Genomic DNA, 111,662 nt, shown 5'->3' with positions numbered 1-111,662 from the left:
TCTTCGCCGTGCCGCATACCCGGACGGCCGCTCCGAGCTCAAGCTCACGCAGAAGGTGGCGATCGCTCGACCAGGCGCTGTTCAGGGTCTGATCACGAACATGTACCTGTCTCCGGCCGAGTACGACCTGCTCGCCTCGCTCCCGGCCGCGGTGCTGACCAAGACGCGCTTCAGTGTGCCTCCCTTGGGCGTTGACGTCTTCGAGGGCCCGTTGCGCGGCTTGGTCCTGGCCGAGGCCGAGTTCACCACCGACGAAGAGGCACGGTCCTTTGTGCCTCCGCGCGAGTGTGTGGCAGAAGTGACCGCAGACGTTCGCTTCACTGGAGGACGCCTTGTCACGGCCTCCCGACAGGACTTGCTCGGGTGGCTGGCCGACTACGGGCTCCGCCCCTGGGCCGGCGGGGCCGCCGGAGGCTGACGTCGCCGGAAGCCCCCTGGGCGACCCACCGCAGGCGCGCGCAGGAACCAGAACGGTGCGCGTTCTTCGCCTGTCAGGCGTCGAAACGGTGGCGCGAGGCTTCGATGTGACCGAAGTACCGGTGGGTCCAGTCGCACATTCCGTCGACGGTGGCCCGGAGTGCCTGGCCCGGCTCGGTGAGGGTGTACTCGACACTTGTCGGCGACATCCGAGAAGATCTCCCGTGCCAAAGAGCCCGCGCGCGTCAGGTCCGCTTCGTCGGCCGAGCCTTCGACCTCGCCGCTCAGGTCGAGCAGTGCTGCCTCGACGTCGGCGCCGCCTTGGCCGAGGTCGGCGGCTCCTTCGACGACGTGGCGAAACTGACCGTCTACCTCGTCGACTGGACCCCGGACAAGATGCCCCTGTTCATGGACGGATTCGCCCGGGCGGCCGCGAAGCCGGGGGTCGCCCCCACCCCGCCGCTCACCGGTGCGGCGCTGAGGTGAGGAAGTCCAGGACGAGCGGGCTGGCGACGGCGCGGAACTCCTCGAAATAGGCGTGCCGCGCTCCGGGGATCAGGTGAAGCCGGGCGCCGGGGATGCGGTTCGCGAGCAGGGGAGCGTTGGCGGCGGGGTTGAGCAGGTCGTCGCCACCGTGCACGACCAGCGTGGGGGCGCTGATGCCGGGCAGGAGATGCCATGCGTCGTGCCGGTTGCTGGCCGCCAGGTGCCGACGTCGGGCGTAGGCGGGCATGTCCGGGTCGCCGAGTGTCCGGTAGGGACCGGGGTGGGTCGCCAGCCAGGCCGGGGTGTACATCAGTTCCAGCAGGGCCTGTCGCGCCGCACCCGGTTGCTGCTGTACCAGCGACCTGCGGACGTCGTTGTCGCGTTCGACGCCGTGCGGGCCGCCGGGCGACGTGCAGCCGAGTACGAGGGCGCGCACCCGGTGCGGATGGCGGGCCGCGAGGTGCTGGGCCACGCGTCCGCCCATGGACGTGCCGTAGACGTCGGCCCGGTCGACCCCGAGCTCGTCGAGCACCGCGATCACGTCCTGCGCGAAGACCTCGGTGCTGTAGGGCCTGTCGGGCTTGTCGCTCTCCCCCGTACCTCGGTAGTCGAGCGTGAGGGTGCTGCGGTCGGCGTGGAAGTCGTCGCGCACCCCGTCCCACCAGTGATGGTTGTTCGCCTGGCCCGCCAGCAGAACGAGCGGCGTCCCCTCGCCTTGGACCTGGTAGGCGATACGGACCCCGTCAGGCGTTGTCGTGTGCTGCGTCGGCATCAGCATCGTCTCTTCTTCACTCGTGGTGGCAGGATTCAGGGTGCGTGCAGTGCGTGTGGCGATGCTGGGCGTGCCCGCAATGCGCCGAGCGCCAGTGCGGCAGAACACGTCCGCGGCACCGGCCCTGGTCTCGGCCCCGGCGGACCAGAGCAGCGGAGCATGGCCAAGAGCAAGGTGGTGAGCAGGAAGAAGGGCAGGTGCGTCGGCATTGCGGTGGCTCTCCGGGCGACCGGGTCGGGCAAGGTCGTTCCAGGCTCCCGCACTCCTCGCCTTCAGAAAACTTACGTCTCTTGAGGTCAGCGTTAAAATCCGTGAATGAGTTTGGGTCCGGACCAGCTGCGTCTGCTGGCGCTCATCCATCGCCACGGGTCGCTCACCGGCGCCGCGCACGCGCTGGGTCTGACACCGGCGGCCGTCACCCAGCAGCTCGCCCGAGCCGAGCGCGCGTGCGAAACACTCCTGGTCACCCGCGGGCCGCGCGGCGCGCAGCTGACCGCGGCCGGACGCTCCCTGGCCGGTCCCGGACGGGTCATCGACGAGCAGGTCGAGGCGGCGGCCACCGCCCTGCGCGGCCTACGGCATCACCTCTCGCTGCGGCTGCGCATCGGAGCCTTCCAGGCGGCCGCGATCCACCTGATCCCTCCGGCGCTGACCGCGCTGCGTCATCGCCATCCCGACGCGGACATCTCCGTGGTGGACGTGCCGTCCGAGAACAGCCTGGACGAGGTCGCCGCCGGTCGCATCGACCTCGCCGTGACCGCGTTCTTTCCCGCGCCCGCACCAGCACCGTCCGGCGTCGCCCTGCATCCGCTGCTGCACGACCCCATGGCCGTCGTGATGCCCGACGACCACCCCCTCGCCGCCCGCCCCGCCGATCTCCCGCTGCGCCTCGCGGACCTCGCCGACGACGCCTGGGTCACGATCCTGGCCGGCCACGCCGCGCGCGAACAGTTCGACCACGCCTGCACGCAGGCGGGCTTCACCCCCAAGATCCGCTTCCAGACCGCCTCCTACGACGTCGCACAGGCCCTGGTCGCCACCGGATACGGCGTCGCCCTGGTCTCCCGCCTTGCGCTCACCGGCGTACGCGGCACCGTGCGTCGCGACCTCGCCGATCCGCCGCTGCACCGTTCGATCCACGCGATCACCCTCGCCGACACCACGATCACCCCGCTCGTCGGTCTGTTCCTCGACCTGGTCCGCGACGTCGCGCGGGACATCGACACCGCCTGGGCGGGCGGTGCGGGTCAGGGCGGCGGCCGGGGAGACGGGCCGAGCGCCTTCTGAATCCCTGCTCCGTTCTTGGCGACGCACGACTCCCGCGAAGCTGGGCCTGGGCCTAGGCCTGCGGATCCTTCGAGCTCAAACGAGCGGCGGGCGCTCCACGGTCGGGACGGGGGTACGGTGGCGTTACCGAGCGCACCTCGCACGTCGTCATCCGTTTCGGCGTCGCCCTCGGGGAACGGCAATGCCGGAGCACATCGTGTCCGGTCGGAAATGAGCCGCCCCACATGAGTCTGATGAGTCTCGGAGTACTCGCCTCTTCTCACAAGGAGAACGAGTTCCGCCTGCCGCTGCACCCGCGCCACCTCGACCGCATCGCCCCGGACGTACGCGAGAGAATCTTCCTCGAACAGGGCTACGGCCTACGGTTCGGCGTCGCCGACGACGCGCTGCGACCACTCGTGGCGGGCCTGCGCTCCCGCGAGCGACTCCTCGCCGAGTGCGACGTCCTGCTGCTGCCCAAACCCATGCACGACGACATCGCCGAGCTGCACGAGGGCCAGGTGCTGTGGGGATGGCCGCACTGTGTGCAGGACGAGAAGATGACGCAGATCGGCATCGACCGACGGCTGACCCTGATCGCCTGGGAAGCCATGAACCACTGGACCTCCACGGGCGCCTTCAGCGTCCATGTGTTCCACAAGAACAACGAGCTCGCCGGCTACTGCTCGGTGCTGCACGCGCTGCAGCTCGGCGGGCTGACCGGCGCTTACGGGCGCCGTCTGCGCGCGGTGGTCATCAGCTTCGGCGCCACGGCGCGCGGAGCGGTCACAGGCCTGGGGGCCATGGGGGTCTCCGACGTCACGGTGCTCACCCAGCGCGCCGCCGCGGCGGTGGCCTCGCCGATGCCCTCGGTGGTGATGGGCCACTTCGAGGAGCAGGAGGACGATCCGTCGCGCCTGCAGGCAGTCACCGCGGCCGGTTCCGTGCCGCTGGCGGAGTACCTGGCCGGGTTCGACATCGTCGTCAACTGCGTCCTGCAGGACACCGACGCGCCGCTCATGTTCGTCACCGACGAGGAACTCGCCCTGTTCCGGCCGGGGACCTTCTTCATCGACGTCGCCTGCGACGAGGGCATGGGCTTCGCATGGGCCCGCCCGACCACCTTCGGCGAGCCCATGCACGCGGTGGGGTCGGGCTGCCACTACTACGCGGTGGATCACAGCCCGTCCCACCTCTGGAACTCCGCCACCTGGGAAATCAGCGAGGCGCTCCTCCCCTACCTGCGCAAGGTCATGAGCGGCCCCGCGGCATGGGACGCCGACGTCACGGTCAGCAAGGCCATCGAGATCCGCGACGGCGTCGTCCAGAACCCGAAGATCCTCTCCTTCCAGCACCGGTCAGCCGCCTACCCGCACGCTCCCGAGGTACCGGCGACTCCGCTGAGCTGAGCAAGTACGGTTCTCCACGGACGACTTGACCGAGGCGAGGGTTCGGCGATCAGGAGGTGGCTCGGCGTCTGAGGGTGCCGCGGATGTCGTCGCATCGCCGACACCGGCCCTCGCCTCGCTGTGCGGCCGCCCACTGATGTGTCGCTGGAGCTGGGCGACACGCCCTACCCGATGAGGGTCGCCTTCGGGCGGACGACGCAGAACTCGTTCCCTTCCGGATCGGCCAGCACGGTCCACGACTCGTCGCCGCTCTGCCCGACGTCCGCCCTGCGAGCGCCGAGTGCGAGGATGCGCTCGATCTCGGCCTCCCGGTCCTCCGCCGCGGACGTCAGATCGAGATGCAGGCGGTTCTTGACGACCTTACGATCCGTCACCGGCATGAAGCAGATGCCCACCGGTGCGGTCTCGTCCGGCCCGATCACGACCTCCCGCTCCCGCTCGGACAGGATCCGCCAGCCGAGCACTTCGGCCCAGAACCGGGCCAGGCCGGGCAGATCGTGGGCGTCGATGACGATGTGATGCAGCGATAAGGGCATGTCCGCCAGTGTGCCCGGTGATCGCCCGACCAACCCATCAAGATCCGAGCCGTTCCCGGCCCAGCCCTCCAGCCCCTCCAGCCGTCGCCCGGCAGACCTAGGCCATGGTCAGGAGGTGATCCGTGGGGCCGTAGTCGATCTTCCAGTCGGCATAGACCCCGGAGAATCCGTCCTGGATGCACCGCAGGCCCACAGTCACCCAGCGGACCGAACCGTCGCCGGTGAGTGAGAACGCGACCGCAGCCTCGAACTCCTCACCCCCGCAGGGGCAGCCGGCGGCTCCAGGCTCGTCGTCCTCCCAGGACTCCTCGTTCCAGTACTCCTCGCTGTCCGCGACGAACGCACGGCTGCCGCAGCCAGAACATTCACGCTCCGCTCCGGACGCGTTGACCAGCACAAAGAAAGCCCGACCGCCGCACCCCCCGCAGACGCAAGGAACGATCTTCACCGGGCGGCCGTCGACAGCGCCCCGGAGGAACACCGCGAGCTCGGCAGGGACGCCCTCGCCGACCCGATCATCAGCATGCACGAACACATCGTTCCATATGCCCTGAGCGACCGCCCGCCGCCCGGACACGACCGCACAAGGGCCCGTATCGGCCGACGACGGCCGCAGGAGTACATGGGAGGCTGCGGGCCTCATCGCGGAGACGACGGGCCGGCTTCGGGCAGGGCGGCGTCGACCAACGACTCCGCGATGGATCGCGCGTACGCGCCGGTGTGGCTGCTGTTGAGTGCGGTGCCGCGCGCGGCCGCGCCGTCGAAGAGCAGCGCCAGTTGCTCCCCGAGGGTCTCCGGGTCGGCGGCCTCGGCCTGTCGTGCGATGTCCGTGAGGCGGCGGGCGAACTCCTTCTTGTACGCCGCGGCCAGCTGGTGGGCGGAATGTCCGGGGTCGGGCACCTCGACGCTGACGTTCAGGAAGGGGCATCCCCGGAACGGAGCGGTGGTCTCCGGCGGCTTCCAGTCGAAGACGGCGAGGAGCTGCTCGCGCGGGCTCGGTGCCGGCCGGTCGGTCGACGGGAGGACGGGCAGGAGAGCGTCCACCAGGGACTGCAGGTATGCCCCGACGAGCTCGTCCTTGCTGGGGAAGTGCGTGTAGAGGGTGCGTTTGGACACTTCGGCGACGGTCGACAGCTGATCCATCCCGGTCGCGTTGATCCCCTGCGCGGTGAACAGCTCGGTCGCCGCTCTGAGGATCCGCTCCCGGGCGCCGCGCCCACGACGCCGACGTACGGGCTGAGTTTCGGTCACAGCCTTAAGGATACCGATCGTTTTACATAGGGCGGCGAGGCGGCTACGGTGGGAGCCTAAGTAGACCGATCATCTTACTTAGTCACCCCCTCACATCACGTCGCACGCGGATGGGCGGTTCGTCGGCGCCCGCCCCGACGGGCGATGCGAATCAGCACCAAGGAGACCCGATGCGTTACACGCCCTTCGGACGACGGACAGGACTGCGCGTTTCCGAGTACGCCCTCGGCACGGGCAACTTCGGCACCGGCTGGGGCGCCGGTGCGGAGCCGGACGAGGCGCGCCGGATGTTCGACAGGTTCGCCGAGGCCGGCGGAACGTTTCTCGACACCGCGGACGGCTACCAGTTCGGCGAGTCGGAAGAGCTGGTGGGGAAGTTCGTCGCCGCCGACCGGGACCACTTCGTCCTGGCCACCAAGTTCACCAACGGGGCCAACCCGCAGCCCGGCATCTCCCGGACGGGCAACAGCCGCAAGAACATGGTCGCTTCACTGGAGGCGAGCCTGAAGCGCCTCGGCACCGACTACATCGACCTGTACTGGGTCCACTTCCCCGACGATCTCACGCCCATGGAGGAGATCCTGCGCGGGCTGGACGACCTGGTCAGCTCCGGCAAGATCCTGCACGCCGCCCTGTCCAACTTCCCCGCATGGCGCGTCTCCCGCGCCGCCACCCTCGCGGACCTGAAGAACTGGGCGCCGGTCGCGGGCGTCCAGATCGAGTACAGCCTCGTCGAGCGGACCGCCGACCGCGAGCTGCTGCCGATGGCCGAGAGCCTGGGACTCGGCGCCGCCCTGTGGTCCCCGCTCGGCGGCGGACTGCTCACCGGCAAGTACCGCCGCAGCGCCGAGGGGCGGCTGACCGACCTCAAGGCGGTCATCCACACCGAGAGCACCGAACAGAAGACCGCCGTCGTCGACGCCGTCCTGGCCGTCGCCGAGGAGACCGGCGCGACGCCCGCCCAGGTGGCGGTGGCCTGGGTCCGTGAGCGCGCCGCCCAGGCGTCCACCTCGTTCGTCCCGATCATCGGCCCGCGCAACCTCGCCCAGCTCGACGACTACCTCGGCGCCCTGGACGTCCAGCTCACCCCGAAGCAGTACGCCCGCCTGTCCGACGTCAGCGCGGTCCCCCTCGGCGTGCCCCACGAGGGGTCCGCCGGCGTCCGGGACGCCGTCCAGGGAGGCGACTCCACCCGCGTACTGCCCCCGGCCACACCGGTGGCCTGACCCCCCGACATGTCGTGACGGTCCGCCGATTGCCCCGCGGGCCGTTTCGGCTGTCCGGCGCGGGCAGCCTCTTACACCTCCCTAATAACGAAGTTATGTTACGGGCCATGAAACAAGACTTGGCAGGTCGAAGGCTGGTCGTCACCGGAGCGGCGCGCGGCATCGGGGCGGAGGTGGCACGTCTCGCCGCCGCCCGAGGCGCTCGTCTGGCCCTGGTCGGACTGGAACCGGATCGACTGCGCGGGCTCGCCGACGAGCTGGGCCCCGGCGCGTCCTGGCGAGGAGCCGACGTGCGTGACGGCGCCGCCCTGAAATCGGCGATCGACGACTGTGCGCAGACTCTGGGCGGCATCGACCTCGTCGTCGCCAACGCCGGGGTCGCGGCCTACGGGACGGTACGGCAGACGGACGACGCCTCGTTCGAGCGAGTCCTGGACATCAATCTGAACGGTGTCTTCCGCACCCTGAAGTACGCGACACCCCATCTCGAGCGCAGTCGGGGCCACGAGATGGTCGTGTCGTCCGCACTGGCCTTCATGCCGCTGGCCGGAATGGCGTCGTACGGCGCGAGCAAGGCCGGGGTGGAGCTGCTGGCCCTGGCCTACCGCCAGGAGGTGGCGCATCTCGGTGTCACGGTCGGCCTGGTGCACCCCTCGTGGATCGACACGGACATCGTCCGAGGCGCCGACGGCGACCTCCCCTCCTTCCAGGGCCTGCGCAGACGGCTGCCCTACCCGGGAAACGTCACGACCAGCGTCGACCGGGCCGCCGCCGCGATCGGCGACGGACTCGCGCACCGGCGCAGCCGGGTGTACGTCCCGCGCGCGATCGCGGTGGCCAACTGGGCGAAGGGGGCCCTGAACTCACCGTTGGCCTGGCCGTGGGCGAGGCGTTTCGCGGCCAGGGCCGTACCCACTCTCGAGCGCGAGGTCGAGGCGTTGGGGCGGTACGACCAACTCGTGCCGGGCGCCGTCGGCCCCGCCCAAGAGAACAGGACCATGTCGTCCTAGCCACACGCCTCCGACGCCCGCAGATCTCGTCAGCCGCCCGTGGATCCCGTCAGTCGCCCGCAGATCTTTCGTCAGTCCCGCACGAGGGACTCGTAGAGGCGCACGGCCGCCTCGTGCGAGGTCTGGGCGCGTTGCCGCTCGTCACCCAGCCCGACGGTGAAGTTCACCCCCATCGGCAGCAGCACCTGTGCCACCGCGTCCTCGAACTCGGCGAAGTGCTCGGCCAGTTCGAGGGTGATGTAGCCGTGTACGAAGCTCCACAGCTGGGCGGCCACGACGTCGGGGTCCTGTGGGGCGACCCGGCCGGAGCGCACGAGCCGTGCGCACGCTTCGGCGACCGTGGCGTAGGCGCCTCGGAAGGCCGGCGAGCGCCCGCTGAATCGGAGGTCGGCGTCCGACAGCGGTCGGTACGTCGCGCGAGTCGACAGCCCGAACATCAGGTCGTACAAGTGGGGGTTATCGCTGGCGACCCGTCGGCAGGTCAAGGCCATGACGAAGAGGTCGGCGACCGGATCCTCGGTCACCGGCACCCGGGCGAACGCTCTGCCGAGCTCCTCGAATCCATGGTCCACGACGGCCCGGACGAGCTCGGGGATGCCACCGAAGTGGCTGTAGACCACCATCGTCGACAGCCCGCTGGCGGACGCGACCGTACGCGCCTTGATGGCCGAAGGCCCCTGCTCGGCCAACAGACCGATCGTGGCGCGGATCAGGCGCTCCGGCACTCCCACGGACGCCGGCGCTCCCGACGCGTCTCTCATGTGTCCACCTGACTCCCCGACTCCGAGGGTACGTCCGCAGTGACGGTTGCCACTCACGGAATAACTTGGTTATATGACTTCTGGACGCCAGGATACACACCCCGAGTGACGCGGCGTCGCCGGCACTGCCGTAGGCCATCGGGCGCCTCTTCTCTTCACGGCATGTCCTCTGCGGCGGCCCCTTCCCCCCCTCCTTCCTCATCCCTTCCCCACCCCATGAACTCCCCTCGAACTCAGCTCGGGAGCAGCATCCATGACACAACCAGAAAAGGGCCGTCTCGAGATCGAGGACAACGGAGCCGTCCTGACCGTCCGGGTCGACGGTGGCCCGTACGGCGTGTTCGGCCTCGACATCGCCGACCGGCTGGAGGAGTTGGTGGACCGGGTCGACCGCGACCCCGGCGTCCATGCCGTCGTCTTCACGGGGGCGCATCCCGAGCGGTTCGTCAGCCATGCCGAAGTCCGGTGGCTTCAGGAGGAGGGCGCCGCGAGCCCTCCGGTCGGCCGACGCGGCGCCTCCGCCGTCGTACGCACGGCGAAGCACGTGGACCGGGCCCGGGTCCTGGAACCCTTGATGCGCAAGACCCCGATGCGCGGGGCCCTCCAGCTGGAGCGCCTGCACACGACCTTCCTCCGGATGAACGCGAGCGGAGTCGTCTTCGTCGCCGCCCTCAACGGTTCGGCGCTCGGCCTCGGCGCGGAGTTCGCCTGGGCGTGCGATCTGCGGGTCATGGCCGACGGGGACTTCTTCATCGGCCAGCCGGAGATCCTTCTCGGCATCATTCCGGGCGGCGGCGGCACCCAGCGGCTGACCCGCCTGATCGGCACCCACCGGTCCTTGGTCGCGATCCTCGAAGGCAGACCGTTCACGCCCGCGGAGGCTCTCGCCAACGGGGCGGTCGAAGGGGTCGGTCGCGGCCGCCAAGAGGGCGGTGTACTTCGGCGGCTCGATGCCCCTGGCGGACGGCCTGCACGTCGAACGCGCCGAGTTCTTCACCAGAGTCCTGTCGAAGGAAGGTCAGGAGCTGATGCTCGACTACATGGAGACGACGGAAGCCACCGGCGAGCTCCCTCTCTACCGGCCGGACACCTACGCGCAGGCGCTCGCGTCGGGCAGCGTGCCCGGGCTCCGCTCGACGCAGACGTACTCGCAGAAGACGGCCTCGACGAAAACGGCCACGCCGAAGACGAACGGGCGGTGAGCCGACGATGACCGCTCAGCAGCCCTTCACCCGTCACGACGTCACGTTCCCCTCCGGCGACAGCGACTGCGCCGGCTGGCTCTACCTCCCCACGGGCGTCGCCTCGCCGCCGGTCGTCGTCCTCGGGCACGGCCTCGGCGCGACGCGCGAGATGCGCCTGGACGCCTTCGCCGAGCGTTTCGCCCAGGCCGGCATCGCCGCCCTGGCCTTCACCTACCGACACTTCGGCGACAGCGGCGGCCACCCTCGCCAGCTGCTGTCGATCAGGCGTCAGCTCGCCGACTGGGACGCCGCCCTCGCCTACGTCAAGGCCCGCCGCGACGTCGACGGCGCGCGCGTCGCGGTGTGGGGCAGCTCCTTCGGCGGCGGCCACGCCATCACCGTCGCCGCACGCCATCCCGAACTGCGTGCGGCCGTGGCCCAGTGTCCGTTCACCGACGGTCTCGCCTCCGCTCTCGCGCTCGGCCCGGTGGCCTCGCTCAGGATGGCTCCCGTGCTCGCCCGGGATCTGGCGGCCAGGGCGCGCGGCAGGGCGCCCGCGATGGTTCCCATCGCCGCCTCCCCCGGTTCGCCGGCCCTCATGAACGCCCCGGACGCGCTGCCCGGATACGAGGCGTTGCAGCCGGCCGGGACGGCGTTCCGCAACGAGGTGGCGGCCCGGGTCATTCCGACCATCGCCGCCTACCGGCCCGGACGGGCGGCGCGGAAGGTCGCCGTCCCCATCCTGTTCTGCGTCAGCGACACCGACACGGTCACCCCTCCCGGCCAGACCCTCCGCTACGCGCGGACCGCGCCCCGGGGGGAGATCAAGAGGTACGACGCCGGCCACTTCGACTTCTACACCGGCGACACCTTCGAGACCCTGGCGCGCGACCAGACCGAGTTCCTGACCAGGCAGCTCACGCCGTCACCCGCCCCTTCGGCCTCGACTCCTTGACCGGCTCGCACCACACCGAGACAGGTACGCACACCATGAAATTCGCTTCTCTGCCGGACCGCCGCGCCGCTGTCGATCCGGACGGTCCCGCGGTCTCGGACGGGCGTCGGTCGCTCACCAACGCCGGGCTGCTGAGCCGCGTCCGGGCTGCATCGCGCCATCTCCAGGACCTCGGCATCGGTCCCGGTGACGTCGTCGCCCTCAAGCTGACGAACCGCGTCGAGTTCGTCCTGCTGCTGTTCGCGGCCTGGCGGCTGGGCGCCGCCGTCACACCGGTCAACCCGAGCATGACCGACGTCGAGGTCACTCGACAGCTCGCCGACTCCGGCGCACGTCTGCTGGTGGTCGAGGACCACGCGGCAGCCGCGGCCGACCTCGCCACACTCGCCGTCGGTGACCTGCGCGAAGAGGCGCCGGGCCGGGACCATGCCCCGCAACAGGACCCGTCCGCACTGGCCCTTCTCATCTACACCAGCGGCACGACCGGAGTGCCCAAGGGCGTGATGCTCGACCACGCCAACATCGACGCCATGGTGGAGATGGGACGCCTGGCCCTGGAGCTGGGGCCGAGCGACCGCTGCCTGCTGATCCTGCCGCTCTTCCATGTCAACGGCATCGTGGTCAGCGTCCTGACGCCGCTGCTGGCCGGCGCCAGCGTCGTCATCGCGGGCCGCCGGTTCGATCCCGCCGCCTTCTTCGACCTGGTCGAGCAGGAGCGCCCCACCTTCTTCAGCGCCGTGCCCACGATCTACGGCATGCTCGCAGCGCTCCCGGCCGACGTCCGGCCCGACACGTCGTCGCTGCGGTTCGGGGTCTGCGGCGCCGCGCCCGCCTCCGCCGAGTTGCTGACCCGGTTCGAGGCGCGGTACGGGTTTCCCCTCGTCGAGGGGTACGGGCTCTCCGAGGGAACCTGCGGCTCCACGATCAACCCCGTCGCGGGACCCCGACGTGCCGGAACCGTGGGGCTTCCCTTCCCGGGACAGGAGATCCGGATCGTCGACGCGGCCGGTGCGGAGGTGGCGCCCGGCCTGGACGGCGAGGTCATCGTGCGCGGCCCCAACGTCATGCGGGGCTACCTCGGCCGTCCCGAGGAGACGGCCCGGGTCGTCGTCGACGGCTGGCTGCACACGGGGGACATCGGCCGCCTCGACGCCGAGGGCTATCTGACCCTGGTCGGACGGTCGAAGGACATGATCATCCGGGGCGGGGAGAACATCTACCCCAAGGAGATCGAGGACGTGCTGACGGGCGACCCGTCCGTCCTCGAGGCCGCTGTGATCGGCGTACCGGACGAGAAGTGGGGCGAGGTGGTCGTCGCCTACGTCCAGCCGCGCCCCGGCGCCGCGGTCGATCCGGCAGCCCTCGAGGCACTCTGCGCGCGCCGCCTGACCGGCTACAAGCGCCCCACCTCGTACGTCGTGGTGGAAGCCCTCGCCAAGAACGCGGTCGGCAAGATCGACAAGGGCGCGTTGCGCACAGCCCACGCCTCTGCCTCTGCCTCTGCCTCTGCCTCTGCCGACGCATGACGACCGGGACAGGCAGGTCTCTCCCTACCCCGGCGGCCGTCAGAACATCGTGTTGTCGTTGTCGGAGGTCTCCGGCACGTCCTGCGAGGCGTCCCAGTGCTCGGCGATCCTTCCGTCCTGGAAACGGAAGATGTCGAAGACCGCGAGCCCGGGAGCGCCGGGGGCCAGGACTCCGCTGAAGTGCAGGAGCACCAGATCGCCGTCGGAGACGACCCGCTTCTCCTCGTACGCGGCCTCCGGGAAGCCTCGGCAAGCGGGAAAGTGGCCTCGCCGTGGGCGCGCAGGGCGCCGGTCTCGACGAGGAGGGACTCGAAGCGGGACCTGGGACCTGTTCCGCTGCCCGGGCATCCGCTCCGGCGCCGACATGCAGAGCTTCGGCTTCGCGTTCAAACCGTGGACCAAGGACAACGCCATCGCCGACGCCCACGAGATCCTCGACTCTCTGCACGAGGCGATCGCCGAGAACGACCTCGAACGGCACCTGCACCTCGGCCACAAGGTGCACAGCGCGGACTTCTCATCCGACGAGGTGCGCTGGACCGTCACCCTCGAACGCACCAGCGACGGGAACCTGTCCGTGACACGTTCGGACATCCTGTCGTTCATGGTCAGCGAAGAGCTGGACCTCCAGCCCGACTTCGTCCGCGAGGTCGGCGGCTGGCTCGCCACGGGCAAGCTCCACTACCGCGAGACCGTGCGGGAAGGCCTCGACAACACCCTGGACGCGTTCCTGTCCATGATGCGGGGCGAGAACGTCGGAAAGATGATCGTCAAGCTCTGAGTCCGACTTCATCCGCGCCCGCCTCCACCCGAGTCCACCTTCAGCGGACTGCGCAAGAGGCCTGCGCAAGGGGTCTGCACGAGGGGTCTGCACGAGGGGTCTGCCGTGCACACGGCAGACCCCTCCGCGTCTCCCCCGCCCCCTCGCGCCTCTCCCCACCCCCTCTTCCTTCACACAGAGCGCTTGCAATCACCGCCCCAACGCTTTTAATATTATGATCGTACGCCAATCGCCACTGCACCAGGGACTCCCCATGGACCTCTCCACCAGCACCGTCCTCGTCACCGGAGCCAACCGGGGCTTCGGCCGGGCTCTCGCCGCCGAACTGCTCGGCCGCGGCGCCACCGTCTACGCGGGCGCCCGCAACCCCGACCAGGTCGACCTGCCCGGCGCCAAGCCGATCGCGCTCGACATCACCGACCCCGCCTCCGTCGCGGCCGCCGCCGAGGCCACGGGCGATGTGACCGTGCTGATCAACAACGCGGGGTCGGCCACCGGCGCCGACCTGCTCGCGGCCGACCTGAACGACATCCGGCTCGAGATGGACACCCACTACTTCGGCACCCTGTCGGTGGTCCGGAGCTTCGCGCCTCAGATCGCGGCGGGCGGCGGCGGGACGATTCTGAACGTCCTGTCCGGCCTGTCCTGGGTCAGCTTCCCGGAGCTCGGCGCCTACTGCGCCGCCAAGTCCGCGGAGTGGTCGCTCACCAACGCACTGCGCGTGCAACTCGCCGACCAGGGCATCCGCGTGGCCGGGCTGCACGTCGGCTACATGGACACCGACATGGTCCGGGCAGTCGACGCGCCCAAGTCCGACCCGGCCGACATCGCCCGCATCGCCGTGGACGGCATCGCCGCCGGCGCCTACGAGATCCTCGCGGACAACGCCGCCCGCCAGGCGCAGGCCGCGCTCTCCGGGGGCGTCTCCGCGCTCTACCCGCAGCTGCCCTGAGGGTCAGCCGCCCAGGGAACCGCGCCGCGCCCGTGGATACCGAGCCAGTGCCCCGCGGCTCCTGCAGCGCTGTCGCACCCGGCATCCACGTCCATTGATGGGTCAACGTCCCCCTCGGCCTGGCCGTCATCCGCGACATCGTCGACTCCAACCACAAGGCGTCGACCGAGCCGGAAGGCGTCACCTACGCCGAAGTCGACGCCGACGGCGTCCCCGCCCTGTGGGCGATCCCCGAGGGCGCCGACCCCGACCGGGCTCTGCTCCACTTCCACTTCGGCGGATCGGTCACCGCCTCGATGCACTCGGACCGCAAGGCTGCGGGCCATATCGCGAAGGCGGCGGGAGCCCGCTCGCTCGTCGTGGACTTCCGCCTGGCGCCCGAGCACCCCTACCCCGCGCAGCTCGACGACGCCGAGACGGCGTACCGGTGGCTGCTCTCGCAGGGCTACGAGCCGCGGAACATCGGCAGCACGGGCCACTCGATCGGCGGAACCCTCGCGGTGATGCTCCCGCTGCGCCTGCTCGCGCAGGGGGAGGCGACCCCGGGCGCAATCGTCAGCGTCTCGCCGTGGACCGACCTCACCATCCAGAACGCGTCGGTCGACGAGAACGAAGACAACGACAAGATGCTCAGCCGGGGCACCCTCGAGCTGTTCCGGGGAGCCTGGCTGCAGGACCCCGCCGTGGACTTCGCCGACCCGCGGATCAGCCTCGTGAACGCCGACCTGACCGGCCTGCCCCCCACGGCCGTCCACTACGGCGAGCACGAGACCCTCGCCGACGACGGCGCCCAGCTCGGTCGCCGCCTCGCGGACTTCAAGGTCACCACCGAGGTCCACCCGCTGCCCGAAGGGCAGCACTCGTTCGTCCTGGGCGCGGGGCGCGTGCCCGAGGTGGACCAGGCCATCCAGCAGATGGGTGCGTGGCTCCGTCGCCATCTCGGCGCCTGAGCAGGCGTGGCGGGCATGATGGATCCCCGAAGCCACAAAGGAGTGTGCGATGGGAACGTACGAGGATGTCTTCCGCGCCAGCACCGAAGACCCTGAGAGCTTCTGGCTGAAGGCTGCGGAGGACATCGACTGGGATGTCGCTCCGCAGCGCGCCCTGGACTCTTCGGGCGCGCCCTTCTACCGCTGGTTTCCCGACGGGCGGCTCAACGTCTGTTTCAACGCGCTCGACCGGCACGTCGAAGCAGGCCGGGGCGAACAGCCCGCGCTCGTCTACGACTCACCCGTGACCGACACCCGGCGCACCTACAGCTACGCGCAGCTGAGGGACGAGGTGGCGGCCTTCGCCGGAGCGCTGGCGGGGCTCGGCGTGGGTCACGGCGACCGGGTGGTGATCTATATGCCGATGGTCCCGGAGGCCGCGATCGCGATGCTGGCCTGCGCACGGATCGGCGCGGTGCACTCGGTCGTCTTCGGCGGGTTCGCCCCGCGCGAACTCGCCCTGCGCATCGACGACGCGGCCCCCAAGGTGGTCGTCTCCGCCTCGTGCGGCATCGAGGGCAAGCGGGTCATCGCGTACAAGCCCCTGCTCGACCGGGCGATCCAACTCGCCGTCCACAAGCCCGAGAAGAGCGTGATCCTGCAACGCCCGCAGGAACAGGCCGAGTTGGGGCCCGACGATCTCGACTGGGCCGACCTGGTCGCCGCCGCGCCGCCCGCCGACTGCGTTCCCGTCCCCGCAACCGACCCCCTCTACATCCTCTACACCTCCGGAACCACCGGAAAACCCAAGGGAGTCGTGCGTGACTGCGGCGGCTACGCGGTCGCCCTCCACTGGTCCATGAGAGCCGTCTACGACGTCGGCCCGGGCGAGACGATGTTCACCGGCTCCGATGTCGGCTGGGTCGTCGGACACTCCTACATCGTCTACGCGCCCCTGCTGGCCGGCGCCACGACGGTCCTCTACGAAGGCAAGCCGGTCGGCACCCCGGACGCGGGCCAGTTCTGGCGCGTCGCCGCCGAACACCGGGTCAAGACGATGTTCACCGCGCCCACCGCCTTCCGCGCCATCCGCAAGGAGGACCCGAAGGGAACGCTCACCGCCGGCTACGACCTGACCGGCCTGCGCCACCTCTTCCTCGCCGGCGAGCGCCTCGACCCCGAGACCTACCACTGGGCGACCGCTCTGCTGGGCATCCCGGTGATCGACCACTGGTGGCAGACCGAGACCGGCTGGCCCATCGTCGCCAACCCCGTCGGCATCGAGACCGCGCCCCTCAAACCGGGTTCCCCGACGCGACCGCTGCCGGGCTGGGACGTCCGCGTCCTCGACGCCTCGGGCGAGCCGGCACCGCCGGGCGTCGACGGGGCGATCGTCGTGAAGCTCCCGCTGCCGCCCGGCGCACTCCCCACGCTCTGGCAGGACGACGAACGCTACATCGCCTCCTACCTCTCCGCCTACGACGGCTACTACCTCACCGGCGACAGCGGTCACATCGACGACGACGGCTACGTCTTCGTCATGGGCCGCACCGACGACGTCATCAACGTCGCCGGACACCGGCTGTCCACCGGCAGCATGGAAGAGGCCCTGGCCGCCCACCCCGACGTCGCCGAATGCGCCGTCATCGGCGTCGCCGACGCCCTGAAGGGACAGGTACCGCGCGGCTTCGTCGTCCTGAAGGCCGGCGTAGACCGCGAACCGGGCGAGGTCGAGGCCGAACTCGTCCAGCTCGTACGCGAGCGCATCGGCGCCGTCGCCTCCCTCAAGGACGTCGCGGTCGTGGCCGCCCTCCCCAAGACCCGCTCGGGAAAGATCCTGCGCAAGACGATGCGCGGCATCGCCGACGGTCACGACGAGCCCATCCCCTCCACGGTGGACGACCCCGGCGTCATCGAGGCCCTTCGCCCCGTTCTCCGCCCCGCCGGTCACACCCCGTGAACGGCCGGACCCGCGGCCCTGCCGACGGCGGGCGAGCGCGTCCGCAGGTCTGCGCAGGCCACGGTCTGCGCAGGCCACGGCCCGTCGACCGGGCCGGGAGTACATTCGGACTATGGGAACCGACGCCCATGTCTTCCTCAGCGAACTCGCTCGGGGCCTCGCACCCCGAGCGGATCAACTGGTCGACGTGGCGCTGCGAAGCCTGCGCGACGCGCTTCCGCAGCTGTGGAAGTACGAGGACATCGCCGCCCTGGCGCCGATGGCATTGTCCGAACACGTCGACGCCGTACTGGATTTCCTCGATCGCGGCCTCGACATGACCGAGGTCAGGACACCGCCCGCCGCCATCGAGTTCGCCTGCCGGCTCGCCGAACACGGGGTGCCGATCAGTCAGCTCCTGCGCGTCCATCGGCTCGTCCACGCCGCTCTGCTTGATCAGTTCTATACAGAAACGGCCCGTGTGGCCGGGACCCAGGAGCTGGTCAACGCGACCACGGTCACACTGAGCGCGATGGCCTTCGAGTACGCCGATCGCACGGCGGAACAGGCTGTCGCGGCCTACCAGAGGCAACGCGACCGCTGGCTGCAGCGGCGGCTGATCATGGTCAACGAGGCCGGGACACGGATCGGGACCACCCTGGACACCACCCGCACCGCCCAGGAACTGGCAGACGTCGGCGCCGACCACCTCGCCGACCTCGTCACCGTCGACCTCCTGTCCTCCGCTCTCCAGGAGGAGGGGACGTACGCGGCGGCCCGTCCTGCGACGCTCCGCCGCATCGCCCAGGCGCTCTCGGACGGCTGCCCGGACCCCGCAGTCGGCACAGGGCAGACGCACACCTACCCGAAGGGCTCGGATCCGGCTCGCGTACTGGCCACCGGACAGCCCCTCCGGCTTCGTATCAGAGCCGACGACGTCCCCGCATGGCTGGCGACGTCGGCGGACCACGAGCCGGCCCTGCGCGCCTTGGACCTCCGCTCCATGCTCCTGGTCCCGCTGTGGGCCCGCGGAAGCCCCTTGGGACTCGCACAGTTCGCCCGCTGTCGAACCGCTGACCCCTTCGACGACGAGCTGCTGCTGGCGCAGGAGATCGCGTCCCGAGCGGCGGTGAACATCGACAACGCCCGTCGCTATACCCAGGAGCGTTCCACCGCGCTCACCCTCCAACGCAGCCTGCTGCCGCAGCACGAGCCGGAGGAGTCCGCCGTCGAGACGGCATCGCGCTACCTGCCCAGCGGATCGCGGGCGGGCGTGGGAGGCGACTGGTTCGACGTGATACCGCTCTCCGGAGCCCGCGTCGCACTCGTCGTGGGCGACGTGATCGGCCATGGCCTGCATGCCGCGGCCACCATGGGCCGGCTGCGGACGGCCGTCCGCACACTGGCGGACATCGACCTGACCCCCGACGAACTGCTGACCCACCTCGACGACGTGGTCATCCGCCTGCAGCGCGAGGAGGAACGGGACACGGACGAGATCAGCGCCACCTGCCTGTACGCGGTCTACGACCCGGTCTCCCGCACGTGCTCCCTGGCCAGCGCCGGACACCTTCCGCCGGCCGTGGCGACTCCGTCCACCGCCGCCGCCGAGTCCCGTACAGTCGCCTTCCCCGAGCTGCCGGTCGGACCGCCCCTGGGCCTGGGCGGACTCCCCTTCGAGACCGCCCAGTTCGAACTGCCGCAGGGCAGTCGGCTGGTGCTGTACACCGACGGCCTCGTCCAGAGCCGCTCACGTGACGTCGACACCGCCCTCGCACTGCTGCGCGACGTTCTCGCCCGAGCACCCGCGTCGCTCGAAGAGACCTGCGACGAACTGCTGTCCGCACTGCTGCCCAGCCGCCCCGCGGACGACGTCGCCCTCCTGGTGGCACAGACCGGAGCGCTCGACGCCGATCACGTCGCCACCTGGGACCTCCCCAGCGACCCGGCGGTCGTCTCCCAGGCCCGCGTCCACGCATCCGATCAGCTGACGGCCTGGGGTCTGAAGGAGATGGCCTTCACCACCGAGCTCGTGGTCAGCGAACTGGTGACGAACGCCATCCGCTACGGCAAGAGTCCCATCCAACTGCGGATGATCCTCCAATCCGCCCTGACCTGCGAAGTCTCCGACGCCAGCAGCACCGCCCCGCACCTGCGCCGCGCCCGGGTCTTCGACGAGGGCGGCCGCGGCCTGCTCCTCGTCGCCCAGCTCACCGAACACTGGGGCACACGGCACCACCGCGAAGGCAAGGTCATCTGGGCGGAGCAGCTGATTACGGCTTCCCTTTCCGAAGCCTCGTCCGCTCTGGCGTGAGGTTCTGCGCGAGACGGTTGCGAGGCGGTTCTGCGGGAGAGGGTTCTGCACGAGGCGGTTCTGTGCGAGACACAGGTCACGGCTTGCGACTCCCGACCCGCAACATAGCATTATGATCATACTTACATGGGCTTACGCCCTCGCCCTTTACCCATCACCTGAGGAATCCCCCGTGCTCAACGCCCTGTGGAACCCGACCGCCGTCGGAGAGATCTCCCTGCCCCACCGGCTGGCCATGGCCCCCCTGACGCGCAACCGCGCCACCCCGGACGGCGTGCCGACCGAGCTGAACGCCGAGTACTACGCCCAGCGCGCCTCGCACGCCCTCATCGTCACCGAGGGCACCCAGCCCTCCGCCGACGGCCAGGGCTACCCGGCGACCCCGGGCATCTACACCGACGAACACATCGCCGGCTGGCGCAAGGTCACCGACGCCGTACACAAGGCCGACGGACGCATCGTCATCCAGCTCATGCACGCCGGGCGCATCTCCCACCCGGACAACACCCCCCACCACCGGCAGGCGGTAGCCCCTTCCGCCGTCCGGCCGGCGGGTGACATGTTCACCATGTCCGGGCTCAAGGAGATGCCGGTCCCGCGCGAGCTGTCCACCGAGGAGGTCGCCGCGACGGTCGACGACTTCCGGCGCGCCGCCGCGGCCGCGATCGCCGCCGGCGCCGACGGCGTCGAGATCCACGGAGCCAACGGCTACCTCGTGCACCAGTTCCTCTCCACGAACGCCAACCAGCGCACCGACAGCTACGGCGGCTCCGTCGAGAACCGCATCCGTTTCGCGGTGGAGATCGCCACCGCGGTGGCCGACGAGATCGGCGCCGGCCGCACCGGCATCCGCATCTCCCCCGGCAACCCCTTCAACGACATAGCGGAAAGCGACACGCACGAGCTGTACCCGGCACTCGTACGCGCCCTCGCCCCTCTCGACCTCGCCTACCTGCACATCGGCCACGGCGGCGACGACGAACTCCTGCACACTCTCCGCAAGCTGTGGCCGAGCACCCTGGTCCTCAACCGGGCCGGCACCGACATCGCCACCCGCGCCAAGGACGTCGAAGACGGCGTCGCCGACGTCGTCACCGTCGGCACCATGGCCCTCGCCAACCCCGACCTCGTCGCGCGCATACGCGCCGGCGCACCCCTGAACACCCCCGACCCCGCCACGTTCTACGGCGGCGGCGCGGCCGGCTACACCGACTACCCCACCCACACCGCCTGACGAAGCGCCCGGCGCCCGAGGGAACCACCGACTTCGGGCGCCTCCGCACGGCCCCGAGGGTCACCCCTGCGAGGGCGGCACCGGGAAGAGCATGCAGCTGCTGGTGGCGTGGGCGAGCAGACGGCCCGTCGCATCGACCAACTGCGCCTGAGCGAGGGCGGTTTGACGGCTCTTGTTGACCACTGTGCCGATGGCGCGCACCGTTCCCGTCTCCACGGTGATGCGCCGCAGGAACTTCACCGTCAGGTCGAGCGAGGTGTACGCCATGCCCTGCGGGAGGGTGGACTGGACGGCGCAACCGGCCGCCGAGTCGAGCAGGGTGGCGAAGATGCCGCCGTGCACACTGCCGATCGGGTTGTAGTGCTCCTCCCCCGGCGTCAGCGAGAAGACCGCCCTGCCGGGCTCCACCTCGTCCAGGGCGAAGTCGACGGAGTAGTTGATGGGCGGCGCCGGCAGCCGCCCCGCCTGCAGTGCGCGCAGGAAGTCGAGGCCTGCCATGCGTCCCGCGGCTTCCGCCAGGATCGCGGGATCTTCCCATTGATACGTACGCGTTCGTCCCACGACCGGGCACCTTCCCATCTGACTTTTTCAAGTGAAGCTAGCTGCGGGCTCACCTGACTGTCAATGAAGAAGCCAGACCCTTACGATGGCGGAATGGAGTGGCTTGAGGCGAGCACGGAGAACTGCCCCGTCCAGCGCACGCTCGACGTGGTCGGAGAGAAGTGGACGTTGCTGATCCTGCGTGACGCCGTCAACGGAGTCCGCCGCTTCGACGACTTCCACCGCCATATCGGTCTGTCCGAGGCCGTCCTCAGCGACCGCCTCCGGAAGCTGATCTCGGCCGGCGTCCTGAAGACCGTGCCCTACCAGGAGCCGGGCAGCCGCGCCCGCAACGAGTACCGCCTGACCCGCAAGGGCTGGGACCTGTGGCCCGCCCTGATGGCGCTGAGCCAGTGGGGCGAGACGTACGCCCTCGGCCCTGAGGGCCCCGTGCTGGACGTCCGTCACACCGACTGCGACGCCCCGGTCCGCGTCGTCGTCGAGTGCTCCGCGGAGCACACAGCCCTCACTCCCGGGGAAGTCACCGCCCGGCTGGGACCTGGCGCCCGCCTCCGCTCGTGAGCCATCGGCCCGGGCGGACCGGGCGAACAGGGTCGCCTCCCGATCATAATATTACGTGTGTCAGGCCATGGATTACGCCGGGGTGCGAGGCGTGGCCGGCCATCGGTTCAAGCAGGACGGCATAGTCGGCTCGGGCATCTCCACGCCGATGTCGGACGCCGGGCTCACCAACGGAGCCTTCTACGCCCACTTCGCGACCAAGCAGGCCTACACCGACGGCGCGCTCGCGTTCATGAGGTGACGGGCCGAGGGGGGCCGACGTGGCCGAGGGGGACGAGGGGACGGCCCACGCCCGCCCCCGCAGCCGCCGGGCGGCTCCTCCGACGACCGCACTTCGCGCCTCCTACCGTTCGAGGAACTCGAGAGCCGTCTCCACGAACTGGCGGTGGAACTGGAAGACACCACCGTGGCCGGCGTCGGGGTAGATCACCAACTCGGCGTTCGGCAGTCGTCGAGCAAGGTCCGCCGAGTTCTTGGACGGAACCGTCCTGGCGTGGGCCAAGCGCCGCTGGCGCTGCGACGAGCCGGCGTGCCGGCGTCGCTCGCCGTGGACACCTCGATGCCCGCTAATTTCGTTGAGCCCGCACCCTGCGATCGTGTTGGCTAGCGGCACCGAACTGTCAGTACCGCAGGTGTCCGCTTGGCTGTAGCAGGGAGTTAGACGTGCAGGACATTGTTGTCGACCCCGTTGCCCACAATCGGGCAGCCTGGGACAAGTGTGTCCAAGAGGGCAACGAGTGGTCGAGGCCGGTGAGTGCTGAGGATGTCGAGCGCGCCCGCATGGGCGACTGGTCGATTGTTCTCATCGGGCGTGCGCCAGTCGACCGCTCCTGGCTGCCGACAGACCTGACCGGCACGGACGTGTTGTGCCTGGCCTCCGGCGGTGGCCAGCAGGGTCCGATCCTCGCCGCCGCAGGGGCGCGGGTCACCGTATTCGACAACTCACCCCGCCAGCTCGGCCAGGACCAGATGGTGGCGGCGCGCGACGGACTCGAGCTGCGCACCGTCCTAGGCGACATGCGCGACCTCAGCGCCTTCGGCGACGCAGCATTCGACGTCGTGTTCCATCCGGTCTCCAACCTTTTCGTACCGGACTTGGCACCGGTGTGGCGTGAGTGCTTCCGCGTCCTGCGACCGGGCGGAACTCTGCTCGTGGGCTTCCTCAACCCTGACGCGTACTTGTTCGACCACGAGGCGCTCGACGAGCGCGGCGAGCTGATCGTCGTGCACAAGCTGCCCTACAGCGATGTCACGCAGTACTCCGCCGAGGAACGCGCCACGAAGTTCGGCGCGGATGCCCCTCTTGAATACAGCCACACCCTCGCCGACCAGATCGGCGGGCAACTCGCCGCGGGGTTCGTCCTCACCGGCTTCGCGGAAGCGCCGCACCAATCCAACGCATCCGCTCAGTACATGTCGAACTATTTTGCGACGCTGGCGGTCAAGCCGGGCTGACCCAGCCGTGGGGCCGGCCGAGACGGCCGTGTCTCCGAATGGCCAAGTGGAGCGATGTGCCAGCCTGACCCCACTAACTTCGCTGAGCCACGATCGTTGGGCCAAACAATTCTCCGGGATCGTCGACCAGGCCCCAGCCCTCATCGGTGCCGCGCACGTCTTCTTCGAGCGGCGGATGACCCCCATCAGGGTTCCCTGGGCAGAACCGCTCGATGAGGTCCGTCCCGGCAGCTGCTGTGCTGCCTCCGGTAGTTCAGAGAAGAACTCGTCCCCCTCTACCCGGATGCCGGACACGGGGGAATCTTCCAGTACCACGATGAATTCGTGACGACGGCGCTTGAGTTCCTCGAGTCCTGAACCTGAGCGGTTGCCGTTCGAGCGGGTCCCCGCGGGCCAAGTCCTCACAGCCACCGGTCCCCACCGATGGACGTCCCCGTTCTGGAAACCCGAGCGCTCCGCGCTCTCGGGTCAGGTCCGGACGGCCGAAACCTTGCGGGCCGGCAGTTCAAGTCCGAGGTTCTCGCGCAGCGTGGTGCCCGTGTAGTCGGCGGCGACGATCTTCCGCTTGCGCAGTTCGTGCAGCAGGCCGTTGACGACGAAGTCGTGCTGTCGTGGGTCGGCGAGACCACTCAGGGAGATCACGTCCAGAACGCCTGCCCGGAACCGTTCCTCGACCGCGTCGGCAAGTTGCTCGGGGGTTCCCGCGGCGGCCCAGTGCCCCGTGTCCTGGGCGGCGACGATGAGCTCCCGCAGCGTGTAGCCCTGCCGCACGTAACCGGTGAAGACGTCGACCCGGCCGCGGCGGCGGTTCACCGAAGTGACCTCGGGCAGCAGGCTCTCCGGCAGCGTTGCGTCGAGGGGGACGTCCGACAGGTCGACTCCGCCGCCGAGCATGTCGGCCACCTGGGCGCGGCCGCGTTCGAAGTCGATCGACTCGCGCCTCTCGCGTACGAGCCGCCGTGCCTCCTCCTCGGTGGCGCCGTAGGTGGCGTGGAACGAGCTGAAGATCAGCGGCAGTCCATCGGCCCTTCCCAGTTGCTCGGCCTGGCCGCGGATCTTCCGCGTGAAGTCCCACGCGTAGTCGAGGGTCGGGAGCGAGGTGAAGACGATCTCGGCGTAGCGGGCGCCCAGCGCCGTGCCCGCTTCGGACTGCCCGGCCTGGATCTGCACCGGGCGTCGCTGCGGCAGGGGCGGGATGTTCAGCGGACCGGCCACGTCGAAGAACCGGCCGGAGTGGCGGATCGGGTGCACCCGGTCGCGGTGCAGCACCGCCTTCCCGCCCGCACCGACGGTCAAGGCACCGGGTTCCCAGCTGTCCCACAGCGCGTTGACCACCTCCAGCGTCTCCGCTGCGCGCGCGTATCGCTCCTCCGGGCTGGGCAGCTCGCCGGGACCGAAGTTCTCCTCACCGATCGAGGAGGTCACCAGGTTCCAGGCCGCCCGCCCGTTGCTGACGTGGTCCAGGGTCCCGAACAGCCGGGCCAGGTTGAACGGGTGGTGGAACGTCGTCGACACCGTGGCGATCAGACCGATCCGCGACGTCACCTGACTCAGCGCCGAGACGAAGACCAGCGGCTCCTGCGACCCGATGGTGCCCTGGGCGTCGAAGCTGAGCAGGTCGGCGGTGAAGAGTGCGTCGATCCTCGCGACCTCGGCGAGCTTCGCCACCCGCACGGCGGTGTCCAGCGTGGACCGCGTCGGGTCGATCGCCAGGTCGTACGTCTCCGACGTACCGCCGGCTCCAGTGACGGTCTTCAGTGTCCTGGGCTGCTTCGCGCTCACGACTCGTCCATTCTCACCGACGATCGGTGTCGTCTCGGGGTGACGGAGTTCTCCGGGTCAGCGCCAGAACGACCGCGCCCGCGCTGCTGGATCTGGTCGAGGGCGGGGCCGCCTTCGAAGACGTCCGGGCCGGCGTCGGCGAGCAGTTCGTCACCGGCGCCCGCTGCGAGCAGGGTTCTGCGGCTGATGCCCATGGCTGCCTCCCGACGCGGTTCATCGACGTGGTCCCCTCGATCAATGATGGGCCGCGATTGCGAAGACTGTGTTGCGCCGACATGTAGCGGCAACCGGGGTGTTCGGCCTGGGACTTGGTGAGCCGGTGAGCCGGTGAGCCGGTGAGAGTCTCTGGGCTCCGTGGAGAGGCCCTTGACGGGGGTCTCGGGTCGGCCCGCGCCGGGGACGGGGCGGAAGATCGCCCGTTGGTGCAGGGCCGTGGTGCCCTTGCTCCCTCGCCCCCCGAGACGACGACGCCCTGCGCGCTCTGCGCGCACTCCTCACCGAAATCGACGCCCACGGGCAGCTCGGTGCAATGTGGCGGCAGTCGGTTACGCAGACTGTCGGACGATCACACGTGCCGGTTCGGGGGTGGTGTCGGCCGCCGGGAGGCCCAGGGCGGTGCGTGCGGCGATGCGGCCGATGGCTTCCGCGTCGATGTGCACGGTGGTCAGAGCAGGTGAGAACAGTGCTCCGTGCGGGGTGTCGTCGAACCCGATGACTGCGAGGTCTTGCGGCGCCCGCCATCCGATGGGTCGCATCGCGGCGAGGGTCAGGAGGGCGAGGTCGTCGTTGTAGGCGAGGACGGCCGTCACTTCCGGGTGTTCGGCGCGGAAGGCTCGTAGCCGTTCCTCGGCGGCGCCGAGGCTGCCGGGAAGGACGAGCGTCGGGCAGTCGGGGAGGCCCGCGGTGCGGGCGGCCTGCCGGATGAGCCGCTCGCGCAGACCGGCGAGAGCCTGGAGTTCCGGGGTGTCCGGCATGGCGGTGGCGAGGTGTCGGTGGCCTCGCTCGACGAGGTACCGGACCGGGACGTCGGCCTGTGCGGAGAAGGCGTCGAGGGACGTCTCGGCGTCGGTGACGATCGCGTCCGCACGGCCGACGCCGCTCAGGTCGATCACGGCCCGGGCCGAGACGGCCTGGGCCACGTCGGAGAGCGCCTGCGAGGAGAGGTGGCCGTGGAGTACCAGGAGCACGTGTCCGTGTGCCGCGAGCTCGGCGTCGAGGCCTCGGATGTAGCTGCCGAGGCTGCTGCCGGCAGGGATTCCCTCGATGTTGAGCAGGACGATGCGGGACGCCCCTTTGCGCAACGCCTGCGCCGAGCCGTTGGGGACGTAGCCGAGCGTGCGAGCGGCCTGCTGCACCCGTTCCCGCGTCTCCTGCGAGACGTGCCCGGCCGCTCCGTTGAGGACGAAGCTCACCGTGGTCTGTGAGACGCCACTGGCCCGGGCGACGTCTTTGGCGGTCGCGCGCGCAGGTCTGCTCACTCACTCGCTCCTCGGGACGGGGGCCGGCGGCGGGCCCCCTGCGTGCGGTCTGGTCTGGGGCTTGTGCGGCGTGGGATGCGCTGGATACCGTACCGCAGGTGGCTGGTAATACGATTTACCAACTGCGGGATGCGTGCCCTGGACCGGATTCGAGGAGTGGCGCCCATGAAGCTCGACCTGGTCGACCCGGAACTGCGCCGCAGCGTCGCGCGCATCCCGCGCCTGCCGATCCGTCGGGCATGGGGTCGCCGCGTCGTGCGTGCCCTGATCCGTCGGCGCGCGCTCGGCGAGCCGGCGGAGGGCGTCGAGGTCAGAGACGTCGCCCAGGGCCAGGGCCTACGCGTGGTTGCATCGGTCGGCCGGGGAACTCGGAGTCGACCAGGAGCGCGTCGTCGTCTCCAGCGCCGGCGCGGGTCTGGCGGCCTGCCTGGCGCAGCGGCTGCACGACGCCGGAGGGATCCAGCCGGTCGGGCAGTGGTTGTTCTCTCCGATGCTCGACGACCGCACCGCCGCGCGTCGCGAGCTCGACCAGGTGCGACACCGGGTGTGGAACAACGCCGCGAACCGGACCGGTTGGGGCGCCCACCTCGGCGCCGAGCCCGACGGCCCGCACACCCCCGACCATGCGGTCGCGGCCCGGCGCGCCGACCTGCGCGGTCTGCCGCCGGCCTGGATCAGCGTGGGCGCCATCGACCTGTTCGCCGACGAGTGCCGCACCTACGCCGCACGCCTGCGCGACGCGGGCGTGGACTGCGCTTTCGACCTCGTCCCCGGCGCTCCGCACGGCTTCGAGGCATGGGTTCCCGACACGCGCGTCGCCCGGGAGCTGCTGGAGCGCAGCCGTGCCTGGCTGGGCGCACGGCTGACCGGATCGGCCTCCACGGTCCCCGGCGAGGCGTAAGCGTTCGCGCAGCACCTTGCTCCCGCACCGGCCCGGAGCCGGTGCCCGCCCCACAATCCACGGAGACCGCATGATGCGCACGTCCTTCAACGACGGCTGGCAGACCCGCCCCAAGGTCAACCTCTTCGCCGAACTGTCCGGCGCTAAGGTCCCCTTCCGGTCGGTGACGCTGCCGCACGACGCGATGATCGAGCGGGAACGCGCGGCCCCGGGCGGCGAGGCCACGATGGAGGGGGGCGCCGGCGCGTACTTCCCTGGCGGGACGTACGAGTACCGCAAGACCTTCTCCGTTCCCGAGGAGCACCGGGGCAAGCGGATCCTCTTCGAGTTCGAGGGCGTTTACCGCGATGCCGTCGTGTACGTCAACGGGGACTACGCCGGGCAGCGGCCCTTCGGTTACTCGCACTTCTTCATCGACGCGGACCGTTTCCTGCGCTTCGGCCAGGACAACGAGATCCGGGTCGAGGCCCGCGCCCATCGCGACTCGCGCTGGTACACCGGCGCGGGCATCTACCGCGACACGTGGATGCTCGTCGGCGAGGTGGTCCGGATCTCACCCGACGGGGTCCGTGTCGCCACCCCGGACATCGACGGGGAGCGGGCGGTGGTCGAGGTCGCGACGAGGGTCGAGAACGACTCGCTGGCGATCCGTACGGTCGACGTCGTCACGGAGCTGCGCGACCCCGACGGGAGTGTCGTCGCCGGCGACGTGTCGAAGGCCACGGTGCTGCCGGGCGAGCCCGCGACCGTGCGTCAACGCCTGTACGTCCGTGGCCCGTTGTTGTGGAGCCCGGACGCACCGGCCCTCTACACCGCCACCGTGGCCCTCAAGGAGGAGGCGGAGGCGGAGGCGTACTTGGCCGCCGACGCCGTCGCCGACGTGGACGTGGACGTGGACGTGGACGTGGAGACCGTCGCCTTCGGCATCCGTTCGCTGAGTCTGGATCCCGAGCACGGGCTGCGGATCAACGGTGAGACGGTCAAGCTGCGCGGCGCCTGTGTCCACCACGACAACGGGGTTCTGGGCGCGGCGACCTTCGCCCGCGCCGAGGAACGCCGGGTCCGATTCCTCAAGGACGCCGGGTTCAACGCGATCCGCATGTCCCACAACCCGATGAGCAAAGCGATGCTGGACGCCTGCGACCGCCTGGGCATGCTCGTGGTGGACGAGGCCTTCGACGTGTGGACGTCCGGCAAGAGCGAGTTCGACTACAGCCTGAACTTCCCCGAGTGGTGGGAACGCGACATCGAGGCGATGGTCGCCAAGGACTACAACCACCCCAGCGTCATCATGTACTCGATCGGCAACGAGATCCCCGAGACCGGCTCGCCCCTCGGAGCCGCCTGGGGACGCAGACTCGCCGAGAAGGTCCGCTCGTCGGACCACACGCGTTACGTCACCAACGCCGTCAACGGCATGCTCGCCGTCATGTCCGAACTGGGCAAGCTACGGCAACAGTCACCGGCGAAGACGGAGAACACGGAGAACACGGAGAGCGCAGCCGTCGAGGACAAGGGCATCAACACCCTCATGGCGGACGCCGGGGACATGATGAACGCGATCAGCGCCTCCGGCCTCGTCACCCAGAAGACGGCCGAGTCCTTCGCGGTACTGGACGTGGCAGGCATGAACTACGCCGAGGCGCGCTATGCCCTGGACAAGGACCTGTTCCCCCACCGGATCATCCTCGGCACCGAGACCTTCCCCACCCGCATCGACGGCAACTGGCGCCTGGTCGAGCAACACGGCCACGTCATCGGCGACTTCACCTGGACCGGCTGGGACTACCTCGGCGAGGTCGGCATCGGCCGCCCCCAGTACCTCACCCCCGACGCGCCCCGCCCCGCCCACACCGCGCCCTACCCCTACCTGGTCGCGGGCTGCGGCGACCTCGACATCACCGGCCACCGTCGCCCCGCCTCCTACTACCGCGAGATCGTCTTCGGCCTGCGCACACAGCCCTACATCGCGGTCCGGCGCCCGCAGCACCACGGCAAGACGGACGCGGGGACGCCGTGGGCGTGGAGCGACACCGTCGCCACCTGGACCTGGCCCGGCTGGGAAGGCGAACCGGTCACGATCGAGGTCTACGGCGACGCCGACGAGGTCGAACTTCTCCTCGACGGCCGCTCTCTCGGACGGCGACCGGTGGGTGAGGGCCACCGTTTCCGCACCGAGTTCGACACGACGTACGAGCCTGGCGAACTCCTCGCGATCGCCTACCGCGACGGCGCCGAAACCGGCCGTACAGCCCTCCGTTCCGTCACCGGCCCGGTGGGTCTGCGCGCCGAGGCCGACCGCCCGGTCATCACGGCGAAGGGCGGCGACCTCGCCTACGTCTCCCTCACTCTGACGGACCCGGACGGCACCCTCCACACCGCGGCCGACCGCCCGGTGCGCGTGGACGTCTCCGGAGCGGGCGTCCTGCTCGGCTTCGGCAGCGCGGACCCGTCCACCGAGGAACGCTTCGACGCCACCGAGCGCCGGACCTACGAAGGCCGTGCCCTGGCCGTCCTCCGCCCGACCGGCCCCGGCAGGATCCGCCTCCTCGCCACCGCACCCGGGTGCGATCCGGCGGACGTCGTGGTCACCGTCGAGTAGTCGAGTGGTCGGGGACGGGTATCGGAAGTGGATCAAGTCCTAGTGGCGAGTTCGACGAGGTGCTGGGCGGTGCCGGCAGGATCGACGATCTGATGGAGGTGTGCGCCGGGCAGGTGTGCCACGGCCCAGCCGCGTTCGCGTGCCTCGGCGGAATGGTCGTCATACGGAGGGCCGAACAGCACATAGGAGCAGGGATGGTCGTCCCAGCCGTCGGGGACCGGGATGTGCTGCTCGTAATAGGACAGCGGCAGGGTGGGCTGCTCCTCAACGACTGTCTGCCGCACCAGCGGATCGGAGAACATGGGTGCGATGTCTGCCTCGTCCCACCAATCGGTCCAGCGTGGCAGCCTGCCGTTCACAGCCATCGGGCGAAGGAACTCCAGCAGTTCGGGTGTGGCGACAGGAGTCGGTCCGGTCCGGGCCGGCAGCGCGGCATCGACGAAGATCGAGCTGGTCACCGGATGGTCGAGGCCCGCGCGGATCGTCGGGATGAACAAGCCTGCGTTGCTGTGTGCCACCAACGTGACGGGGCTTCCGGCCGGGACCTGCCGGAGGTCGTCGCGGACGGCGTCGACGATGCGGGGCCAGAAGGGCGGAGCGCCGGCGCCTATGTGCAGTAAGGACGGCACCCGCGCCTGGTATCCCGCCGTCGTCAGGTGTTCGGCCACCGGGTGCCAGGCCGAGGGTCCCACGGATGGACTGTGCACGAGAACGAAGATCGGCTGCATGTGACGATCCTGTCGCCCATGCCTTCGGAGGCACGACTGTCTTGGCCGACAGCAGAGCGCTTCGCGTCGAAGTAACCCAAATAGTGGTGATCGCCCGTGCCGTGGAGGCGCATGCGGTCGATCAGCTGCCGCCTGGCCCGGGTCGGCGGCCGTCCGGGCCCCGTCCGCCCCCCCTCTCCGCCCCCTCACCGCCCCCTGTGCCTCTGGTCACATCGCCCTCACCTTCTGTCATTTACTAGGACGTCCTACTATCTCTTCAGTAAGAGTTCCCGTGATCTGTCTGGGAAGGCACCATGAGCGATCTGCACCGTCCCGTGCACCCCGTCCGTCTGGTCACCGCCTCGGCGCTGTTCGACGGGCACGACGCGTCGATCAACATCATGCGGCGGATCTTCCAGTCGCAGGGGGCCGAGGTGATCCACCTCGGGCACAACCGGTCGGTGCGGGAGGTCGTGGACGCGGCGCTGGAGGAGGACGCCCACGGTGTGGCCGTGTCGTCGTACCAGGGCGGCCACGTGGAGTACTTCGAGTACCTGGTCGAGTCGCTGCGCGCGCAGGGCGCGGAGCAGGTGCGGGTGGTGGGCGGCGGGGGCGGGGTGATCGTGCCCGAGGAGATCGCCCGGTTGCGCGGCAGCGGGGTGACCATCTTCTCCCCGGAGGACGGGCAGCGGATGGGCCTGACCGGGATGGTCAACTCGGTGGTGCGGGACTGCGACTTCGACCTCTGGGACGGCAAGCCGGCCGACGTGACCGCGGTCCTCGCGGGCGACCGGTTCGCGATCGCCCGCGCCATCACCGGGGCCGAACTGGGCAAGCTGCCCCCTCAGTTCCTGGAGCAGACGCGTGCCGCCGCGGCGGCGCGGGCGGTGCCGGTGCTCGGCATCACCGGCACGGGCGGCTCAGGAAAGTCGTCGCTGACCGACGAGCTGGTGCGCCGGTTCCGGGTCGACCAGCAGGACAAGCTGCGGATCGCGGTGATCGCGGTCGACCCGACCCGCCGCCGGGGCGGCGGCGCACTGCTCGGCGACCGGATCCGGATGAACTCCCTGGACGGCAACCGGGTGTTCTTCCGGAGCCTGGCCACCCGTGGCAGCCGCGAGCTGCCCGAGCATCTGTCCGACGTGATCGACGTGGTGAAGGCGGCCGGGTTCGACCTGGTGATCGTGGAGACGCCGGGCATCGGCCAGGGCGACGCGGCGATCGTGCCGTTCGTCGACACCTCGCTGTACGTGATGACGCCGGAGTTCGGCGCCGCCTCACAGCTGGAGAAGATCGACATGCTCGACTTCGCGGACGTCGTGGCGATCAACAAGTTCGAACGGCGGGGCGCGAAGGACGCGTTGCGTGATGTGGGCCGCCAACTGGTCCGCAACCGCGAGGCGTTCGGGATGCGTCCTGAGGACATGCCGGTGTACGGCACCTCGGCGGCCACCTTCAACGACGACGGAGTCACCGCGCTCTACCAGCAGTTGAAGCCCATGCTGGCCGAGCGGGGGCTGCCGTTGTCCGAGGCCACGCTGGCGCCGGTCGACGTGCGTCACTCCTCCGGCATCCGGCAGGTCGTGCCCGCCGAGCGGGTGCGCTATCTGGCCGAGATCACCGACACGGTGCGCGCCTATCACGCCGCCACCGGGCAACTGGCGGAGGCGGCCCGACGGGTGCAGCGCCTGGCGGCGGTCGAGGGCGAGCTGGTCGAGGCGGGCTCGGACGCCGGGAACGTACGGTCGCTGCTGGACGACGCCCGCGGACGGCTCCCGCACGACATCACGCACCAGCTCGCGAACTGGCCGGCCGTGGTGGCGTCGTACTCCGGGGACGAGCAGGTGGTGACGGTGCGGGACCGGGAGATCCGCACCAAGCTGACCCGTGAGTCCCTGTCGGGGAACAGGATCCCCCGGGTCTCGCTGCCCCGGTTCACCGATCACGGGGAGCTGGTGCGGTTCTGGCGCCGGGAGAACCTGCCGGGCCGTTTCCCCTTCACCGCAGGGGTGTTCCCCTTCAAGCGCGACGGCGAGGACCCGGCCCGTATGTTCGCCGGCGAAGGCGACCCGTTCCGCACCAACCGCCGCTTCAAGCTGCTCTCCGAGGGCCAGCCCGCCACCCGCCTGTCCACCGCCTTCGACTCGGTCACGCTCTACGGCCGCGACCCCGACGAACGCCCCGACATCTACGGCAAGGTCGGCACCTCCGGCGTGTCGGTGGCCACCCTGGACGACATGAAGGCGCTCTACGACGGCTTCGACCTGGTCTCCCCCACCACCTCGGTCTCCATGACGATCAACGGACCCGCCCCGACCATCCTCGCCTTCTTCCTCAACACCGCCGTCGACCAGCAGCTCGAGCGGTTCCGGGCGAGCGAGGGCCGCGAACCCTCCCCCGAGGAGACAGCCGAACTGCGCGCCCACGCACTGGCGAACGTCCGCGGCACGGTCCAGGCCGACATCCTCAAGGAGGACCAGGGCCAGAACACCTGTCTGTTCTCCACCGAGTTCAGCCTGCGGATGATGGCCGACGTCCAGGAGTGGTTCATCGCCCACCAGGTCCGCAACTTCTACTCGGTGTCCATCTCCGGTTACCACATCGCCGAGGCCGGCGCGAACCCCGTCAGTCAGCTCGCCTTCACCCTCGCCAACGGCTTCACCTACGTCGAGGCCTACCTCGCACGCGGCATGCACATCGACGACTTCGCCCCCAACCTGTCCTTCTTCTTCTCCAACGGCATGGACCCCGAGTACTCCGTCCTGGGCCGGGTCGCCCGCCGTGTCTGGGCCGTCGCGATGAAGGAGAAGTACGGCGCGAACGAGCGCAGCCAGAAACTGAAGTACCACGTCCAGACCTCCGGACGCTCCCTGCACGCCCAGGAGATGGACTTCAACGACATCCGCACCACCCTCCAGGCCCTCATCGCCATCTACGACAACTGCAACAGCCTGCACACCAACGCCTACGACGAGGCCGTCACCACCCCCACCGAGGAGTCCGTCCGCCGCGCCCTGGCCATCCAGCTGATCATCAACCGGGAGTGGGGCCTGGCGATGAACGAGAACCCCCTCCAGGGCTCGTTCGTCATCGACGAGCTCACCGACCTGGTCGAGGAGGCCGTGCTCCAGGAGTTCGAGCGGATCAGCGAGCGCGGCGGTGTGCTCGGCGCCATGGAGACCGGCTACCAGCGCGGCCGCATCCAGGACGAGTCGATGCTCTACGAGCAGCGCAAGCACGACGGCACCCTGCCCCTCATCGGCGTCAACACCTTCCGCAACCCCCACGCCGACACCGCCGAACCCGGCGTCATCGAACTCGCCCGCGCCACCGAGGAGGAGAAGCACTCCCAGCTGGAGCGCGTGCACACCTACCAGGCCACCCACCACGAGCCGGCGCACGCGGCCCTGACCGCCCTCAAGGACGCCGCGCTGGAAGGCCGCAACGTGTTCGCCGAACTCATGGAGGCCGCCCGGGTCTGCTCCCTCCAGCAGATCACCGACGCCTTCTTCGAGGTCGGCGGCCAGTACCGCCGCAACGTCTGACTCACTCCTCGACCCGGTCCACCAGCCCCCACGCCAGGGCGCGTTCGGCGTCGACCGCACGGCCGTCCAGGACCAGGAACAGGGTGCGCGGGCGGCCGATCCTGCGCGGCAGGCTGACCGTGCCTCCGGCGCCGGGGATCAGGCCCATGGCCAGCTCGGGCAGACGGACGCGGGTGTCCGGGGCGGCCACGACACGGGAGGCGAAGGCCGGAAGTTCGATGCCGGCGCCGACGCAATGACCATGGAGTCTCGCGGTGAGCCGTCCACCGACGGCGTGCAGGCGGGATGCCGCCCCCGCTCGCGTACGGATCAGATGCGCGGCCGCGAGGTCCGTCGCGGCGCCGAACTCGTCCAGGTCGCCGCCGGAGCTGAAACAGGGTCCGTCGCCGTCCAGGACCACCTCGCGCACGCTCGGGTCCCAGAGGGCGACCTCGACGGCGGCGGCCAGTGCGTCGCGCAGCTGCGCGCCGTGGGCGTTGCGCCGCTCGGGGCGGTTGAGCGTGATCCGCAGGACGGCTTCCTCCCGGCGCACCAGGACGAGGTCGCCGTTCGCGCGCGGCGGCGCGGGGCGCGGACCGCGGGCGGCGAGCCACCCGGCGAAGCCGGACCCGCCGAGCAGCGTCGAGTACGCCAGCGACTCCGCGTCCAGCGCCTGCTCCACCGGCAACCGCGCCGAAAGACGCAGGAGTTGGCGCAGCACCAGAGCCGCCTGCGGCTGCTCCTCCGCCCGGCCGCGCAGGAATGCGGCCTCGGCCGCCGGATCCACGACCGCGACCGTGGCCGGGGACCCGGCGGCGTCCACGGCGCAGAGGCGGTCACGGGGAGCACGTACGAGCGTCAGGTCCAGGGCGTCCAGGAGGGCGCCGGAACACTCGGGAACCGTGCGGGCGCTGCACCCGACCAGCAGCCGGTCGCCCTCCCGGGCCCGGCGGACGGCACGCTCCAGCTCGGCGGCCGTGGGTACGGGCGTCAGATCCAGATCGACGACCAGCAGCGGTCGGCACGGAGTGCCGTCGCCGTCCAGGAGGTCGGCGTCGGCCGCCCCGGCGGCGAGTTCGGCGACGGAGATCGGTGTGGTCGGCAGCACCTCTCTGGTCTATCACCATCCCCACGCCTCGCTGGTCGTCGCTGCCGCCGTCCCCTGTCTCCTGACGGGCTCACGGCCTCACGGCTCACGACCTCACGCCTCACGGCCTCACGGCCCGCACCCGGGCCGCACACAGGATTCTCATGGCCGACCGAGAGATGATCGACTCATGTCTGGCGCCTCCGGTACCCGTGAAGGCACGGTTCGCGTGCTGATAGTCGACGACGAGCCCGAGCTCACCGAGTTGCTCTCCGCGGCCGTGACCGAAGCGGGGTGGCGGTCCCTCGCGGCGCAGGACGGGCGCAGCGCGCTGCGCATCGCGCGGGACTGCGCCCCGGACGTCGTCGTCCTGGACGGGATGCTGCCCGACGTGGACGGGGTGCAGGTGCTGCGCCGGCTGCGGAGCGAGAACACCCGGCTGCCCGTGCTGATGCTCACCGCCCGGGACGCTCTGGAGCACCGGCTGGACGGACTGTCGGCCGGCGCGGACGACTACGTCACCAAGCCGTTCTCGCTGGAGGAGGTCATGCTGCGGCTGCGGGGCCTGGTGCGCCGTGCGGGCCCCGCCGATCCGTCCGACCGAGGCTGTGTCCGCGTCCTCGGTGACCTCGTGCTGGCCGAGAGCACCCGGGAGGTGCAGCGCGGCGGCACGGCGATCGCGCTCACCACCAAGGAGTTCGACCTCCTGGAGTTCCTGATGAGCCATCCGCACCAGGTGCTCAGCAAGGCGCAGATCCTCGACCACGTGTGGAACGCCTCCTTCGACGGCGAGGGAAACCTCGTCGAGGTCTACATCCACGGCCTGCGCGCGAAGATCGACAAAGGGCGGTCGCCGATGATCCGCACCGTGCGGGGCGTGGGGTACGCGATCAGGGCCGCGGACACATGGGCGTGACGGCCGCGGCGACCGGCGGTCTCGGGTGGCGCTCGCTGCGGGTCCGCCTGGTGCTCTTCGTCTCCGTGACCCTGGTCGTGGTGTGTACGGCGATGGCGCTGACCACGGTGTTCGTGCAGCGGGTGTATCTGCTGGGGGATCTGGACCAGCGGGTCGCCGACGCCGCGGAGCGCAGCCAGGGCGGGCTGCAGCGCCGCACGGGCGGCGCCACGGACCTGGGCTTCCTCAACGAGCGGGGCCAGCCGACCGGGACGCTGGCGGCCCGTTTCGCCGACGGGGAGGTCATCGCCGCCGAGGTGGTGACGGCGGACGGTCACCAGAAGACCCTGACCGCGTCGCAGCTCGCCGCGCTGAAGGGGATCTCCGCGAACGGCTCCCTGCACACGCGCACGATCCCCGGTCTGGGCGCCTACCGGCTGACCGCGATCGACGGCGACGGCATCCCCGTACTCGCCGGACTCCCCATGGCCGGCGTCCAGCGGGTGATGGACCGTCTGGTCGTCGTCGAGACAGTGCTCGCCGCGGCCGGCCTGACCGCCGCGGCCTGCACCTCCGCCGTGGTCATACGACGTCGGCTGCGCCCTCTGGTCCGGGTCGCCGCCACCGCGGCCGAGGTGGCCCGGATGCCGCTGGACCGCGGTGAGGTCGCCGCGCTCACCCGCGTCGACGCACGGGACACGGACCCGGGGACCGAGGCGGGCCAGGTCGGTGTCGCGCTGAACCTGCTGATCGACCACGTCGAGTCGTCGCTCGCCGAACGCCGTCGCACCGAGCAGCGCATGCGTCGTTTCCTCGCCGACGCCGGCCACGAACTGCGTACTCCCCTCGCCTCGATCGCCGGATACGCCGAATACATGAACGGCGGCAACGGGACCATCGAACCGGAGCTGGCCTGGCACCGCGTCTCCGCCCAGTCGGCCCGCATGACCGACCTCGTCGAGGATCTGCTGCTGCTCGCCCGCATCGACGAGGGACGGCCGCTGCAGCGGATCGAGGTGAACCTCGCGACGCTGGTCGCCGAGGCGGTGTGGGACGCGCAGGCCGCCGGCGGCGAACACGACTGGCAGCTCGCACTGCGCCTCGACGGCCCGGTGAAGGTCGTGGCCGACCCGTCCCGGCTCCACCAGGTGGTGGCCAACCTGCTGACCAACGCCCGGGTGCACACGCCCGCGGGCACGAAGATCACCGTCGTCGTGGAGACGGTGAAGACGGTCGGCGCCGCGGACGCGGAGGCCGGCCCGGAGTGTGTGATCCGGGTGCGCGACGACGGTCCGGGGATCCCGTCCGAGCTCCTCCCCACGGTCTTCGAACGCTTCACCCGAGCCGACGCCTCCCGCTCGCGCACGCCTGGCAAGGACGGCGGGTCGGGCCTCGGGCTGGCCATCGCCGCGGCCATCACGGAGGCACACGGAGGACGCATCGACGTGGCGAGCGAGCCGGGACGCACCGAGTTCTCGGTGCGGCTCCCGACCGGCGGTTGACCCGCCGTCACCGGTCGCCGGGTGCGGCCCAGGCGACGAGCTGGAGGATGACGCCGTTCGGATCGGTGACCTGGAAGAGGCGCTCGCCCCACGGCTCTTCGCGCAGCGGCAGGGTGACGGCGACGCCTTCGCTCTGCAGTCGCTCGTACTCGGCCTCCAGGTCGGTCACGGTGAACGCGGTGACCACACCTGCGGCGTGCTGGTCCCTGACGCCCTCGGGCAGAACCTCGATGCCACGCTGCAGAAAGATCACGTTGACGGAGTCCTCACGGACCAGGGAGGCGAAGCCTTCGGCTGCCATGGCCTCCTTGAAGCCGAAGTGCCTGGTCAGGAATGCGGCGGAGGCGGGGACGTCGTCGACGGTCAGGGAGACGGCAGTGGAAGTGATCTTCATGGCTTCTCCTGGAGCTCGCTCGAGATCAAACTCTGTACACAGTACTATATACGTCGTACAGAGTATGAAGAGGCGCGGGGCCGAAACGCTCAGGCGGGAGCAGGAGGGAGGATGGAGCGCATGGCCAAGGAACGAAGCGGCGCGGATGACCCGGCCCGCACCCTGGAACTGCTGTGGCGCGAGCCCGGACAAGGCGGCCCCCGGCGCGGGCCCAAGCAGGGCTTGACGGTCGACGCCGTCGTCCGGGCCGCCGTCGAGCTCGCCGACTCCGGTGGACTGGACGCCCTGACCATGCGCAGCGTCGCCCAGCGGCTGGGCGTCACGCCGATGACGCTCTACACGTACGTCCCGGGCAAGGCGGAGCTGCTCGGCCTCATGCTGGACGCCGCCTATCTACAGATGCCGCGCACCGATCACACCGCCGCCCCCTGGCCTACGAGGGTGGAGGCCGTCGCGCGCGAGAACCGCGACCTGTACCGGCGCCACCCCTGGGTGGCGACCCTGCCCACCACCCGCCCGCCGCTCGGCCCCGGGCTCATGGCCAAGTACGAGCACGAACTGGCCGCGTTCGACGGCCTCGGGCTCGACGACGTCGAAATGGACGCGGCCCTCACCTTCCTGCTCGGCTTCGTCCAGTCCGTCGCCCGCGCCGAACTCGACGCCCAGGCCGCCGCCCGCGACAGCGCCCTGTCCGACGAGCAGTGGTGGGCCGCCAACGCGCCCCTTCTGGCCAGGGTCTTCGATCCTGGCCGGTTCCCCCTCGCAGCGCGGGTCGGAAGTGCCGCCGGCGCAGCTCACCAGGGCGTGCACCACCCCGAGCACGCCTTCGACTTCGGACTGCAACGCGTCCTGGACGGCCTCACCCACCTCGTCGCGAGCCGTTCCCGATAGCGACCTCACCGCTGCCGATCCCAAGTCCCAAGGTCCTAAGCACTCTCACAGAAAGGCAGCTCAGGCCGCCTCCGCCCGTCGCTCGCGCCCGCATTCCGACGGGCGTACCGCCTCTCCTTAAGGCCTGGCTAAGTTCGCTGCTCCAGAGTGATCACCGGGCGGCCGTCCAGTGTGGATGTGCCCATGACGAAGGGAATCAGCGACGATGACCGAGCTCGACACCGGTGAGCCGACGGCCCGGGAGCCGCAGTCCGAGGCCGGCAGCCGTGCCCAGGCGAGCCGCCGCAACTTCATGCGCAAGGTCTTCTTCGCCAGCGGCGCCACGGCCGTCGCGACCATGGGCGGCGCCGGGGCGTGGGTCGCCACGGCCGACGACGCCACCCCCACCGCCGACGCCTCCGCCTCCGCCTCCGCCGCGCCGAGCGGTGCTCCCAGCGGCGGGCCGGGCGGGGGCGCGGGCGGCCCCGGCAACCAGTCGATCACCGAGGACTTCTTCGGCCTCACCACCGACGGCCGACGGATCGACGACCTGTTCACGATCCACTCCACAGGCGTGGCCACCGCCCCCGTGATCTCCGCCGCGAACGCCTTCCTGGACGGCCTCACCGACACCCAGAAGACCTCGACCCAGTTCACGGTCCACTCCACCGAGTGGCGGCTGTGGAGCAACATCGACTCCTACGACCGCCAGGGCGTCTCCCTCGCCGACCTGAGCGACGATCAGAAAGCCCTGGGCACCGCCCTGTTGAAGGCGGCCCTGAGCGCCGACGGCCTGGAGACCACCGAGAAGATCCGCCGCATCAACCAGGCGGCCGGCGAGGCCATCGGCAACACCACCTCCTTCAACGAGGACGCCTACTACTGGACCGTGATGGGCACCCCGTCGAAGACCGAGCCCTGGGGCTTCCAGTTCGACGGCCACCACCTGGTGATCAACTACTTCGTGCTCGGCGACCAGGTCGTCATGAGCCCCTGCTTCTGGGGTTCGGAACCGACCTCGATGGAGATCGACGGCGAGACGGTGACGGTCTGCCACGAGGAGGTGGTGGCCGGCCTGGCGTTCATCAACTCCCTGACCGAGGCGCAGCAGGCGGTCGCGATCGAGTCCTCGACCAAGTCGAACGAGTCGATGAAGGCGGGCGCGTTCTCCGACAACGCCGTCCAGGCGTACACCGGCATCCGCGGCGACGTACTGACGGCCGCGCAGAAGAGCAAGCTCCTCGGCATAGTCAAGGCCTTCGTCGGCCGCGCCAAGGCCGATGTGGCGAAGGTCCGGCTGGCCGAGGTCCGCAAGCACCTCGACGACACCTACGTCACCTGGGCCGGCGGCACCGGCGACGACGACGCCTTCTACGTCCGTGTCCACAGCCCCGTCGTATGGATCGAGGTCGACTGCCAGGCCCCCGGACCGCTCGCCGGGGCCTACGGCGCGACCCAGGGCAGCGGCGCCACCCAGAAGCACGTCCACTCCATCGTCCGCACCCCCAACGGCAACGACTACGGAAAGGAGCTCCTCAGGCAGCACTACCTGACATCACCGCACCACCGGTGACCCGCAGGACGTAGCACGGTCGCATTCCCGTCATCGTCAGGGCCGTACCCATCGGGGTGCGGCCCTGTTCGGGCGCCGCGTAGGTGCAGGTGGCCGTCATGGGGGAAGGAGGGCGGCGCCGCGGGCAGCACGCTGTCGAAGTCGTATCGGCTCTTCTGCGCGACCCTGCACGACGCCAGGTTGTCCACCTGGTGCAGGAGTTCGAGTCGCTCCAGCCCGTCGGCTGCGAAGGTGTCGAAGGCCCAGCCGGTGAGCGCCTCCAGAGCCCGGGGGGCCACTCCCCTCCCGCGTGCGTGCGCCGCGGTCCAGTAGCCCACCTCGGCCGCCGGTCTGCCTGGGGCGACTTCCTTGAGCACCACGTTGCCCACCAACTGCTCGCGAGCCGGGCCGGGTTGTGCCTCGAGGACGGCAAAGCCGAACCGGTCCCCCGCTGCCCAGTGTCGCTGCTGGGCCTGGACCCACCGTGCCGCGTCGGCGTCGTCGTCCACGACATGGCTCGTCCAGCGGCGCAGTCCTGGATCCCGGAACACCTCGACCAATGCGGCCGCGTCCTGCATGCACCAGGGGCGGAGCACGAGAGCAGGAAAGGACGGCGTCGCGACAACCTCGAGGACGACATGGGTATCCACCGATCGATCATATGCGGCGGCCCTCCCACCCGACGCCGACGGTCTCCGTCACATCGGAAGGGAGAGCAGGCGCACCGGCCCCGAAGGCCAGGACGCGTTGTCGTGCAGAGGAGTCACCATGGTCCGCAGCGGCATGATCACCAGGCGGTTCCCGGGTTGTTCGACGAGTACGTCCTCGTCGAGCGGACGCCAGCCGAGGCGCTGGTACAGCGGCGCCAGGGGAGGTCGGCAGAACAGGAGCGCGTGCTGAGGACCCATCGTGCGAGCGTGGTCGAGTGCCGCCGTGACCACGAGGCGAGCCAGCCCCTGGCCTTGCAGGTCGGGTGCGACGGCCACTCCTCCGACGCCCACCACCTCCGTCTCGGCGTCGCCGATCGCTACCGGCAGCCGCAGCAGGCCGGTGTGCGCCACCAGTCGGCCGCCGTGCCTGATCCCGAAGTGCTCTTCTTTGGGCAGCCAGGTCAACCCGGCCGCGGCGACGCCGAAGGGATCGTCTCCGTCGCCGAGGATCTCGGCCTGCTCCGTCTTCGTGTACCGAGGGAGCCGAATCACGGTCGGTGCCGCAGGGGAGTGGTTCTCAGACATCCCCCCATGATGGTCTCTTCTGCGAGGACTGTCCTCACCTCCCCCACGCTCGCTGCCGGACAGCCTCGGCATGCCACCGTCGGCGTCAAGCGCGGCGGGCGGCGACTCGGGCCGGAGTCGGCCAGTGCACGTCGTACACCCAGCCGAGGCGTTCGAGGAGGCGGATGACGGCGGCCGACGGGTCGATCTGGCCGCGGTCGACGCCGTGCCGGGCGCTGGTGGGGTCGGCGTGGTGGAGGTTGTGCCAGCTCTCGCCGAAGGAGAGCAGGGCCAGCGGCCACAGGTTGGTGGCGCGGTCGTGGCGCCGGGTGCGGAACGGGCGCTCGCCGATCAGGTGGCACAGCGAGTTGACGCTCCAGGTGACATGGTGAAGCAGTGCGATGCGCACAAGTCCCGCCCACAACAGGGCCGTTACGCCGTACAGCCAGGTGCCGCCGATCGCCCAGCCCAGCCCGAACGGCAGCGCGAGCGTGAGCACGCACAGGACCGGGAACGCGCGGTTGACGGCCCGGATGTCGCGGTCGGCGAGCAGGTCGGGGGCGTAACGCTCAGCCGGCGTCCGGTCGTTGCGGAACAGCCAGCCGACGTGCGCGTGCAGCAGACCGCGCAACTGGCCGCGCAGATGCGTGCCGTAGCGGTACGGGGAGTGCGGGTCGCCTGGCCGGTCGGTGAAGGCGTGGTGGCGGCGGTGCGTGGCGACCCAGCCGATGACGTCGCCCTGGAAACTCATCGACCCGGCCACCGCGAGCGCGATGTGCACGGGGCGGACGGCCCGGAAGCTCCCGTGGGTGAGACCGCGGTGGAAGCCGACGGTGACGCCGAGGCCCGTGATCGTGTAGAGGACGACCGCGAGCAGGACGTCCACGGGGTGGATGAGACGGCCCCACAGCAGCCAGCCGGCCAGGCCGAGCGCGAGGAACGGCAGGACGACGATCACCGCCGTCACCGTCACGTACAGCCGTTCCCCGCCGCCGCGCTCGGGCGCGGTTCCGTCCAGCGGGAAGGGCGAGGTCCCGTCGTAGCCCTGGGTCGGCGGGGCGGCGTCCGGCGGGGGCGCCGTCGTGGGGGTGCTGGACGTGTGTGACATACGGGGCTCCTCGGCCTCGGTGCGGATGGCGCGGCCGGGGTCAGGGGCTGCCCCTGTGAGCGGAATCGCGAGATCGCGAGGACGAGGCCGGTCCGGACACCGACGTACGAAGTGCCCTCGCTTCCTCCACCGTACTCCCGCAGGCTCCGTGACGAGGCGACCCCGATCGCGTGACCACCGCGTTGACAGGGATCCTCGCCGGACATTGACTGGCAGCGTCGAGAAGACCAAGGACGCCTTCAGACGCAACGGAAGCGGCACCTGATGATGTACGACCAGACACGCGCCCAGCAGCCCGCGGACCGATCCCGGGGTTTTGCCGAACGCGGCACGGCCCGCCCGGAGCCACTCCTCCCGTCGGACGAACGGGACAAGATCGTCCGGCGCCTCGGCCGCGCCCTCAACACCTTCGCCGACACCCCGCGCGAGGCGCTCGAAGAGGCCGACGCCGCCCTCGAGGAAGCCTCCGCCCAGTTGGTGAACGCCCTCGCGGAACGGCGGCGAGCCCTGCGCGCGGGCTGGCAGGACCAGGACCCTGCCACACAGTCGGCCGAACTCCGGATCGCGCTGAGGGAGTACCGGGAGATCACCCAACGACTGCTCCACCTGTAGGGCACCACGATGGCCGGGAACCTCTGCCTCCCGGCCGACTTCTCGGAGGACCGGTCGTACCCGGCGATCGTCGCCGTTCACCCCGGCGGCGGCGTCAAGGAGCAGACGGCCGGTCTCTACGCCGAAAGGCTCGCCCGCGAGGGCTCGTCACCCTCGCCTTCGACGCGTTCCACCAGGTCGAGAGCGGCGGCGCGCCCCGCCACCTCGCAGACCCCGCCTCCCGCGTCGAGGACGTACGCTCGGCCGTGGACCACCTGTCCACGCTCGGCTACGTCGACGCCGACCGCATCGGGGCGCTGGGCATCTGCGCCCGCGCCGGTTACGCCGTCAACGCCACGATGACCGACCGCCGCATCAAGGCCGTCGGCGCCGTCAGCCCGATCGGCATCGGCGCCGCCTACCGCCTGGGCTGGGACGGCACCGAACCCGTGGCCACACAGCTCGCGACCCTCGACGCGGTCGCGGCCCAGCGGGCCGCCGAGCCCAGGGCGCCGATGCCGTCGTCGTCCAGCGCCACCGGTACGGAACAGGCTCGACAGGTACGGAGGTGGGGGTGGCGTCTGGAGTGAGGCCGTCCACGCGGACATCGGACACAGCCGGCCTTCTGGAACCTCGGCCTCGGCCTCGGCCCGCCCCCTCAGCCTCATGCCCGTGGAGAACCATCTGCTCCACTTGTCCGTACTATCTCTTCCACTGTGCTCTGCACATGGACCTATCTGCGTGCCCGACAGGCGTCAGCCCGTCGGGGCGGCGCGCGTGGCAGGCCCGTCATCTGCTGCCTCACACCGAGGAAAGGTCGTGCGCTTCATGTCCGAGAACGCTTCCGCCACCGAGATCACCTCCCAGTACACCGCTCAGGTGACCGCCGATCTGGAACGCAACGCCAAGGAACAGGGACGGGTCGGTGCCGAAATCGCCGACCTGCAGGGGCAGTTGGCGGCCCTTGAGCGGGACCACGCCGTGCTGGTGAGCATCCAGCAGGCCATCGACACGACGGCCCGACCGTCGTCCGACAGCGTCCCGCTGCCCGCCCCGCGCAAGAAGACCCCCGCCAAGTCCCGTACCCGTAAGCCGGCACAGCCCCAGAAGACCGCCGCCCAGCCCACCCGCCCGGACACGAAGCCGGCCGACGACAAGCGCGCGGCCAAGGCCGAAGCCGCGAGCACGGCCCAGCCGACGCTGGTCGACCTGGTCCGTCGTCACCTCGCCGATCAGAACGAACCCCGTTCGGCGGCGGAGATCGCCACCACCCTCGGCCAGGCCCACCCCGAACGCACCGTCAAGACCACCGTGGTGCGCACCACCCTCGAAGGCCTCGTCGCCAAGGCCCAGGCCCAGCGCAGCAAGCAAGGCACCTCGGTCTTCTACACCCTTGCCGACGCACCGAAGTCGACCGCCCCGGCGCAGACCGAGGAGGAGCCCGCTCCGGCCGACGCATGACACCCGCCCACGGCAGGCCGATTCGGACGGTCCGCTGACCGTCCGTCGGCCCTGCCGGCGCTCTTCCGGTGATCCGCACCCGAGCCGCCGCCGGAGCACGCCACCGGTCGGCTCCCGCGATCGGTCTTGATCAGTAATCGGCATCGGCGCGGGCAGGGTGACCCTCGACGTCACCTCGACCTCCACCGCACCGCGAACCTGGCCTGCGCCTACACGGACCCGGCGACCTGCCCGCCCTTCGCAAGGGCCCTCCAGGAGGGGACCCGGGTCGGCGGCGGAAGGTCAGCCGGCCTCCCGCCGGTCGGTCGTGGAGCGGTGGGTGAGGGGTTCGCGCAGGCCCAGGTGCTCGCGCAGCGTCGTACCGGTGTACTCGGTGCGGTAGACCCCGCGTTCCTGCAGTGCGGGGACGAGCAGGTCGACGATGTCGTCGAGGCCGTCGGGGATCAGGTACGGCGTGACGTTGAAGCCGTCGACGGCGCCGTGCCGGACGAAGTGGGCGAACTTGTCCGCCAGTCCCGCCGGAGTGCCGACATGGCCACGCTGGGGACCGAGCGCGATGACGGTCTCGCGCAGCGACCACCCGTGCGCCTCGGCCTTCTCCCGCCACTCGGCGACCACCTTGCGCGAGTCGGCGATACGCCGGGCGCCGAAGGAGCCGTCGTTCTCGGCGACGACCGGGTCCTCCTTGGGCAGTGGACCGTCGGCGTCGCGATCGGAGAGGTCCAGGCCCCACAGGAGTCCTGCGATGCCCAACGCGGTTGCCGGAGTGACCTGTTGGAGGCGGATCCAGCGCTTCTTCTCCTGCGCCTCCTCCTCCGTGGCGCCGATGATGATCTCCGTGCCGGGGAGGATGCGCAGGTCGTCGTCGGGCCGGCCGACGGCCCGCAGGCGGCGCCGGAGATCGTCGGCGAAGGCGAGCGCGTCGTCGTAGTCGTTGCCGTGCGCGGAGAAGACGACGTCGGCGTTGCGGGCGGCGAAGTCCCGGCCCTCGCCGGAGTCCCCGGCCTGGAAGATCACCGGGTGACCCTGGGCGCTGCGCGGCAGCGTGGGCGCGAGGTCGACGTCGAACTGGTGCCCCTGGTGGCGGACTTGGCGTACGGCGCCCGGTGCCGCCCAGGCCGGGGCGCCCGGGGATCCGGAGACGGCCCCGGTCTCCCAGCCGTCCCAGATCGCGCGGGCGACGGTGAGGAACTCCTCGGCGCGCCGGTAGCGGTCGGCGTGGTCGAGGTAACCGCCGCGGCGGAAGTTGGCGCCCGTCCAGGCGTTGTCGGTGGTCACCACGTTCCATCCGGCGCGGCCCTCGGAGAGCAGGTCGAGGCCGGAGAGACGGCGGGCGAGGTCGGCGGGTTCGTTGAAGGTGGTGTTGGAGGTGGAGACCAGGCCGATCCGGTCGGTGACGGCGGCCAGGGCGGCGAGCTGGGTGACGGCGTCCGGCCGCCCGGTGATGTCGAGGTCGTGGATCCGCCCGTCGACCTCGCGCAGCCTCAGCCCCTCCCCCAGGAAGAACGCGTCGAACAGGCCTCGTTCGGCGGTCTGGGCGACGCGCCGGAAGTTGGCGGGATCGATCTGGGAGCCGCTGGCCGGGTCGGACCAGATGGTCCAGTGGTTGACGCCCTGGAAGAAGACGCCCAGGTGGAGCTGGGCGTCGGGGCGAGGGACGTCGAGGGGGTCGGTGTGGGTCATCGGGTCTCCTCCCCGGCCGTGCGGGCGGCGGCGTAGCGGTTGGCGGGCCGCTCGAGGCCCAGGTGGGTGCGCAGGGACGCGCCGGCCAGTGGGCGGACGGCGTGGCGCTGTTCGAAGAGGTGCGGCAGGACGAGCCGGGACAGCTCCGGAAGGTCCTCGTCCAGCACCAGCGGGTGCAGGCGCACTCCGTCCACGACGCCTCTCAACTCCGCGAGGAGGGCCAGGAGTCCGGCGGCGGAGCCGATGTGGCGCAGCCGTCCCCGGTCGTTCCAGGGAGCGTGTCGCTCCAGGTCGGCGACGCGTTCGTCGGCCGGGGCGGCCGCGGTGTCGAGGGCGACCTCGATCTCGGCGAAGGCACGCGGCGTTCCGGCGGCGGCCGCGGCCGCGGCGACCGCGGTGACGTCGCGGCCCTGGACGAGGGCGACGTCGAGCTGTTCGGCGGGCACGAGGTCGGGCCGGCCGAGCACGACGAGCTGGCCCTGGGGCGGTCGCGGCACGATCGCCGGGCCCTTCACGGCGTAGGCGTCGCCGGTGAAGTCGACGTAGTGGAGCCGGTCGCGGTCGAGGTAGCGGCTGGTGGCCACGGAGCGGATGACGGCGTCGTCCTCCCAGGAGTCCCACAGGGCGCGGACGACCTCGAGGCCGTCGCGGGACTCGCGGGCGCGGGCGGCGGCGCCGTCGACGAGGGGGCGGCCCCAGGCACGGGCCGCCTCGGGGCGGGCCTCCTCGCCCACCACCCAGCCGGAGCGCCCGATCGAGATGTGGTCCAGGGACGCCAACTGGCTGGAGACGTGGAAGGGTTCGGCGTAGGTGACCGGGACGACCGGCGCGATGCCGATGACGCTCGTCGACGCGGCGAGGAAGGCGGCCCGCTCCACCGCGCCGATGCGGCCGACCACGTCGGGCGTGGCGCCGGGCGGGAGTGCGCCGTCGTCCAGGGTGAGCAGGGTGAACCCGGCGTTCTCGGCGGCGGCGGCGACGCGGGCCACCCGGCGCGGGGTCAGCAGATGGTCGGGCGAGTGGGCGGCGCGGCGCCAGGCCGCGGGGTGGGCGCCGTCGCCGTCGAGTTCGAGGGCGAGCCGCAGGGCGGGGCCGGACATGGGGTTCCTTCCGAGGGCACAACGAGACGGCCGGCCCGACAGGCCGGCGGAGGTCAGGGTCGTGCGGAAGGACAGACGGCGGAGGCGGTGCGGCAGTAGTCGACATGGCGCCGGATGATCAGCAGCGTGCCCGGGCCGGCGCCGTGCGGTGCGGCGTCATGTGCGCGCATCGGGGCCTCCACTCGTCCGGGACTGATCGCTTCAACCTACGTCGTCGGGCCCGGAAGATGTCAAGAACATTAGATGTACGCGCATCCACCAGGGCCGCACCGACGGCCGCCCACCACCATCGACAGTCGCCCACCACCACCGACGGCTGCCCGCCCGCGCCGACCGTCGCCGCCACGGTCCCGGTGCGCGTCAGCCGTTGGCCAGCTCTCCGAGCAGCTTCCAGGTGCGGTGTCGGTCCGCCTCGCCGCCCAGGTCCGTCGCGGTGAACACCACCTCCGTCGCCCCGGCCTCTCGGTACCGGCGCACCTCGGCGGCGACGGTCTCCTCCGCCCGAACCAGGCGGAGCGCAGTCCGGCCTCGTGAGCCTCCCGCGCGAGCTGCACCGTGCCGTCGATCCGGTTGTGGAGAGCGAGCGCTGCGCCGATGGTCATACCCAGGGCGACCGGCATGCGCGCGAGGTGCATTCCCGCTCGTGTGTGACGAGCTCATGGCGGGTTCGTGGCGGACTCATGGCATGGTCGTGGCGGGCTCATGGCGGGTTCGTCACCACGCGCGGCCCCGCTCGAGCGGCGCTCGACCGAGCCGTGGCGGCCGCGGCAGGCCGAGGTGGTCGCGCAGGGTGGTGCCCGTGTAGTGGGTGCGGAAGAGGCCTCGGCGGCGCAGCTCGGGCACGACCAGGTCGGCGACGTCGGACAGCGTGCCGGGCAGATACGGGAAGACCACGTTGAAGCCGTCGGCGGCGCGGCCGTGGAACCACTCCTCGATGTGGTCGGTGATCTGCCGCGGAGTCCCGGTGATGGTGCGGTCGTCGCCCGCGACCCGCTGGACGAGGTCGCGGATGGTGAGGTCGTCTCGCCGTGCGTCCTCGTAGATCTGCTGCTGTGCGGTGTGCGACTGGTTGGAGACGGGGAGTTCGGGCAGCGGACCGTCCAGCGGGTGGTCGCTGAGGTCGAAGCCGCCCAGCCAGTAGGAGAGGTCGGCCAGGGCGACCTGCGGGGGCAGCAACGCGGTGAGGCGGGCCAGTTTGTCGCGGGCCTCGGATTCGGTCGGGGCCGTGATGACGGACAGCGCGGCACGGTGTTGTCGACGACGAGCGGGACGCCGACCTCGTGCGCGATCCGGGCGACCGCCTCGATGTCGCGGACGTTGCCGCGCGGGTTGCCGATGCTCTCGCCGAACAGCGCCTTGGTGCCGGGACGTACGGCCGAGTACCAGGCGCCCAGGTCGTCCGGGTCGTCGACGAAGGTGACCGCGATGCCGAAGTCGGCGAAGGCGTGCTCCAGGAGCGTACGGGTGCCTCCGTAGAGGGACGACGAGGCGACGACGTGGTCTCCGGCGCGGGCCAGGTTGGGCAGGGCGAGGGCTGTCGCGGCCTGTCCGCTGGCCACGGCGACGGCCGCCGAGCCGCCCTCCAGGGCCGTGATGCGCTCCTCGGCCACGGCGGTGGTCGGGTTCGACAGCCGGGTGTACGCGTGCGTGGTGAGGTCGGCGAGTTCGAAGGCTGCGGCGGCGTGCGCGGTGTCGCGGTAGACGTAGCTGGTGGTCTGGTGGATCGGCACGGCGCGTGCGCCGGTGGTGGGATCCGGTACGGCGCCCGCGTGGACCTGACGTGTTCCGGAAGGGCGAAGAAGGCGCGGGCCGCGTGCAGGGCCTCGTCCCGTACGGACGCGGGAACGCCGTGTCCGGTGACGTAGAAGAACCCCACTTCGTGGGCGGCGGCGCGGAGTTCGGCCAGAAAGGCGTCGCGGTCGGTGCCGGGATCTCGGAAGCGGGAGATGTCGATGACGGGGAGGACGGTGGGCTGCGCCATGGGATTCCTTCGCGGCGGCAGCGGACCCGGACGCGGCGGCGCGCGCGGCAACGGCCGTACGGGAACGGCCGATTGCCGACAGAACAGAGGAGTGCGCCGAGAGCGGGTCGGGGAAGAGAGGGTCGAGACGCGGGCCGTTACACGGCGGTCAACGACAGATCTCGTCGAACTGGTCGGCGCGGCGGCTCACCCAGAACGGGTCGAGCAGCACCGTGTGTGCCTGGCCAGTGGTCTCCATGGCCGGATCAAAGCACACGCGCGCAGGTGCGTCCACCGAGCGTCCCGACGGGTGAGACGGCGACCGGGGCGAGGGCGGCGGATCCGGCCGGGACGGCTTGCCGGTCACACCACGCTCACGGGATGGCGCACCACCGCGTCGAACAGGTAGCCCTGGGTGTTGGACACGGCGGTGTCCGGCTGCGTACGGCCGGCGGTGTCCGTGGCCCGGGCCAGCAGATGGGTGGCGCCGGGCGCGTCGGGCCGCCAGCCGAGGGACCAGCGGGTCCAGGTCCCGGCGCGGGGCCGGTCGTGCAGCCGGGCGCGCCGCCAGTTCGCCCCGCCGTCGGTGCTGACGTCGACCCGGGCGACGGCGCCCGCGCCCGACCACGACCGTCCGTGCAGTACGTGCCGCCGGCCCGCCGTGAAGGTGGCGCCGCTCGCCAGCTCGAAGGCGCTCTTCGTGGTCTGCCGGGTGAGCGGCGCGCTGCCGCCCTCCGGGTAGGAGGCGCCGAACATCCGGTAGAAGGTGGTGTTCCAGGGCGAGTAGAGCGGCTGCGCGGACACCTCGATGTCGCCGACCCACTTGATCGACGCGATCCCCACCCAGGAGGGCGCCAGCACCCGCACCGGATACCCGTGGTCGTACGGAAGCCGCTCGCCGTTCATCTCGTACGCGAGCAGTACGTCGTCCAGCGCCTTGGCCAGCGGCAGCGGACGGCGTACCCGGCCCAGGCTCTCGCCGCCGCTGACGTACTCGGCGTCCAGGCCGCGCGGCTGCACGTCCACGGCGTACGAGGACAGCCCGGCCCTGCGCAGCACGTCGGCCAGGCGCACCCCGCGCCAGCGTGCGACGCCGATCGCTCCCAGGGTCCACGAGGTGCCGGCGACCGTCTCGCCCTGCTGTGTCGTGTAGTAGGAGCGGCCGTTTCCGGCGCACTCGACGAAGGCGGTACGGGTGACGGCCGGCAGGGCGCGCAGATCGTCGTACCCGAACTCCACCGGCCGGTCCTCGCCGGGGGCGCCGCGCAGCCCGCTCCCCCACAGCCGCAGCCGCCAGTCGTCGGCCTCCAGGACGGGGGTGGCGGTGTGGTTGCGCACGAAGAACAGCTCGTTGGGGGCGTGGCGGCCTGTCCCGCGTAACGCCTCCCAGCGGGTCTCGGCGTTGGTGCCGCGCGGGATGAACCACTCGGGCGGCAGGGGCTTGACGATCGGCCCGTCGGTGGCCTGGGCGGGCCGCGCGGCGCCGAGTGCGGTCGCGGAGGCGGTGGTGGCGGCGAGCAGGGTGAGCAGCCGGCGGCGGGTGACGCCGTCGGCTCTGGCCTCACCGGCGAGCCACTGGCGCAGTCTGCGGCGGTCGTAGTCGGTTTCGCGGGGGTCACCGGCGGGGGTGGGTGAAGGCATGGCGGGTCCTCGTCAGGAGAAGTGACGGCAGGAAGCGCGTGATCAGGCTGTCGTGCGACACAGGGCGGCGGCGACCCGGACGAGGTCCACGGCGCGGCGACGGGTCAGAGGCTCCGACAACGGCATGGCGGGATGCAAGCACGCGGGGCGGTGGGTGTCAACGAAGCGTTCGCGACAGGAAGCCGACCGCTTGGCCGGGAGAGCGAACTGAGCTTCCGGCACACGCAGTTCAGATCCCCGGCAGTGATCGTTCCGGATGGTGACAGTCGTTGACGCCCCGAGTCGCCATGCTTGCATCGCCGCATGCCGTGCCAGCCGCTGACCTGCGGCCGCCGCGTCGACCTGGTACGTGTCGCAGCCGCACTCTGTCGCGCCGCCGTCCACTGATCATCCGTCAGCCCGGGCGCTGAACGCCCCACGTCTGAAGCCGAGTTCCGGAACCCGGCCCCATCAGCGCGCCGCCGAGAACGTCCGCGCCCGCGGCCGTCGAACTGCGCGGTGCGTCCCGGCCCCCGACGGACCCCACCAGGGAATGTTGTGCACTTTCTTGACGACAATCAAACATGCGCCTAAGTTCGCGGGTGTCCTTCCCCCGGTCAAGGGAGACCGCGATGCCCCCGTCCCCCGTCGCATCACCGCCCCCGCCCCCGCCCACGAGTCCGGAACGAACCCGGCAACTGCGCTTAGTCGCGGCGTCCGGCCTGCTCGGCACCGCCGTGGAGTTCTACGACTTCCTCGTCTACGGCACCGTCGCCGCCCTCGTCTTCGGCGAACTGTTCTTCCCCGGCGCCGATCCCGCCGTCGGCACGGTCGCCGCGTTCGGCACCTTCGCCGCCGGCTACGTCGCCCGACCGCTCGGCGGCATCCTCTTCGGACACTACGGCGACCGCCTCGGCCGCAAGTCCATGCTGCTGCTCACCATGGGCCTGATGGGAGCCGCCAGCTTCCTCATCGGCCTGCTGCCCACGTACGACACCATCGGCGTCTGGGCGCCGGTCCTCCTGATCACCCTGCGCGTCGTCCAGGGCATCGCCATCGGCGGTGAATGGGGCGGCGCCACCCTGATGGTCGTCGAGCACGCCGGGAACCGGCGGCGCGGCCTGTGGTCCAGCTTCACGCAGATGGGAGCACCGCTCGGCTCCCTGATCTCCGCCGCCGTCGTCGCCCTCGTGGTCACCCTCCCCAAGGACGAGTTCACGGCCTGGGGCTGGCGCGTGCCGTTCCTGCTGAGCGTCGTGCTGCTCGGCGTCGGACTCCTCGTACGGCTCAAGGTGGTGGAGAGCCCGCTCTTCGCCGAGGTGAGGAAGGAGCGCGCCGAAGCGCGGCTGCCGATCCTCGACGTGCTGCGCCACCCGCGTCCCGTACTGCTGGCCTGCGGCGTCGGCATCGGAGCCTTCACCGCCCAGTCGCTGCTGACCAGTTACCTGATCTCGTACGCCACCGGCATCGGCTACGCCCGCCCCCAGGTGCTCACCGCCCTCACGGTCTCCGCCTCCGTCGCCCTCGTCGTGCTGCCCTGCGCCTCCGCGCTCTCCGACCGGATCGGCCGCCGCCCGGTCGTCCTCGCCGGCGCCCTCGCCTCGGCCGCCCTCGCCTTCCCCGTCCTCGCACTGATCGACTCGAAGTCGCCCGGACTGCTGATCCTCGCCGTCGTCCTCGGCCACGGCATCGCCCAGTCCACGATGTACGGGCCGCTGGGCGCCCTGTTCAGCGAGATGTTCGGCACCCGGGTCCGCTACACCGGCGCCTCCCTCGGCTACCAGGGCGCCACCCTCGTCGGCGCCGGCTTCTCCCCCATGATCGCCGGCAGTCTGGTGGCCGCCGGCGGCAGCGGCGCCCCCGTCGCCCTGCTGCTCTGCGGCGGCTCCCTCATCACCGCGGTGACCGTCTGCTTCGTACGCGAGACCAGCCGGACCTCCCTCGCCCACACCGTCGAAGACTCCACCTCCCCCCACACCCAGGAGATCCCCGCATGACGACCGGCACCCGCACCCGTACGGCACGTCGCACCGCCTGCGCCGCCGCACTTCTGCTCGCCCTCACCGCAACGCCCACCTCGGCCGTGGCTGCCGCGGACCCGACTCACCTGGAAGGTCGGCTCCCCTCGGGCGCCACGTACTTGATGGACGTGCCCGCCGCCTGGAACGGCACCGTCCTGCTCTTCAGCCACGGTTACACGGCCGGCCCGGCCAACCCCGCGCAGGACGCCCCCGACGACGCCACCAAGGCCCTCCTCCTTCAGCAGGGCTACGCGCTCATCGGCTCCTCGTACGCCACCACCGGCTGGGCGGTGACGGACGCGGTGCCCGACCAGCTCGCCACCCTGACCGCCTTCACCGAACGCTTCGGGGCGGCCTCCCGCACCATCGCCTGGGGCCGGTCGTACGGCGGACTCGTCACCACCGCCATCGCCGAACGCCACCCGGAGCGGATCGACGGCTCCATCGCCCTGTGCGGCCTGGTCCACGGCGGCGTCGCGAACTGGAACAACACCCTCGACCCCGCCTTCGCCGTCAAGACGCTCCTCGCACCCGGTTCCGACGTCCCGCTGGTGAACCTCGCCGACCAGACGGCCGCCACCGACGCGGCGAACGCCCTGACGACCGTGGTCGACTCGGCGCAGACGACGGCCGCAGGACGGGCCCGCATCGCCCTGGCCGCCGCCCTGCACAACATCCCGGTCTGGAACCAGCCGACGCAGACCCGGCCCGCCGCGACCGACTGGGACGCCCAGCAGGTCAACCAGTACGACGCCGTCAAGGGCCTGCTGAAGATCGCCGCCTTCAACCGGCGGCAGGAGGCCGAGGTCCGGGCGGGCGGCAACATGTCCTGGAACACCGGCGTCGACTACGCGAAGCTGCTCGGCCGGTCCTCCGTACGCAAGGAGGTCACCGAGCTGTACAAGAAGGCCGGGCTCTCCCTGAAGGCCGACCTCGCCACCCTGAACCGCGCCCCGCGGATCAGCGCCGATCCGGCCGCCGTCGCGTGGATGAGCGCAACCAGCTCCTTCACCGGCGAGCTGACCAAGCCCCAGCTCTCCGTCCACACCATCGGCGACGCCCTCGTCCCGGTGCAGACCGAGAGCGCCCTGCGCCGCGCCGTCACCGCCGCCGGGTCGTCGGCGCTGCTGCGACAGGCGTACGTCGACAACGCCGGGCACTGCACCTTCAGCGCCGCCGAGCAGCTCGCCGCCCTGCACGCCCTGGAGGACCGCCTCACCACCGGCCGCTGGCAGGGCACGGACCCGCAGTCGCTCGACTCCCGTGCCGCGGCGGCCGATCCGACGACGGCCGCCCGCTACGTCGACTACCGGCCCACCCCGTACCTGCGCCCGTACGACCTTGCCCACCCCGCCGACGGCCAGTGACGCCGCACGGCCGCCCGCCGCGTCGTCGGCGGGCGGCCGTACGCTTGCCCCTGTGGAGGACGACGACATCCTGGACACCCCGGACGGCCCGCAGCCGCGCCCGCAGTCGCTCATGCTCGCCTTCTTCGGCAACCACGTCCTGGAAGAGGGGGACCGTGACGTGTGCGTCTACTCGGGCAGCATCATCGACGTCCTCGGCCGCGTCGGCGTCGGTGAGCAGGCCGTACGCTCCACGCTGACCCGCATGGTCAACCGCGGTCTGCTGCAACGCCAACGGGAGGGCCGCAGGATGTACTTCGGCCTGACCCCGCAGGCGACGCGCATACTCGACGACGGCCGCACCCGCATCTGGCAGCAGGGCGCGGTCAACGACGACTGGGACGGCTCCTGGACACTGCTGGGCTTCTCCCTGCCCGACTCCTGGAAACGCCAGCGCCACGACCTGCGCTCCCGGCTCACCTGGTCCGGATTCGGCGCGCTGTACAGCGGGCTGTGGCTCGCCCCCGGCAACGTGGACGTGGCCGGCGTCGTCGCGGAACTCGGGCTCACCGACCATGTGAAGATCTTCCACGCCCAGGCCGACCAGGCCACCGACATCGAGCTGATGGTCCGTGACACCTGGGACCTGGAGAGCATCGCCGCCCGGTACGTCACCTTCGACAAACGCTGGACCGCCCACCTGGACGCCGGATCCGGAGACGACCCGATCGGCACCCGACTGCGGCTGGTCAGCGAGTGGCTCTGGACCATCCGCACGGACCCCCGCCTCCCCGCCAGGCATCTTCCCCCCGACTGGCCGGCCCGCCCTGCCCAGGAGACCTTCCGCCGCGTCGCCGAACAGACCGCGGCGCCCGCACAGCGGATGGCCCGCGAACTGCTGGAGACCACCCCGTCGAGATAGACGATCACGCTCGCCGGCGAACTGTCCGTGCAGGACCCGCTGCCCTTCGCGGTACGGCTCGCCGGCGCCGCGCGAGGAAGTCGGTCGCGCCCGGTGAGGTGAGCCGATAGCTTCCGCCTGAGCGCAGTGAGGTGCGAGACGCGACCGCAAAGGGAGCCGGACATGGAGACTGAAGGCACGCGGACCGACCGTTTGGGCTTACTGCTCGACCAGTTCGACAAGGCCAGGGAGATGGCCCGGGTACGGCTGACGGGGCTCGGCGACGAGGAGTACCTGTGGGAGCCGGCGCCCGGCTGCTGGTCGATCCGTCGGCGGGGCGAGGCGGCGACGCCCAGGGCGTTCGGGCCGGGCGAGTGGGTGCTCGACCTGGGCGAGGCGGACATCCCGGCCAGCGAGTACGCCGAGGTCGGCCGGCAGGCCGCCGGCGGCATGAGCGTCGCCAAGATCGCCGACGACTGGAGCGTGAGCGTCGAGCGGGTCGAGCAGATCCTCGCTCACACCGGTGCGCCGGAGCCTGACGAAACGCCCGTCACGACCATCGCGTGGCGGCTGGCGCATCTGCACTTCCACTTCGCGGGCGGATGGGAGTGGACCTTCGGCGAACGGCGGCGGGAGCCGAAGCTCCTGGTCGACTTCACCCCCTCCGCCGCCTTGGCCCTCGAGCGGTTCTGGGCGCTGATCGACCGCTGGCGCGACAGCGTCGCCGCCGTCACCGAAGAGCAGCTCGACACGGTCGGCTTCTCCCAGTACCCGTACGGCTCCGACCCCGACGACCCGTTCGTCGCCGTGCTGTCGGGGGCCAACCTCGAATTCATCCACCACATGGCCGAGATCGCGTTGCTCCGCGACCTGCGCCGTGAGCTTGCCGGTTGAGCCGCCTCAGCGGTCGAGCAGCCGCGTGCCCGCCTCGTCGTGGTGATCGCCGGCGGCCGGGCTGAGGTCGTCGAGCTCGGTCCGCCGCTCAAGGAGCGGTGGGGTCGGAGCTGCTCACGGCATCGTCGTCGGACGGCTCGGGCGACGCCGAAGCCCTAGGGCCGGAGCTGGAGCTGGAGTGGGGACTGTGGCTCGGGCTGGGGGCGGAGCTGGTGTCCGGCGCCGTGCTCGCGTCCGGCGAGTCAGAGCCGTCCGTCTGCGGCGCCGCGCCCCTGGACGCGGCCGGGGTGGGCGTCGGGCTGTCCGTGGGACCGGAGGTACCGGCCGAGCCGCCGCCCACCGAAGTTCCCTTGCCCGGCTCGTTCCTGACCACGGCCGCTACCGGCTTGCCCGCGATCAGCTCCACCGCGGTCACCGTGATCATCGCCAGGGCGAACACCAGGCCCGTCGCCAGGGCGTACTTCTTCCAGCCGACGGACCGCCGGAGGGAGCCGCCCCGATAGGTGGTGACCGACTCGCCTTCGGAGGGGGTGAAGGGGGGTACCCCGTCGACGACCGAGGCGTCGGCCGGTAACCCGAAGGCCGCCCGGGCGTCCGCGCGGTGTTCCGCCCGCTCCTCGCCCGGTGTCCTCGGCACTCCGACCGGCGGCACCCGGTTACGGATTCCCTCGCCCGTCCGCCGGAAGGCATGCTGGAAGACCGCCGCGCCGGTGGTCGCGCTGGTGCTGACCACGGCGGCGCCGATGATCGTCCCGGTCACCCCCAACAGGGACGCCAGTACCGCGCCCACCACGGTCGCGAGTGCGCTCGCCACCACCTGCACAGCGGTCAGGTCGAGCACTCTGCGCTTCGGCGCCCGTTCCCCCTCTTCCCTGAGATTCTCCATCAATGTCCCCAATATCCCTTGGTAGAACGACGGTGCCACGGGACGACTGCCCGGCTGACCGTGTTTCACCTGCGCTGCGCGACCCAGGCCGGTGACCGGTCCGTCACACCTGCCGACCGTGCCGTACACACGTCGTGGCGCCCTCGGGGAGCCCGGCGCGCTCTCGGACGGCGCCCGCGCCTTCGTCGACGAAACCGAACACCTCGCTCGACACGCTCGACACCCCGGACTACCAGCCCGGGACTACCGACCCCGCACTGTCGGACGGTCCGGTTCGCCGTGCCCCTGCCAGGGCCGGGCGAGGCCTACGAGGGCGAGCCCCGCCGCGGCCACGGCGATCAGCATGATCAGCGCCATCGGCCGGGAGCTGTCCTCGCCGAACACTCCCACCAGCGGTGAGGCGAGGGCCCCGAAGAGGAACTGCAGGCCGCCCAGGAGCGCGGACGCCGCGCCGGGAGCCGCCCGCCCCACCGCCTGGCCGATGCTCATGCCTCCGGGGAAGACCAGGCCGATGCCGGTGACGGTCACGAACAGCGTGATCCACGTGCCCACGAGGGTCTCGCCCACGGCCATGACCTGCACAACCTGCGCCAGTGCGCCCACCAAGGAGATGCCGACCCCGGCCGTGAGGAGCGTGTTCAGACGGACGCCCCGGCCGGCCAGGCGGGAGAAGACGGCCCCGGCGACCAGCATGCCCACGGCGTTGGTGGCGAAGATGAGCGAGTACGTCGTCGAGGAGACCCCGTGGAGGTTCTCGAAGACGAAACTGGAGCCGCTGATGTAGGTGAACAGCGCGGCCGAGACCAGGGCGATGACGAGGACGTACCCCATGAACGTGCGGCGGGCGAGCAGCGAGCCCATCGCGCGGAACGTGCTCGCGACTCCTCCGCCGTGACGCCGCTCGGGCGGCAGCGACTCGGGCACCGCCCGCAGTACGGCGAGCAGGAGCAGCACACCCAGCACGGCCAGTACGGCGAACACCGCGCGCCAGGTGGCGACGGACAGGATCGCACCGCCGAGCACCGGCGCGGCGATCGGCGCCACGCCCATCACCTGGGAGAGCACCGCGAAGTGGCGCGGCAGTTCGGCCCCGTGGAAGCGGTCGGTGAGCACGGCACGGGCCAGCACCATGCCCGCCGCACCGGCCACGCCCTGCAGGAAGCGGGCGCCGGTCAGGACGGCGACGTTCGGGGCGACGGCGCAGGCGAGGGAGAGGAGGACGAACCCGGCCGCCCCGGATATCAGCAGCCGGCGCCGGCCCAGCCCGTCGCTGAGCGGGCCGATGATCAGCTGTCCGACGACCAGTCCGGCCAGGAACGCGGTCATCGTCAGCTGGACGGCCGAACTGCTCGCCCCGAGCGCGTCCCCCATCGAGGGGAAGCCGGGGACGTACATGTCGGTCGCGAGCGGGGCGACCGCGGTCAGGGCGCCGAGGACGGCGACGAGGACGGCGACCGTACGCCCGGAAGGAACGAGACCGGCGGGGTCCGGCACGGTGGCGATACGGGAGGAGGACGGAGCTACCATGGAGATAAAGATAGCCAATAGTTCACTAGCTAACAAATATGAGAGCGAGAAGGCGAGCCGCATGTCCTCCTCCCCCGCCTCCCCCGAGGACGTCCGCGCCCAGTGGGCCACCCACAACCCCGGCCTGGACACCTCCCCCATGGAACTGGTCGGCCTGCTCAAGCACGCCACGGGCCTGCTCAGCCGTGCCGTGGAGCCCCTCTACGCGGGCGCCCCCCTCACCGCGCCCGAGGTCGACATGCTCATCCCCCTGCGCCACGCGACCGACCCGCTCATCGCCCGCAGCCTCGCCGAGCGGCTGGGCCTGTCCCGGGCGGGCGTCAGCAAGACCCTCGGCAGACTCGAGAAGCGCGGCTTCATCGCCCGCACCCCCAACCCCGCCGACCGCCGTGCCGCGCTGGTCACCGTCACCGAGGCCGGCGCCCGCGCCGTCGACGACTTCTTCCCCCGCCAACTGGCCGCCGAAGTGGATCTGTTGGCGGGACTGGGAGAGGACCGGGAATGGGTGCGCAAGGCGCTGGAACGGCTGGTGGAGGCCATGGAGACCCGCGTGGGCCACGACTGACGGCGGACACCTCGGGCCCGCGGGTTGCTGGTGCTCTGCTGACGCTGGTGCTCTACTGACGCCGGTGCTGGCACTGGAGGCCAGGTAGTCGCCGCTCGCCCCAGGTCGTTTGAGACATCAAACGGCAGATCGGCGCACGAAGGCCCGCGAGGAGGGCGCTGCGGGTGGCCTCGGTGTCCGTCATTCGGTGGCCGGCGTCTGCGGACGCAGGGCGTCCGAGAGGGATTTGACGCCGCCGTGTGCGGTGAGGCCGCCGTCGACCGGGATCTCGGCGCCGGTGATGAAGGAGGCGTCGTCGGAGAGCAGGAAGACCACGAGCGGGGCGACCTCGTCGACGGCGCCGGTGCGGCCGAGCGGGGTCTCGCGGAGGTTGGCCGTGCGGAAGGCGGGGTGGGCGGAGGCGGTCATGTCGGTCTCGATGAAGCCGGGATGGACGGTGTTCACCCGGATGCCGCGCGGACCGAGCTCGGTGGCGGCGGCCTTCGACAGGCCGCGCAGGGCCCACTTGCTGGCCGTGTAGGCGACCGGGTAGTGGCCGGTGAGGGCGGCGGAGGAGCCGACGTTGACGATGGAGGAGCCGGGCGGCATCAGCGGGGCGAGGTGCTGGATGCCCAGCAGCGGCCCGGTGACGTTGACGGCGTGGACGCGGGCGACGTCGTCGGGTCGTACGTCGTCGAGGCGGGCACGCCAGGTGATGCCCGCGTTGTTGACCAGGCCGTGGACCTCGCCGTACGTCTCCCTCAGTTCGGCGGCCAGTCGGGCCCATGCCGCCTCGCTGGTGACGTCGAGGCGGCGGCAGTCGCCCTCCGGCTCGACGTCGGTGGCGATGACCCTTGCGCCTTCGCGTGCCAGGGCCGCGGCTTCGGCGGCGCCCTGGCCGCGGGCGGCTCCGGTGACGACCACTACCTTGCCCAGGAGCCTGCCCGAGGCGGTCATGGCCGCTCCCGGGTGCGGCGGCGGGCGGGCGGCAGCGGCACCGGATCGACGCCCTCGACGACGGTGTTGGACACCGTGCCGATGCCCTCGACGGTGAGGGTGACCGTGTCGCCGGGCTTGAGCGGCGGCGGGGAGGGCTCGCCCCGGACGCCCCACAGCTCCGCCAGGCAGCCGCCGTTGCCGCAGGTGCCCGAGCCGAGGACGTCTCCGGGGCGCACGACGGCGCCCCGTGAGGCGTAGGCGGCCATCTCCTCGAAGGTCCAGCTCATGTTGGACAGCAGGTCCGTGCCGACGACCTCGCCGTTCACCGATGCGCTGAGCCCGAGCCGCAGGAAGCCGTCGGCGTCGCGGTACGACTCCAGCTCGTCGGCCGTGACCAGGTACGGCCCCAGGGTGGCGGCCGTGTCCTTGCCCTTGCAGGGGCCGAGGCGGACCTGCATCTCGCGGGACTGGAGGTCTCGTGCGGACCAGTCGTTGAGGATCGTGTAGCCGATGATGTGGTCCCGCGCCTGCTCGGGGGTGAGGTCGCGGCCCTCGCGACCGATGACGGCCGCGACCTCGAGTTCGAAGTCGAGGACCTGCGAGCCCGGGGGCACGGGGACGTCGTCGTGGGGGCCGATGACCGCGTAGGGGTTGGTGAAGTAGAAGGTCGGGGCGTCGTACCAGGCTTCCGGGACCCCGCCGGCGCCGTCCACGGACCGCCGTACGCCTTCGACGTGTTCCTCGAAGGTGACGAAGTCGCGGATGGTCGGCGGCTGCAGCGGTGGCAGCAGGCGTACGTCCGTGAGCGGGACGGCCGGGCCCACGGGAGCGACCCGGAGGGCGTCGAGCGGTGAGGCGCCGTCCGGCAGGGACCGTACGGCGGTGTCCTGCACGACGCCGCATCGGCGGCGGCCCTCGTGCAGGTAGGCGGCGATACGCATGGCCGACGCCCCTTACACCGGCGGTGCGACGAACACGCCGCGGTCGACGTCGTTGAACGACTCCTTGGCGACCAGCTCGTTCATCGGGTTCGCGGTGCCCCACTGGTCGGCGACGTCGGGCTGGGAGAAGTCGTAGACGTGCGGGTGCCAGGTGTCCTCGTCGAGGACCTCCAGCTCCGTCGTGTACTCGACCGTGTTGCCCTGCGGGTCCAGGAAGTACGTGAACGTGTTGTCGCCCGCCGTGTGCCGGCCCGGCCCCCACAGCTTGCGGAAACCGGCCCGGATCACCCGGCCCGAGCCGCGCAGGTACTCGTCGATGCCGCGCATCTCGAAGGAGACGTGGTGCAGGGCGGTGTGCGGGCCCTGGGCGATGGCCATGGAGTGGTGCTGGCTGCTGATGCGCATGAAGTGCATCGCCTCGCCCATCCTCGGATGCATGAGGGTGTCGGAGAGACGGAAGCCGAGGTGTCGTTCGTACCACTCCCGGGTGCGGTTCAGGTCGGGTGAGTTGAGAACGACGTGGGACAGCCTGACCGGGATCGCCTCCTTCTCCTCGATCCTGCGGTGCCGCCTGGCCCCGACGTCGGCGGAGACCTCGACGGTGCGGCCGTCGACGTCGAAGAAGCGGAAGCCGTAGCCGCCGCCGGGGGTGTCGACTGTGCCCGGCTGCGAGATCAACTCCACTCCCCCGGCCAGGAGTTGCTCAGCGAGCGTGTCCACGTCCTCGGCGCTCGCGGCGCCGTAGGAGACGAGGTCCAGGCGCTTCTCCTCGGCTTTGCGCAGCCGCACGACGTAACTCTCGGGGGAGCCTTCGGCGGCCAGGAAGGAGATCCCGGAGTCCTCGGCGACCTTGGTCAGGCCCCAGACACCCGAGTAGAAGTCGAGCTGCTTGTCGTAGTCGGGCACGGCCAGATCGACGTGCCGCAGGTGGGTGAGCAGGCGCATGGTGTCAGTCCTTCCGGAGGAGGGCGGCGGCGTTGCCGCCCCGGACGGCGTGGAAGTCGGCATCCGAGAGCCGCGCGGCACGGAGCGCGCCGACCGGGTTCTCGGCGCCCATGTCGAAGGGGAAGTCGGAGCCGAGCAGGACCCGGTCGGCGCCGGCCACGCGGATCAACTCCCGCAGTACGTGCGGGTCGTGGACCAGGGAGTCGAAGTACAGACGCCGCAGATAGCTGCTGGGCAGGTGGGCGCAGCCCGCGCCGGCGTCGGAGCGGGCGGACCAGGCGTGGTCGGAGCGCCCGAGGTGGGTGGGCAGATAGCCGCCGCCGTGCGCGGCGATCAGCTTCAGTCCGGGGTGGCGGTCCAGTACCCCGGAGAAGACGAGGTGGGACAGCGCGACCGCGTTCTCGGTGGGCTGGCCGACGGTGTTGGACAGGTACCACTGGTCCAGCCGCTCGTCGAGCGTGCAGCCGAAGGGGTGCAGGAAGAGGATCGCGCCCGTCTGCTCGGCGCGTGTCCAGAAGGGTTCGTACGCCGGGTCGGACAGCTCGCGCCCCGGAGCGTGGCTGGAGATCTCGACGCCTGACAGGCCCTGGTCCAGGGCGTGTTCGAGGGCGCGCACGGCCAGGTCCGGGTGTTGGAGGGGGACGAGCCCGAGCCCGAGCAGCCGGTCGGGCGCCTGGGCGCAGTGCGCGGCCGTCGCCTCATTGGCCAGCCGGTGCAGTTTCTCGGCCGTCTCCTCGTCCGTCCAGTAGTGGTAGTGCGACGGGGAGGGGCTGACCAGCTGGACGTCCACGCCCTGCGCGTCCATCGCGGCCAGCCGCACACCGACGTCGGTCAGCTTCGGGATGCGCTCGCGCACCATGGGGCCGCTGACGGCCAGGGAGGCGGGGCCGTTGCGCCGGGCGTCCAGCGCCCGGGCCTCGGCCAGACCGGGAAGGCCGGCCACGAGTTCCTCGACCTGGGGCAGCAGGACGTGGGCGTGGACGTCGACGGTGGGGACGGTGGGGGGCGTCACGGCAGCTCCCGGAGAACGGTCATGGTGCGGCCGATCAGTCCGGGCACGTCGGCGTCGCGCACCCCGTCCAGCTGCCACTGGCAGAGCTGTACGGACGCCTCGACGACGGTCCGCACGCGCGGGATGCGGCGCTCGTAGTAGGCCTGGAACAGGTCGTCGTCCCATGGCCGGCCGCTGGTGAGCAGTTCGGTCAGGACCGAGGCGTCCTCCAGGGACATGGCCGCGCCCTGGGCGAAGGTGGGCGGGCAGCAGTGCGCGGCGTCGCCGATGAGCACGACCCGGCCGCGGTGCCAGGAGCCCTCGACCAGCAGGCGGTCGAACCAGGTGTAGTTGACCTGGTCCGGGTCGGTGATGTGCTGGGTGATCTCGGGCCAGACGCCGCCGTACTGCTCGGCGAGCCGGCGCATCTCGTCCGCGTAGGCGGACGGGTCGATGGTCCTGCGGTCGCGGCAGGCCTCCACCACGTAGGCGTAGAGGGTGTGCTCGCCGGTGGGGGTGTAGCCCGCGATGTAGGCCGGGCCGCCGTAGGTGAGGTCCGTGCGGGTGACGCGCTCGGGGCGCGGGGCCGGGGTGCGCCAGATGGCCATGCCGACGGGCTCGGACCGGTCGGCGATGCCGATCTCGGCGCGGGTCCGGGAGCTGACGCCGTCGGCGGCGATGACCAGGTCGTAGCGGCCCTCGGCGCCGTCGCTGAACCGGACGGAGACACCGTCCGCGTCCTGCTTCAGCGTCTCGGCGGTGGTGCCGAGACGCACGGTGGCGCCGCAGGCGCGGACCGCGTCGATCAGGATCCGCTGCAGTTGCGGGCGTTGCAGGCCGAGGGTGGCGGGCAGGTCGTCGCCGCCGGTCCTCATGTCCTCCTTGACGAACAGCAGGGCGCCGTCGGGGGCGGTCACCCCCAGCGAGCCGTAGGCGAACCCGGAGGCCGCCACCTGCTCCCACACGCCCAACTCGCGCAGGACGCGCAGGGCGTTGCCCTGGAGGGTGATGCCCGAGCCGGTGGTGGCGTTCCAGTCGGGTCTGGCCTCGATCAGGTCGACGGCGAGGCCGGCGCGGCGCAGCAGGACGGTGACGGCGTTGCCTGAGGCGCCGCCGCCGATGACGAGGACCGTGCGGGTGTCGGACATGGGGGACTTCCTTGTTCCGCCGGTCACTTGACGGCGACCGGGTTGACAGGGGAGCCGACGGCTCCGGTGATGGGAAGGGGGGCGGCGGTGAGCCAGAACTCGTGCACGCCGTCGGCCGCGCAGTCGGCGGCGAGCGCCTCGGGATCCCACATCTCGCCTATGAGCAGGCCCAGGTGGGGAATGGCGACCTGGTGCAGCGGTTGGAAGGCTTCGTCGAACTCGTTGGGCCGGACTTCGAAGCCCCAGGTGTCGGTGGCGATCGCGGCGATCTCGGTGCGGTGCAGCCAGCCGGCCGTGGTGAAGGACAGGCCGGGCGAGTCGCCGCCCGCGTAGTCGCCCCAGCCCTCGCGGCGGGCGCGCGCCAGCCGGCCCGTCCGCACGACGACGATGTCCCCGCGGCCGACCGTCACGCCGTGCGCCTCGGCGGTCGCGGTCAGATGTTCCTCGGTGATCGCGAAACCGTCCGGCAGCTCACCGCGTTCGTCGCCCGCCGCACGGCCGACGTCGAGGAGGACTCCACGCCCGGCGACGTACGGCGCCATGTGCTCGATGCCGGTGACGAGGTCGCCGTCCGAGGTGACGACCTTCTCGGCCGCCCGCCCGTTCCACGCCCTGCCGTGGTCGAAGATGTGACCGAGGCCGTCCCACTGGGTGGAGCACTGCAACGGCATCGCGATCACGTCGTCCGCGCCGCCGATGCCGTGCGGGAAGCCCTGGTTGCCCAGCGCCGCGTCCGTGCCCGTGTCGAGCATGGTGTGCACGGGGTTGGTGCGGCGGCGCCAGCCCTTCTGCGGGCCGTTCATGTCGAACCGCTGCGACAGCGAGAAGCTGGCCCCGCGCCGTACGAGCGCGGCTCCCGCACGGCGCTTGGCCTCGTCGAGGAAGTTGAGGGTGCCGAGCACGTCGTCCTCACCCCAACGGCCCCAGTTCGACCAGGACTTGGCGGCTTCGGCGATCGCGCCCTCGGGGTCGGTGCGGTCGAGAGTCATCAGGAGGCCTCCGCGACGCAGCGGGTGCGCTGGGCGCCGAGCCCGGTGATCGAGCCCTCCATGACGTCGCCGCCCCGCAGCAACCGCCCCCAGTGCATGCCGTTGCCGGCCGGGCTGCCCGTCAACACGAGGTCGCCGGGGAGGAGTCGGGCGGTCTGCGAGGCGTACGACACCAGCCGTGCGATGCCGAAGAGCATGTCCTTGGTGGACTCGTCCTGCATGGTCTCGCCGTTCAGCTTCAGCGTGACCCTCAGATCGGACGGGTCCGCTACCGACTCCGCCGGCACGATCCACGGGCCGAGCGGGGTGAAGCCGGGCGCGTTCTTGCTGCGCAGCCAGTCGGTGCCGATGGCCTTCATGTCCCGGCGGAAGACGGTGGCGCGGTCGGTGAGGTCGTTGGCGATGGTGTACCCGGCGATGTGCGCCGACGCCTCCTCGACCGTCACCCGGTATGCGGGCCTGGCGATGACGGCAGCCAACTCCAGCTCCCAGTCCGGCTGTTCGGCCCATGCGGGCAGCACCACGTCGTCGTACGGGCCGGTGACGGCGCTCGGCAGGCCGATGAACACGTACGGCAGATCGTCCGCCGCCCTGCGGTCCATGACCTCCGCGATCTCCGCCCGCGCCTCCTCCACCGTGCGCGGGTCGTCGGGCGGGCGGTGGGCGACCTCCAGATCGATCACGTGCTGCCGGTAGTTGGCGCCGGACTGGAAGACCTGGCGGGGCTCGACGGGGGCGTACACCTGCAGGCCGTCGAGAGGCTGCCAGGCGCCGGTCGGGTCCGCCGCCAGCGTCCGCAGACGGGGCAGCGTCTCGTCCCAGTGCTCGAGGATCCCCCGGGTCGTCGAGGCGGGGTCGCCGAGGGCCGTGCGAAGGTTCAGCACACGCTCCCCGGGGATCACGAGAGCGGGGAAAGGCACCTGGTCAGGGGCGGAGAGAGTGCCGAGGGCGAAGGGTCCGGAGAAGGACGCGGAAGAGGCTGCGGGTTTCACGGGAATGTCCTCCTGATTGCGGTGCGACTAATCTGGCCCGACACCTCGTAATCTGGGAAATAGATTCTTTGGATGTCGATCATCCACCGCACAAATGTCGCTCGGGTGCGTGTCGCGGCTCGGGCGGACTCGTTCTGGAGGCGCTGTGCACCTGTCCGGCCTCGATCTGAATCTCGTCCTGTCCCTGCGGGCCCTGCTGGAGGAACGCAACGTCACCCGCGCCGGACAGCGCATCGGGCTCAGTCAGCCCGCGATGAGCGCCGCCCTGGCCCGCCTGCGCCGCCACTTCGACGACGAACTGCTCTCCCGGGTCGGCGGACACTACGAACTCACCGCCCTCGGCCGCGCCCTGCTCGAGCGCACGGCCACCGCCTGTGACCTGCTGGAACGGGTGTTCAGCAGCAGGGCCGACTTCCTGCCGGGCAGCGAGGAGCACGAGTTCACCCTGCTCGCCTCCGACTACGCCATCGCCGTGTACGGCGCCGAACTCGCCCGTACCGTGCACGCCGAGGCCCCAGGGGTACGGCTGCGCTTCCAACGGCCTCCGACCGAGGTGGCGGAGGACACCGAGACGCTGCTCAGCACGGCCGACGGGCTGCTGATGCCGCACGGCGTCATCAGCGGTTTCCCCGCCGTCGAGCTGTTCGCCGACCGCTGGGTCGTCCTCGTCGCCGAGGCCAATGACGAGGTCGGCGACCGGCTGACCATGGACGACCTGGCACGGCTGCCCTGGGTCACCTACCAGCGCACCTACGACGCGCCCGCCGCGCGGCAGCTGAGCATGCTCGGCGTCGACCCCCGCGTCGAGGTGTCCGTCGACAGCTTCCAGGTGCTGCCCTTCCTGGTCGCCGGCACCCGACGGATCGCCCTCGTGCAACAGCGCCTGGCCGAACGGCTGAGCGGGGTGGCCGCCGTACGCGTCATGGAGGCCCCCTACGAGGCGGTGCCTCTACAGGAAGCTCTCTGGTGGCACCCGGTCCACACCCAGGACGCGGCCCACATGTGGCTGCGCGAGACCGCCGCCCGTGTGGGAGCGGGGCTCGCCGCTTCGGCGTACGGTCGCTGACCCGGCCGTATCGCCACTCCCGCCTTGCGGCATCCAAGGCATGAATGATCCACATCTTCGATCTCGATCGGGCGAGGGCTAGGCAGGACCTGCCCGGTGACCCATAGTCGTCTCAACCCGGCGCCGGAGCCGCACCGCTCACCGCTGCCGGGTCGGCGCAGGCCCCCGGCAAGCCGGACCTTCGCGACGCCACGGCCGTCATCGGCGCCCCCGCTCCACATCCGTCCCGCGCTCGGGGCGGCCTCACGGCCTCCCCCAGGTGGCCGCGCCCTCTTCCCTTCCCGCTACGCCAGGTGGAGTTCCCGCATGCCTGCACCCGTGCCCGCGTTCCCCTCCCCGCCGCCCTCACCCCTCGTGGACGACCCGTCCGAGCGGACCGTGTCCGGTCCCGGCCACCGGCTTCGCATCACGCTGCTGATGGCGGGCAGTTGTCTGCCCATCCTGGGCGCGGTGCTCATCGCTCCCGTCCTGCCGCGGATGCAGGACCACTTCGCCGACGTGCCGGGCGTCGACGCGCTGGTCCCGATGGCCCTGACGATCCCCGCCCTCTCCCTGGCGCTGCTGGCGCCCTTCGCCGGCGTCGTCGTCGACCGGCTCGGCCGCGAACGCCTGCTCGTCGTCGCGACCGTGCTCTACGCGATCCTCGGCACCGCCCCGCTGTGGCTGGACTCCCTCGCCGCCATCGTCGCCAGCCGCGCCCTCGTCGGCGTCGTCGAAGCCGCCATCATGACCTGCTGCACCACCCTGATCGGCGACTACTACTCCGGCAGACAACGCGACCGCTACCTGGCCCTGCAGACCATGTGCGCCTCGATCTCCGCGACTGCCTTCTTCGTGCTGGGCGGCGTGGCCGGGTCGGCCGGCTGGCGCACACCGTTCTGGGCGTACGCCGCGAGCCTGCTGCTCGCCCCCGCCCTGGCCGCCTGTCTGCGTCGGCCCCGACCGGCCGACAGGGCCGCCGTCCCCTCCCCCACCACGCCCTCCGAGCCGGCACGTCCCTTCCCCTGGCGGCCGCTGGCCGGGACCTGCGCCCTGACCGTCCTCGGCGCCGTCCTCTTCTACACGGTCCAGGTGGAGATGGCCTTCCTCCTCGACGACATGGGCGTCACCGACCCCGGCGTGATCGGGCTGGCCATCGCCGCCTCCAGCGCGGCGACCGTGATCGGCGCCGGCGTCTTCGCCAAGGCCGGTCGCAGCCCGGCCTCCTGGCTGCCCACCGTCTTCGCCCTGTGCGCGCTCGGCTTCGCCGTGATCTGGCTCGCCCCCGGCCCCGTCGTCCTGACCCTCGGCGCCGTGATCAACTGCTTCGGCGGCGGCATCATGCTGCCGAGCCTGCTCACCCTCGCCATGTCCAAGCTCGCGTACGCCGACCGCGGCCGCGGCACCGGGTTGTGGACGGGTTCCTTCTTCATCGGCCAGTTCGTCTGCCCGCTCGTGGTGCTCGCGCTCACCGCCGCCGTCGGCAGCCTGGCGGCCGCCATGGGCGTACTCGCGCTCGCCGGGTCGATCGGCGCCGTCGGGCTCGGCTTCTCCGCCCGTCGACACCGACCGGCGACCGTCCCGGAACCGATCGAGCAGCTCGCACGCTGAACGGCAGCACCGCCGATCGCCGTTCTCCCCAGCGCTTGACCTGCGCCGTGGCAGGGAGGGGCGGGTATCAGTCGGCGCCGGGCTGGACGAGCTTGAAGACGAGGCGGGCGGCGGCCCGTTGGGCGGCCCGGCGCAGCCGTGCCGGGACCGGACGAGGCGGAGTCCGCACGGGGGCGGCGGCCAGGCGGGGGAACAGGGCTTCGGCGTTGGTGCGGTTGACGGCCTGGAGGACGTCGGGGTCGACGCCGCTGTCGAGGCCGCCCGCGAAGTACTGGCCTGCCGGCGTGGGGGCGAACGGCCAGTCGCTGCCGAACAGGACGTGTCCGGGGCGGGCGAAGGCGAGCAGGGTGGGCAGGGCGGCGGGGCTGGAGGACAGGGCCGTATCGAAGTAGAAGCCGCGGAAGTCGTCCAGCACGTCCAGGGGGCTGCGTCCGGTGTCGGCCGCGATGGCGACGGCCATGCGGTGGGAGGCGTACGGGACGAAACCGCCGGCGTGGCCGAGGATGAACCGGATGTTCGGGTACGCGCGCACGACGCCGTTGCGGACCAGGAGGTAGGCGGCCCGGGTGGTGTCGAGGAGGAAGTCGGCGGCGAACGGCGGGATCCCGTCGACGGCCGGCGCCGGAAGGTCGGCGGGATGGATGAACGCGACGGCGCCGCGGTCGTTCAGGGGCCGCCACAGCGCGTCCTGGCCGCCCGCGCCGAGGTAGACGCCCTGATTGTTGGCGAGCAGGGTGACCCCGTCGGCCCCCAGCTCGTCCAGGGCCCGCTCGGCCTCGACGGCGGAGGCGGCGGCATCGGGCATGGGCAGGGTGGCGAAGTACCCGAAACGGCCCGCGTGTTCGGCGGCGAGGGACGCGGAGAAGTCGTTGAGCCGCCGGGCCAGATCGGCGGCCTCGCCCGGGTCGGCGAGGAAGCCGGCGCCGGGGGTGGAGACGGACACGAAGGCCGTGGCGACGCCCAGCAGGTCCATCAGCTCCAGCGCGGCCTGCGGGCTCCAGTCGGGCAGGGCCCGGCCGCCGGCTTCGGCGATGCCCGCCTTGGCGAGGAGGTCGCGGTAGAAGGAGGGGACGAGGTGCTGGTGCACGTCGATCCGGCTCGCGGGGGCAGGAGGCATGCGGGTGCTCCTCGGGCGGATCGTGGGAGGTCAGACGAAGGTCACCGACACCAGGTGCCCGGGCTCCAGGTCGATGCCGAAGGCGGCGAGGGTGTCGGCCAGCCAGGCGACCGCGGCGGCCGGATGGCCCAGCACCTCCTTTCCGCTGCCCGAGGCGACGCGCTCGCCGTCGACGACCAGGTCCACGAGGACGGCGGCGAGGTCGGGTACCTCGGCCAGGGGGCCAGGGGCCGCAGACCAGACCGGCGGAGCTGGCGTTGTCGGCGACCGTTTCGGCCAGAGTGATCTTCCAGTCGCGGATCCGGCTGTCGACGATCTCCAGAGCCGGAGCGACCGCGTCGGTGGCCGCCAGGACGACACCGCCGTCGCGGTGGACCATGTCGTCCAGCAGGTGACCGAAGTCCGGCTCGTCGACGCCGAGGAGCTGCTGCATCGCGGCCGCGGTCAGGCCGACCTCGTGGCCGACGACAGAGTCCCCGGCGGCCAGGCGCCGGGCGATGTTGCCCTGCTGGACGACGTAGGCGTCGGCCGGGTCCAGGCCGGGCAGCAGGGTCGACAGCGGGTCGATCGGCGTCACGCACCGCTGGGCCTCGCGCAGCAGCCGACGGGCTTCCTCGCGCTGTGGTGCGGTCAGGGTCATCCCTTGCCGCTCGACGCCAGGCGGCTCGCCGCGTCATGGACCAGCTGCGCGTGCAGTTCGAACATCGCCACCAGATCGACGGCGTCGCCGTGGATCTCCCGGTGCACGAACAGACCGTCGGCGCCGGCGACGGCGTAGGTGGAGAGGATGCGTACGGCGTCCTCGTCCAGGTCGGGGAAGAGGGTCCTGGCCATCTCGGTGATCTTCTGGCCCGCGATGTCACGGACCTGGAGGAACACCGTGCGGCCTCGGGGCTCGGCGGGTCGCCGCTCCAGAGCGAGCATCAGGCCCAGGCGCAGGAAGTCCGGCGCGTCGATCAGGGACCTCGCCACGTGCGCCGCCATGACCGTGATCCGCTCCAGCGGTGTGCCCGCCGCTTCCCCCGGCAGTTCTACGGCCGCCAGCCAGGTCTCGAAGCTGCGTTCGATGACCGCGGCGATCAGGTCGTCCTTGTCCTTGAAGTGCCAGTAGATCGAGCTCGCGGGCAGTCCGCACTTGGCGCTGACCGCCGCGATGGACGTGCCCTCGTATCCGCGCTCGCCCGCGATCTCCACCGTGGCCTCGAGGATCCGCTGCCGCGACTCCACCCCGTTCGCGCGCCTCTTGCGCGGCGTCTGCACCCTGGTCATCCGAGGCGCCCTTCCCGTCGTGCCGGCCCTTGGCCCTGTCCTGCACCCAGACTACCGTAGCGGTCATTCCAATTGGAATGAACACTACAGCAATACGATCGCAACACGTCGCGACAGGGACGACAGCGAGGTGGTCCGGTGGGCGAGATCAGAGCCGGAGACATGACCTACGACGTGGCGGTGATCGGTTACGGGCCCACGGGCGTCACCGCGGCGAGCCTGCCGGGGGCGATGGGCCTGCCGGTCGTCGTGCTCGAACGCGACGCCGAGGTCCACTCCCGCGCCCGGGCCGTCTCCACCGACGAGGAGGTCATGCGGTCTGGCAGCGCATCGGCCTGGCCGAGCGGCTCACACCGGACACGCCGGCCGAGCGCCCCCTCGACTTCGTCGACGCGCGCGGCCGGCCCTTCATCAGGGCGTGCCCCACCCCGCGGGGCCACGGGCATCCGCCGCAGATGTTCCTCTACCAGCCCGCGCTGGAGCAGTTCCATGAACACGCCCGACACCTCGTCCGTCTTCGGCGCCGTCCACCTCGGCTACCTCGCCATCGAGTCGAGGCACCTCGACGACCAGGAGTGCCGCTTCCTGGTCCGGCGCGGCCCCGCCGAGGACGTCGTGGCCACCGGATGGCACGTCGACGACGACGCCTTCGAGCGGATCGAGGCCCGGATACGCTCCCACGGCGTCCCCCTCGTCCAGAGCTCCGCCGAGGAGGCCGCCCTGCGCGGTGGTTCGACACCGTCTTCGACGCCCGTCCGACCGACTGCATCGACGAGACGATCAGCGACGTCAAACTCAAGATCCGCTTCCTGCGCGTGAACGAGCGCCACCACTCCATCGCGATCGCCGCCGTCCGCCGTCTGCCGTCTGCCGTCTGCCCGTCGACCCGGTCCGCACCCGCGTCCAGCACCTCAACGTCCAGGCGGCCAGCCTCGACGACCTCGCCCGCAGCTACGAACGCGTGCACGAGCTCGGCTTAGACATGGCCCTCTCCGTCGACCAGCACACCAACGACAAGGAGCTGTCCTACTACGCCCGCACCCCCTCGGGCTTCGAATGGGAGGTGGGCTGGAACCCGACCGTCATCGACGAGACCACCTGGCAGCCCAGCACCCACCAGGGCATCAGCGTCTGGGGCCACACCCCGGTCGGCCGGACCGTCGTCGACGGACTCGACCAGTTCCGACTCGCCGCCCGCTCCCTCGCCCGGCCCGAGAACACCGTCACCGCCCTCAGCGGCGCAGGCAGGCTCCCGCGCCCCTGATCCGCCGCCCGGCCATCTCGTACAATTTGACTCCGAACGATCGAAGGAGCGTGCCTGTGCCCGGCCACCGGTCCATCACCGAAGCGGAGAAGCTGGCGGCGGCGAAGCTCGGGGGGATACCGGTCCACCGCGAGCAGATGGCCGTGGTCGCCAACATCTACCGCGCCGCGTCGGCCGTCCGTCAGCACCTGGAGAACTCGGTGCTGCGCGGCGCCGATCTGACCTGGACGGCGTTCGTCGTGCTCTGGGTGGTGTGGGTCTGGGGCGAGTCGGAGACCCGGCATGTCGCGGAGGAGGCGGGGATCTCCAAGGGGACGCTCACCGGGGTGTCGCGCACGCTGGAGGGGCGGGGGCTGGTCAGGAGGACCGGTCACCCCTCCGACGGCAGGCTGGTGCTGCTCAGCCTCACCGAGGAGGGCGAGGCGCTGATGCAGCGGCTGTTCCCGCAGTTCAACGAGGAGGAGGCGTTCGTCGCCTCGGGGCTCAGCGACGAGGAGTGCCGGGGCGTCGCGGAGGGGCTGCGCCAGGTCGTACGGCAGGTCGAGGAGCACGGGGAGGAGCGTCGCCTGACGCTCCTCGACGGCGCCGAGCCGGCGCCGCGCCGTAGTGGGCGGCGACCCAAGGGCTGAGGTCAGCGTCCGTCGCGGGCGGCTCGCACGAGGGCGTCGAAGAGAGCCTGCTGGGCGGGGTCTTCGTGGGCGGTGTCCTCGGGGTGCCACTGGACGGCGGTGAACCATCCCTGGGCGCCGGGGAGTTCGAGTCCCTCCACGGTTCCGTCGGCGGCACGCGCGCTGACCGCTAGTCCCGCGCCCAGGCGGTCCACCCGTTGGTGGTGGTAGCAGGACGCCTCCGTCTTCTGCGCACCGGTGGCCTGCTCCAGCAGCGTGCCGCGCTGGATCGCCACCGGGTGCACCAGGTGCCGGTGTTCGCGCTCGGGGCCGCCCATGTCCTGTTCCAGGGCGCCGCCCAGGGCTACGTTGACGACCTGGAGACCGCGGCAGATCGCCAGCAGGGGCAGGCCCACGTCCAGCGCCCGGCCGGCGACTTCGAGGTCGAAGGCGTCCTGGAGGTCGTCGACGTCGTAGACGCTGGCATGGACGCCGTGCGCGCCGTAGCGGTGGGGGGCGAGGTCGCCGCCGCCGGGGAGCAGGACGCCGTCGAAGCGGGCGAGGCGGGACGTGACCTCCCCCGATGCGGGGTGGATGCCCGCCGGTTCGCCGCCGGCCCGCCAGACGGCCTCGATCAGGGCGCGGGCGTTGACCTCTGCGGAGTGACGGAGTGCGGAGGTCGTAGCGGAGAACCGGGCCGGGACGGCGATCAGGGGACGTACGGGGGTGGGGGTCACAGCTGGATCCAGGTCGTCTTGAGCTCGGTGTACTTCTCCAGGGCGTGGGCGGACTTGTCCCGTCCGTTGCCCGACTGCTTCATGCCGCCGAAGGGGACGGTCAGGTCGCCCTCCTCATAGCAGTTGACCCACACCGTGCCCGCCCGCAACGCCCGGGAGACCTTGTGGGCGGTGGACAGGTCGGAGGTCCACAGGCCGGCGGCGAGGCCGTACTCGGTGGCGTTGGCCAGCCGCACCGCCTCGTCCAGGTCGTCGAAGGCGAGCACGGACAGCACCGGGCCGAAGATCTCCTCTCGGGCCAGTCGCATGCCGGGGTCGACGTGGTCGAAGACGGTCGGTTCCAGGAAGCTGCCGCCGGAGTCGGCGAGGGTGCGGGAGCCGCCCGTGAGCAGGCGCGCGCCCTCGGCCAGGCCGGTGCCGATGTGGTCCTGTACGCGCTCGAGGTGGTCCTCGCCGACCAGGGCGCCCATCTCGGTGGCGGGGTCGAGCGGGTCGCCTATGCGCAGTTCGCGGGCGCGCCGGACGATCGTCTCCGTGACGCGCTCGGCGATGGAGGAGTGCACCAGCAGCCGGGAGGGGGCGGTGCACATCTCGCCCTGGTTGAAGAAGACGCCCCAGGCGGCGGTGGCGGCGGCCTTCTCCAGGTCGGGGGCGTCCGGGAGGACGATGTTGGGCGACTTGCCGCCCAGCTCCAGCCAGACGCGCTTGAGGTTGGAGTCGGCGGCGTAGTGCAGGAAGTGGCGGCCGACGGCGGTGGAACCGGTGAAGGCGAGGACGTCGACGTCCGGATGGAGGCCCAACGCCCGCCCCGCGACCGGCCCGTTGCCGTTGACGACGTTGAGCACGCCCGGGGGAAGCCCGGCCTCGGTCGCGATCCGGCCGAGGAGCAGTGCGGACAGCGGCGAGTTCTCCGACGGCTTCAGTACGACCGTGCAGCCCGCGGCCAGCGCCGGGGCGACCTTCCAACCCGCCAACGTCAGCGGGAAGTTCCACGGCACGACCGCGCCGACCACCCCGGCCGGCTCCCGGGTGACCAGGGCGAGGGCGTCCGGGGCGGTGTGCGGGGACTCGTCGGCCTGCTTGTCCGCCGACTGCCCGTACCAGCGGAAGGTGTTGATGACGGCGCGCAGTTCGATCTCGTACGCGTCGGTGATGGGCTTGCCCATCTCCAGGCTGACGGTGAGCGCCAGTTCCTCGCGGCGCTCCTGGAGCGCGTCGGCCATCCGCAGCAGCGCCCGGCCCCGGTCGGCGGGCGCCAGGCGCGGCCACGGGCCGGTGTCGAAGGCGCGGCGCGCGGCGGCCACGGCCGCGTCCACCTCGGCGGCGCCCCCGTCGGCGACCTGGGTCAGCGCCTGCCCGTCACGGGGCGAGACGGCGGCGAAGACCGCCCCTCCGCCGGCCTCGTCGGCGCCGTCGACGTGATGGGCGCCGGACAGGTCCAGGGACTTGGCGCGGCGCTGCCACTCCTCGTGGGTGACGTCCAGCATGCGGGGACCTCCAGAGAGATTATTTGAATCCAAACGATAGAGGGGCGGCGGTGGCGGTCGCCTCGGTACGGCTGACGGCCTCGCCCGCCGTACCGGGGCAGCCGCCGGCCGCCGTGCCGTGGCAGCCGGCGCCCGCTCCACCGTGTCAGCCGCCGGCCGCCGTCCTGCCGCGGGTGAGCCGCTCCGCGGCCACTCCCGCGGCCAGGACCGCCGGGACGGTCAGCTCCAGCCAGACGGCGGTGCTCTGCTCGCCGCCGATGAGCGTGGTGAAGTTCTCCACGATCAGCCAGATCGCACCGGCGATGCCGAGTGCGCCCAGGGCCGGGGCGATCAGCGTGTTCCACGGCCGGGCGTCCAGCCGCTCACGGCGGAAGAAGGCGACCACGGAGAGGGAGGTGAGCAGGTACAGCAGCATGATGCCCAGGACGGCCACCCCGCTGCCCCAGGAGAACAGTGCGAGGACCGGGTCCTTGCCCGCCAGCGCGAACGGGACGACCAGCAGGACCGCGACGGCCGTCTGGACCCACCCGGCCACGGCGGGCGAGTGACGGCGGTTGATCGCCGACAGCTTGCGGGGCAGCAGCCCGTCGCGGCTGAGGGAGAACAGGTAGCGGTTGGCGGAGTTGTGGAAGGCGAGGATGCCTGCGAACAGGGAGGTGGCCAGCAGGACGGGCAGGACGTCGTTGACCCAGGCGCCGAACAGGTCGGCGATCGGCGCGAAGACGAAGGCCGTCGAGTCGCCGCCCTCCAGGGCCTTGCCCGCGGCCGCGGTCGCCTTCGAAGCGCCGTACGACGAGATCAGCATCCAGGAGGCGAAGGCGAAGAAGCCGGTGACGAAGACGACGGCCAGATACGTGGCCCGCGGCACCGTCTTGCGAGGCTCGCGCGCCTCCTCGCCGTAGATCGCGGTGGCCTCGAAGCCCACCATCGACGCCACGGCGAACATCAGCGCCACCCCCGGCGCCCCGTCCAGGGCCGCGCCCGGGGAGAACGACCGGGCGAGGCCGAGCCCCTCGGGCCCGCCGCCCTTGAAGAGGGTGACCAGCGCGAAGACCGCCAGGATGCTGAACTCCGCCAGCACGAAGACGGCCAGCACCTTCGCGCCCATCTCGATGCCCGACGCGCCCAGCACCTGCACGATCGCCATGGTGACCACGGCACACGCCCACCAGGGCACGTCCGCACCCGTGTACTGCCCCAGCAGACCGCTCACGGTCGCGCCGTACAGGCCGTACATGGCGGCCTGGATCGCACAGTAGGCGAAGAGCGCGATCCCGGCGCTGCCGGTCCCGAGGCGCCGACCGAGGCCCTTGCCGATGTACGTGTAGAAGGCCCCGGCGTCGACGACGTGCCGGCCCATGGCCACGAAGCCGACCGAGAACAGCAGGGTGATCACACCGGCCGCCAGATAGGCGGCGGGGGCGCCGGCGCCGTTGCCGATGGCCACGGCGATGGGCACCGCGCCCGCGACCCCGGTGAGCGGGGCCTGGGCGGAGAGGACGAAGAAGAGGATGCCCAGAACGCCGAGCGAGTTGGGCTTGAGCTTGCCTGCGGTGGAGGCGTCGGGCGCGGTCTCGTTCACGACCGCCGTCTGACTGTCCACTCGGATCACCTGCCAGGGAGAAGAGGGAATCGTTTCAGGCCAAACGAGTTGCTTCATAGTGGGTTGGAACTATCCGTTTGGCAAGGGGTTGCGCGGAGATCCTCGGGCGCCTTCCGCTTCCTTGCGGGACCGTAACCGCTGCGAAACCGCCGAGGCCCCGGACGACGGACGTCCAGGGCCTCGGAATGCGCGGGTCAGTGGCTCAGACGGCGCTTTCCGGGGCGTCGTGTCCGGCGGCGGCCAGCAGTCGGAGCAGGGTGCGCAGCTCCTCGATGGCGGCGTCGGTGGTCTCGGGCTCGCCGAAGACCAGCTGGTGCAGCACGAGCCCGTCCAGGGCGGCGAAGACCAGTCGGGTCAGCGGGCGGCCGGCCCCGTCGGGCAGCATCCGGGTCAGCTCGCGCCCGGTGGCGTCGAAGTACTCGTCGTACAGCGCGCGCAGGTGCGGCAGCAGCTCGGGGCGGCGCCGGGACTCCAGCAGCAGCTCGTACTGGAAGGCCTGTATGTCGGGATCGGCCGTGACCATGTCGGACACCCCCACCGAGAAGTCCGCGACCTCGCCGGTGCCGGGCTCCAGAGCGCTGGTGTTCAGCGAGGTGCGGATCGCGTGCGCGAGCGCCTCCTCGATCAGCGCGTCCCGGGAGCCGAAGTGGTGGACGACCAGTCCGTGCGTGGTCCCCGCCTCCTGCGCGACCGCCCGGTAGGTGAGCTTGCGCAACCCGCCCTGCGCCACGACCCGCACGGCGGCGTTGAGCAGGGCCTCCCGGCCCTGTCCGTAGTTCATGCGCGGACGCGGCTTGCCGTCTTCAGGAGTCTCGGCGGATTCGGTCATGGCTGCGACCCTACCCGGCCGCTTCCGTGACCGGGCATGAGTCCGACGGGGTGAACGGGCATGGACGCCATCAGCGCCTGGGCGGGCGGATGCCGCGGAACTCCCAGTCGCCGCCGAGCGCGGTGGACAGCACTTCCTCGGACTCGGTGGGCTGGGCGCCGACGTCGGTGCGGATGGGGGTGGGGCCGGTGACGATGTGGTTGGTGAGTCTGCCGAGGCCCTCGACCTCGACCTCGACGACGTCGCCGGGCTGTACGGGCCGGGAGTTGGCGGGGGTGCCGGAGAGCAGGACGTCGCCGGGATGGAGGGTGATGGTGCGGGCGATGTCGGCGACGAGGTAGTGCATGTCCCACTGCATCTCGTCGGTCGAGCCGTCCTGGACGACCTCGCCGTTGACGTACGTCCGCAGGGTCTTGCCGTGGAAGTCCCAGTCGGTGACCAGGCCGGGGCCGAGGGGGCAGAGGGTGTCGGAGCCCTTCACGCGGAGCATGGAGCCGGCGTCGGTGTCGCGGAAGTCGTGCAGGCCGTAGTCGTTGGCGATCGTGTAGCCGGCGATGTACTCCCCCGCCTCGGCCGGGGAGACGTTCCGCGCCGTCCTGCCGATGACGATGGCGACCTCGCCCTCGTAGTTGAGCCACTTGCAGCCCTCGGGGCGGACGATCGCGCCCTGGTGGGAGTTGAGGGAGGAGGTCGGCTTGTGGAAGTAGGTGGGCGTGGCCGGGAGTTCGATCCCGAACTCGTCGACGCGACTGCGGTGGTTGAGGTGGACGGCGATCACCTTCGAGGGGACCGCCGGGGGCAGGTGCTGCGCCTCCTCGGTCTTGACGCGGCGGCCGTCCCCGGCGACGAGTTCGTCGCCGTCGACGGTGACCTGGACGGCGGCGCCGGCGAGGAGGATACGGCGGTATTGGGGCATGAGGGCTCCTGGATACGACTAGCTACGGCTGTGAGGGGTGCGCGGGGACGGGGTCGCGGGCAGGCCGGCGCCGGTCCAGCCGTCGGCCGGGCGGTCGAACCAGAGGTGGACCTGGCCGGTGCCGATCGAGTTCTCGTACTCCCCGTACTGACGGGCCTTGGCAACGCAGGCCTGTTCGCCGAGGGCGCCGGCCATCATCAGGTAGTGGAAGAACTTCGCCTCGGGCCTGTACTTCCCGAACTCGTCCATCGTGTCGAGGACCTTGTCGTGCCGGCCCTCCTTGAACCAGTCGATGCGCTCGTGGTCCGCCGCGCGCGCCTGAGGCGTGAAGATGTTCACCGGGTCACTGGACTCGTGGTCGCGCAGCTCACGCAGCGGCCAGAACGTGTGCGAGAGGGCGCCGGAGGCGATGAGCAGGACGCGCCGGCCGGGGGTGGCGGCGATGCCGTCGGCGAGCGCCCGCCCGAGACGCAGGTGGTCCTCCATGTCACCAGTCTGGCAGACGCCGATGGTCACCCACCGCTTGTCGGGCAGCCCCTCCCCCAGGAACTTCCAGAGGTTGATGGTCGCGTAGTAGATCGGCAGGTAGTCGTCCTCGATCGCGGTGATCCAGGTGCCGTGCTCGTCCGCGAACTTCTCTATGTTCCGGGCGAGTTCGGGATCGCCGGGAAAGTCGTAGGGCATCCGGCACATGCCGCGCGGCAGCTCCTCCGAGGTGAAGAGACCGGCGCGGCGCTGCTGGGCGGTGACGACGAACTCGACGGTGGTCGCCCAGTGCGAGTCCAGGACGACGACGGTGTCGTAGTCGTCGCGCTCGAAGACCTCCTTGCGGAGCTGCCTCAGGCCGGTGACGAGGGTGATCTCCTTGCCGTCGTTGAGTTCGAGCCGGTCGGCCTCGGGAAGGACGATGGTGGGGACGTGGGCGAGGAGGCCCGCCCCGACGATCTCACCCATGGTCGTGCCATCCGTTCGGTGCGGTGACGGTGTTCTTGAGGTCGCAGTAGAAGTCGAAGCTCCACGTGCCTCCCTCGCGGCCGACGCCGGAGTGGCGGGAGCCGCCGAAGGGGGCCTGGAGGTCGCGGACGAAGAAGCAGTTGACCCAGACCGTGCCCGCCACGAGCTGCGCGGTGACGCGTTCGGCGCGTGCGGGGTCACCGGTGGCGAGCGTGGCGGCGAGCCCGAAGCGGGTGTCGTTCGCGAGCCGGACGGCTTCCTCCTCGTCGGTGAAGGTCTGGAGGGTCAGGACCGGGCCGAAGACCTCCTCCTGGACGATCTCCGAGTCCTGGGCGACGTCGGCGAGCAGGGTCGGTTCGTAGTACTGGCCGTCCTTGCGGTGTCCGCCGATGACCGCGCGGGCTCCGGCGTCCAGCGCCCGCTGCACGAAGCCGTCGATCTTCTCCAGCTGGCGGGGGTGGATGTTCGGCCCGATGTCGGTGGCCTCCTCGCGCGGGTCGCCCTGCGTGAGCGCTGCGGCCTTCTCCACGAACCGGCGGGTGAACTCCTCGCTGATCGACTCCTCGACGAGGAGACGGGTGGCCGCGAGGCAGACCTGTCCGGCGTTGTCGTACTGCTCCACCGCGAGGTCCACGGCCAGGTCGAGGTCGGCGTCGGCGAAGACCAACAGCGGGGACTTGCCGCCGAGTTCGAGACTGAGCGGAGTGAGGTTGGCGGCGGCCGACTCGGCGATCCGCTTGGCGGTCGGGACGGAGCCCGTGAAGCTGATCCGGCGCACGTCCGGGTGCGAGGTGAGGGCGTCGCCGATCTCCGAGCCGTAGCCCTGGACGACGTTGAGGACACCGGCGGGCAGCCCGGCCTCGGCCGCGATGTCGGCCAGCAGGGAGGCGGTCAGCGGGGACCACTCGGCGGGCTTGAGGACGACCGTGTTCCCCGCCGCCAGAGCCGGGGCGACCTTCCAGGTGGCCAGCATCAAGGGCGCGTTCCACGGAGTGATCAGCACGCTGGGGCCCGCCGGGTCCCACGAGACGTGATTCGAGTGACCGCGGGTGTCGAAGTCCTCGCGGTCCAGCGTCAGCAGCCAGTCCGCGAAGAAGCGGAAGTTGTGGGCGACCCTGGGCATCACACCCCGGCGGTGCGAGCGCAGGAGCGCGCCGTTGTCGGTGGTCTCGACGATGGCCAGTTCCTCGATCCGCTTCTCCACGCCGTCGGCGACGGCGTGCAGGATGCGGGCGCGTTCGGCGCGGGAGGTGCCCGCCCAGGCGGGGAAGGCGGCCTTCGCCGCGGCGACGGCGGCCGCGACCTCCACCGCCGTACCGCGGGCGATCTCGCCGATCGTATGGCCGTCGATCGGTGAGACGTCGGTGAACGTCTCGGCGGAGGCGACGCGTCGGCCGCCGATCCAGTGCCGGGCGTCGACGGCGACCCCGGCCACCGTGAGGGTGTGCTCGGTCATGTCCACTCTCCAAGTCCTGTGTGCTGTAACGGGGTTGCTACTCGACTCCGGACGTGCCGGACTCCAACAGCCGGCCGCCGTCCCAGACCACGCCCACCTGCCGGTAGTACGCGGCGATCGGCTCCCTGATCTCCAGCCGGGCCAGCTCCTCGGTAGGCGCCTCGAAGATCTCCAACTCGGCGTCGCCGACCCACGGTTGCCCGCCCTCGAAGGAAGCCGCGCCGGACTCGATGAGCTCGTCGAGGGCGAGCCCCTTGCCCTTCTCGATCGACGGCAGCCAGCGGTGGTGGGCCATGGGATGCCCGTTGACGAAGCCGTTCGTCTCCGACGGCTCCCGCAGGGTCACCACGACCTGGGCGAGGCGTCGGTCGGCGGCAGCGAGGGTCGCGCCGAACCGCGCCCCGGCCTCGATCCGCGGAGCGGGACCGTACGGATGAGGACGCGTCTGATGGATCGAGCCGAGCTTCTTCGGATAGCCCTGGTGCAGACCGCGCGCGATCGCGAAGTCCTTGTCGACCCAGATGTAGACGCAGCGGGTGTAGGTCCGCCCCTTGTACTGGCAGCGGACCACCGCGAACGCCTCCTTGTACTGAGCCCGCACCGGGTCCAGCAGTTCCTCTCCCGGCCCGGAGCAGGACTGCCAGTCGGCCCAGATCAGCGCGACCGCGCCGGGGTCCTCGTCCGCCAACTCCAGTGGCTCGGGCAGCAGTTCACGCACCCGCGAGGGATCCGTGCGGTACTCGACGGTGAGCAGGTCGCCGGAGTAGCGCCACGGCGGGGACGGGATCAGCGACGACGAACCGGTCGCCGTCTTGGGGTGGAAGTAACCACGGACAGGGGACATGACGGGCTTCCTTACACGGTGAGGGCGGGCGACTTGAGCAACTGGGCGCGATAACCGGCGGCGCCCCTCGCCACGGCCTGGCCGCCGAGCGCGACGACGCCGACCAGCCGACCGCCGGCGTGGTAGCCGACCAGGACGTCTCCGTCCGGATCTCCTTCCAGGACACGGACGTCGCCCTTGCCGAGGACGGGCGCTCCGAAGGACTGCAGCCGGAACTCGTGCTGGTCGCTCCAGAAGGTCGGCAGCGGCGCGAAGGGAGCCGACTCCCCGTCCGCGCCGGCGAGATGGGCCACGAGGGTCTTCGCGGCATGCTTGGCGGTGTCCGTGGGGATGGACCAGTGCTCGACGCGGCGGGGTACGCCGTCGTAGCGGGCATTGGGGAAGCGGGCGACGTCGCCGACCGCGACGACCTCCGGGTGTCCGCCGATCCGCAGCCGCTCGTCGGTCAGCACGCCGTCGGAGAGGTCGAGTCCGTTGTCCCGCAGCCACTCGACGTTGGCGATCGAGCCGACGGACTCCACGACCACGTCGGCCGGCAGGACCCTCCCGTCGCCGAGGACGACCCCGGTCACCCGGTCCTCGCCCTCGAACCCGGCGACGCCCGCGCCGAGCGCGAAACGCACCCCGCGCTCCTCGTGCCGCTTCAGCAGCGCGCGTCCGAGCAGCTCGCCGAGCGGGCCCACCATGGGCAACGGCAGCGGATCGACGACGGTCACCTCGCGGACGCCGAGTCCTACAGCGGTGGCGGCGACCTCGCAGCCGATGAATCCGGCGCCGACGACGACCACTCGGGCGTCCGGCCGGGTCAGTTCGTCCCTCAGGGTCTGGGCGTCGGCGAGGGTGCGGACGGTGTGACGGCCGGCGAGCGGGCCCTTGCAGCGCAGCCGCCGGGGGCGCATTCCGGTGGCGACGACCAGTCCGTCGTACGAGATCTCCGACCCGTCGTCGAGTACGACGATCCGTTCGCAGAGTCGTGCCGCGACGACCTTCGTGCCGAGCCGCCATTCCACGTCGGCGGCGGCCGCCTTCGGTGTGAAGGCCAGCGACTCGAAGGGGGCCTTGCCGGCCAGGACCTCCTTGGACAGCGGAGGCCGGTTGTAGGGCATGTGCGGCTCGTCGCCGACGACCGTGATCGCCCCGGTCCAGCCCGCCGCGCGAAGCTGCTCGGCGGCGCGCAGGCCGCCCATCGAGGCGCCCGCGACGACTATGCGCCCTGCCATGGGTGTGGTCATGGGTGCGGTCGTGGGTGCGGTCGCGCGCCCGGTCATGGATGCGGCCCGGGGAGCGTTCATGGGTGCGGTCACGGGGACTCAGCCCGCGATCCGGATGGCCTGGAGCGGACAGACGTCCGCGGCCTCCTCGACCTCGTCGCGCAGCGCGTCGTCGGGGTCGGAGACGTAGATCAGGTGTCCGTCGTCGTCCAGGGAGAAGACGTCGGGGGCGGCGAAGACGCACTGGCCGTGGTCCTGGCACTTGTTCATGTCGACGACGACCTTCATCGCGGTCCTCCTGAGGGTGAGGGCGTCGGAGCGGGGAGAGGGGGTGGGAGGGGCCCGACCCGGTCGCGGCCGGGCCGGGCCCCTCGGCCAAAGGGGTGCGAAAGAGCCGCACCCCTGACTCGTTTGGCTTCAAACAACATAGGAAGTCGCTCCCCTCTGGTCAATACCTGTCCAGGTGGATAAATTCTTTGGACCACCCTCTTGCGGGACGGCGACCCGCCTCCATACCGTTCGGGACCAAACGAGTTGCCCACCCGCCCAAGGAGACATCGGTGAGCGCATCCGACACCCCAGACATCCGCCGGCACATGGAACGGCTCGCCGCCGAGGGCGTCGACGTGGTCCGGGTGATCTACCCCGACCTCATCGGCACCGACCGCGGCCGGGACGTTCTGCTGGACCACCTGCCGTCGGCCTGCGACCACGGCCTGGCCTTCTGTCGCGCCGTGTACCACACCACCCCACAGGGCGACGTGGTCCCGGTCGCGGGCGGGCTGGACGCCGGCCTGCCGGACGTGTGCGTCCGCCCCGACCTGGCCACGACGACCCCGCTGCCCTGGGAGCCGGGCGTCGCCACCTGTCTCGGCGAGGTCACCGACCCGGCGACCGGCCTCCCCGCCCCCGAGTCACCGCGCGACCTGCTGCGCACCGTCCTGGCCCGCTGCCGCGAGCAGGGCCTGCGGCCGGTCGTCGGGCCCGAGCTGGAGTACTTCCTCCTGGAGCCCGCCCCCGGCGCCCCCACCGGCTGGCGCCGCTCGCCGGAGGCCGCCGGCGCCGTCTACACCGCCGGCCTGCGCGCCGACCCCGAGAACCATCTGCTGCGCACCCTGCGGCAGCTGCGTGACCTGGGCCTCGGCGTCGTCACCGGCAACCACGAGTTCGACGGCGGCCAGTACGAGATCAACCTCACCCACTCCGAGGCCCTGGACGCCGCCGACCGCGCCTTCCGCTTCAAGGCGGCCGTCAAGGAGCTGGCCCGCAAGGAGGGCAACATGGCCACCTTCATGGCCAAGCCCTTCGGCGACGCGGGCGGCTCCGGCTTCCATCTCCACCTGTCCTGCGACGCCTCCGACGAGGACGGGGTCCGCAACGCCTTCGACGACCCCTCCGGCGCCTACGGCCTCTCCGCCACCGCACGGCACGCCCTCGCCGGCATCCTCGCCCACGCGCCCGCGCTCGCGGCCCTGGCCAACCCGACCGTGAACTCGTACAAGCGCTTCGGACCCGACACCCTCGCGCCCTGGCTGATCGACTGGGGGCTCGACAACCGCAGCGCCATGGTCCGCGTCCCGCCCGAGCGCGGCGGCGGCGCCCGTCTCGAACTGCGCCTCGGCGACGCCAGCGCCAATCCCTACCTGCTGATCGCGGGCACGATCGCCGCCGCCCTGCTCGGCGTCCAGGCCGGCGAGGAGCCGCCCGCCCCGCTGGAGGGCTACGGCTACGACACCGCCCGTTCCGCCCTGCTGCCCGCGAGTCTGTCGGCCGCGCTCGACGCGCTGGAGGCGGACACCGCCCTGACCGACGTCCTCGGCAAGGACTTCACCACCTCCTTCGTCACCTACAAACGGGACGAGGTCGAACGCTTCCGACGGCATGTCACCGACTGGGAGTTCACCGAGTACGCCTACCACCTGTAAGCCCGTCGAAGCCGTCGTCAGGAGATCCGCCATGACCAGTCCCGCCGTCCCCACCGTCCCCACCGTCCCCACCGTCCCCACCGTCCCCACCACCCGCGCCGAGCTGCGCGCCGCCCTCGACGAGCCCCTGCCGCTCGACCAGGTGGACCTCGCCGACCTCGACAACTTCGCGGACGGCGTCACACCGTGGCGCATGTTCCACACCCTGCGCCACGAGGACGCGGTCCACTGGCAGCCGGAGGAGGCCCCCAACTCCGGTTTCTGGGCGGTGACCCGGCACGCGGACATCGCCCGCGTCGACCGGGACGCCGAGACCTTCACCTCGACCCGGTTCGTCAACCTGGAAGAGGTCGACGACGACCAGATCAAGAAGCGCGCCTCCATCCTGGAGATGGACGGCGTCCGCCACCGCGCGATGCGCAGCGTGATCCAACGCCAGTTCGGCGCCGGCGTCATCAACAGCTACGGCGACTTCCTGCGCGGCCTGACCGCCAGGACCCTGGACGCGGCCCTGGCCAAGGGCTCCTTCGACTTCGTCGCCGACGTCTCCGCCGACTTCCCCATCAACGTCCTCGCCCGCCTGCTCGACGTGCCGCCGGAGGACAACCAGCAGCTCATCGACTGGGGCAACCGCATCATCGGCAACACCGACCCCGACTACGCCGACGTACTGCTGCACAGTACGGAGAGCGAGCAGTACCGCGATCTGCCCTTCCGCTCCCCCGCCTCCCTCGAGGTCTTCGAGTACGGCCGTGAGCTGGCCCGGCAGCGGCGCGGCGGCGACGGCACGGACCTGGTCTCCCGGCTAGTCAACACCACCCCGCGCGACGGAGTCCCGCTGTCCGCGCAGGACTTCGACAACTACTTCCTGCTTCTGGTCGTCGCCGGCAACGAGACCACCCGGCACACCATCTCCCACTCCCTGCTGGCCCTCCTCCAGCACCCCGAGCAGCTGGCCAGGCTGAAGGACGACCCCTCCCTGATCCCCGGCGCGGTCGAGGAGTTCCTGCGCTGGGCCTCCCCCGTCTACCACTTCCGCCGCACCGCGACCCGCGACGTCGAACTCGGCGGCAAGCAGGTCAGGGAGGGCGACAAGGTCGTCATGTGGTTCGCCTCCGGAAACCGCGACGAGACCGTGTTCGGCGACCCCTACGACTTCGACGTCGCCCGCGCCGACAACGACCACGTCACCTTCGGCAAGGGCAGCCCCCACCTCTGCCTGGGCAACCTCCTCGCCCGCACCGAGATCCGCATCATGTTCGAGGAGCTGATCCCACGGATCGCCGACATCAGGCTGGCCGGCGACGTCCCGCGCGTCCGCTCCAACTTCGTCAACGGCATCAAGAAGCTGCCGGTCGAGGTCACCCTCGCCTGACGACCTGCCCGAGCAGCGCTGCCGCGCCCCATGACTCGGGACGCGGCAGCGCTGTTCTCACGGCATCAGGTCAGTGGCTGGAGCCCTCGGTCTCGATCTCGGTGCGGTCGCCGGACCACAGGGTGTGGAACGTGCCTTCCTTGTCGGTGCGCCGGTAGGTGTGGGCGCCGAAGAAGTCGCGCTGTCCCTGGATGAGCGCCGCGGGAAGGCGCTCGGCGGCCAGCGAGTCGTAGTAGCTGAGGGCGGAGCTGAAGCCCGGGACCGGCACCCCGGAGAGTGCGGCGGTGGCGACGATGCGACGCCAGGCGGCCTCTCCCTCGGTGACGGCCTGCGCGAAGTACGGCGCCTCGAGCAGCGTGGCGATGTCCGGGTTCTCGGTGTACGCCTCCGCGATGCGGTTGAGGAAGCCCGCGCGGATGATGCAGCCGCCGCGCCAGATCTTGGCGATCGCGTCCTTGTGGATGTTCCAGCCGTACTTCTCGGCGCCGGCGATGATGGCGTCGAAGCCCTGCGCGTAGGCGACGACCTTCGAGGCGTAGAGGGCCTTGGCGACGTCGTCGGCGAAGCCGGGCTCGGCCTTCTGCACCTCCGGGCGGGAGGTGACCAGCCCGCGGACCGCCGCGCGCTGCGCCGGCTTGGAGGAGACGGCGCGGGCGAACACGGCTTCGGCGATGCCGCCCACCGGGATGCCGAGATCGAGGGCGTTCTGCACGGTCCACACACCGGTGCCCTTGGAGCCGGCCTGGTCCAGCACCACGTCCACGAACGGCTCACCGGTCGCGGCGTCTACCTGGCGCAGGATCTCCGCGGTGATCTCGATCAGGTAGGACTCGAGCGGGCCCTTGTTCCACGCGGCGAAGACGTCGGCGATGGCCTGCGGCCGGAGACCGCCGACGGTGCGCAGCAGGTCGTACGCCTCGCCGATCAACTGCATGTCGGCGTACTCGATGCCGTTGTGGATCATCTTGACGAAGTGGCCGGCGCCGTCGGTGCCCACGTGGGTGACGCAGGGCTCGCCCTCGGCGACCGCGGCGATCGACGCGAGGATGGGTCCGAGGGTCCGGTAGGAGTCCTCCGAGCCGCCGGGCATGATCGACGGGCCGTTGAGCGCGCCTTCCTCTCCGCCGGAGATGCCGACGCCGACGAAGTGGATGCCGGTGGGGGCCATCCGCTGCTCGCGGGCGATGGTGTCCTGGAAGTTCGCGTTGCCGCCGTCGACGATGATGTCGCCGGGCTCGAAGCGCTCGGCGAGCTGGTCGATGACCGCGTCCGTGCCCGCTCCCGCCTGCACCATGATGATCGCGGTGCGCGGCCTGGCCAGTGACGCGACGAACTCGTCGACCGACGCGGCGGCGACGAAGCCCGCCTCGGGGTGGCCGTTGACGAGTTCTTCGGTACGGGCATGGGTGCGGTTGTAGACGGCGACGGTGTTGCCCTCGCGGGAGGCGAGGTTGCGTGCCAGGTTCGATCCCATCACCGCCAGCCCGACGACGCCGATGTTCGCGGCTGCGCTGGTGTTCATCTGTGCCTCTTTCGTCAGTGTCAGAACGTGAGGAGTACTTTGCCCGAGACCGAGGCGTCGGCGGGAACCGACAGGGCCTTCAGTGCGTCGCCGAGGGGAGCACGATCTCGCGGGCGAAGCCGCACTCGGTCCTCCTGTCCAGGAGAACGTCCTCCTGCTCAGTAGAACTCAACGGTGTTCACGCGGTTGCTCAGGGTCTGCTCTTCGTCTTCTGCAACCGGGCCGACCCGACCGGCATCGTGCACAGCCGCGAGGGACTCGACGCGCTCGCCGACCTGCTCGACGGCACCCCCACCCTCGTCGTCTCCGACGAGGCGTACTCCGACCTCGACCACACCGGGCGACCGTTCACCTCGGCGATCCCCGGCGTCACCCTCAGCGCACCGGAAGGCGCGTTCTACCAGTTCCGGCCCTACGACGTCGACCTGCCCTCCGTGGAAGTCGTCGCGGCGCCGCGCACACACGGCATCGCGCGGCCGCACCGAGGACGAGGCCGCCGCCCGCCTCGTGGCCGCACTGCGCGGAGCCCTGATCGGCTGGTCCACCCCGGAGGCCTGACGCTCCGACGGACGGTGACAGCGTATCGGCGTCCGGTCGACGGCCGGACGCCGATACCCGTCACGTCAGATGGGTGATGCATCCGTCTCTGGAAGGAGAGCCGGGGAGGTCGTGTAGGTGGCGTTCTGTGCCGTGGTCACCGCTTTCTGGCCGTCCACCTGGCTGAGCAGTCCCGCGGTCACCCAGGAGTTCACCGTGGACTGCACCCGCGTGACCAGCTCGCTCTTGGCGTTGAACGGGGCTCCGGCCCAGATCTCGTCGAGGAGGGTGGTGCCGTCGGCCCTGGCCGGGTTGGCGACGCCGGAGTCGGTGCCGCCGAAGACGACCTTGGGCTCGGCCCGCCGGAAGTAGGCGTGCGTCGGGTCTTCGGTGCCCTCGTAGAACGGCGCGAACTCGGTGCCGCCCAGGGTGTAGTGGAGTGGCTTGTCGGCCACGGGGGTGAGGGTGGGCAGCAGGTCGCCGGAGAGGGCGGCGTTGGCGTAGAGCCCCAACTGCAGGTAACTCGTAGCGGAGTTGCGGGCGACGAGGTTGACCGGTCCGTAGAACAGGGTCTGCAGCGACGGGTCGTCGAGGGCCTGCTCGACGCGCAGCCGGAACGGGAGGGTGACGCGGACGGTGTCGCCGCTGCGCCAGGTCCGGTCGACGGAGAAGTAGCCGCCGACGGCCGGTGTCCCGCTCACCGCGCTGCCGTTGACGGTCACCCGGAAGCCGCTGGTCGCCCAGGACGGCACCCGCAGACGCAGCTCGAAGGCGGCGTCGGCGCCCGCGACGGTGAGCGTGGAGCCCTGTTCCCTGGGGTAGTCGGTGGTCTGGGTGACGGTGACGCCCTTCTCGGCCCAGGTCAGGGTGGAGGGGCTGTACAGGTTGACGTACAGGGCGGTGTCGTCGGCCTTCTTGAAGTACACCGAGTCCTGGTACTTGGTGGCGCTCTCCATGCCCGTGCCCTCGCAGCAGGTGGTGCCCTGCTTGGGGGTGTAGTCGCGGACGTGGCCGGGGGTCAGGCCGATGAAGTAGGTGGTGAGCGGCTTCTCCGCGTCGGCCTTGTCCTGCTTGGAGCCGAGGACCTGGTTGTACAGGGCCCGCTCGTAGTAGTCCATGTACTTCGGGTCCTGCTCGTGGAAGAACAGCATCCGGCTGAGCTTGAGCAGGTTGTACGCGCAGCAGGTCTCGGCGTCGGTGTCGCTGATCGTCCCCGCGATGTTCCCGCGGGCCTTCCAGAACTCGCCGGTGCTGGTGCCTCCGATGCCGTACATCCGGGGCGGGACGACCATGTCCCAGAAGTTCCTGGCGGCGGTGAGGTAGCGCGCCTCGCCCGTCGCGTCGTGGAGCCGGAGGAGCCCGGTGAAGATGGGGATGTGCTGGTTGGCGTGCAGGCCGTCGAGGGTGTCGGTGTTCGCGGCGCAGGCGTCGATGAGCGTGTCGAGGTCGAAGAGGCGGGCCAGCGCGAGGTGTTCGGCCTTGCCGGTGAAGGAGTGCAGATCGCAGATCGCCTCGACGATGCCGCCGAACTCGCCGCTGGAGAAGAGGCCCCACATGCGCTGCCGGGTCGACTCGGGCAGCTTGGACAGCCGGGAGTACATCCAGTCGCACATCCCGGAGGCGAGATCGAGCGCCCGTGCGTCGTCGGTGTACGCGTAGGCGTCCAGCAGACCCTTGAGGATCTTGTGCGCGGTGTAGTACGGCGCCCACACTTTGGTGTAGTCGGAGCCGGTCGCGGACTCCAGGGCTATGAACTGCGTCTCCGGGTACGCCGCGAGGAACCCGGGATGGCTGGGCCCGCCCCAGGTGCGGCGCAGGGCGGCGTGCAGACCGCGGCCGGAGGAGTCCGCGAAGGCGCCGCCGCTGGTCTCGTCGAAGGCGTACGACGCCAGACTGCCTCTGCCCGCGGGGGAATCGGCGGCCCGGCTGCTCTGCAGTGCGCTGATCTCCGCGGCGGTCAGGGCCCGCGACCAGACGTTGAACTCGTCGTAGGCGCCCGCGAACACCGGGTCGCCGGAGTAGTTGGACCGGCCGAGCCAGTTGTTGGTCAGGGTGCCCAGCACCGACGGGTTGAGGGTCATCGCCGTGTTCTGGGCGACGGCGGCGCCGTTGACGTAGAGGGTGCCGGTGTTGCCCGAGATCGTCACCGCCAGATGGCTCCACTGGTTCAGCGGCAGCGCGGCGGCGCCGTTGAGGCCCTGCTCGCCGCCGGCGCCGCTGGTCGTGACGGCGAAGCGGGGCACTCCGCTCGCGTTGCGGGCGGCCAGGTAGAGGTAGCGGGTGGTGTTGTCGCCGAAGTCGAAGACCCGGCCCCAGGCGGCGTCGTGGGTGGGCTTCACCCAGGCCGAAAGGGTGATCGACGCGGCGCCGCCGAGGACCGCGGCCGGCAGGTCGACGTACTGGTAGGAGCCCCGGACGTTCTCCGCAGCGGTGCCGAACCTGCCCGTGACGCCGAGTAAGGCCGGAGAGGTGCGCAGGGCCGCCCGGACCTCGGTCAGGGCCCCGACCATGGAGGCGATCTTGTCGGCGTAGGCCTGCTCGCCGGTGCTGCCGTACGCCTGGGACAGCATGGTGAGGAAGTGGCCGGTGTAGTGGCCGCGGAGGTTTCCGTTGGCCTCGCCGTCGAGTCCCTCCCAGCCGCCGGGGGCGACCGCGCCGAGGGTGGAGAGGCCGGCGTTGGCGCGGAAGACCTGGAGCAGCCGGTTCACGTCGTAGCCACGGCCGTGGTCGAGCATCAGCCGGCGCTTGGCGGCGAAGAGGCCCTGGCCGAGGGTCACGTTCTTGAGCTCGAACGGTCTGAGCGCCCAGGCCGACGGCGCCGGCAGGGTGGCCGCGGCGGCCGTCCGGTGGGTGGCGGCGTACGAGATTCCCGGCGCTGCCGCCGCGACTATCGCGGCTTGGAGGAGGTTTCGCCTGGAGAAGGGCGGTGCCATGTGTGTTTCTCATCTCTGGGGGATGTGAGATACAGCCATGATTCGACATACCGAACATGGTTCGGGTTATCGGTCGGGTTTCTGCGGGCCAGACGATAAATTTGGATCACGGGCACGTCAATGCCTCTGACGAACTGCGCCTCAAGTCGGCTCGGAGTTCACCTGTCGCGGGCCGGCTCCTGGGAGGCGTGGGCGGGAGAGCGGTGGACCAGGAGGGCGCCGCCGCCGGTCCACAGGATCATGACCGCGCCCAGGAGCAGCCAGGGCCAGGAGCGGAACATGTCGCCGAACACGCCGCCCATGGCGAGCAGCACGCCCGCCCGGAGGCGGCTCTGGGCGAAGGCCGGCGCGGACTCGGCGCGGCCGTAGCGCAACAGATCGCGCAGGAAGAGCAGTTCGCACAGTGCGGTGACGAGGATGGCGGCCCAGAAGAGCTTGTCTCTGAGTCGTCCCCCCGCGCCCGCCCGGCACGCCGACGGGGTGGGGCGCGTCGGGGCATCGGGCGTTGGGTGGAGGCTTCCCCGGACGGTTCCCACGAGCGTCGACCGCGCCGATCCGGACGACGGCGACTCCCGCGGCCCTCGACGCGTCCCGGTCCCCCGCCCGCGACGTGTCCCGGCCGGCAGGGCGGCGGTCGCGGGCCGGCCGCCGCCGCCCGCGGAGCTGAGCAGGGCCATCACGCGGCAACCGCACGGGCCGAACGGAAGGACCGGGGCACCTGCCATGATCTTCATCATGGGCATACAGATTGCGCCGGCCGCCGTGGCCGACTTCCACCAGGTCCTGGCCGATCACCCCCGCTACTGGGGCGAACGCGATCTTCGGTCGCTGCACCTTCTCGCACTGGTGCAGGAGTTCGGTTCGACCTGTCTGGTCGCCCGATCCGAGGACGGCATCCGTGGGTACGTCTTCGGATTCGTCACCCCGAACGGCACCGGGTACGTCCATCTGATCGCCACGCGGGACGACGCCCGCGGCACCGGTCTCGGCCGTCGTCTGTACACGGCGTTCGCCGAAGCCGCGGAGGGTCAGGGCGCACGGCGGTTGAAGGCGATCACGTCGATCGGGAACACCGGTTCGATCGCCTTCCATCGCCGCCTCGGCTTCGACACGGACATCGTCGACGACTACAACGGCCCCGGCCGGACCATGGCCGTCTTCCATCGAGATCTGCCGGTCGACGGCCTGTGGTCCTGACCGGTCGGACGTCACTGGTCATCACCCCTGGGGCGAGTCGCCGGCGGCGCCGATTACCGGTCAGGCCGTCGCCTTATGCAGGATGGGTGTCATGACCGAGATCCGTACGCCCCGACTCATCCTCCGCCGCTGGAATGACGACGACCTCGCGCCCATGGCGGAGATCAACACGGACCCGCAGGTGATGCGCTGGATCGACGACGGGTCGGTGCGCGACCTGGAGCACACCGCGGAGGCCATCGAGCAGTGGGAGGAGGAGTGGGACGAGGAGGGCTTCGGCCTCTTCGCCGTAGAGTTGCTGGCCTCGGGCGAGCTGGCCGGCTTCACGGGCCTGTACGTGCCCGATTTCCTGCCGGAGGCACAGCCCGACGTGGCGATCGGCTGGCGGCTCGGTTCGCAGTTCTGGGGCCAGGGATACGCGTCCGAAGCGGCCCACGCCACGCTGGAGTTCGCGCTCCAGGACCGCGGCCTCGACCGTGTCATCAGCATCAGCCGGGTGGGTGACGACGCCTCCGAGAACATCGCCCGCAAGCTCGGCATGGCGCTGGAGCGCGAAACGACCCACCCGGTGTACGGCTTCCCGCTGTACATCCACGCCATCGACCTCACCGAGTTCGACGCATGAACCGGCCGACCGGCCTCCAGCTGTGCCTGGCCGGTTTCGTTTCCGCGCTGTTCCCCGCGGGCCGACCTCGGCGTTGACTCTGTTCGGAAAGCCGGTCCTCAAAGCCGATCCTGAAAGCCGGACCGGAAAGCCGGACCGGAAAGCCGGTCTGGTTCGCGGAAAGGGACACGTCATGGCCCCTGCGCAGTCGAAAGGCCCCGGGCCGTTCGCGGCCGACGGCTCCCGGGGCGCGGGCGTCTCCGCTGCCGGGGGCATGACCCCGTTCGACGACACGTACAACCGACCCGACCCGCGCGCGTACTTCCGCGCGCTGGGCCCCTGGGAGTACCAGACCCCGCACCACGCGCAGGGCGTCTTCCGCCGCCTGCTCAGGGCCTGCGGGTCCTCGAAGGACACGGCGGACCCCGTCACGGTGCTGGACATCTGCTGCTCCTACGGCATCAACGCCGCCCTGCTCAACCACGACCTCACGCTCGACGACCTGTACGCCCACTACACATCCCCGCAGGCCACCGCGATGACCACCGCCGAGCTGGCCGAGTGGGACACGGCGTACTACGCGGCCCACCGGCGCCCGGACGCAGTCCGCGTCGTCGGGCTCGACGCCGCCCCCCACGCCGTCTCCTACGCACGCGCCGTCGGGCTGCTGGACGAGGCGTTCGCCGAGAACCTGGAGACCGCGCCCGCCGGCCCCGACCTCCTTCGGGCCGTCCGCCACGCCCGCCTGATCACCCTCACCGGCGGAGCCGGCTTCCTGTCGCCGCGCACCTTCCAGGCTCTGCTGGACAGTGCCCACGGTCCGGTCTGGGTCGCCGCGTTCGTGCTGCGCACCGGCGCCTACGACGCCATCGCCGCCTGCCTCGAAACGAACGGCCTCACCACCGAGAAGGCCACCGCCACCTTCCCCCAACGCCGCTTCACCAGCGCGCGGGAACAGCAGTACGCGATCGACGCGGTCACCGCGGTCGGCGAGAACCCGCACGGCAAGGAAAGCGAGGGCTACTTCCACACCACGCTGTACCTCTCGCGCCCCGCGACGGACACCGCACGGCATCCGCTGGCCACCCTGGTCCGCGGCTGACCGACGCGCGTCGGAATAGGCTTGCCGTCTGCTACCGCCGATCAAGCAGGGCAGGGGACATGGCGGGATTCGATGACCTTGTGCAGGTGTTCGGCCGACCCCCGGCTCGTCAACCGGCTCCGGACGACTGGGCCGAGGTCGAGGCCTACGTCGGGTCGGCGCTGCCCAACGACTTCAAGGCCTTCCTGGACGCCTACGGAACGGGCGTGATCTGCGGCGAGTTGGTGGTCTTCCATCCGCTGGGCTCCAGTCCGCTGCTCACGAGAATGCGGAAGATCCACGAGTCGTTCGGCCAGTCGTGGCGACGTGACTCGGACAGGTATCCGTTCCGGTTCCACCCCGACCCGGGTGGCCTCATCTCCTGGGGCTACGACTACTCCGGCGACGAGCACTTCTTCTGGCCCTGCGACGACGAGCCCGACCGCTGGAAGACGGTCACCAACATCAACGGCGCCGAACCCGAGGTGTTCGACGGACCGTTCACCGCATTCGTCCTCTCCTTCGTCAAGCGCCTGCACGACGCCGCCCCGCACGACGGCATCGATCCGGACGCCTTGGAATTCCTCGACCCGGAAGATCTCGACGAACTGGCGGAGCGCGGCGAGATCGGCCCCGTCGAGCCGCGCTTCGAGCCTTTCTGACCTGGAAGGGGGCTGTCCTGGCCCACAGTCGGCCCGCGTCGGCGCAGGCGTCGACCTGGTGCCGGCAGACGGCGATGACGAGATCCGCTCGCGTCGGGAAGTGGCGGTAGATCGTGCCCAGTCCGACGCCCGCCTTGGCCGCGATGTCGCGCACCGGCGCCTCCACGCCTGACGTGACGAAGACCGCTGCGGCCGCGTCGAGCAGAGTCTCCTTGCTACGACGCCCTACCCCCGCCGGCGTCGCACGGTGGGTCGCCGACGAGCTCATCGCCCCGACCGCCTCATGAGCCGCCGGGCGAGCGCGAGTCCTCCATGCCGGAGAGCCAGACCGTGAGCAGGGTCTCGAGGGCCTTGGCCTCGGTGGGCGCCAGCAGATCCAGCAGATGGCGTTCGTTGCGCATGTGGTCGGTGAACGCCCGGTCGATCAGTTCGCGTCCGGGGTCGGTGAGGGCGACGATCCGGCCGCGCTGGTCGTCTCCGGAGCGGCGGCGGGTGACGAGTCCGGCGCGCTCCAGGCGGTCGATCCGCTTCGTCATCGCGCCGGTGGTGACCATGGTGTGCGCGGCGAGCTCGCCGGGCGCCCGTTCGTAGGGCTCGCCCGCGCGGCGCAGGGCGCACAGCACGTCGAACTCGCCCTCGCTGAGCCCGTAGCGCCGGTAGACGACGCGCAGTTCCTCGGTGAGCTGGTCGGCCAGGCGGTGCAGTCGGCCGATCACTCCTTGCGGGGTGACGTCGAGGTCGGGCCGCTCGCGACGCCAGTCGGCCTGGATGCGGGCCACCCGGTCCAGCGGTCGCCGGTCTTCCACGGCCCCCTCCTCCCCGCGTGCCGCGGGCGCCTCTTCTTCCATGATCCCCATCATACCTTCCATGGAAGCTATATTGTCTTCCATGGAAGCTAATGGACGGTGGGTGGCGCTCACCGCGATCGCACCGGTGGCCTGGGGCGCCAACTACTACGTCACGCACACGTACCTCCCCGCCGACAGCCCGCTGTACGGAGCCGCTCTGCGTGCGCTGCCCGCCGGCCTCGTCCTGCTGGCCCTGTGCAGACAGCGCCCCCGTGGCGCGTGGTGGTGGCGCTCCGCGGTGCTCGGGCTGCTCAACGTCAGCGTGTTCTTCGTCCTCGTCTACGTCGCCTCCCAGCTGCTTCCGACCAGCGTCGCCTCGACCGTCATGGCGGTGTCCCCGTTGACGATGATGCTCATGGCCTGGCCTCTGGTGTCCGAGCGCCCCCGCACCGCCCACCTGGCCGGCGCCGCGATCGGGCTCGCCGGGGTGTGTCTCATGCTGCTCACGGGCGTGGACAGGGTGGGCGTGCGGGGAGTCCTCGCCTCGGCCGCCGCCGTGCTCGTGTCGTCCTTCGGCCACATCCTGGCCAAGCGGTGGAGCGCGGACGCCGACGTGCTCGCCTCGACCGCCTGGCAGCTCACCGCCGGCGGCCTGTTGCTGCTCCCGGCCGCCGCGGCCGTGGAGGGGCCTCCCCCCGCGCTCTCCCCGTCGGCGCTCCTCGCGTTCGGCTATGTCACCCTGATCGCCACCGCGCTGGCCTTCGCCGCCTGGTTCACCGGGCTACGGCACCTGCCGGCGGGCACCGTCGGCCTCATAGGACTGCTCAACCCCGTCACGGGCGTGCTGCTCGGCACGGTGGTCGCCGCCGAGGTGCTGACCGTTCAGCAACTGTGCGGACTGATCCTGGTCCTGGCCGGAGTCGTCCTCGGCCGCCCCACGCGCGCAGGCCGAGCCGCCGTCGGGCCGGGCGGCGACGGCCAGGCGCCTGCCCGTCCCGCCACCGACGGGACACCTGCGTCCGAGACGTCCTCGGCCGAGACGCGCTCGGCCGGGACACCCGCGGACGGGCCACCCGAGCGGGAGCCGTCCGCCGGTCTTCCCCGATAGGCGTTCCCCCACGCCTCCCGGGAGCGGCTCTCACGCCCGCGCGGCTCGCGCGACGGCCGTCCCCGCCCGGAGCGCGGCGACGGGGTCGGCCGCCTCGTCCAGCTCGATGAGCACGGTGTCCGCGCCGGGGGTGCGGGACATGGCGTCGGCCCAGCCTCTCCAGTCCACGATGCCCGTGCCCAGTTCGGTCATATAGGGCTGCTGCTGGGCGAAGACCGTGTCGTCGATGGTGAGTTCGACGTCGATCGGCTTGACCGCGTCCTTCCAGTGCGCCAGCGCGATGCGCGGGGCGTGGCGACGCGCGACGGCGACGGGATCGCCTCCCCCGAGCGCGATGTGGCAGGAGTCGGGGCACAGCCACACATAGCGCGGATCGGTCAGCGCCATGAACAGGTCGATGTCCCGCTCGTACCAGAGGGTGCTGTTGGACTCCGTGTGGAAGGCGAGCTTCACGCCGTGCCGGGCGACGGCCTCACCGACCGCGTGGGCGATGTCGGCCATCCGGGTCATGTACGCGGCGTCGACGAAGAACGGCGGACGCGTACCGAACGTCGTGCGCATGGGCAGTCCGGTGACGAGGAGGTCCGCTCCCAGGTCGGCCAGGAAGGCGGCGCGTCGTTCGGCGTCGGCGACGATCTCGGGCAGGTTGTCGCCCTCCCGCCAGTCGGGGCTGTCGTTCTCCGTGACGAAGGCGCTGACGACCGACAGGCCCCGGGACTCCAGTGCGCGGCGGAACGCCGGTGCGCTGCCGAAGGCCCGCAGCGCCGAGTCGATGTCGCCCGGCGCGAAGGTCAGCTCGATGCCCGTGACCCCGGCCTCGGCCAGCGCCTCCATCACCCGCGCCCAGAAGCCCTCGGGGTGCGCCAGCGCCCAGTCGCGCACGGCGTCCGCGGAGTCGAGTCCCCAGAAGCGCGGGTGGTAGAAGGTGACCACGTCGGTCGCGAACCGGGGGGTCATTCCGCGCCGCCGCGGGCGTTGTAGACGACGATGCCGCCGCCGTCCGCGTCGACGGCCTCCCGGTACCCGCGGAACACCGCGAGCGCCTCTTCCCGCAGCACATCCTGTACGACCTTGATGCCGCGTGCCTCGAACTGCTCGGCCCAGTCCGCGCCGAGCGGCCCCTCGTCGAAGGTGGTGATCTCCTCCAGTTCCGGACCCTCGCCGGCGACCACGAGGCCGCGTACCCCGGACCACATGGCGGCGCCGTAGCACTGGATGCACGGACGCCAGTTGACGACCAGTTCGTGGGTCGGCAGGCCGTCGCCGCCGAGGTCCCAGCCGCCGGTCGCCGTCTGGGCGAGGCCGAGCGCGACGACCTCGGCGTGTGCGCTGGAGACGCCGGAGGCGAGGACGACGTTCACGCCGACCGAGACGATCCGGCCGGTGTCCTGCTCGGCGACGAGCGCCGCGAACGGGCCGCCGTTGCCCTCGCGCCAGTTGCGGTCGGCGAGACGGTGCACCAGGCGCATCCGGCCGTCCCGGTCGGGGATGACGGCGGGCACGTCGGCCAGCTCGTCGTCGATCCACGGTGGCAGCGCCACCCGGTATTCCTTGGCGATGTCGATCACGGTCCAGCATCCTCTCAGCGTGCGGGTGTCCAGGTGCGGAAGATCAGCGCGCGGCGAGCGCCGCGTCGCGTGCGGCGACGGCGCGGGCGGCCCGTACGGCGGTCACCGCGCCGGTCAGGGTGACGTTGGCGGCCATCGGGGTGGGGATGACGCCGTTGCCGGCGACGTACAGGTTGGCGAAGCCCCACACCCGGCCGTCCGGGTCGCACACGCTTCTCCCGTCGTCGGCGGCGCCCGTGCGGACGGTGCCGGTCAGGTGCAGCGAGGAGCCGGGTGGGAGCAGCGCGCATTCGGTCGCGGGGTCGAACGGGCCGAACTCCTCGGCCAGCGAGCGGACTTCGGCGAGTGCCCGCTCGATCAGCGTGTGGTCGGCGTCGGAGTAGGCGAACTCGACGCCGATGCGCGGCAGTCCGGCGAGGTCGGTCTCCGACTCCGAGAAGACCAGGCGGTTCTCGGGGCGCGACTCGACGGGGGCGAGGAGCGACAGGCCCACGGCGTGGGCGAGGGGGCGGCCGTTCTCGTCCAGGTACGTGCGGTTCATGATCTGGCCGTGGAACGGCTGCGCCGCCCCGTTCTGCGGCAGCCAGAGCGAGTCCGTGCTGAACTCGCCGGGGCGCGGCAGGGGCAGGGCGTCGCGGCCGATGCCGAACCGGTCGAGGTCGAGGAGCACCCGGGCGGCGATGAACGCGTGCTCGTTGAGGTATCGGCCCAGCGCTGTGGGGCGGATGCCCGAGGCGAACAGCAGCTGCGGGGTGCGCAGCGCGTCGGCGCACACGATCACGGCGTCCGCGTGAAGTTCGGTCTGCGTGCCGTCGGCGACGCGTCGCAGTCGGGCGCCGGTGACCCGGCCCTCGGCGAGCAGCAGCCGGGTGGCGAGCGTCCCGGTCACCAGGGTGAACGCCGGGTCCCCGCCGGCCGCGATCGCCGGGAAGATCGTCCCCGGCGCGGTGCGGGGCATGGGGCCTGTTGCCGTCGCCGTGACGGCCATGGGCATCGGCTGCGGTCGCCGGTCGTCGGGTGCGGCGCCGTCGTAGCGTCGGCGCAGTACGTCGAGGACCGTCCGGCCGACCTCGGTCGGGCCGATGGGTGAGGGGGTGACCGCCAGGAGTCGGCGCGCGGTGTCCAGGTCCGCCGTCCAGCGGGCCGGGTCGCCGAAGTCGAACACCTCGTCGCCGGCGGGCCACGGGGTCGCGGCGGTCCAGTGCACGCCCATGCCGCCCGCGTTCCAGGCGAGCGCCGTCGCGGGCATCGCCTCGGCGTCCTCGCCGAAGGCGAGCGCGTGGAACATGCCGGGCGCGAGGCCGGTGAGGCTGTCGGCGACCTCGCGCACCACTTCGGCGCCGGTGTACATGCCCTGGATGCCGGTGCCGACCTTTTCGTTGTAGCGCGACCAGAGGACCGGGTCGTCGACGTCGTGCAGATGCACTCCGGGCGCAGAGCCGATCGCGCTGCCGCCGTCGACCATCGTGATGTCCAGCCCCGGATCGCCGTCCCGCAGCAGCCGGGCCACGACGGATCCCATGATGCCGCTGCCCACGATGAGGACGTCGGTGCGGTGGGTGTCGGTCACAGGGAGACTCCAAAGTCGGGTGGTGGGGGGAGAGTTGGGTGGTGGGGGGATTACGCGCCGGGGACGAGCGGGCCGAACAGTTCGGTGTCCATGCGGTCGAGTGCCGACTTGACGGCGCCGACGAGCGCGGCGTCGTGCCCCAGACTCGTGGCGCGCAGTTCGACGGCGGGGGTGCGGGCGCGGCGCAGCGCCTCGCGCACCCGGGGCAGCAGCACGTCGGCCGCGTCTTCGAGCCCGCCGCCGAGCACGATGAGCGAGGGCGCGATCGTCCACGACAGGATCGTGAGGATCGAGGCGATGTTCTCCACGAGTTCGTCGACCTCGGCGAGCGCGTCCGCGTCACCGGCCCGCGCCGCGGCGAAGCGGTCGAGCGCGATCCTCCGCCGGGCCGGTTCCGGTGAGGTCAGCCATGCCACCGGGCGGTTCTCGACCGAGCCGGCCGGGATCGACGCGGCCTCGACGATCTCGCCCGCCGCGCCGTCCAGACCCCGGTGCACGGCGCCTCGGATGAGGATGCCGAGTCCGGTGCGGTTGCCGAGGATCGCCCATACGACGTTGTCGTGTTCGGCGGCCACGCCTCGCCAACGCTCGGCCAGCGCACCGAGGTTGGAGTCGTTGTCCGCGAACCAGGGCACGGGGATGCGCCGTTTGAGCTCCTGGGGCAGGTGGACGCCTTCCCAGTGGGTCGTGTGCACGAGGCGTCGTACGATCCCGTCGTCGTCGATCGCGCCGCCGGCCGCGATGGCGCCGGCGCGCAGCCGGTCCGTCGACCCGCCCGCGTCGTCGAGCGCCTCCAGGACCAGCGCCGCCGCGTCGTCGAGGGTGGCCTGGGGGTCCTGGTAGGCGCGCAGGGGGCGGTGCGCGCGGCCGAGGATGCGGCCGCGGACGTCGGCGACGACCGCGGTGACGTCCAGGGTGGTGATGCGTACGGCCGCCAACAGGGCGTGTTTGGCGCGTAGTTGGTAGCGGCGGGCCGGGCGTCCGGCGCAGCCGCTGGTCGGTACGCGGTCCAGCTCGGTCACCCAGCCCGCCTCGACGAGCGAGTCGAGGATGAGCTCGATGGTGCGACGGGAGAGGCCGGCCTGCTCGGCGAGCGTGGTCAGGGTCATCGGCTCGGCCGACACGGCCAACGCGCGCAGGATGACGGAGGTGTTGACGCGGCGGACGGCGCTCTGGTTCATCCCGTTCAGCCCGGGCGTCAGCATGTCGCCTCCTTCGCCGCCGGCGTCCCGGGATCGAACGGCGTCCCGGGGTCGAACGGTGTCACGGGGTCGAACACGCCGGTGGTGTCGGCCGTGAGGCCCGCGCCGGGTCGGCCGTACTCGCGCGCCGGGTCGCCGAGCGCGCCGGTCGCCCTCGCCCAGGCGGGTTCCTGGCCGTGGACGAACCGGACCAGGTCGGCGTGCATCGAAGTGGCCAGCTCCGCGGGCGGGTTGGGGCCGAGCGTCTCGGGGACGCCGGGCGCGTCGAGTACGTCGAAGAAGTACGGGATGTCGATGCAGTGCGCCGCGCCGCCGAGTACGGGGGACGGCCACTCGAAGGAGTACAGCCAGGTCCCGGCGACGGCTGCACGGCGGGCGAGCGCCGCGCGCGGGCAGACGGCGCGGAACAGGGTGTCCGTCACCCGGGTGCCCGTGGCACGGGCGCCTGGCGCGCCGGTGGCGGTGTCGCCGTCGAACTCGTCGCCGGTCGCGCCGAGCAGCAGCGGTACGCCGTGTCCGTGCGCGGCGAGTCCGTCGGCGATCGGCGTCGGCAGGACGTCGTCGCCGACGAACGGACCGAGCGCGAGCGCGTCGTCGCCCGCCGCGTCCCGCAGGCCGATGACGGCCCGCTGGACGTCCGTCACGCTGCGGCCGGCGAACCCGTCCCGCGTGGGCGGCACGCCGAGCCGGCGCCCGAGCCGTCCGAGGAAGTCGCCCGCGCGGTCCGCGCCCACGTCGACGGCGACCCCGGAGAGGCTGACGGCCCGCTGGAAACGGCCACGGGCGGCGGGCGACGACAGCAGCGCGAGCACGGCAGCGCCGCCGGCCGACTGCCCTGCGAGGGTGACCCGTTCGGGATCGCCCCCGAACGCGGCGATGTTCTCCCGCACCCAGTCGAGCGCGAGCAGCAGATCGCGCAGCCCGAGGTTCGGGGGTACGTCGTCCAGTACGGCGAATCCGTCGACGCCGAGCCGGTAGCCGACGGTGACGCAGACGACGCCGTCGCGGGCGAAGGAGCGCCCGTCGTACCAGGGGCTGGCCGGGCTTCCGCCGAGGAAGCCGCCGCCGTGGATCCACACCAGGACCGGGCAGGGCGTACGGTCGCCGTCCGCGTCCGGGGCGACGATGCCGAGGTTCAGCACGTCGTCGCCCGGCACCGACGGCTCCGGAATGGTGGTCGTGGCCGACAGCGGCACGGCTTGCGAGGTCGCGCCGTGCCGGGAGGCGTCGTACGGCTCGGTGGAGCGGCCACGGGGCGTCGGCGGGGCGAACCGCCGGGCGCCGGTGGGCGCTTCGGCGTACGGGACGCCGAGGAAGCGGCGGGTGCGGCCGGTGCGACGGCCGACGAACGGGCCGGCGGGGGCGAGGACGGTGACCGGCTCACCGGGGGCGCGGAAGTCCGTCCGCTCGTCCATCGCGGTCACCGCATTCCCGTTCCGGCGATGCCCTGCACGAAGTAGCGCTGCAGCAGCAGGAACAGGGCGAGCACGGGCAGCATGACGACGATCGCGCCGGCGAGCATCAGACCGTAGTCGGTGACGTGCGCCGCCGCCTGGCTGGTGGCGGCGAGGCCCACCGGCAGCGTGTAGGTGGAGGTGCTCTGGGCGACGATCAGCGGCCAGATGAAGTTGTTCCACGAGGCGAGGAACGACATGATCGTGATCGTCGCGACGGCGGGGCCGGCCAGCGGGAGGAAGATCCGGAAGAAGATCCGGAACTCGCCCGCGCCGTCGATCCGGGCCGCCTCGAGAAGGTCGTCGGGGATCGACATCGCGTACTGCCGCATGATGAAGACCGACATCGGCATCGCCACGGCGGGCAGGGCGATACCGGCGAGGGTGTCCGCCAGGCCCATGTCGACGGTGAGCACGAACTGCGGGACGAAGACGGCCGTGAACGGCACCATCATCGCCGCCATGACCGCGCCGAACGCGATCCGTCGGCCCGCGAAGTCGAACTTGGCCAGGGCGTAGCCGGCGGCCGAGGCCGCCACGATGTTGCCGATCACCACGAGGGTCGCGACCACGACGCTGTTGGTCAGGAACCGGGCGAACCCCTCGGTCCTGAACAGCCGTACGAAGTTGTCGAGGGTGACGTGGTGCGGAAGCCACGCGCCGGGGTCGGAGCGGATCTCGGCGAGGCTGCGCAGCGAGCCGCCGGCCACCCAGACGAACGGCAGCATCGTCAGCAGGGCGCACAGCACCAGCGCCCCGTAGAGCAGGGGCCTGGCGAAGGACCGGCGGCGCAGGGAGATCGAGGGGGCGGGGGCGGTCATGTCGGCGTCCTCCAGCGACGCGGCGAGGGCCGTCATGCGCGGGGCCTGAGCAGCCGGAACTGGACGAGGCTCACCAGCGTCACGAGCACGAGCATCACGAAGGACGCGGCCGACGACATCCCGAACTCGCCCGCCCCGAACTGGTGGTAGGTGTACAGCGCGACGGACTCGGTGGAGCCGAGCGGGCCGCCGTCGGTGAGCAGGTACGGCTCGTCGAACACCTGGAGATAGAAGACGGTCAGCAGCACCGACACCATGAGGGTGGTGGGCAGCAGCAACGGCAGGGTGATGTGCCGCAGTTGACGCCAGCGGCCGGCGCCGTCGAGGGCGGCGGCCTCGTAGACGTCCCGCGGGATCGCCTGGAGACCGGCGAGGAACAGCACCATGGCGGTGCCGAAGTTGCGCCAGACGCCGAGCAGGATGACCACGGGCATGGCCAGGTTCGGGTCGTCCAGCCAGTTCGGTCCGGCGAAACCGACCGCGCCGAGCGCCTTGTTGACGGTGCCGCCCGCGTTGAAGGCGTACTGCCAGATCAGCGCGACCGCCACGACGTTGGTGACGACCGGCGCGAAGAAGACCGTACGGAACAGGCTGCGCAGCCGTCGGACGCCGGAGTTCAGGGTGAGGGCGAGGGCGAAGCCGATGCCCATGGTCAGCGGCACGCCGACGGCCACGAACAGGGCGGTGTTCAGGATGTCCCGCAGGAAGGTCTCGTCCTGGAACAGCCGGAGATAGTTCTCCACTCCGGTGAAGTCGACGGCGAACGGATGCCGCAGATCCGTGCCCCGCAGGTCGGTGAGGCTGAACCCGAGGGCGGCGACGGTGGGGATCGCCGTGTAGAGCAGGAACACGACCATGAAGGGGGTGAGGAACAGCCAGGCGACGGCGGTCCGGCGGACGGGGGTGGCAGTCATCCGCGGCTCACTTCGCACCCGTGCCGAGGCTCTCGGCGTACGACTGGGCGTCCGAGGCGGCCTTCGCGGCGGTCTTGGTGCCCTTGGCCACGGCCTCCATCTCCTTGCCGAGCCGGGTCGCGACCTGCTGCCAGCTGCTGACCTGCGGGAACGCCCGGGTCTTCTTCATCTGGGTGAGGAAGGCGTCCAGGAGCGGCTGCCCGGCGATGGCGGAGTCGTCCCAGGCGGAGACGACCGCCGGCAGGGAGCTGTACGCCTTGTACTGGGCGACCTGGGTGCTCGGCTTCGCGAGGTACCGGATGAGCTTCCAGGACCCGTCCGTGTTGCCGCTGTTCGCGAGGACGCCCCAGGTGCCGCCGGCGGAGAAGGAGACGCTGCCCGAGGGCCCGGCCGGAAGGGGTGCGGTGGCGACATGGGAGGCGGTCCAGCCGGTCTTCTTCGCGGCGGTGTCGAGCTGGCCTACGACCCACGGGCCCGTGATCATCGTCGCGGTCTTGCCTCCGACGAAGTACGGCTGTGCGTCGAGGAAGGTGGGCGTGGCGAGGTCGGCGGCGCCGGAGGCGAAGAACGACGCGTTGTACTGGAGCGCGTCGACCAGCGCCGGAGTGTCGAGCGTCCACTTGCCGCCGGCGGAGAGCAGCGAGCCGCCGGCCTGCCAGGCGTACATCGCGACGTCCTGGCCGTTGAAGACGTCCCAGCCGTTGTCGGCGCCGAGACCGTGTGCGGCTCCGGCGCCCTTGAGCGCCTTGAAGAACGGCAGCATCTCGTCCCAGGTCGTCGGTGCCTCGACGCCCGCCTTCTTGGCGAGGTCGGCGCGGTAGACGAGCGCGTAGGTGTACGCGTACCAGGGCACCGTGTACGCCACGTCCTCGACCACGCCCGCGTCCCAGAGGCTGGTGAAGAAGCCGCTCGGGTCGACGAGCCCGTCCGGTACGGGCCGAAGGACGGACGGGTCGAGGAACTGCGCCTGCGACTCGGGGAAGAACTGGGCGACGTCGGGCCCCTTGCCCGCCGCGATCGCCGCCTGGAGCTTGGTGTAGTAGTCGGAGTTCGGTATCAGCGTGAACTTCACGTCGACGTCCGGGTTCGCGGCCTCGAAGGGCTTGATGACCTTGCCGAGCACGTCGGCGTCGCCCTGGGCGGCCCAGACCTCGACCGTACCGGTGGCCGGGGAGGCGTCGACGGGCTTGGCGGAGGCCTTCGCGGTGGCGGCGGTGTCGCCGCGGCCGCAGCCCGTCAGGGCCAGGGTGCCGAGGAGAGCGGTGCCGGCGGTCAGTCTGAGGACGCCGCGTCGGGAGGGGTTGGACACTCAAGGCTCCTGTCTCGTACAGCCACTGAGGACACCGATGTGATGACCGATACAGACGGTAGGAATGACGTGTTTCGGCCACGCGGCTGAGCCGTCACGAATAATTTCGGAACTTGTAGCGAAATTCGCTTGTCACCCTGCGTGACCGACCTTCCCCACCTGTCCGGGCCGCGTGATGCCGTCGGCACGGCAAGGAGAGCGATGGGCGGGATATGGCCAGTGGCGTCACCCTCACGGGCGGTAGCGGTATCGCGGCGGCCGCGACGCCCACGCGCGTGACCGATTCCACCACCGTCGGCATACGTCACTCCGGCCGGGCAACCCGGCTGACGGAACCGCTCAAGCGCCACTGGGGCACCGCCGAGGCGCCGCCGACGGCACAAGATCGCCGCCCGTTCACCCACGCACCACTCCCGCGCCACCCACCGCGGGCGGGTCGTTTCCCTCCGGTTGCGAGCGTGCGGGGTCGTGTCCGATCGGCCCCGACCTTCCCTTCTGCCCGCTCGTTGAGGAACCACCATGAAGCGAACCGTCGCCTCCGGCGCCGCCGTGGCCGCGACTCTGGCGGTCGCCGCCCTGGCCCTGCCCGACGCCACCGCCGCCGCACAAAACCGGCCGCACGCCTCCGGCCCGCACTACTACACGACGAAGACGCCGTACCAGCCGCGGGAGAACCCGCGCGACTACCAGGCCGCGCCGAAGGGCTTCACCCCGGTCTTCACCGAGAACGTCGCCCGGCACGGTTCCCGTGCCATGACCGACGGCGACGACGGCGACGCGGTGCTGGCGGTGTTGGAGAGCGCCCGGACCCAGAACGCGCTGACCCCGCTCGGCGCGCAGCTCGGCCCGCAGGTGCGGACCCTGCTGACCGGCGCCTCCACGATCGGCTACGGCAGCCTCTCCGGCCGTGGCGCGCAGGAGCAGCGCGACACCGCGCTGCGCCTGGAACGCCGGCTGCCCTCGCTCTTCTCCGCCATCGTCGCCGGCGACGAGCCGATCGAGGTCGAGACCTCCGGCGTGGCCCGCGCCGTCGCCAGCGCCGACGCCTTCACCGGCGGCCTGACCGCAGGCGACCCGGCACTGGCCGGGCTGATCCAGGCGCCGGTGACGAACAAGGACCTCCTGTACTTCCACAAGCAGCCGCAGAACGCCGACTACCAGGCCTACCTCGCCGGCGACCCCGACCTGGCCGCGGTGATCGCCGAGACAGACGGGCTGCCCGACACCGCGAAGGCGGCCACGCACGTGGTCTCCCGGCTGTTCGGCGCGAAGTTCGTCAAGGCGATGCCGAGCGCCGACCGGATCTCCTTCGCCCGCTCGCTGTACGAGCTCTACAGCGCCGCGCCCGACCTGAGCGTGGAAGCCCCGGGAGTCGACCTCGACCCGTTCCTGGCGCCCCGGGACGCCCGCTGGTTCGCCTACCTCGACGACGCCGAGGAGTTCTACCAGAAGGGCCCGGCCTTCACCGGCCGCACCATCACCTACGACATGGCGAACGTCCTGCTGGACGACCTGTTCGCCCAGGCCGAGGCGAAGGCGGACGGCACGAGCGACAAGGGCGCGGTGCTCCGGTTCACCCACGCGGAGGAGATCGAACCGCTCGCCGTCGTCCTCGGCCTGCCCGGCAGCGCCAAGAGCGCGGACCTGAACCGGCCCTACACGTACGAGAACAACCCCTGGCGCGGCGCGGACGTCGCCCCGATGGCCGCCAACGTGCAGTGGGACCTGTACGCGAGGACGAGCACCGGGCGGGGCGCCCAGTACCTGGTGCGGATGCTGTTCAACGAGAAGGAGACCGCGTTCAAGACCTCCTGCAAGCCCGTCGCCAAGGGCAGCCGCTTCTACGACCTCAACGAGCTGAAGCGCTGCTACGACCGCGCCTGACGGCGACCGTCGAGCCGCTCCCCCAGGCCGGCCCGGCGGGCCGCGCGACACGCGCCGACCGGTGCCGGCGGAACCACACCGCCAGCACCATCGGGTAGACGAGGTAGCCGAAGCGTGTGGCCGGCATCAGGCACATGGCCAGGCCGAGGCCCAGTGCCAGCCGGTCCGCGGCGGCGACGACCGTGCGCGGCGGGCGGACCGCCAGCGACCCGGCCACGCACACCGCGCCCGTCGCGAGGGCCGCGACGGCGATGGCGCGGCCCTCCGGCACACAGGCGGCCAGCAGGTATCCGGGCAGCGGGCTGGTGGCCGGGGAGCTGGTTCCGCCGGCTCCGAGCGGGAACAGCAACACGTGCACGGTGAACGCCCGCGGGTCGACGAGCGCGGCCGGCGCCACGGCGAGGGCCGTCACGGCCAGCGCGGCTCCGGCGGCCCGCACGGCGGCCCGGCGGCCCGAGGTCACCGCGATCAGGACCACTCCCACGGGCAGCAGCGGCCAGGCGGTCCACTTCAGCGCCGCCGCCGCGCCCATGGCCAGACCGGCCGCCGTACCCGTTCCGCGCCGGCCGGCCAGCGCCAGTCCCAGGCAGACGAACCCGATCACCGGGAGGTCGACACCGCCCACCGCGAGCGGGAGGGCCACCGCGGGGAACCCCGCGAGCAGCGGCACGGCCTTGCTGCGCGGCGCCGACAGGGACATGGCCGCGAGGAACACGACCGCGAACCAGAGACGGGCGTCCGCGAGCGGGGTGTCGCCCAGGAGGGCGTGGGGGATGCCGAAGACCGCCATGCCGGGCAGATACGGGTTGAAGTCCGCGACGTCCGCCGGGTGCGGCACGTAGGGGCTGCCGGAGTTCAGCAGCAGCGTGGCGGAGCGTTCGACGACGCCGACCTCCGACTGGGCCGTTCCCAGAACCATCAGCACCGCCAGCGACGCCACCACCGATCCCCCGACCGCGACGAGCGCGCTGCCCCTGCCCCAGGGGTGTCGCGCCCGGGCGGCCAGCGCCGCCGCCGCGCTGTAGCCGACCGCCGCGCACACCCCCCACACCCGATGCGCGGGAAGCGTCGTGACCAGGCCAGGGCGAGGGCGAACGCGGCGCACGCCAGCCAGTGGAGGACATCCCGACGCGCCCGGACCCGACGGAGGCCCGACGTGCCCGACGCGACGACGCGGGAAGCGGCGCCGGGGCCTGTGCGCGGGGCTCCTGCCGGGACCGACTTCGTGGGTGCGGCCGTCGACTGACCTGCCGGGGGACTCAGTTGGCGGGACATGGGCGTACTCCTGTGACGGGGGGCGAGGGGAGGCTCGGTCCCAATCTCGCGCCCCGACCAGGTGTCCCACCTCGGCCGAACGGTCACCGCGCGAGCACGTCGACCGGCCCGCCCTCGGCCGATCGACCGAGGGCGGGTCCGGATGGCTCAGCGGTTGCGGAGGGCGGCCAGTGTGGTGGCCAGGTCGGCCGGGCGGGCGCGGTTGTGGGGCAGTTCGGCGAGCAGGGCCGCCATGCCGCAGGTGTCGGTGAGCGCGGAGAGGACCAGCCCGCCCGCGACGCCCGCCGAGAGGAGCTGGAAGGCCGGGTGCACGAGCAGGCCGAGGCCGAGTCCGGCGAGGACGACGGCGCCGGCCGTCAGCCGCACCTGGCGTTCCATGCTCCAGACGGCTCGGGGGATGTCACAGGCCGTGGGACGGTGCAGGTCGTGGCCCGCGGCGGCCCAGGCGGCGGTGCCGCCCGCCAGGGTGGCGACGGGGACGCCGTTCCCGGCGAGCAGCTCGCAGGCGTTCGCGGACCGGGCGCCGGACGCGCATACGACGAGGAGGTCGCCGTGCTCTGAGGCCCTCCGTAGGTCGGGCAGCACGCGCCGGAGGTGGTCCAGCGGGATGTTGAGGGCGCCGGGCAGATGGCCCGAGGCGTACTCGCCCGGTGTCCGTACGTCGATGACGGTCAGCTCGTGCAGCCGGGCGCCGGCCTGGTCGATGCCGAGAGTGCCGGGGGTGACAGGGGTGACGGGCGTGCCAGGGGCGGCGGAATGGAGGGGAGCAGTCATGACAGATGTGATCCTTGGTCTTCGACGGTACCCCTGACCGGGGCGTAGAGTACCCCTAGGGGTATTGATGGAGGAGTGATCGTGGAACTGGACCTCGCGGGTGCCGAACTCAAGTCCGTGCTGAACCGGCTGCGTCGGGCCCAGGGGCAGATCGCCGGTGTGATCCGGATGATCGAGGACGGGCGGGACTGCGAGGAGGTCATCACGCAACTCGCCGCCGCTTCCCGGGCTCTGGACCGGGCGGGCTTCGCGATCATCGCCACCGGCCTTCAGCAGTGCATCACCGACACCGAGAAGGCGCAGCGCAACGGCGAGACGTCGGAGCAGATGCGCGCCCGGCTGGAGAAGCTCTTCCTGTCGCTGGCCTGAGGCCCGGGGCGCGCCCGCCCGTCCTGCACCGGCCCGGCGCCGCCCCGGGGCGGTCGGCGCGCATCACACCGCCACGTCGATCAGCATGACGGCGGCCACCGCCAGCAGCACCAGCGCGAAGATCCGCTGGAGCGCGCCCCCGGAGACCCTGGCGGCCAGGCGTTTGCCGTCCCACGCGCCGAGCACCGCGGCCGCGGCGAACGGGCCGATGACGGCCCAGTCCAGCCCGTCGGCCGTACCCGCGCGCATGGCCAGGGCGGCCGTGGAGTTGACGGAGATGACCAGCAGGCTGGTGCCGACCGCCTCGCGCATCGCCAGGCCGAGCACCCCGACCAGGGCCGGTACGGCCAGGAAGCCTCCGCCGACGCCCAGCACCCCGGTGACCGCGCCCAGGCCCGCGCCGGCCCCGGCCGCCCGCAGCGGCCGTACGGGCCCGGTGGCCGGTGTGCGCCCCGGGCGCAGCATCCGCACCGCGGCCACCGCCGCGACGGCGGCGAACGCGCAGGTCAGGGCCGACTCCGAAAGGCGGCTCGCGAGGGCCCCGCCGAGGACGGCGGGGCCGATGCCGGCCGCCGCGAACAGCAGACCGGTGCGCCAGCGCACATGGCCGTCGCGGGCGTGCGCGGGCAGGGCGGTGGCCGAGGTGACGGCGACGATGACGAGGCCGGCCGTGGTGGCCGCGATCGGGGTGAACCCGAGCAGATAGATCAGGGCGGGGACGGCGAGGACGCTGCCGCCGCCCCCGAGCGCCCCGAGCGCCAGGCCGATGACGGCCCCGGCGGCCAGGGCGAGTATCAGAGCGCTCACGCGACGGTGCCGTCCTCGCCTCGCGTGTCCACCACGGGCAGTCCGGAGCGCGCCCAGTCCCGCATCCCGCCGATCACGTCGACGGCTTCGACGCCCTGGGCGGTCAGCAGTTCGGCGGCCTTGCGGGAGCGGTTGCCGGAGCGGCAGACGACGACCAGGGGCCGCCCCTCCGCCCCGGCGGGCAGACCGGCGCCGGCCTCCAGCGCCGACAGGGGCAGGTGCACGGCGCCGGGGGCGTGGCCCGCCTGCCACTCGTCGGGTTCACGGACGTCGAGCAGCACGGCGGCGCCGTCACCGGCGCGCGCCATCGCCTCCTCGACGCCGACCCGGCCCGGGTCGTGGGGGAACGACACGTTCATCGAGTCCTTCCCTCCTCAGCCCTTCCGGCCTCCCGGACGACGAGCCCCGCCGC

Annotated in this window: 102 protein-coding genes and 12 pseudogenes (2 of these 114 running past the window's edge); 48 read left to right on the top strand and 66 right to left on the bottom strand. The window is 71.3% G+C overall.

From position 1 onward, the window contains the following. Positions 1 to 418 carry the 3' portion of a hypothetical protein gene (locus tag OG562_RS44220; RefSeq protein ID WP_266408359.1) on the top strand. It extends 164 nt beyond the left edge of the window, so the window shows 418 of its 582 coding nt (coding positions 165-582); its start codon lies beyond the left edge, outside the window; it ends in the stop codon at positions 416 to 418. Between the two features lie 73 nt (positions 419 to 491). Here OG562_RS44220 and OG562_RS44215 read toward each other — a convergent pair. Continuing rightward, positions 492 to 705, bottom strand: a pseudogene (locus OG562_RS44215) (winged helix-turn-helix transcriptional regulator). On the opposite strand from OG562_RS44215, the pseudogene OG562_RS44210 reads away from it, so the two are divergent. Beyond that, positions 691 to 885: pseudogene (locus tag OG562_RS44210) on the top strand (RidA family protein); the annotation flags it as partial. The pseudogenes OG562_RS44215 and OG562_RS44210 overlap by 15 nt on opposite strands. On the opposite strand, the gene OG562_RS44205 reads toward OG562_RS44210, so the two are convergent. After that, positions 881 to 1,675 carry an alpha/beta fold hydrolase gene (locus tag OG562_RS44205; RefSeq protein ID WP_266409852.1) on the bottom strand — a complete coding sequence of 265 codons (795 nt, stop codon included), beginning with the start codon at positions 1,673 to 1,675 and terminating at the stop codon, positions 881 to 883. The pseudogene OG562_RS44210 and the gene OG562_RS44205 sit on opposite strands and share 5 nt — an antisense overlap. 315 nt (positions 1,676 to 1,990) lie before the next feature. Between OG562_RS44205 and OG562_RS44200 the strand changes: the two genes are divergently transcribed. Continuing rightward, on the top strand, positions 1,991 to 2,962 hold the full coding sequence (locus tag OG562_RS44200) for a LysR family transcriptional regulator (protein WP_266408357.1): 972 nt from the start codon (positions 1,991 to 1,993) through the stop codon (positions 2,960 to 2,962). A gap of 224 nt (positions 2,963 to 3,186) precedes the next feature. Further along, entirely contained in the window at positions 3,187 to 4,350 is a 1,164-nt protein-coding gene (locus OG562_RS44195) for a N(5)-(carboxyethyl)ornithine synthase (protein ID WP_266408356.1), read from the top strand. Between the two features lie 164 nt (positions 4,351 to 4,514). Here the strand turns inward: OG562_RS44195 and OG562_RS44190 are convergent, their stop codons facing one another. The 3 genes from OG562_RS44190 to OG562_RS44180 form a co-directional block, all read right to left on the bottom strand. Then, the gene (locus OG562_RS44190; protein ID WP_266408355.1) at positions 4,515 to 4,886 is read right to left on the bottom strand and encodes a VOC family protein; all 372 of its coding nucleotides are present in this window, start codon (positions 4,884 to 4,886) and stop codon (positions 4,515 to 4,517) included. Positions 4,887 to 4,983: 97 nt separating this feature from the next. After that, positions 4,984 to 5,415, bottom strand: a complete 432-nt coding sequence (locus OG562_RS44185; RefSeq protein WP_266409851.1) for a hypothetical protein — start codon at positions 5,413 to 5,415, stop codon at positions 4,984 to 4,986. A 110-nt stretch (positions 5,416 to 5,525) separates the two neighbouring features. Continuing rightward, positions 5,526 to 6,137, bottom strand: a complete 612-nt coding sequence (locus OG562_RS44180; protein ID WP_266408354.1) for a TetR/AcrR family transcriptional regulator — start codon at positions 6,135 to 6,137, stop codon at positions 5,526 to 5,528. A 170-nt stretch (positions 6,138 to 6,307) separates the two neighbouring features. Between OG562_RS44180 and OG562_RS44175 the strand changes: the two genes are divergently transcribed. Beyond that, positions 6,308 to 7,363 (top strand): aldo/keto reductase, encoded by a 1,056-nt coding sequence (locus OG562_RS44175; RefSeq protein WP_266408353.1) that lies wholly within the window; start codon positions 6,308 to 6,310, stop codon positions 7,361 to 7,363. 107 nt (positions 7,364 to 7,470) lie between these two features. Then, positions 7,471 to 8,373 carry a short-chain dehydrogenase/reductase gene (locus tag OG562_RS44170; RefSeq protein ID WP_266408351.1) on the top strand — a complete coding sequence of 301 codons (903 nt, stop codon included), beginning with the start codon at positions 7,471 to 7,473 and terminating at the stop codon, positions 8,371 to 8,373. 71 nt (positions 8,374 to 8,444) lie between these two features. Here OG562_RS44170 and OG562_RS44165 read toward each other — a convergent pair whose 3' ends face one another. Continuing rightward, complete coding sequence (locus OG562_RS44165; RefSeq protein ID WP_266408348.1) at positions 8,445 to 9,134, bottom strand: TetR/AcrR family transcriptional regulator; 690 nt, start codon at positions 9,132 to 9,134, stop codon at positions 8,445 to 8,447. A gap of 253 nt (positions 9,135 to 9,387) precedes the next feature. On the opposite strand from OG562_RS44165, the gene OG562_RS44160 reads away from it, so the two are divergent. Genes OG562_RS44160 through OG562_RS44150 form a run of 3 tightly spaced genes read left to right on the top strand, consistent with a single transcriptional unit; the run spans position 9,388 to position 12,799 of the window. After that, a complete protein-coding gene (locus OG562_RS44160; RefSeq protein ID WP_266408347.1) occupies positions 9,388 to 10,347 on the top strand; it encodes an enoyl-CoA hydratase/isomerase family protein in 960 nt (319 codons plus the stop codon). Beyond that, positions 10,344 to 11,273 carry an alpha/beta hydrolase gene (locus OG562_RS44155; RefSeq protein ID WP_266408345.1) on the top strand — a complete coding sequence of 310 codons (930 nt, stop codon included), beginning with the start codon at positions 10,344 to 10,346 and terminating at the stop codon, positions 11,271 to 11,273. Before OG562_RS44160 ends, OG562_RS44155 begins: the two co-directional genes overlap by 4 nt. Positions 11,274 to 11,308: 35 nt before the next feature. After that, positions 11,309 to 12,799, top strand: coding sequence for a class I adenylate-forming enzyme family protein (locus OG562_RS44150; RefSeq protein WP_266408343.1), 1,491 nt, complete (start codon positions 11,309 to 11,311; stop codon positions 12,797 to 12,799). Between the two features lie 39 nt (positions 12,800 to 12,838). Here OG562_RS44150 and OG562_RS46140 read toward each other — a convergent pair whose 3' ends face one another. Then, positions 12,839 to 13,147, bottom strand: coding sequence for a nuclear transport factor 2 family protein (locus OG562_RS46140; protein ID WP_323187675.1), 309 nt, complete (start codon positions 13,145 to 13,147; stop codon positions 12,839 to 12,841). A 253-nt stretch (positions 13,148 to 13,400) separates the two neighbouring features. Here OG562_RS46140 and OG562_RS44140 point away from each other — a divergent pair. From OG562_RS44140 to OG562_RS44115, 6 genes and pseudogenes are all read left to right on the top strand, one after another. Then, positions 13,401 to 13,580: pseudogene (locus tag OG562_RS44140) on the top strand (NADP-dependent oxidoreductase); the annotation flags it as partial. Positions 13,581 to 13,833: 253 nt separating this feature from the next. After that, on the top strand, positions 13,834 to 14,532 hold the full coding sequence (locus OG562_RS44135) for an SDR family oxidoreductase (protein ID WP_266408339.1): 699 nt from the start codon (positions 13,834 to 13,836) through the stop codon (positions 14,530 to 14,532). A 119-nt stretch (positions 14,533 to 14,651) separates the two neighbouring features. Then, complete coding sequence (locus OG562_RS44130) at positions 14,652 to 15,482, top strand: alpha/beta hydrolase (protein WP_323187674.1); 831 nt, start codon at positions 14,652 to 14,654, stop codon at positions 15,480 to 15,482. Between the two features lie 49 nt (positions 15,483 to 15,531). Then, positions 15,532 to 17,421: a propionyl-CoA synthetase gene (locus OG562_RS44125; RefSeq protein WP_266408337.1), complete on the top strand. Its 1,890-nt coding sequence runs from the start codon at positions 15,532 to 15,534 to the stop codon at positions 17,419 to 17,421. Positions 17,422 to 17,533: 112 nt separating this feature from the next. Further along, positions 17,534 to 19,714 carry a SpoIIE family protein phosphatase gene (locus OG562_RS44120; RefSeq protein WP_266408336.1) on the top strand — a complete coding sequence of 727 codons (2,181 nt, stop codon included), beginning with the start codon at positions 17,534 to 17,536 and terminating at the stop codon, positions 19,712 to 19,714. 172 nt (positions 19,715 to 19,886) lie between these two features. Then, positions 19,887 to 20,948 (top strand): alkene reductase, encoded by a 1,062-nt coding sequence (locus OG562_RS44115; RefSeq protein ID WP_266408334.1) that lies wholly within the window; start codon positions 19,887 to 19,889, stop codon positions 20,946 to 20,948. A 60-nt stretch (positions 20,949 to 21,008) separates the two neighbouring features. Here the strand turns inward: OG562_RS44115 and OG562_RS44110 are convergent, their stop codons facing one another. After that, positions 21,009 to 21,509 (bottom strand): PaaI family thioesterase, encoded by a 501-nt coding sequence (locus tag OG562_RS44110; protein ID WP_266408332.1) that lies wholly within the window; start codon positions 21,507 to 21,509, stop codon positions 21,009 to 21,011. Between the two features lie 93 nt (positions 21,510 to 21,602). On the opposite strand from OG562_RS44110, the gene OG562_RS44105 reads away from it, so the two are divergent. Both OG562_RS44105 and OG562_RS44100 read left to right on the top strand, forming a co-directional pair. Beyond that, positions 21,603 to 22,070: a helix-turn-helix domain-containing protein gene (locus OG562_RS44105; RefSeq protein WP_266408330.1), complete on the top strand. Its 468-nt coding sequence runs from the start codon at positions 21,603 to 21,605 to the stop codon at positions 22,068 to 22,070. Positions 22,071 to 22,161: 91 nt separating this feature from the next. After that, positions 22,162 to 22,311, top strand: a complete 150-nt coding sequence (locus tag OG562_RS44100) for a hypothetical protein (RefSeq protein WP_266409894.1) — start codon at positions 22,162 to 22,164, stop codon at positions 22,309 to 22,311. Between the two features lie 102 nt (positions 22,312 to 22,413). On the opposite strand, the gene OG562_RS44095 is transcribed toward OG562_RS44100, so the two are convergent. After that, positions 22,414 to 22,572 carry an alpha/beta fold hydrolase gene (locus OG562_RS44095; RefSeq protein WP_266408329.1) on the bottom strand — a complete coding sequence of 53 codons (159 nt, stop codon included), beginning with the start codon at positions 22,570 to 22,572 and terminating at the stop codon, positions 22,414 to 22,416. 161 nt (positions 22,573 to 22,733) lie between these two features. Here OG562_RS44095 and OG562_RS44090 point away from each other — a divergent pair, with 161 nt between their 5' ends. After that, the gene (locus OG562_RS44090) at positions 22,734 to 23,525 is read left to right on the top strand and encodes a class I SAM-dependent methyltransferase (protein WP_266408327.1); all 792 of its coding nucleotides are present in this window, start codon (positions 22,734 to 22,736) and stop codon (positions 23,523 to 23,525) included. Between the two features lie 468 nt (positions 23,526 to 23,993). Here OG562_RS44090 and OG562_RS44085 read toward each other — a convergent pair whose 3' ends face one another. The 3 genes from OG562_RS44085 to OG562_RS44075 form a co-directional block, all read right to left on the bottom strand. Then, positions 23,994 to 25,307, bottom strand: a complete 1,314-nt coding sequence (locus OG562_RS44085; protein WP_266408325.1) for an NtaA/DmoA family FMN-dependent monooxygenase — start codon at positions 25,305 to 25,307, stop codon at positions 23,994 to 23,996. Beyond that, a complete protein-coding gene (locus OG562_RS44080; RefSeq protein ID WP_266409892.1) occupies positions 25,304 to 25,501 on the bottom strand; it encodes a hypothetical protein in 198 nt (65 codons plus the stop codon). Before OG562_RS44080 ends, OG562_RS44085 begins: the two co-directional genes overlap by 4 nt. A gap of 351 nt (positions 25,502 to 25,852) precedes the next feature. Then, the gene (locus OG562_RS44075; protein WP_266408324.1) at positions 25,853 to 26,785 is read right to left on the bottom strand and encodes a LacI family DNA-binding transcriptional regulator; all 933 of its coding nucleotides are present in this window, start codon (positions 26,783 to 26,785) and stop codon (positions 25,853 to 25,855) included. Positions 26,786 to 27,128: 343 nt separating this feature from the next. Here OG562_RS44075 and OG562_RS44070 point away from each other — a divergent pair. Then, positions 27,129 to 27,686: pseudogene (locus tag OG562_RS44070) on the top strand (alpha/beta hydrolase fold domain-containing protein); the annotation flags it as partial. Positions 27,687 to 27,756: 70 nt separating this feature from the next. After that, on the top strand, positions 27,757 to 30,288 hold the full coding sequence (locus tag OG562_RS44065; protein WP_266408322.1) for a glycoside hydrolase family 2 TIM barrel-domain containing protein: 2,532 nt from the start codon (positions 27,757 to 27,759) through the stop codon (positions 30,286 to 30,288). A gap of 32 nt (positions 30,289 to 30,320) precedes the next feature. On the opposite strand, the gene OG562_RS44060 is transcribed toward OG562_RS44065, so the two are convergent. Next, on the bottom strand, positions 30,321 to 30,980 hold the full coding sequence (locus OG562_RS44060; RefSeq protein ID WP_266408321.1) for an alpha/beta hydrolase: 660 nt from the start codon (positions 30,978 to 30,980) through the stop codon (positions 30,321 to 30,323). Positions 30,981 to 31,309: 329 nt separating this feature from the next. Here OG562_RS44060 and icmF point away from each other — a divergent pair, with 329 nt between their 5' ends. Then, positions 31,310 to 34,540 carry a fused isobutyryl-CoA mutase/GTPase IcmF gene (gene icmF, locus OG562_RS44055; RefSeq protein WP_266408319.1) on the top strand — a complete coding sequence of 1,077 codons (3,231 nt, stop codon included), beginning with the start codon at positions 31,310 to 31,312 and terminating at the stop codon, positions 34,538 to 34,540. Position 34,541: 1 nt separating this feature from the next. On the opposite strand, the gene OG562_RS44050 is transcribed toward icmF, so the two are convergent. Further along, positions 34,542 to 35,627: an enoyl-CoA hydratase/isomerase family protein gene (locus OG562_RS44050; RefSeq protein ID WP_266408317.1), complete on the bottom strand. Its 1,086-nt coding sequence runs from the start codon at positions 35,625 to 35,627 to the stop codon at positions 34,542 to 34,544. Positions 35,628 to 35,796: 169 nt separating this feature from the next. Between OG562_RS44050 and OG562_RS44045 the strand changes: the two genes are divergently transcribed. Continuing rightward, on the top strand, positions 35,797 to 36,522 hold the full coding sequence (locus OG562_RS44045; RefSeq protein ID WP_266408315.1) for a response regulator transcription factor: 726 nt from the start codon (positions 35,797 to 35,799) through the stop codon (positions 36,520 to 36,522). Further along, the gene (locus OG562_RS44040) at positions 36,513 to 38,003 is read left to right on the top strand and encodes an ATP-binding protein (protein ID WP_266408312.1); all 1,491 of its coding nucleotides are present in this window, start codon (positions 36,513 to 36,515) and stop codon (positions 38,001 to 38,003) included. The genes OG562_RS44045 and OG562_RS44040 overlap by 10 nt, the downstream gene beginning before the upstream one ends. A gap of 7 nt (positions 38,004 to 38,010) precedes the next feature. Here the strand turns inward: OG562_RS44040 and OG562_RS44035 are convergent, their stop codons facing one another. Next, the gene (locus OG562_RS44035) at positions 38,011 to 38,397 is read right to left on the bottom strand and encodes a VOC family protein (RefSeq protein WP_266408309.1); all 387 of its coding nucleotides are present in this window, start codon (positions 38,395 to 38,397) and stop codon (positions 38,011 to 38,013) included. Between the two features lie 120 nt (positions 38,398 to 38,517). Between OG562_RS44035 and OG562_RS44030 the strand changes: the two genes are divergently transcribed. Next, on the top strand, positions 38,518 to 39,288 hold the full coding sequence (locus tag OG562_RS44030; RefSeq protein ID WP_266408306.1) for a TetR/AcrR family transcriptional regulator: 771 nt from the start codon (positions 38,518 to 38,520) through the stop codon (positions 39,286 to 39,288). Between the two features lie 205 nt (positions 39,289 to 39,493). After that, positions 39,494 to 40,840: a DUF3500 domain-containing protein gene (locus OG562_RS44025; RefSeq protein ID WP_266408305.1), complete on the top strand. Its 1,347-nt coding sequence runs from the start codon at positions 39,494 to 39,496 to the stop codon at positions 40,838 to 40,840. 77 nt (positions 40,841 to 40,917) lie between these two features. On the opposite strand, the pseudogene OG562_RS44020 reads toward OG562_RS44025, so the two are convergent. The 3 genes and pseudogenes from OG562_RS44020 to OG562_RS44010 form a co-directional block, all read right to left on the bottom strand. Then, positions 40,918 to 41,469 (bottom strand): annotated as a pseudogene (locus OG562_RS44020) (GNAT family N-acetyltransferase); the annotation flags it as partial. Positions 41,470 to 41,517: 48 nt separating this feature from the next. Then, complete coding sequence (locus OG562_RS44015; protein WP_266408302.1) at positions 41,518 to 42,054, bottom strand: GNAT family N-acetyltransferase; 537 nt, start codon at positions 42,052 to 42,054, stop codon at positions 41,518 to 41,520. A gap of 85 nt (positions 42,055 to 42,139) precedes the next feature. Then, a complete protein-coding gene (locus OG562_RS44010) occupies positions 42,140 to 43,141 on the bottom strand; it encodes an acyl-CoA desaturase (RefSeq protein ID WP_266408301.1) in 1,002 nt (333 codons plus the stop codon). Positions 43,142 to 43,405: 264 nt separating this feature from the next. Here OG562_RS44010 and OG562_RS44005 point away from each other — a divergent pair, with 264 nt between their 5' ends. Beyond that, positions 43,406 to 43,753 carry a hypothetical protein gene (locus tag OG562_RS44005; protein WP_266408300.1) on the top strand — a complete coding sequence of 116 codons (348 nt, stop codon included), beginning with the start codon at positions 43,406 to 43,408 and terminating at the stop codon, positions 43,751 to 43,753. A 116-nt stretch (positions 43,754 to 43,869) separates the two neighbouring features. Here OG562_RS44005 and OG562_RS46135 read toward each other — a convergent pair whose 3' ends face one another. Beyond that, entirely contained in the window at positions 43,870 to 44,007 is a 138-nt protein-coding gene (locus OG562_RS46135; RefSeq protein ID WP_323187628.1) for a hypothetical protein, read from the bottom strand. On the opposite strand from OG562_RS46135, the gene OG562_RS46130 reads away from it, so the two are divergent. After that, positions 43,999 to 44,322, top strand: a complete 324-nt coding sequence (locus tag OG562_RS46130) for a hypothetical protein (RefSeq protein WP_323187627.1) — start codon at positions 43,999 to 44,001, stop codon at positions 44,320 to 44,322. The genes OG562_RS46135 and OG562_RS46130 overlap by 9 nt on opposite strands. A 238-nt stretch (positions 44,323 to 44,560) precedes the next feature. After that, on the top strand, positions 44,561 to 45,193 hold the full coding sequence (locus tag OG562_RS43995) for a hypothetical protein (protein ID WP_266408297.1): 633 nt from the start codon (positions 44,561 to 44,563) through the stop codon (positions 45,191 to 45,193). A 282-nt stretch (positions 45,194 to 45,475) separates the two neighbouring features. Here the strand turns inward: OG562_RS43995 and OG562_RS43990 are convergent, their stop codons facing one another. From OG562_RS43990 to OG562_RS43960, 7 genes and pseudogenes are all read right to left on the bottom strand, one after another. Next, the gene (locus tag OG562_RS43990) at positions 45,476 to 46,876 is read right to left on the bottom strand and encodes an NtaA/DmoA family FMN-dependent monooxygenase (protein ID WP_266408294.1); all 1,401 of its coding nucleotides are present in this window, start codon (positions 46,874 to 46,876) and stop codon (positions 45,476 to 45,478) included. Then, positions 46,873 to 47,976 (bottom strand): LLM class flavin-dependent oxidoreductase, encoded by a 1,104-nt coding sequence (locus OG562_RS43985; RefSeq protein WP_266408291.1) that lies wholly within the window; start codon positions 47,974 to 47,976, stop codon positions 46,873 to 46,875. Before OG562_RS43985 ends, OG562_RS43990 begins: the two co-directional genes overlap by 4 nt. 360 nt (positions 47,977 to 48,336) lie before the next feature. Beyond that, positions 48,337 to 48,492 (bottom strand): annotated as a pseudogene (locus OG562_RS43980) (LLM class F420-dependent oxidoreductase); the annotation flags it as partial. 198 nt (positions 48,493 to 48,690) lie between these two features. Next, entirely contained in the window at positions 48,691 to 49,152 is a 462-nt protein-coding gene (locus tag OG562_RS43975; RefSeq protein ID WP_266408289.1) for a hypothetical protein, read from the bottom strand. 65 nt (positions 49,153 to 49,217) lie between these two features. After that, positions 49,218 to 49,760 (bottom strand): annotated as a pseudogene (locus OG562_RS43970) (aminotransferase class I/II-fold pyridoxal phosphate-dependent enzyme); the annotation flags it as partial. Between the two features lie 50 nt (positions 49,761 to 49,810). Continuing rightward, positions 49,811 to 49,957: pseudogene (locus OG562_RS43965) on the bottom strand (2-oxoglutarate and iron-dependent oxygenase domain-containing protein); the annotation flags it as partial. Between the two features lie 342 nt (positions 49,958 to 50,299). Continuing rightward, positions 50,300 to 51,577 (bottom strand): sulfite oxidase, encoded by a 1,278-nt coding sequence (locus OG562_RS43960; protein WP_266408286.1) that lies wholly within the window; start codon positions 51,575 to 51,577, stop codon positions 50,300 to 50,302. 611 nt (positions 51,578 to 52,188) lie between these two features. On the opposite strand from OG562_RS43960, the gene OG562_RS43955 reads away from it, so the two are divergent. The 4 genes from OG562_RS43955 to OG562_RS43940 all read left to right on the top strand — a co-directional run bounded on the left by OG562_RS43955 (position 52,189) and on the right by OG562_RS43940 (position 56,718). Then, positions 52,189 to 53,553, top strand: coding sequence for an MFS transporter (locus OG562_RS43955; protein ID WP_266408284.1), 1,365 nt, complete (start codon positions 52,189 to 52,191; stop codon positions 53,551 to 53,553). Then, on the top strand, positions 53,550 to 54,944 hold the full coding sequence (locus OG562_RS43950) for a S9 family peptidase (protein WP_266408282.1): 1,395 nt from the start codon (positions 53,550 to 53,552) through the stop codon (positions 54,942 to 54,944). Before OG562_RS43955 ends, OG562_RS43950 begins: the two co-directional genes overlap by 4 nt. A 52-nt stretch (positions 54,945 to 54,996) precedes the next feature. Further along, positions 54,997 to 55,845, top strand: coding sequence for a PaaX family transcriptional regulator C-terminal domain-containing protein (locus OG562_RS43945; protein ID WP_266408278.1), 849 nt, complete (start codon positions 54,997 to 54,999; stop codon positions 55,843 to 55,845). Positions 55,846 to 56,007: 162 nt separating this feature from the next. After that, complete coding sequence (locus tag OG562_RS43940; RefSeq protein ID WP_266408276.1) at positions 56,008 to 56,718, top strand: DinB family protein; 711 nt, start codon at positions 56,008 to 56,010, stop codon at positions 56,716 to 56,718. 88 nt (positions 56,719 to 56,806) lie between these two features. Here the strand turns inward: OG562_RS43940 and OG562_RS43935 are convergent, their stop codons facing one another. Together OG562_RS43935 and OG562_RS43930 are read right to left on the bottom strand one after the other, a co-directional pair. Continuing rightward, positions 56,807 to 57,604 (bottom strand): hypothetical protein, encoded by a 798-nt coding sequence (locus tag OG562_RS43935; protein ID WP_266408273.1) that lies wholly within the window; start codon positions 57,602 to 57,604, stop codon positions 56,807 to 56,809. A gap of 243 nt (positions 57,605 to 57,847) precedes the next feature. Further along, positions 57,848 to 59,131 (bottom strand): multidrug effflux MFS transporter, encoded by a 1,284-nt coding sequence (locus OG562_RS43930; RefSeq protein WP_266408271.1) that lies wholly within the window; start codon positions 59,129 to 59,131, stop codon positions 57,848 to 57,850. Between the two features lie 61 nt (positions 59,132 to 59,192). Here OG562_RS43930 and OG562_RS43925 point away from each other — a divergent pair, with 61 nt between their 5' ends. Beyond that, positions 59,193 to 59,696, top strand: coding sequence for a MarR family winged helix-turn-helix transcriptional regulator (locus OG562_RS43925; RefSeq protein ID WP_266408268.1), 504 nt, complete (start codon positions 59,193 to 59,195; stop codon positions 59,694 to 59,696). Positions 59,697 to 59,876: 180 nt separating this feature from the next. Here the strand turns inward: OG562_RS43925 and OG562_RS43920 are convergent, their stop codons facing one another. From OG562_RS43920 to OG562_RS43890, 7 genes are read right to left on the bottom strand one after another with little or no spacing between them, the layout of a single operon-like run. Next, positions 59,877 to 60,632, bottom strand: coding sequence for an SDR family NAD(P)-dependent oxidoreductase (locus tag OG562_RS43920; RefSeq protein WP_266408266.1), 756 nt, complete (start codon positions 60,630 to 60,632; stop codon positions 59,877 to 59,879). Continuing rightward, on the bottom strand, positions 60,629 to 61,555 hold the full coding sequence (locus OG562_RS43915; protein ID WP_266408263.1) for a fumarylacetoacetate hydrolase family protein: 927 nt from the start codon (positions 61,553 to 61,555) through the stop codon (positions 60,629 to 60,631). The genes OG562_RS43920 and OG562_RS43915 overlap by 4 nt, the downstream gene beginning before the upstream one ends. A gap of 12 nt (positions 61,556 to 61,567) precedes the next feature. Then, the gene (locus OG562_RS43910; protein WP_266408260.1) at positions 61,568 to 62,500 is read right to left on the bottom strand and encodes a VOC family protein; all 933 of its coding nucleotides are present in this window, start codon (positions 62,498 to 62,500) and stop codon (positions 61,568 to 61,570) included. Positions 62,501 to 62,504: 4 nt separating this feature from the next. Continuing rightward, a complete protein-coding gene (locus OG562_RS43905) occupies positions 62,505 to 63,512 on the bottom strand; it encodes an amidohydrolase family protein (protein ID WP_266408257.1) in 1,008 nt (335 codons plus the stop codon). After that, complete coding sequence (locus OG562_RS43900; RefSeq protein WP_266408255.1) at positions 63,509 to 64,639, bottom strand: FAD-dependent oxidoreductase; 1,131 nt, start codon at positions 64,637 to 64,639, stop codon at positions 63,509 to 63,511. The genes OG562_RS43905 and OG562_RS43900 overlap by 4 nt, the downstream gene beginning before the upstream one ends. Positions 64,640 to 64,662: 23 nt before the next feature. Continuing rightward, positions 64,663 to 65,628: a cyclase family protein gene (locus OG562_RS43895; RefSeq protein ID WP_266408252.1), complete on the bottom strand. Its 966-nt coding sequence runs from the start codon at positions 65,626 to 65,628 to the stop codon at positions 64,663 to 64,665. Then, a complete protein-coding gene (locus OG562_RS43890) occupies positions 65,628 to 66,620 on the bottom strand; it encodes a fumarylacetoacetate hydrolase family protein (protein WP_266408250.1) in 993 nt (330 codons plus the stop codon). The genes OG562_RS43895 and OG562_RS43890 overlap by 1 nt, the downstream gene beginning before the upstream one ends. A gap of 145 nt (positions 66,621 to 66,765) precedes the next feature. Between OG562_RS43890 and OG562_RS43885 the strand changes: the two genes are divergently transcribed. Both OG562_RS43885 and OG562_RS43880 read left to right on the top strand, forming a co-directional pair. Next, positions 66,766 to 67,686, top strand: a complete 921-nt coding sequence (locus OG562_RS43885; RefSeq protein ID WP_266408246.1) for a LysR family transcriptional regulator — start codon at positions 66,766 to 66,768, stop codon at positions 67,684 to 67,686. 306 nt (positions 67,687 to 67,992) lie between these two features. After that, entirely contained in the window at positions 67,993 to 69,276 is a 1,284-nt protein-coding gene (locus OG562_RS43880) for an MFS transporter (protein WP_266408243.1), read from the top strand. Positions 69,277 to 69,343: 67 nt separating this feature from the next. Here the strand turns inward: OG562_RS43880 and OG562_RS43875 are convergent, their stop codons facing one another. The 3 genes from OG562_RS43875 to OG562_RS43865 all read right to left on the bottom strand — a co-directional run bounded on the left by OG562_RS43875 (position 69,344) and on the right by OG562_RS43865 (position 71,662). After that, complete coding sequence (locus OG562_RS43875; protein ID WP_266408242.1) at positions 69,344 to 70,393, bottom strand: amidohydrolase family protein; 1,050 nt, start codon at positions 70,391 to 70,393, stop codon at positions 69,344 to 69,346. Between the two features lie 30 nt (positions 70,394 to 70,423). Beyond that, positions 70,424 to 70,579, bottom strand: coding sequence for a hypothetical protein (locus OG562_RS43870; RefSeq protein WP_266408240.1), 156 nt, complete (start codon positions 70,577 to 70,579; stop codon positions 70,424 to 70,426). A gap of 450 nt (positions 70,580 to 71,029) precedes the next feature. Then, positions 71,030 to 71,662 (bottom strand): TetR/AcrR family transcriptional regulator, encoded by a 633-nt coding sequence (locus tag OG562_RS43865; RefSeq protein WP_266408238.1) that lies wholly within the window; start codon positions 71,660 to 71,662, stop codon positions 71,030 to 71,032. Positions 71,663 to 71,824: 162 nt separating this feature from the next. On the opposite strand from OG562_RS43865, the pseudogene OG562_RS43860 reads away from it, so the two are divergent. From OG562_RS43860 to OG562_RS43850, 3 genes and pseudogenes are all read left to right on the top strand, one after another. Next, positions 71,825 to 72,147, top strand: a pseudogene (locus OG562_RS43860) (FAD-dependent monooxygenase); the annotation flags it as partial. Positions 72,148 to 72,151: 4 nt separating this feature from the next. Next, positions 72,152 to 72,926 (top strand): annotated as a pseudogene (locus tag OG562_RS43855) (VOC family protein). Positions 72,927 to 72,982: 56 nt separating this feature from the next. Beyond that, a complete protein-coding gene (locus OG562_RS43850; RefSeq protein WP_266408234.1) occupies positions 72,983 to 73,555 on the top strand; it encodes a MarR family winged helix-turn-helix transcriptional regulator in 573 nt (190 codons plus the stop codon). A gap of 2 nt (positions 73,556 to 73,557) precedes the next feature. Here the strand turns inward: OG562_RS43850 and OG562_RS43845 are convergent, their stop codons facing one another. From OG562_RS43845 to OG562_RS43800, 10 genes are all read right to left on the bottom strand, one after another. Next, entirely contained in the window at positions 73,558 to 74,271 is a 714-nt protein-coding gene (locus tag OG562_RS43845) for a gamma-glutamyl-gamma-aminobutyrate hydrolase family protein (protein ID WP_266408233.1), read from the bottom strand. Continuing rightward, positions 74,268 to 75,758 carry an aldehyde dehydrogenase gene (locus OG562_RS43840; protein WP_266408231.1) on the bottom strand — a complete coding sequence of 497 codons (1,491 nt, stop codon included), beginning with the start codon at positions 75,756 to 75,758 and terminating at the stop codon, positions 74,268 to 74,270. Before OG562_RS43840 ends, OG562_RS43845 begins: the two co-directional genes overlap by 4 nt. Before the next feature lie 145 nt (positions 75,759 to 75,903). Next, positions 75,904 to 77,361: an APC family permease gene (locus tag OG562_RS43835; protein WP_266408228.1), complete on the bottom strand. Its 1,458-nt coding sequence runs from the start codon at positions 77,359 to 77,361 to the stop codon at positions 75,904 to 75,906. A 202-nt stretch (positions 77,362 to 77,563) separates the two neighbouring features. Continuing rightward, positions 77,564 to 78,190, bottom strand: a complete 627-nt coding sequence (locus OG562_RS43830; RefSeq protein ID WP_266408226.1) for a TetR/AcrR family transcriptional regulator — start codon at positions 78,188 to 78,190, stop codon at positions 77,564 to 77,566. A gap of 70 nt (positions 78,191 to 78,260) precedes the next feature. Beyond that, positions 78,261 to 79,106, bottom strand: a complete 846-nt coding sequence (locus tag OG562_RS43825) for a fumarylacetoacetate hydrolase family protein (protein WP_266408224.1) — start codon at positions 79,104 to 79,106, stop codon at positions 78,261 to 78,263. A gap of 18 nt (positions 79,107 to 79,124) precedes the next feature. Continuing rightward, on the bottom strand, positions 79,125 to 80,060 hold the full coding sequence (locus OG562_RS43820) for a 3,4-dihydroxyphenylacetate 2,3-dioxygenase (RefSeq protein ID WP_266408223.1): 936 nt from the start codon (positions 80,058 to 80,060) through the stop codon (positions 79,125 to 79,127). Further along, positions 80,053 to 81,516 carry an aldehyde dehydrogenase gene (locus OG562_RS43815; protein ID WP_266408221.1) on the bottom strand — a complete coding sequence of 488 codons (1,464 nt, stop codon included), beginning with the start codon at positions 81,514 to 81,516 and terminating at the stop codon, positions 80,053 to 80,055. The genes OG562_RS43820 and OG562_RS43815 overlap by 8 nt, the downstream gene beginning before the upstream one ends. A 37-nt stretch (positions 81,517 to 81,553) precedes the next feature. Continuing rightward, a complete protein-coding gene (locus OG562_RS43810; protein WP_266408219.1) occupies positions 81,554 to 82,360 on the bottom strand; it encodes an acetoacetate decarboxylase family protein in 807 nt (268 codons plus the stop codon). Between the two features lie 11 nt (positions 82,361 to 82,371). Continuing rightward, a complete protein-coding gene (locus tag OG562_RS43805; protein WP_266408217.1) occupies positions 82,372 to 83,580 on the bottom strand; it encodes an NAD(P)/FAD-dependent oxidoreductase in 1,209 nt (402 codons plus the stop codon). Between the two features lie 90 nt (positions 83,581 to 83,670). Then, positions 83,671 to 83,859, bottom strand: a complete 189-nt coding sequence (locus tag OG562_RS43800) for a ferredoxin (RefSeq protein ID WP_266408214.1) — start codon at positions 83,857 to 83,859, stop codon at positions 83,671 to 83,673. Between the two features lie 272 nt (positions 83,860 to 84,131). Here OG562_RS43800 and OG562_RS43795 point away from each other — a divergent pair, with 272 nt between their 5' ends. Together OG562_RS43795 and OG562_RS43790 are read left to right on the top strand one after the other, a co-directional pair. Continuing rightward, complete coding sequence (locus OG562_RS43795) at positions 84,132 to 85,496, top strand: glutamine synthetase family protein (protein WP_266408212.1); 1,365 nt, start codon at positions 84,132 to 84,134, stop codon at positions 85,494 to 85,496. 31 nt (positions 85,497 to 85,527) lie between these two features. After that, positions 85,528 to 86,871, top strand: a complete 1,344-nt coding sequence (locus OG562_RS43790) for a cytochrome P450 (protein WP_323187626.1) — start codon at positions 85,528 to 85,530, stop codon at positions 86,869 to 86,871. Positions 86,872 to 86,941: 70 nt separating this feature from the next. On the opposite strand, the gene gndA is transcribed toward OG562_RS43790, so the two are convergent. Beyond that, positions 86,942 to 88,393, bottom strand: a complete 1,452-nt coding sequence (gndA, locus tag OG562_RS43785; RefSeq protein WP_266408209.1) for an NADP-dependent phosphogluconate dehydrogenase — start codon at positions 88,391 to 88,393, stop codon at positions 86,942 to 86,944. Positions 88,394 to 88,593: 200 nt separating this feature from the next. Here gndA and OG562_RS46125 point away from each other — a divergent pair. Continuing rightward, positions 88,594 to 88,872 (top strand): annotated as a pseudogene (locus tag OG562_RS46125) (aminotransferase class I/II-fold pyridoxal phosphate-dependent enzyme); the annotation flags it as partial. A 144-nt stretch (positions 88,873 to 89,016) separates the two neighbouring features. Here OG562_RS46125 and OG562_RS43775 read toward each other — a convergent pair. After that, positions 89,017 to 91,863, bottom strand: coding sequence for a beta-L-arabinofuranosidase domain-containing protein (locus OG562_RS43775; protein ID WP_266408204.1), 2,847 nt, complete (start codon positions 91,861 to 91,863; stop codon positions 89,017 to 89,019). A gap of 158 nt (positions 91,864 to 92,021) precedes the next feature. Continuing rightward, entirely contained in the window at positions 92,022 to 92,588 is a 567-nt protein-coding gene (locus OG562_RS43770; RefSeq protein WP_266408202.1) for a hypothetical protein, read from the bottom strand. Between OG562_RS43770 and OG562_RS43765 the strand changes: the two genes are divergently transcribed. The 4 genes from OG562_RS43765 to OG562_RS43750 all read left to right on the top strand — a co-directional run bounded on the left by OG562_RS43765 (position 92,587) and on the right by OG562_RS43750 (position 95,407). After that, complete coding sequence (locus tag OG562_RS43765) at positions 92,587 to 93,060, top strand: GNAT family N-acetyltransferase (RefSeq protein WP_266408200.1); 474 nt, start codon at positions 92,587 to 92,589, stop codon at positions 93,058 to 93,060. The genes OG562_RS43770 and OG562_RS43765 overlap by 2 nt on opposite strands. 91 nt (positions 93,061 to 93,151) lie before the next feature. Then, complete coding sequence (locus OG562_RS43760) at positions 93,152 to 93,685, top strand: GNAT family N-acetyltransferase (protein ID WP_266408198.1); 534 nt, start codon at positions 93,152 to 93,154, stop codon at positions 93,683 to 93,685. 172 nt (positions 93,686 to 93,857) lie between these two features. Next, positions 93,858 to 94,766 carry a hypothetical protein gene (locus tag OG562_RS43755; RefSeq protein WP_266408196.1) on the top strand — a complete coding sequence of 303 codons (909 nt, stop codon included), beginning with the start codon at positions 93,858 to 93,860 and terminating at the stop codon, positions 94,764 to 94,766. Positions 94,767 to 94,825: 59 nt separating this feature from the next. Beyond that, a complete protein-coding gene (locus OG562_RS43750; RefSeq protein ID WP_266408194.1) occupies positions 94,826 to 95,407 on the top strand; it encodes a hypothetical protein in 582 nt (193 codons plus the stop codon). A 31-nt stretch (positions 95,408 to 95,438) separates the two neighbouring features. Here the strand turns inward: OG562_RS43750 and OG562_RS43745 are convergent. Together OG562_RS43745 and OG562_RS43740 are read right to left on the bottom strand one after the other, a co-directional pair. Next, positions 95,439 to 95,675 (bottom strand): annotated as a pseudogene (locus OG562_RS43745) (TetR/AcrR family transcriptional regulator); the annotation flags it as partial. Positions 95,676 to 95,688: 13 nt separating this feature from the next. Then, positions 95,689 to 96,255, bottom strand: coding sequence for a MarR family winged helix-turn-helix transcriptional regulator (locus tag OG562_RS43740; RefSeq protein ID WP_266408192.1), 567 nt, complete (start codon positions 96,253 to 96,255; stop codon positions 95,689 to 95,691). A 40-nt stretch (positions 96,256 to 96,295) separates the two neighbouring features. On the opposite strand from OG562_RS43740, the gene OG562_RS43735 reads away from it, so the two are divergent. Continuing rightward, positions 96,296 to 97,303 carry a DMT family transporter gene (locus OG562_RS43735; RefSeq protein WP_266408191.1) on the top strand — a complete coding sequence of 336 codons (1,008 nt, stop codon included), beginning with the start codon at positions 96,296 to 96,298 and terminating at the stop codon, positions 97,301 to 97,303. 30 nt (positions 97,304 to 97,333) lie between these two features. On the opposite strand, the gene OG562_RS43730 is transcribed toward OG562_RS43735, so the two are convergent. From OG562_RS43730 to OG562_RS43695, 8 genes are read right to left on the bottom strand one after another with little or no spacing between them, the layout of a single operon-like run. Next, positions 97,334 to 98,260: a sugar phosphate isomerase/epimerase gene (locus OG562_RS43730; protein WP_266408189.1), complete on the bottom strand. Its 927-nt coding sequence runs from the start codon at positions 98,258 to 98,260 to the stop codon at positions 97,334 to 97,336. Next, the gene (locus OG562_RS43725; protein ID WP_266408187.1) at positions 98,257 to 98,871 is read right to left on the bottom strand and encodes a nucleoside deaminase; all 615 of its coding nucleotides are present in this window, start codon (positions 98,869 to 98,871) and stop codon (positions 98,257 to 98,259) included. The genes OG562_RS43730 and OG562_RS43725 overlap by 4 nt, the downstream gene beginning before the upstream one ends. A 43-nt stretch (positions 98,872 to 98,914) precedes the next feature. Beyond that, positions 98,915 to 100,441 (bottom strand): GMC oxidoreductase, encoded by a 1,527-nt coding sequence (locus tag OG562_RS43720; protein ID WP_266408185.1) that lies wholly within the window; start codon positions 100,439 to 100,441, stop codon positions 98,915 to 98,917. A 50-nt stretch (positions 100,442 to 100,491) separates the two neighbouring features. Beyond that, positions 100,492 to 101,646, bottom strand: coding sequence for an ROK family transcriptional regulator (locus OG562_RS43715; RefSeq protein WP_266408183.1), 1,155 nt, complete (start codon positions 101,644 to 101,646; stop codon positions 100,492 to 100,494). After that, on the bottom strand, positions 101,640 to 103,058 hold the full coding sequence (locus tag OG562_RS43710; protein ID WP_266408181.1) for a carboxylesterase family protein: 1,419 nt from the start codon (positions 103,056 to 103,058) through the stop codon (positions 101,640 to 101,642). Before OG562_RS43710 ends, OG562_RS43715 begins: the two co-directional genes overlap by 7 nt. 5 nt (positions 103,059 to 103,063) lie before the next feature. After that, positions 103,064 to 103,954: a carbohydrate ABC transporter permease gene (locus OG562_RS43705; protein WP_266408178.1), complete on the bottom strand. Its 891-nt coding sequence runs from the start codon at positions 103,952 to 103,954 to the stop codon at positions 103,064 to 103,066. Next, positions 103,951 to 104,832 carry a carbohydrate ABC transporter permease gene (locus tag OG562_RS43700; RefSeq protein ID WP_266408176.1) on the bottom strand — a complete coding sequence of 294 codons (882 nt, stop codon included), beginning with the start codon at positions 104,830 to 104,832 and terminating at the stop codon, positions 103,951 to 103,953. The genes OG562_RS43705 and OG562_RS43700 overlap by 4 nt, the downstream gene beginning before the upstream one ends. A gap of 7 nt (positions 104,833 to 104,839) precedes the next feature. Next, a complete protein-coding gene (locus OG562_RS43695; protein WP_266408174.1) occupies positions 104,840 to 106,141 on the bottom strand; it encodes an extracellular solute-binding protein in 1,302 nt (433 codons plus the stop codon). A gap of 519 nt (positions 106,142 to 106,660) precedes the next feature. Between OG562_RS43695 and OG562_RS43690 the strand changes: the two genes are divergently transcribed. Beyond that, a complete protein-coding gene (locus tag OG562_RS43690) occupies positions 106,661 to 108,025 on the top strand; it encodes a histidine-type phosphatase (RefSeq protein ID WP_266408172.1) in 1,365 nt (454 codons plus the stop codon). Here OG562_RS43690 and OG562_RS43685 read toward each other — a convergent pair. Together OG562_RS43685 and OG562_RS43680 are read right to left on the bottom strand one after the other, a co-directional pair. Continuing rightward, positions 107,991 to 109,130, bottom strand: a complete 1,140-nt coding sequence (locus OG562_RS43685) for a glycosyltransferase 87 family protein (RefSeq protein WP_266408171.1) — start codon at positions 109,128 to 109,130, stop codon at positions 107,991 to 107,993. The two genes, OG562_RS43690 and OG562_RS43685, sit on opposite strands and share 35 nt — an antisense overlap. A 317-nt stretch (positions 109,131 to 109,447) precedes the next feature. Next, positions 109,448 to 110,074: a rhodanese-like domain-containing protein gene (locus tag OG562_RS43680; RefSeq protein WP_266408170.1), complete on the bottom strand. Its 627-nt coding sequence runs from the start codon at positions 110,072 to 110,074 to the stop codon at positions 109,448 to 109,450. 81 nt (positions 110,075 to 110,155) lie between these two features. On the opposite strand from OG562_RS43680, the gene OG562_RS43675 reads away from it, so the two are divergent. Further along, positions 110,156 to 110,443: a metal-sensitive transcriptional regulator gene (locus OG562_RS43675; RefSeq protein ID WP_266408168.1), complete on the top strand. Its 288-nt coding sequence runs from the start codon at positions 110,156 to 110,158 to the stop codon at positions 110,441 to 110,443. A gap of 63 nt (positions 110,444 to 110,506) precedes the next feature. Here OG562_RS43675 and OG562_RS43670 read toward each other — a convergent pair whose 3' ends face one another. The 3 genes in view from OG562_RS43670 to OG562_RS43660 are tightly spaced (each overlapping or abutting the next) and all read right to left on the bottom strand, a layout consistent with a single transcriptional unit that may run on beyond the window. Next, the gene (locus OG562_RS43670) at positions 110,507 to 111,250 is read right to left on the bottom strand and encodes a sulfite exporter TauE/SafE family protein (protein ID WP_266408165.1); all 744 of its coding nucleotides are present in this window, start codon (positions 111,248 to 111,250) and stop codon (positions 110,507 to 110,509) included. Continuing rightward, a complete protein-coding gene (locus OG562_RS43665; RefSeq protein WP_266408163.1) occupies positions 111,247 to 111,609 on the bottom strand; it encodes a rhodanese-like domain-containing protein in 363 nt (120 codons plus the stop codon). Before OG562_RS43665 ends, OG562_RS43670 begins: the two co-directional genes overlap by 4 nt. Continuing rightward, positions 111,606 to 111,662 carry the final stretch of an MBL fold metallo-hydrolase gene (locus OG562_RS43660; RefSeq protein ID WP_266408161.1) on the bottom strand. 1,377 nt of this gene lie beyond the right edge of the window, so 57 of the gene's 1,434 nt are visible here — the last part of the coding sequence; its start codon lies beyond the right edge, outside the window — the gene reads right to left on this strand; it ends in the stop codon at positions 111,606 to 111,608. The genes OG562_RS43665 and OG562_RS43660 overlap by 4 nt, the downstream gene beginning before the upstream one ends.

The organism is Streptomyces sp. NBC_01275, assembly GCF_026340655.1.
Classification (GTDB): Bacteria; Actinomycetota; Actinomycetes; order Streptomycetales; family Streptomycetaceae; genus Streptomyces.
The sequence above is the reverse complement of the archived record's forward strand: the minus strand, read 5'-3'. Positions and strand labels throughout refer to the sequence as shown.

What these genes read in the sequence shown, in the direction of transcription:
- OG562_RS44205 (WP_266409852.1), bottom strand. Translation starts at nt 1,675, where the DNA reads ATGCCGACGCAGCACACGACAACGCCTGACGGGGTCCGTATCGCCTAC.
- OG562_RS44200 (WP_266408357.1), top strand. Translation starts at nt 1,991, where the DNA reads ATGAGTTTGGGTCCGGACCAGCTGCGTCTGCTGGCGCTCATCCATCGC.
- OG562_RS44195 (WP_266408356.1), top strand. Translation starts at nt 3,187, where the DNA reads ATGAGTCTGATGAGTCTCGGAGTACTCGCCTCTTCTCACAAGGAGAAC.
- OG562_RS44190 (WP_266408355.1), bottom strand. Translation starts at nt 4,886, where the DNA reads ATGCCCTTATCGCTGCATCACATCGTCATCGACGCCCACGATCTGCCC.
- OG562_RS44175 (WP_266408353.1), top strand. Translation starts at nt 6,308, where the DNA reads ATGCGTTACACGCCCTTCGGACGACGGACAGGACTGCGCGTTTCCGAG.
- OG562_RS44170 (WP_266408351.1), top strand. Translation starts at nt 7,471, where the DNA reads ATGAAACAAGACTTGGCAGGTCGAAGGCTGGTCGTCACCGGAGCGGCG.
- OG562_RS44165 (WP_266408348.1), bottom strand. Translation starts at nt 9,134, where the DNA reads ATGAGAGACGCGTCGGGAGCGCCGGCGTCCGTGGGAGTGCCGGAGCGC.
- OG562_RS44160 (WP_266408347.1), top strand. Translation starts at nt 9,388, where the DNA reads ATGACACAACCAGAAAAGGGCCGTCTCGAGATCGAGGACAACGGAGCC.
- OG562_RS44155 (WP_266408345.1), top strand. Translation starts at nt 10,344, where the DNA reads ATGACCGCTCAGCAGCCCTTCACCCGTCACGACGTCACGTTCCCCTCC.
- OG562_RS44150 (WP_266408343.1), top strand. Translation starts at nt 11,309, where the DNA reads ATGAAATTCGCTTCTCTGCCGGACCGCCGCGCCGCTGTCGATCCGGAC.
- OG562_RS46140 (WP_323187675.1), bottom strand. Translation starts at nt 13,147, where the DNA reads ATGCCCGGGCAGCGGAACAGGTCCCAGGTCCCGCTTCGAGTCCCTCCT.
- OG562_RS44135 (WP_266408339.1), top strand. Translation starts at nt 13,834, where the DNA reads ATGGACCTCTCCACCAGCACCGTCCTCGTCACCGGAGCCAACCGGGGC.
- OG562_RS44125 (WP_266408337.1), top strand. Translation starts at nt 15,532, where the DNA reads ATGGGAACGTACGAGGATGTCTTCCGCGCCAGCACCGAAGACCCTGAG.
- OG562_RS44120 (WP_266408336.1), top strand. Translation starts at nt 17,534, where the DNA reads ATGGGAACCGACGCCCATGTCTTCCTCAGCGAACTCGCTCGGGGCCTC.
- OG562_RS44105 (WP_266408330.1), top strand. Translation starts at nt 21,603, where the DNA reads ATGGAGTGGCTTGAGGCGAGCACGGAGAACTGCCCCGTCCAGCGCACG.
- OG562_RS44080 (WP_266409892.1), bottom strand. Translation starts at nt 25,501, where the DNA reads ATGGGCATCAGCCGCAGAACCCTGCTCGCAGCGGGCGCCGGTGACGAA.
- OG562_RS44065 (WP_266408322.1), top strand. Translation starts at nt 27,757, where the DNA reads ATGATGCGCACGTCCTTCAACGACGGCTGGCAGACCCGCCCCAAGGTC.
- icmF (WP_266408319.1), top strand. Translation starts at nt 31,310, where the DNA reads ATGAGCGATCTGCACCGTCCCGTGCACCCCGTCCGTCTGGTCACCGCC.
- OG562_RS44045 (WP_266408315.1), top strand. Translation starts at nt 35,797, where the DNA reads ATGTCTGGCGCCTCCGGTACCCGTGAAGGCACGGTTCGCGTGCTGATA.
- OG562_RS44040 (WP_266408312.1), top strand. Translation starts at nt 36,513, where the DNA reads ATGGGCGTGACGGCCGCGGCGACCGGCGGTCTCGGGTGGCGCTCGCTG.
- OG562_RS44035 (WP_266408309.1), bottom strand. Translation starts at nt 38,397, where the DNA reads ATGAAGATCACTTCCACTGCCGTCTCCCTGACCGTCGACGACGTCCCC.
- OG562_RS44030 (WP_266408306.1), top strand. Translation starts at nt 38,518, where the DNA reads ATGGCCAAGGAACGAAGCGGCGCGGATGACCCGGCCCGCACCCTGGAA.
- OG562_RS44025 (WP_266408305.1), top strand. Translation starts at nt 39,494, where the DNA reads ATGACCGAGCTCGACACCGGTGAGCCGACGGCCCGGGAGCCGCAGTCC.
- OG562_RS44015 (WP_266408302.1), bottom strand. Translation starts at nt 42,054, where the DNA reads ATGTCTGAGAACCACTCCCCTGCGGCACCGACCGTGATTCGGCTCCCT.
- OG562_RS44010 (WP_266408301.1), bottom strand. Translation starts at nt 43,141, where the DNA reads ATGTCACACACGTCCAGCACCCCCACGACGGCGCCCCCGCCGGACGCC.
- OG562_RS44005 (WP_266408300.1), top strand. Translation starts at nt 43,406, where the DNA reads ATGATGTACGACCAGACACGCGCCCAGCAGCCCGCGGACCGATCCCGG.
- OG562_RS43995 (WP_266408297.1), top strand. Translation starts at nt 44,561, where the DNA reads ATGTCCGAGAACGCTTCCGCCACCGAGATCACCTCCCAGTACACCGCT.
- OG562_RS43990 (WP_266408294.1), bottom strand. Translation starts at nt 46,876, where the DNA reads ATGACCCACACCGACCCCCTCGACGTCCCTCGCCCCGACGCCCAGCTC.
- OG562_RS43985 (WP_266408291.1), bottom strand. Translation starts at nt 47,976, where the DNA reads ATGTCCGGCCCCGCCCTGCGGCTCGCCCTCGAACTCGACGGCGACGGC.
- OG562_RS43960 (WP_266408286.1), bottom strand. Translation starts at nt 51,577, where the DNA reads ATGCCTTCACCCACCCCCGCCGGTGACCCCCGCGAAACCGACTACGAC.
- OG562_RS43955 (WP_266408284.1), top strand. Translation starts at nt 52,189, where the DNA reads ATGCCCCCGTCCCCCGTCGCATCACCGCCCCCGCCCCCGCCCACGAGT.
- OG562_RS43950 (WP_266408282.1), top strand. Translation starts at nt 53,550, where the DNA reads ATGACGACCGGCACCCGCACCCGTACGGCACGTCGCACCGCCTGCGCC.
- OG562_RS43940 (WP_266408276.1), top strand. Translation starts at nt 56,008, where the DNA reads ATGGAGACTGAAGGCACGCGGACCGACCGTTTGGGCTTACTGCTCGAC.
- OG562_RS43935 (WP_266408273.1), bottom strand. Translation starts at nt 57,604, where the DNA reads ATGGAGAATCTCAGGGAAGAGGGGGAACGGGCGCCGAAGCGCAGAGTG.
- OG562_RS43930 (WP_266408271.1), bottom strand. Translation starts at nt 59,131, where the DNA reads ATGGTAGCTCCGTCCTCCTCCCGTATCGCCACCGTGCCGGACCCCGCC.
- OG562_RS43925 (WP_266408268.1), top strand. Translation starts at nt 59,193, where the DNA reads ATGTCCTCCTCCCCCGCCTCCCCCGAGGACGTCCGCGCCCAGTGGGCC.
- OG562_RS43920 (WP_266408266.1), bottom strand. Translation starts at nt 60,632, where the DNA reads ATGACCGCCTCGGGCAGGCTCCTGGGCAAGGTAGTGGTCGTCACCGGA.
- OG562_RS43915 (WP_266408263.1), bottom strand. Translation starts at nt 61,555, where the DNA reads ATGCGTATCGCCGCCTACCTGCACGAGGGCCGCCGCCGATGCGGCGTC.
- OG562_RS43910 (WP_266408260.1), bottom strand. Translation starts at nt 62,500, where the DNA reads ATGCGCCTGCTCACCCACCTGCGGCACGTCGATCTGGCCGTGCCCGAC.
- OG562_RS43900 (WP_266408255.1), bottom strand. Translation starts at nt 64,639, where the DNA reads ATGTCCGACACCCGCACGGTCCTCGTCATCGGCGGCGGCGCCTCAGGC.
- OG562_RS43895 (WP_266408252.1), bottom strand. Translation starts at nt 65,628, where the DNA reads ATGACTCTCGACCGCACCGACCCCGAGGGCGCGATCGCCGAAGCCGCC.
- OG562_RS43880 (WP_266408243.1), top strand. Translation starts at nt 67,993, where the DNA reads ATGCCTGCACCCGTGCCCGCGTTCCCCTCCCCGCCGCCCTCACCCCTC.
- OG562_RS43875 (WP_266408242.1), bottom strand. Translation starts at nt 70,393, where the DNA reads ATGCCTCCTGCCCCCGCGAGCCGGATCGACGTGCACCAGCACCTCGTC.
- OG562_RS43865 (WP_266408238.1), bottom strand. Translation starts at nt 71,662, where the DNA reads ATGACCAGGGTGCAGACGCCGCGCAAGAGGCGCGCGAACGGGGTGGAG.
- OG562_RS43840 (WP_266408231.1), bottom strand. Translation starts at nt 75,758, where the DNA reads ATGCTGGACGTCACCCACGAGGAGTGGCAGCGCCGCGCCAAGTCCCTG.
- OG562_RS43830 (WP_266408226.1), bottom strand. Translation starts at nt 78,190, where the DNA reads ATGACCGAATCCGCCGAGACTCCTGAAGACGGCAAGCCGCGTCCGCGC.
- OG562_RS43825 (WP_266408224.1), bottom strand. Translation starts at nt 79,106, where the DNA reads ATGCCCCAATACCGCCGTATCCTCCTCGCCGGCGCCGCCGTCCAGGTC.
- OG562_RS43820 (WP_266408223.1), bottom strand. Translation starts at nt 80,060, where the DNA reads ATGGGTGAGATCGTCGGGGCGGGCCTCCTCGCCCACGTCCCCACCATC.
- OG562_RS43815 (WP_266408221.1), bottom strand. Translation starts at nt 81,516, where the DNA reads ATGACCGAGCACACCCTCACGGTGGCCGGGGTCGCCGTCGACGCCCGG.
- OG562_RS43810 (WP_266408219.1), bottom strand. Translation starts at nt 82,360, where the DNA reads ATGTCCCCTGTCCGTGGTTACTTCCACCCCAAGACGGCGACCGGTTCG.
- OG562_RS43805 (WP_266408217.1), bottom strand. Translation starts at nt 83,580, where the DNA reads ATGGCAGGGCGCATAGTCGTCGCGGGCGCCTCGATGGGCGGCCTGCGC.
- OG562_RS43800 (WP_266408214.1), bottom strand. Translation starts at nt 83,859, where the DNA reads ATGAAGGTCGTCGTCGACATGAACAAGTGCCAGGACCACGGCCAGTGC.
- OG562_RS43790 (WP_323187626.1), top strand. Translation starts at nt 85,528, where the DNA reads ATGACCAGTCCCGCCGTCCCCACCGTCCCCACCGTCCCCACCGTCCCC.
- gndA (WP_266408209.1), bottom strand. Translation starts at nt 88,393, where the DNA reads ATGAACACCAGCGCAGCCGCGAACATCGGCGTCGTCGGGCTGGCGGTG.
- OG562_RS43775 (WP_266408204.1), bottom strand. Translation starts at nt 91,863, where the DNA reads ATGGCACCGCCCTTCTCCAGGCGAAACCTCCTCCAAGCCGCGATAGTC.
- OG562_RS43765 (WP_266408200.1), top strand. Translation starts at nt 92,587, where the DNA reads ATGATCTTCATCATGGGCATACAGATTGCGCCGGCCGCCGTGGCCGAC.
- OG562_RS43770 (WP_266408202.1), bottom strand. Translation starts at nt 92,588, where the DNA reads ATGGCAGGTGCCCCGGTCCTTCCGTTCGGCCCGTGCGGTTGCCGCGTG.
- OG562_RS43760 (WP_266408198.1), top strand. Translation starts at nt 93,152, where the DNA reads ATGACCGAGATCCGTACGCCCCGACTCATCCTCCGCCGCTGGAATGAC.
- OG562_RS43755 (WP_266408196.1), top strand. Translation starts at nt 93,858, where the DNA reads ATGGCCCCTGCGCAGTCGAAAGGCCCCGGGCCGTTCGCGGCCGACGGC.
- OG562_RS43750 (WP_266408194.1), top strand. Translation starts at nt 94,826, where the DNA reads ATGGCGGGATTCGATGACCTTGTGCAGGTGTTCGGCCGACCCCCGGCT.
- OG562_RS43740 (WP_266408192.1), bottom strand. Translation starts at nt 96,255, where the DNA reads ATGGAAGAAGAGGCGCCCGCGGCACGCGGGGAGGAGGGGGCCGTGGAA.
- OG562_RS43735 (WP_266408191.1), top strand. Translation starts at nt 96,296, where the DNA reads ATGGAAGCTAATGGACGGTGGGTGGCGCTCACCGCGATCGCACCGGTG.
- OG562_RS43730 (WP_266408189.1), bottom strand. Translation starts at nt 98,260, where the DNA reads ATGACCCCCCGGTTCGCGACCGACGTGGTCACCTTCTACCACCCGCGC.
- OG562_RS43715 (WP_266408183.1), bottom strand. Translation starts at nt 101,646, where the DNA reads ATGCTGACGCCCGGGCTGAACGGGATGAACCAGAGCGCCGTCCGCCGC.
- OG562_RS43710 (WP_266408181.1), bottom strand. Translation starts at nt 103,058, where the DNA reads ATGGACGAGCGGACGGACTTCCGCGCCCCCGGTGAGCCGGTCACCGTC.
- OG562_RS43705 (WP_266408178.1), bottom strand. Translation starts at nt 103,954, where the DNA reads ATGACGGCCCTCGCCGCGTCGCTGGAGGACGCCGACATGACCGCCCCC.
- OG562_RS43700 (WP_266408176.1), bottom strand. Translation starts at nt 104,832, where the DNA reads ATGACTGCCACCCCCGTCCGCCGGACCGCCGTCGCCTGGCTGTTCCTC.
- OG562_RS43690 (WP_266408172.1), top strand. Translation starts at nt 106,661, where the DNA reads ATGAAGCGAACCGTCGCCTCCGGCGCCGCCGTGGCCGCGACTCTGGCG.
- OG562_RS43680 (WP_266408170.1), bottom strand. Translation starts at nt 110,074, where the DNA reads ATGACTGCTCCCCTCCATTCCGCCGCCCCTGGCACGCCCGTCACCCCT.
- OG562_RS43665 (WP_266408163.1), bottom strand. Translation starts at nt 111,609, where the DNA reads ATGAACGTGTCGTTCCCCCACGACCCGGGCCGGGTCGGCGTCGAGGAG.